The organism is Micromonospora humidisoli (assembly GCF_016900955.1).
Lineage (GTDB): Bacteria > Actinomycetota > Actinomycetes > Mycobacteriales > Micromonosporaceae > Micromonospora > Micromonospora wenchangensis.
This window is the reverse complement of record NZ_JAFEUO010000008.1, coordinates 225,817-341,159: the sequence shown is the minus strand read 5'-3', so window position 1 is coordinate 341,159 and position 115,343 is coordinate 225,817. Positions and strand designations below refer to the sequence as shown.

The 115,343-nt window shown below is 73.2% G+C and carries 103 protein-coding genes, 2 pseudogenes and 1 riboswitch (1 of these 106 running past the window's edge); of the genes and pseudogenes, 17 read left to right on the top strand and 88 right to left on the bottom strand.

Annotated elements, in window-relative coordinates; genetic code table 11:
• Positions 1 to 124: 124 nt before the first annotated feature.
• The 7 genes from JQN84_RS27315 to JQN84_RS27285 all read right to left on the bottom strand — a co-directional run bounded on the left by JQN84_RS27315 (position 125) and on the right by JQN84_RS27285 (position 4,454).
• Positions 125 to 1,006, bottom strand: a complete 882-nt coding sequence (locus JQN84_RS27315) for a TrmH family RNA methyltransferase (protein ID WP_204961410.1) — start codon at positions 1,004 to 1,006, stop codon at positions 125 to 127.
• 31 nt (positions 1,007 to 1,037) lie between these two features.
• On the bottom strand, positions 1,038 to 1,430 hold the full coding sequence (rplT, locus tag JQN84_RS27310; RefSeq protein ID WP_088645192.1) for a 50S ribosomal protein L20: 393 nt from the start codon (positions 1,428 to 1,430) through the stop codon (positions 1,038 to 1,040).
• A gap of 32 nt (positions 1,431 to 1,462) precedes the next feature.
• Positions 1,463 to 1,657, bottom strand: coding sequence for a 50S ribosomal protein L35 (gene rpmI / locus JQN84_RS27305; protein ID WP_088645193.1), 195 nt, complete (start codon positions 1,655 to 1,657; stop codon positions 1,463 to 1,465).
• An 18-nt stretch (positions 1,658 to 1,675) separates the two neighbouring features.
• Positions 1,676 to 2,326 (bottom strand): translation initiation factor IF-3, encoded by a 651-nt coding sequence (gene infC / locus JQN84_RS27300; RefSeq protein ID WP_204961409.1) that lies wholly within the window; start codon positions 2,324 to 2,326, stop codon positions 1,676 to 1,678.
• A 409-nt stretch (positions 2,327 to 2,735) separates the two neighbouring features.
• The gene (locus JQN84_RS27295; protein ID WP_204961408.1) at positions 2,736 to 3,206 is read right to left on the bottom strand and encodes a PH domain-containing protein; all 471 of its coding nucleotides are present in this window, start codon (positions 3,204 to 3,206) and stop codon (positions 2,736 to 2,738) included.
• 93 nt (positions 3,207 to 3,299) lie between these two features.
• Complete coding sequence (gene hisG / locus JQN84_RS27290; RefSeq protein ID WP_204961407.1) at positions 3,300 to 4,145, bottom strand: ATP phosphoribosyltransferase; 846 nt, start codon at positions 4,143 to 4,145, stop codon at positions 3,300 to 3,302.
• Positions 4,146 to 4,190: 45 nt separating this feature from the next.
• Complete coding sequence (locus JQN84_RS27285) at positions 4,191 to 4,454, bottom strand: phosphoribosyl-ATP diphosphatase (RefSeq protein WP_067305135.1); 264 nt, start codon at positions 4,452 to 4,454, stop codon at positions 4,191 to 4,193.
• A gap of 227 nt (positions 4,455 to 4,681) precedes the next feature.
• On the opposite strand from JQN84_RS27285, the gene JQN84_RS27280 reads away from it, so the two are divergent.
• The 3 genes from JQN84_RS27280 to JQN84_RS27270 are packed head-to-tail and all read left to right on the top strand — an operon-like array spanning position 4,682 to position 7,175.
• The gene (locus JQN84_RS27280; protein WP_204961406.1) at positions 4,682 to 5,554 is read left to right on the top strand and encodes an ABC transporter substrate-binding protein; all 873 of its coding nucleotides are present in this window, start codon (positions 4,682 to 4,684) and stop codon (positions 5,552 to 5,554) included.
• Positions 5,555 to 5,586: 32 nt separating this feature from the next.
• The gene (locus JQN84_RS27275; protein WP_204961405.1) at positions 5,587 to 6,429 is read left to right on the top strand and encodes an amino acid ABC transporter permease; all 843 of its coding nucleotides are present in this window, start codon (positions 5,587 to 5,589) and stop codon (positions 6,427 to 6,429) included.
• Between the two features lie 2 nt (positions 6,430 to 6,431).
• Complete coding sequence (locus JQN84_RS27270) at positions 6,432 to 7,175, top strand: amino acid ABC transporter ATP-binding protein (RefSeq protein ID WP_239486218.1); 744 nt, start codon at positions 6,432 to 6,434, stop codon at positions 7,173 to 7,175.
• A 121-nt stretch (positions 7,176 to 7,296) separates the two neighbouring features.
• Here the strand turns inward: JQN84_RS27270 and ribH are convergent, their stop codons facing one another.
• The 7 genes from ribH to rpe all read right to left on the bottom strand — a co-directional run bounded on the left by ribH (position 7,297) and on the right by rpe (position 13,505).
• On the bottom strand, positions 7,297 to 7,797 hold the full coding sequence (gene ribH, locus JQN84_RS27265) for a 6,7-dimethyl-8-ribityllumazine synthase (RefSeq protein WP_204961465.1): 501 nt from the start codon (positions 7,795 to 7,797) through the stop codon (positions 7,297 to 7,299).
• Positions 7,798 to 7,799: 2 nt separating this feature from the next.
• Positions 7,800 to 9,086, bottom strand: coding sequence for a bifunctional 3,4-dihydroxy-2-butanone-4-phosphate synthase/GTP cyclohydrolase II (locus tag JQN84_RS27260; protein WP_204961404.1), 1,287 nt, complete (start codon positions 9,084 to 9,086; stop codon positions 7,800 to 7,802).
• Positions 9,083 to 9,778 (bottom strand): nicotinamide riboside transporter PnuC, encoded by a 696-nt coding sequence (gene pnuC / locus JQN84_RS27255; RefSeq protein WP_204961403.1) that lies wholly within the window; start codon positions 9,776 to 9,778, stop codon positions 9,083 to 9,085. Before pnuC ends, JQN84_RS27260 begins: the two co-directional genes overlap by 4 nt.
• Positions 9,775 to 10,440, bottom strand: a complete 666-nt coding sequence (locus JQN84_RS27250) for a riboflavin synthase (protein WP_204961402.1) — start codon at positions 10,438 to 10,440, stop codon at positions 9,775 to 9,777. The genes pnuC and JQN84_RS27250 overlap by 4 nt, the downstream gene beginning before the upstream one ends.
• 1 nt (position 10,441) lies before the next feature.
• On the bottom strand, positions 10,442 to 11,503 hold the full coding sequence (ribD, locus tag JQN84_RS27245; protein WP_088645202.1) for a bifunctional diaminohydroxyphosphoribosylaminopyrimidine deaminase/5-amino-6-(5-phosphoribosylamino)uracil reductase RibD: 1,062 nt from the start codon (positions 11,501 to 11,503) through the stop codon (positions 10,442 to 10,444).
• Between the two features lie 127 nt (positions 11,504 to 11,630).
• A riboswitch (FMN riboswitch) is annotated at positions 11,631 to 11,801 on the bottom strand.
• 62 nt (positions 11,802 to 11,863) lie between these two features.
• Positions 11,864 to 12,823 carry a response regulator gene (locus JQN84_RS27240; RefSeq protein ID WP_204961401.1) on the bottom strand — a complete coding sequence of 320 codons (960 nt, stop codon included), beginning with the start codon at positions 12,821 to 12,823 and terminating at the stop codon, positions 11,864 to 11,866.
• Position 12,824: 1 nt separating this feature from the next.
• A complete protein-coding gene (gene rpe / locus JQN84_RS27235) occupies positions 12,825 to 13,505 on the bottom strand; it encodes a ribulose-phosphate 3-epimerase (protein WP_204961400.1) in 681 nt (226 codons plus the stop codon).
• 258 nt (positions 13,506 to 13,763) lie between these two features.
• Between rpe and JQN84_RS27230 the strand changes: the two genes are divergently transcribed.
• On the top strand, positions 13,764 to 14,654 hold the full coding sequence (locus JQN84_RS27230) for a septum formation family protein (RefSeq protein ID WP_204961399.1): 891 nt from the start codon (positions 13,764 to 13,766) through the stop codon (positions 14,652 to 14,654).
• A 147-nt stretch (positions 14,655 to 14,801) separates the two neighbouring features.
• Here JQN84_RS27230 and JQN84_RS27225 read toward each other — a convergent pair whose 3' ends face one another.
• The 18 genes and pseudogenes from JQN84_RS27225 to pyrR form a co-directional block, all read right to left on the bottom strand.
• Positions 14,802 to 16,313 carry an RsmB/NOP family class I SAM-dependent RNA methyltransferase gene (locus tag JQN84_RS27225; protein WP_204961398.1) on the bottom strand — a complete coding sequence of 504 codons (1,512 nt, stop codon included), beginning with the start codon at positions 16,311 to 16,313 and terminating at the stop codon, positions 14,802 to 14,804.
• The gene (gene fmt / locus JQN84_RS27220) at positions 16,310 to 17,236 is read right to left on the bottom strand and encodes a methionyl-tRNA formyltransferase (RefSeq protein ID WP_204961464.1); all 927 of its coding nucleotides are present in this window, start codon (positions 17,234 to 17,236) and stop codon (positions 16,310 to 16,312) included. Before fmt ends, JQN84_RS27225 begins: the two co-directional genes overlap by 4 nt.
• Before the next feature lie 8 nt (positions 17,237 to 17,244).
• On the bottom strand, positions 17,245 to 17,805 hold the full coding sequence (def, locus tag JQN84_RS27215; RefSeq protein WP_204961397.1) for a peptide deformylase: 561 nt from the start codon (positions 17,803 to 17,805) through the stop codon (positions 17,245 to 17,247).
• A 110-nt stretch (positions 17,806 to 17,915) separates the two neighbouring features.
• Positions 17,916 to 18,899 (bottom strand): AAA family ATPase, encoded by a 984-nt coding sequence (locus JQN84_RS27210; protein WP_204961396.1) that lies wholly within the window; start codon positions 18,897 to 18,899, stop codon positions 17,916 to 17,918.
• A gap of 191 nt (positions 18,900 to 19,090) precedes the next feature.
• Positions 19,091 to 21,091, bottom strand: a complete 2,001-nt coding sequence (locus tag JQN84_RS27205; RefSeq protein WP_204961463.1) for a primosomal protein N' — start codon at positions 21,089 to 21,091, stop codon at positions 19,091 to 19,093.
• Positions 21,088 to 22,281, bottom strand: a complete 1,194-nt coding sequence (gene metK, locus JQN84_RS27200) for a methionine adenosyltransferase (protein ID WP_204961395.1) — start codon at positions 22,279 to 22,281, stop codon at positions 21,088 to 21,090. Before metK ends, JQN84_RS27205 begins: the two co-directional genes overlap by 4 nt.
• An 89-nt stretch (positions 22,282 to 22,370) precedes the next feature.
• Positions 22,371 to 23,579 (bottom strand): bifunctional phosphopantothenoylcysteine decarboxylase/phosphopantothenate--cysteine ligase CoaBC, encoded by a 1,209-nt coding sequence (coaBC, locus tag JQN84_RS27195; RefSeq protein ID WP_204961394.1) that lies wholly within the window; start codon positions 23,577 to 23,579, stop codon positions 22,371 to 22,373.
• A gap of 14 nt (positions 23,580 to 23,593) precedes the next feature.
• A complete protein-coding gene (gene rpoZ / locus JQN84_RS27190; RefSeq protein WP_007075826.1) occupies positions 23,594 to 23,857 on the bottom strand; it encodes a DNA-directed RNA polymerase subunit omega in 264 nt (87 codons plus the stop codon).
• A gap of 99 nt (positions 23,858 to 23,956) precedes the next feature.
• Positions 23,957 to 24,488: pseudogene (locus JQN84_RS27185) on the bottom strand (nucleoside/nucleotide kinase family protein); the annotation flags it as partial.
• Positions 24,489 to 24,513: 25 nt separating this feature from the next.
• Positions 24,514 to 24,831, bottom strand: a complete 318-nt coding sequence (gene mihF / locus JQN84_RS27180; RefSeq protein WP_067309448.1) for an integration host factor, actinobacterial type — start codon at positions 24,829 to 24,831, stop codon at positions 24,514 to 24,516.
• A 174-nt stretch (positions 24,832 to 25,005) separates the two neighbouring features.
• Entirely contained in the window at positions 25,006 to 25,845 is an 840-nt protein-coding gene (gene pyrF / locus JQN84_RS27175) for an orotidine-5'-phosphate decarboxylase (protein WP_204961392.1), read from the bottom strand.
• 72 nt (positions 25,846 to 25,917) lie between these two features.
• Positions 25,918 to 27,192 carry an adenosylmethionine--8-amino-7-oxononanoate transaminase gene (locus JQN84_RS27170; RefSeq protein ID WP_204961391.1) on the bottom strand — a complete coding sequence of 425 codons (1,275 nt, stop codon included), beginning with the start codon at positions 27,190 to 27,192 and terminating at the stop codon, positions 25,918 to 25,920.
• 91 nt (positions 27,193 to 27,283) lie between these two features.
• Entirely contained in the window at positions 27,284 to 28,333 is a 1,050-nt protein-coding gene (locus JQN84_RS27165) for a quinone-dependent dihydroorotate dehydrogenase (RefSeq protein WP_204961390.1), read from the bottom strand.
• 148 nt (positions 28,334 to 28,481) lie between these two features.
• The gene (gene carB / locus JQN84_RS27160) at positions 28,482 to 31,877 is read right to left on the bottom strand and encodes a carbamoyl-phosphate synthase large subunit (protein ID WP_204961389.1); all 3,396 of its coding nucleotides are present in this window, start codon (positions 31,875 to 31,877) and stop codon (positions 28,482 to 28,484) included.
• On the bottom strand, positions 31,870 to 33,069 hold the full coding sequence (carA, locus tag JQN84_RS27155; RefSeq protein ID WP_307821455.1) for a glutamine-hydrolyzing carbamoyl-phosphate synthase small subunit: 1,200 nt from the start codon (positions 33,067 to 33,069) through the stop codon (positions 31,870 to 31,872). The genes carB and carA overlap by 8 nt, the downstream gene beginning before the upstream one ends.
• A 120-nt stretch (positions 33,070 to 33,189) precedes the next feature.
• Positions 33,190 to 34,521, bottom strand: a complete 1,332-nt coding sequence (locus JQN84_RS27150; protein WP_204961387.1) for a dihydroorotase — start codon at positions 34,519 to 34,521, stop codon at positions 33,190 to 33,192.
• On the bottom strand, positions 34,518 to 35,471 hold the full coding sequence (locus JQN84_RS27145; RefSeq protein ID WP_204961386.1) for an aspartate carbamoyltransferase catalytic subunit: 954 nt from the start codon (positions 35,469 to 35,471) through the stop codon (positions 34,518 to 34,520). Before JQN84_RS27145 ends, JQN84_RS27150 begins: the two co-directional genes overlap by 4 nt.
• Before the next feature lie 49 nt (positions 35,472 to 35,520).
• Entirely contained in the window at positions 35,521 to 36,102 is a 582-nt protein-coding gene (gene pyrR, locus JQN84_RS27140) for a bifunctional pyr operon transcriptional regulator/uracil phosphoribosyltransferase PyrR (protein WP_204961385.1), read from the bottom strand.
• 286 nt (positions 36,103 to 36,388) lie between these two features.
• On the opposite strand from pyrR, the gene bldD reads away from it, so the two are divergent.
• On the top strand, positions 36,389 to 36,877 hold the full coding sequence (gene bldD / locus JQN84_RS27135) for a transcriptional regulator BldD (protein ID WP_013285505.1): 489 nt from the start codon (positions 36,389 to 36,391) through the stop codon (positions 36,875 to 36,877).
• A gap of 92 nt (positions 36,878 to 36,969) precedes the next feature.
• Here bldD and nusB read toward each other — a convergent pair whose 3' ends face one another.
• The 25 genes from nusB to JQN84_RS27010 form a co-directional block, all read right to left on the bottom strand.
• Positions 36,970 to 37,380 carry a transcription antitermination factor NusB gene (gene nusB, locus JQN84_RS27130; RefSeq protein WP_204961462.1) on the bottom strand — a complete coding sequence of 137 codons (411 nt, stop codon included), beginning with the start codon at positions 37,378 to 37,380 and terminating at the stop codon, positions 36,970 to 36,972.
• 23 nt (positions 37,381 to 37,403) lie between these two features.
• Positions 37,404 to 37,961 (bottom strand): elongation factor P, encoded by a 558-nt coding sequence (efp, locus tag JQN84_RS27125; protein WP_088645221.1) that lies wholly within the window; start codon positions 37,959 to 37,961, stop codon positions 37,404 to 37,406.
• Positions 37,962 to 38,088: 127 nt separating this feature from the next.
• The gene (gene aroQ, locus JQN84_RS27120) at positions 38,089 to 38,547 is read right to left on the bottom strand and encodes a type II 3-dehydroquinate dehydratase (protein ID WP_204961384.1); all 459 of its coding nucleotides are present in this window, start codon (positions 38,545 to 38,547) and stop codon (positions 38,089 to 38,091) included.
• Positions 38,544 to 39,620, bottom strand: a complete 1,077-nt coding sequence (gene aroB, locus JQN84_RS27115; RefSeq protein WP_204961383.1) for a 3-dehydroquinate synthase — start codon at positions 39,618 to 39,620, stop codon at positions 38,544 to 38,546. The genes aroQ and aroB overlap by 4 nt, the downstream gene beginning before the upstream one ends.
• Before the next feature lie 108 nt (positions 39,621 to 39,728).
• Positions 39,729 to 40,235: a shikimate kinase gene (locus JQN84_RS27110; RefSeq protein ID WP_204961382.1), complete on the bottom strand. Its 507-nt coding sequence runs from the start codon at positions 40,233 to 40,235 to the stop codon at positions 39,729 to 39,731.
• Between the two features lie 28 nt (positions 40,236 to 40,263).
• Positions 40,264 to 41,442 (bottom strand): chorismate synthase, encoded by a 1,179-nt coding sequence (gene aroC / locus JQN84_RS27105; protein WP_204961381.1) that lies wholly within the window; start codon positions 41,440 to 41,442, stop codon positions 40,264 to 40,266.
• Positions 41,443 to 41,541: 99 nt separating this feature from the next.
• The gene (locus JQN84_RS27100; RefSeq protein ID WP_204961380.1) at positions 41,542 to 42,429 is read right to left on the bottom strand and encodes a sulfotransferase family protein; all 888 of its coding nucleotides are present in this window, start codon (positions 42,427 to 42,429) and stop codon (positions 41,542 to 41,544) included.
• Between the two features lie 14 nt (positions 42,430 to 42,443).
• The gene (locus tag JQN84_RS27095; protein ID WP_204961379.1) at positions 42,444 to 44,075 is read right to left on the bottom strand and encodes a lipopolysaccharide biosynthesis protein; all 1,632 of its coding nucleotides are present in this window, start codon (positions 44,073 to 44,075) and stop codon (positions 42,444 to 42,446) included.
• Positions 44,072 to 46,171, bottom strand: a complete 2,100-nt coding sequence (locus JQN84_RS31990) for an O-antigen ligase family protein (RefSeq protein ID WP_204961378.1) — start codon at positions 46,169 to 46,171, stop codon at positions 44,072 to 44,074. Before JQN84_RS31990 ends, JQN84_RS27095 begins: the two co-directional genes overlap by 4 nt.
• Positions 46,164 to 47,093, bottom strand: a complete 930-nt coding sequence (locus JQN84_RS32145; RefSeq protein WP_204961377.1) for a glycosyltransferase family 2 protein — start codon at positions 47,091 to 47,093, stop codon at positions 46,164 to 46,166. Before JQN84_RS32145 ends, JQN84_RS31990 begins: the two co-directional genes overlap by 8 nt.
• Positions 47,086 to 48,729, bottom strand: coding sequence for a hypothetical protein (locus JQN84_RS27080; RefSeq protein ID WP_204961376.1), 1,644 nt, complete (start codon positions 48,727 to 48,729; stop codon positions 47,086 to 47,088). Before JQN84_RS27080 ends, JQN84_RS32145 begins: the two co-directional genes overlap by 8 nt.
• A 189-nt stretch (positions 48,730 to 48,918) precedes the next feature.
• Positions 48,919 to 50,925 carry a delta-60 repeat domain-containing protein gene (locus JQN84_RS27075; protein ID WP_204961461.1) on the bottom strand — a complete coding sequence of 669 codons (2,007 nt, stop codon included), beginning with the start codon at positions 50,923 to 50,925 and terminating at the stop codon, positions 48,919 to 48,921.
• Between the two features lie 133 nt (positions 50,926 to 51,058).
• Complete coding sequence (locus JQN84_RS32425) at positions 51,059 to 52,003, bottom strand: glycosyltransferase (protein ID WP_204961375.1); 945 nt, start codon at positions 52,001 to 52,003, stop codon at positions 51,059 to 51,061.
• A 91-nt stretch (positions 52,004 to 52,094) separates the two neighbouring features.
• A complete protein-coding gene (locus JQN84_RS32420; protein ID WP_204961374.1) occupies positions 52,095 to 52,934 on the bottom strand; it encodes a phosphatase PAP2 family protein in 840 nt (279 codons plus the stop codon).
• A gap of 317 nt (positions 52,935 to 53,251) precedes the next feature.
• Positions 53,252 to 54,487 (bottom strand): hypothetical protein, encoded by a 1,236-nt coding sequence (locus JQN84_RS27060; protein ID WP_204961373.1) that lies wholly within the window; start codon positions 54,485 to 54,487, stop codon positions 53,252 to 53,254.
• A 115-nt stretch (positions 54,488 to 54,602) separates the two neighbouring features.
• Positions 54,603 to 56,003 carry a glycoside hydrolase family 16 protein gene (locus JQN84_RS27055; protein WP_204961372.1) on the bottom strand — a complete coding sequence of 467 codons (1,401 nt, stop codon included), beginning with the start codon at positions 56,001 to 56,003 and terminating at the stop codon, positions 54,603 to 54,605.
• Between the two features lie 324 nt (positions 56,004 to 56,327).
• Positions 56,328 to 57,137, bottom strand: coding sequence for a shikimate dehydrogenase (locus tag JQN84_RS27050; RefSeq protein WP_204961371.1), 810 nt, complete (start codon positions 57,135 to 57,137; stop codon positions 56,328 to 56,330).
• Positions 57,134 to 58,369 (bottom strand): endolytic transglycosylase MltG, encoded by a 1,236-nt coding sequence (mltG, locus tag JQN84_RS27045; RefSeq protein ID WP_204961370.1) that lies wholly within the window; start codon positions 58,367 to 58,369, stop codon positions 57,134 to 57,136. Before mltG ends, JQN84_RS27050 begins: the two co-directional genes overlap by 4 nt.
• On the bottom strand, positions 58,366 to 58,827 hold the full coding sequence (gene ruvX / locus JQN84_RS27040; protein ID WP_204961369.1) for a Holliday junction resolvase RuvX: 462 nt from the start codon (positions 58,825 to 58,827) through the stop codon (positions 58,366 to 58,368). The genes mltG and ruvX overlap by 4 nt, the downstream gene beginning before the upstream one ends.
• Positions 58,828 to 58,899: 72 nt before the next feature.
• Positions 58,900 to 61,578: an alanine--tRNA ligase gene (gene alaS / locus JQN84_RS27035; RefSeq protein ID WP_204961368.1), complete on the bottom strand. Its 2,679-nt coding sequence runs from the start codon at positions 61,576 to 61,578 to the stop codon at positions 58,900 to 58,902.
• Positions 61,575 to 61,880, bottom strand: a complete 306-nt coding sequence (locus JQN84_RS27030; RefSeq protein ID WP_067312326.1) for a hypothetical protein — start codon at positions 61,878 to 61,880, stop codon at positions 61,575 to 61,577. Before JQN84_RS27030 ends, alaS begins: the two co-directional genes overlap by 4 nt.
• Before the next feature lie 35 nt (positions 61,881 to 61,915).
• On the bottom strand, positions 61,916 to 62,377 hold the full coding sequence (locus tag JQN84_RS27025) for a DUF948 domain-containing protein (RefSeq protein WP_088647310.1): 462 nt from the start codon (positions 62,375 to 62,377) through the stop codon (positions 61,916 to 61,918).
• A gap of 147 nt (positions 62,378 to 62,524) precedes the next feature.
• Complete coding sequence (locus JQN84_RS27020; protein WP_372446020.1) at positions 62,525 to 63,124, bottom strand: hypothetical protein; 600 nt, start codon at positions 63,122 to 63,124, stop codon at positions 62,525 to 62,527.
• A 3,218-nt stretch (positions 63,125 to 66,342) separates the two neighbouring features.
• On the bottom strand, positions 66,343 to 67,842 hold the full coding sequence (locus JQN84_RS27015; RefSeq protein WP_204927609.1) for a replication-associated recombination protein A: 1,500 nt from the start codon (positions 67,840 to 67,842) through the stop codon (positions 66,343 to 66,345).
• Positions 67,843 to 67,917: 75 nt separating this feature from the next.
• Positions 67,918 to 68,130 carry a hypothetical protein gene (locus tag JQN84_RS27010; RefSeq protein WP_067307861.1) on the bottom strand — a complete coding sequence of 71 codons (213 nt, stop codon included), beginning with the start codon at positions 68,128 to 68,130 and terminating at the stop codon, positions 67,918 to 67,920.
• A 129-nt stretch (positions 68,131 to 68,259) separates the two neighbouring features.
• On the opposite strand from JQN84_RS27010, the gene JQN84_RS27005 reads away from it, so the two are divergent.
• The gene (locus tag JQN84_RS27005; protein ID WP_204961367.1) at positions 68,260 to 69,003 is read left to right on the top strand and encodes a GNAT family N-acetyltransferase; all 744 of its coding nucleotides are present in this window, start codon (positions 68,260 to 68,262) and stop codon (positions 69,001 to 69,003) included.
• On the opposite strand, the gene JQN84_RS27000 is transcribed toward JQN84_RS27005, so the two are convergent.
• From JQN84_RS27000 to JQN84_RS26965, 8 genes are all read right to left on the bottom strand, one after another.
• Entirely contained in the window at positions 68,974 to 70,362 is a 1,389-nt protein-coding gene (locus tag JQN84_RS27000) for an MFS transporter (protein WP_204961366.1), read from the bottom strand. The two genes, JQN84_RS27005 and JQN84_RS27000, sit on opposite strands and share 30 nt — an antisense overlap.
• A complete protein-coding gene (locus tag JQN84_RS26995; RefSeq protein WP_204961365.1) occupies positions 70,359 to 70,964 on the bottom strand; it encodes an ArsR/SmtB family transcription factor in 606 nt (201 codons plus the stop codon). Before JQN84_RS26995 ends, JQN84_RS27000 begins: the two co-directional genes overlap by 4 nt.
• Before the next feature lie 91 nt (positions 70,965 to 71,055).
• Complete coding sequence (locus JQN84_RS26990) at positions 71,056 to 71,622, bottom strand: sugar nucleotide-binding protein (protein ID WP_372446019.1); 567 nt, start codon at positions 71,620 to 71,622, stop codon at positions 71,056 to 71,058.
• Positions 71,623 to 71,747: 125 nt separating this feature from the next.
• The gene (gene aspS / locus JQN84_RS26985) at positions 71,748 to 73,553 is read right to left on the bottom strand and encodes an aspartate--tRNA ligase (RefSeq protein WP_204961363.1); all 1,806 of its coding nucleotides are present in this window, start codon (positions 73,551 to 73,553) and stop codon (positions 71,748 to 71,750) included.
• A 172-nt stretch (positions 73,554 to 73,725) separates the two neighbouring features.
• Positions 73,726 to 74,778: a S1 family peptidase gene (locus JQN84_RS26980; protein WP_204961362.1), complete on the bottom strand. Its 1,053-nt coding sequence runs from the start codon at positions 74,776 to 74,778 to the stop codon at positions 73,726 to 73,728.
• Positions 74,779 to 75,484: 706 nt separating this feature from the next.
• Entirely contained in the window at positions 75,485 to 76,420 is a 936-nt protein-coding gene (locus JQN84_RS26975) for an acyl-ACP desaturase (protein ID WP_204961361.1), read from the bottom strand.
• A 73-nt stretch (positions 76,421 to 76,493) separates the two neighbouring features.
• Positions 76,494 to 77,816 (bottom strand): histidine--tRNA ligase, encoded by a 1,323-nt coding sequence (gene hisS / locus JQN84_RS26970; protein ID WP_204961360.1) that lies wholly within the window; start codon positions 77,814 to 77,816, stop codon positions 76,494 to 76,496.
• A 70-nt stretch (positions 77,817 to 77,886) separates the two neighbouring features.
• The gene (locus tag JQN84_RS26965; protein WP_204927618.1) at positions 77,887 to 78,606 is read right to left on the bottom strand and encodes an MBL fold metallo-hydrolase; all 720 of its coding nucleotides are present in this window, start codon (positions 78,604 to 78,606) and stop codon (positions 77,887 to 77,889) included.
• Between the two features lie 261 nt (positions 78,607 to 78,867).
• Between JQN84_RS26965 and JQN84_RS26960 the strand changes: the two genes are divergently transcribed.
• Positions 78,868 to 79,752, top strand: coding sequence for a peptidylprolyl isomerase (locus tag JQN84_RS26960; protein ID WP_204961359.1), 885 nt, complete (start codon positions 78,868 to 78,870; stop codon positions 79,750 to 79,752).
• A gap of 61 nt (positions 79,753 to 79,813) precedes the next feature.
• The gene (locus JQN84_RS26955; protein ID WP_204961358.1) at positions 79,814 to 80,656 is read left to right on the top strand and encodes a peptidylprolyl isomerase; all 843 of its coding nucleotides are present in this window, start codon (positions 79,814 to 79,816) and stop codon (positions 80,654 to 80,656) included.
• A gap of 80 nt (positions 80,657 to 80,736) precedes the next feature.
• On the opposite strand, the pseudogene JQN84_RS26950 reads toward JQN84_RS26955, so the two are convergent.
• The 12 genes and pseudogenes from JQN84_RS26950 to JQN84_RS26895 all read right to left on the bottom strand — a co-directional run.
• A pseudogene (locus JQN84_RS26950) lies at positions 80,737 to 83,016 on the bottom strand (RelA/SpoT family protein); the annotation flags it as partial.
• Positions 83,017 to 83,447: 431 nt separating this feature from the next.
• On the bottom strand, positions 83,448 to 84,014 hold the full coding sequence (locus JQN84_RS26945; protein WP_204961357.1) for an adenine phosphoribosyltransferase: 567 nt from the start codon (positions 84,012 to 84,014) through the stop codon (positions 83,448 to 83,450).
• Between the two features lie 99 nt (positions 84,015 to 84,113).
• Positions 84,114 to 85,313, bottom strand: coding sequence for a protein translocase subunit SecF (gene secF / locus JQN84_RS26940; protein ID WP_204961356.1), 1,200 nt, complete (start codon positions 85,311 to 85,313; stop codon positions 84,114 to 84,116).
• Between the two features lies 1 nt (position 85,314).
• Positions 85,315 to 87,237 carry a protein translocase subunit SecD gene (gene secD, locus JQN84_RS26935; RefSeq protein WP_204961355.1) on the bottom strand — a complete coding sequence of 641 codons (1,923 nt, stop codon included), beginning with the start codon at positions 87,235 to 87,237 and terminating at the stop codon, positions 85,315 to 85,317.
• Positions 87,238 to 87,466: 229 nt separating this feature from the next.
• Positions 87,467 to 87,832 carry a preprotein translocase subunit YajC gene (gene yajC / locus JQN84_RS26930; RefSeq protein WP_239486215.1) on the bottom strand — a complete coding sequence of 122 codons (366 nt, stop codon included), beginning with the start codon at positions 87,830 to 87,832 and terminating at the stop codon, positions 87,467 to 87,469.
• Between the two features lie 120 nt (positions 87,833 to 87,952).
• Positions 87,953 to 89,017: a Holliday junction branch migration DNA helicase RuvB gene (ruvB, locus tag JQN84_RS26925; protein WP_204961353.1), complete on the bottom strand. Its 1,065-nt coding sequence runs from the start codon at positions 89,015 to 89,017 to the stop codon at positions 87,953 to 87,955.
• A gap of 34 nt (positions 89,018 to 89,051) precedes the next feature.
• Positions 89,052 to 89,654 carry a Holliday junction branch migration protein RuvA gene (ruvA, locus tag JQN84_RS26920; protein WP_204961352.1) on the bottom strand — a complete coding sequence of 201 codons (603 nt, stop codon included), beginning with the start codon at positions 89,652 to 89,654 and terminating at the stop codon, positions 89,052 to 89,054.
• Positions 89,651 to 90,178, bottom strand: a complete 528-nt coding sequence (gene ruvC, locus JQN84_RS26915; RefSeq protein WP_204961351.1) for a crossover junction endodeoxyribonuclease RuvC — start codon at positions 90,176 to 90,178, stop codon at positions 89,651 to 89,653. Before ruvC ends, ruvA begins: the two co-directional genes overlap by 4 nt.
• Positions 90,179 to 90,275: 97 nt before the next feature.
• Positions 90,276 to 90,884: a TetR/AcrR family transcriptional regulator gene (locus tag JQN84_RS26910; protein WP_204961350.1), complete on the bottom strand. Its 609-nt coding sequence runs from the start codon at positions 90,882 to 90,884 to the stop codon at positions 90,276 to 90,278.
• Between the two features lie 11 nt (positions 90,885 to 90,895).
• A complete protein-coding gene (locus JQN84_RS26905) occupies positions 90,896 to 92,461 on the bottom strand; it encodes an MFS transporter (RefSeq protein ID WP_204961349.1) in 1,566 nt (521 codons plus the stop codon).
• Positions 92,462 to 92,596: 135 nt separating this feature from the next.
• Positions 92,597 to 93,220: a transcriptional regulator gene (locus tag JQN84_RS26900; protein ID WP_307821448.1), complete on the bottom strand. Its 624-nt coding sequence runs from the start codon at positions 93,218 to 93,220 to the stop codon at positions 92,597 to 92,599.
• A 91-nt stretch (positions 93,221 to 93,311) separates the two neighbouring features.
• Positions 93,312 to 94,349 (bottom strand): aminotransferase class V-fold PLP-dependent enzyme, encoded by a 1,038-nt coding sequence (locus JQN84_RS26895; protein ID WP_204961348.1) that lies wholly within the window; start codon positions 94,347 to 94,349, stop codon positions 93,312 to 93,314.
• Positions 94,350 to 94,490: 141 nt separating this feature from the next.
• Here JQN84_RS26895 and JQN84_RS26890 point away from each other — a divergent pair, with 141 nt between their 5' ends.
• Positions 94,491 to 95,351: an SPFH domain-containing protein gene (locus tag JQN84_RS26890; protein WP_204961347.1), complete on the top strand. Its 861-nt coding sequence runs from the start codon at positions 94,491 to 94,493 to the stop codon at positions 95,349 to 95,351.
• Between the two features lie 37 nt (positions 95,352 to 95,388).
• Here the strand turns inward: JQN84_RS26890 and dnaE are convergent, their stop codons facing one another.
• Positions 95,389 to 98,919 carry a DNA polymerase III subunit alpha gene (gene dnaE / locus JQN84_RS26885; RefSeq protein ID WP_204961346.1) on the bottom strand — a complete coding sequence of 1,177 codons (3,531 nt, stop codon included), beginning with the start codon at positions 98,917 to 98,919 and terminating at the stop codon, positions 95,389 to 95,391.
• Positions 98,920 to 99,175: 256 nt separating this feature from the next.
• Here dnaE and JQN84_RS26880 point away from each other — a divergent pair, with 256 nt between their 5' ends.
• Positions 99,176 to 99,778: a hypothetical protein gene (locus JQN84_RS26880; RefSeq protein WP_204961345.1), complete on the top strand. Its 603-nt coding sequence runs from the start codon at positions 99,176 to 99,178 to the stop codon at positions 99,776 to 99,778.
• A 4-nt stretch (positions 99,779 to 99,782) separates the two neighbouring features.
• Positions 99,783 to 100,832: a hypothetical protein gene (locus JQN84_RS26875; RefSeq protein ID WP_204961344.1), complete on the top strand. Its 1,050-nt coding sequence runs from the start codon at positions 99,783 to 99,785 to the stop codon at positions 100,830 to 100,832.
• Positions 100,833 to 100,883: 51 nt separating this feature from the next.
• Here JQN84_RS26875 and JQN84_RS26870 read toward each other — a convergent pair whose 3' ends face one another.
• Both JQN84_RS26870 and JQN84_RS26865 read right to left on the bottom strand, forming a co-directional pair.
• Positions 100,884 to 102,464 carry an MDR family MFS transporter gene (locus JQN84_RS26870; protein ID WP_239486213.1) on the bottom strand — a complete coding sequence of 527 codons (1,581 nt, stop codon included), beginning with the start codon at positions 102,462 to 102,464 and terminating at the stop codon, positions 100,884 to 100,886.
• A gap of 10 nt (positions 102,465 to 102,474) precedes the next feature.
• Positions 102,475 to 103,128: an acyl-CoA-like ligand-binding transcription factor gene (locus JQN84_RS26865; RefSeq protein WP_204961343.1), complete on the bottom strand. Its 654-nt coding sequence runs from the start codon at positions 103,126 to 103,128 to the stop codon at positions 102,475 to 102,477.
• A 149-nt stretch (positions 103,129 to 103,277) separates the two neighbouring features.
• On the opposite strand from JQN84_RS26865, the gene JQN84_RS26860 reads away from it, so the two are divergent.
• Positions 103,278 to 103,817, top strand: a complete 540-nt coding sequence (locus JQN84_RS26860; RefSeq protein ID WP_204961342.1) for an RNA polymerase sigma factor — start codon at positions 103,278 to 103,280, stop codon at positions 103,815 to 103,817.
• Positions 103,810 to 104,340, top strand: coding sequence for a hypothetical protein (locus tag JQN84_RS31705; protein WP_307821447.1), 531 nt, complete (start codon positions 103,810 to 103,812; stop codon positions 104,338 to 104,340). The genes JQN84_RS26860 and JQN84_RS31705 overlap by 8 nt, the downstream gene beginning before the upstream one ends.
• Here the strand turns inward: JQN84_RS31705 and JQN84_RS26850 are convergent.
• A complete protein-coding gene (locus JQN84_RS26850) occupies positions 104,337 to 105,698 on the bottom strand; it encodes a serine/threonine-protein kinase (protein ID WP_204961341.1) in 1,362 nt (453 codons plus the stop codon). The two genes, JQN84_RS31705 and JQN84_RS26850, sit on opposite strands and share 4 nt — an antisense overlap.
• A gap of 136 nt (positions 105,699 to 105,834) precedes the next feature.
• Between JQN84_RS26850 and JQN84_RS26845 the strand changes: the two genes are divergently transcribed.
• From JQN84_RS26845 to JQN84_RS26835, 3 genes are all read left to right on the top strand, one after another.
• Positions 105,835 to 106,449, top strand: a complete 615-nt coding sequence (locus JQN84_RS26845; protein ID WP_204961340.1) for a hypothetical protein — start codon at positions 105,835 to 105,837, stop codon at positions 106,447 to 106,449.
• Positions 106,450 to 106,567: 118 nt separating this feature from the next.
• On the top strand, positions 106,568 to 106,909 hold the full coding sequence (locus JQN84_RS26840) for a PadR family transcriptional regulator (RefSeq protein WP_204961339.1): 342 nt from the start codon (positions 106,568 to 106,570) through the stop codon (positions 106,907 to 106,909).
• Positions 106,906 to 107,871, top strand: coding sequence for a permease prefix domain 1-containing protein (locus tag JQN84_RS26835; protein WP_204961338.1), 966 nt, complete (start codon positions 106,906 to 106,908; stop codon positions 107,869 to 107,871). Before JQN84_RS26840 ends, JQN84_RS26835 begins: the two co-directional genes overlap by 4 nt.
• Positions 107,872 to 107,991: 120 nt before the next feature.
• On the opposite strand, the gene JQN84_RS26830 is transcribed toward JQN84_RS26835, so the two are convergent.
• The 7 genes from JQN84_RS26830 to pgsA form a co-directional block, all read right to left on the bottom strand.
• Positions 107,992 to 108,744 carry a YebC/PmpR family DNA-binding transcriptional regulator gene (locus JQN84_RS26830; protein ID WP_204961337.1) on the bottom strand — a complete coding sequence of 251 codons (753 nt, stop codon included), beginning with the start codon at positions 108,742 to 108,744 and terminating at the stop codon, positions 107,992 to 107,994.
• Between the two features lie 284 nt (positions 108,745 to 109,028).
• Positions 109,029 to 109,634 carry a pyridoxal 5'-phosphate synthase glutaminase subunit PdxT gene (gene pdxT / locus JQN84_RS26825; protein WP_204961336.1) on the bottom strand — a complete coding sequence of 202 codons (606 nt, stop codon included), beginning with the start codon at positions 109,632 to 109,634 and terminating at the stop codon, positions 109,029 to 109,031.
• Between the two features lie 31 nt (positions 109,635 to 109,665).
• Positions 109,666 to 110,583, bottom strand: coding sequence for a pyridoxal 5'-phosphate synthase lyase subunit PdxS (gene pdxS / locus JQN84_RS26820; RefSeq protein WP_204961335.1), 918 nt, complete (start codon positions 110,581 to 110,583; stop codon positions 109,666 to 109,668).
• Between the two features lie 111 nt (positions 110,584 to 110,694).
• On the bottom strand, positions 110,695 to 111,228 hold the full coding sequence (locus JQN84_RS26815; RefSeq protein ID WP_372446018.1) for a hypothetical protein: 534 nt from the start codon (positions 111,226 to 111,228) through the stop codon (positions 110,695 to 110,697).
• Complete coding sequence (locus JQN84_RS26810) at positions 111,225 to 112,394, bottom strand: glycosyltransferase family 4 protein (protein ID WP_204961334.1); 1,170 nt, start codon at positions 112,392 to 112,394, stop codon at positions 111,225 to 111,227. Before JQN84_RS26810 ends, JQN84_RS26815 begins: the two co-directional genes overlap by 4 nt.
• Positions 112,395 to 112,408: 14 nt before the next feature.
• Positions 112,409 to 113,350, bottom strand: a complete 942-nt coding sequence (locus JQN84_RS26805; protein ID WP_204961333.1) for a phosphatidylinositol mannoside acyltransferase — start codon at positions 113,348 to 113,350, stop codon at positions 112,409 to 112,411.
• Positions 113,347 to 113,967, bottom strand: a complete 621-nt coding sequence (gene pgsA, locus JQN84_RS26800; RefSeq protein WP_204961332.1) for a phosphatidylinositol phosphate synthase — start codon at positions 113,965 to 113,967, stop codon at positions 113,347 to 113,349. Before pgsA ends, JQN84_RS26805 begins: the two co-directional genes overlap by 4 nt.
• A 251-nt stretch (positions 113,968 to 114,218) precedes the next feature.
• Here pgsA and JQN84_RS26795 point away from each other — a divergent pair, with 251 nt between their 5' ends.
• Positions 114,219 to 115,343, top strand: the 5' portion of a protein-coding gene (locus JQN84_RS26795) for an elongation factor G-like protein EF-G2 (protein ID WP_204961331.1). The gene runs 1,026 nt beyond the window's last position; 1,125 of the gene's 2,151 nt are visible here — the first part of the coding sequence; its start codon is at positions 114,219 to 114,221; its stop codon lies off the right edge, out of view.

Genomic DNA, 115,343 nt, shown 5'->3' with positions numbered 1-115,343 from the left:
TAGGCGAGTCTACGGACGCGCGGCGGTGCCGCAGCCCGCCGGTGGGAGTTACGCGCGGAGGAAGGTCAGGCCCGCCGCCCGCCGACACCGGCGGGCTGGCTAAACGAACGCCGTGGCGCGTTCCTCACGTGACCTGCTCCCCTGCTGGGTGTGCGCCCGACCGTGGTCGGCGCAGTGCTCGGGCTGAAGCGTACAGGCAGACGGCGGCGGCCGCAGCCAGGTTCAGGCTCTCGGCCCGCCCGTGCAGCGGCACCCGGACCCGGGCGTCGGCGGCGGCGGTCAACTCCCCGGGCAGGCCGTGCGCCTCGGCCCCGAACAGCCAGCCGGTGGGGCCGGCGAGCCGGCCCTGGTCGGCGAGGTCGTCGAGGTCGCTGTCGCCGTAGCCGGTGGTGGCGAGGACGGTGAGCCCGGCGGCGCGCAGCGCGTCGACCACGTCCTGCGGGTCGGCGGCGCGGACCACGTCGACGTGGAACAGGCTGCCGGCGGAGGCGCGTACGCACTTGCCGTTGTACGGGTCGACGGTGTCGCCGGCGAAGACCACCGCGCCCGCGCCGGCCGCATCGGCGGTGCGCAGCACGGTGCCGGCGTTGCCCGGGTCGCGGATGCCGGCGAGCACCGCGACCAGGCGGGGGCCGCGCGCCAGGGCGGCGTCCAGCGGCACGTCGAGGTGCCGGCAGACGGCGACCACACCCTGCGGGGTGACGGTCTCGGTGAGCGCGGCCAGGGCCTCGTCGGTGACCTCGGAGACGGGCAGATCGGCGCGGGCGGCACCGGCCGCGAGGTCGGCGTGCCGGTCGAGCGCGGCCGGGGTCCCGAACAGCTCCACCACCGTGCCGGTGCGGTCGAGGGCCTCCCGGACGGCCTGCGGCCCCTCGGCCAGGAACCGGCCGGTGGCGTCGCGGTCGCGCCGGCGGTGCAGCCGGCGCGCGGCGACCACCCGGGGCGTACGGGGAGTGAATGGGCCGGTGACGGCGTCGAGGCGTCTCCCGCGCGGTGGTGACTGCATGGGAGACGCCTCGATCTGCTGCCGGGGTGGGTCAGGCGGCCTGGGCCGCGGCGCCACCGGTGCCCTCGGCCGCCACGGCGGCGCGGGCCAGCTCGACGATCGCGGCGAACGCCGCGGCGTCGTGGACGGCCAGGTCGGCCAGGATCTTGCGGTCGACCTCGATGCCGGCCAGGCGCAGGCCCTGGATCAGCCGGTTGTAGGTCATGCCGTTGGCCCGGGCGCCAGCGTTGATGCGCTGGATCCAGAGCTGCCGGAAGTCGCCCTTGCGGTCGCGACGGTCCCGGTAGGCGTACTGCATCGAGTGCAGCACCTGCTCCTTGGCCTTGCGGTACAGCCGGGAGCGCTGACCGCGGTAACCGCTCGCGGTCTCCAGCAGGGTACGACGCTTCTTCTGGGCGTTCACAGCCCGCTTGACGCGTGCCATCTCAACTCCTTGTTAGGTAAAGGTGGCGCGCGTCAGCGGCCGAGCAGCTTCTTGATGCGCTTGACGTCGGACTTGGCCAGCTCGACCGTGCCGGTCAGCCGCCGGGTCTGGGTGGACGGCTTCTTCTCCAGGTTGTGGCGAAGGCCGGCCTGCTGGGCGACGATCTTGCCCTTGCCGGTCACCTTGACCCGCTTGCCCATACCCGTGTGGCTCTTCATCTTCGGCATGTGGAACGTCTCTCCCTGTTACTGGCCGCTGGGGGCAGCGGTCGGGCCGGCCTCGCCGGCTGCTGCGGTCTCGCCGGCCGCCGGGGCCGCGCCATCTGCCGGGGCGGCCGATTCCTCCGCGGCCCGGTCCCGGGGGCCCCCACGGGACGCCGTGGCGGCGACCGCGGATGCCTTGACGGCCCGGTGCGGAGCGAGAACCATGATCATGTTACGGCCGTCCTGCTTCGGAGCGGCCTCGACGTATCCCAGGTCCGTGATCTCGGATTCGAGCCTGCGCAGGAGCCGGTAACCCAGCTCCGGGCGGCTCTGCTCGCGACCGCGGAACATGATCGTCACCTTGACCTTGTCGCCGGCCTTGAGGAACCGCACCACGTGACCCTTCTTGGTCTCGTAGTCGTGCGGGTCGATCTTCGGCCGGAGCTTCATCTCCTTGATGACGGTCTGCTGCTGGTTACGCCGCGCTTCGCGCGCCTTGAGTGCGCTCTCGTACTTGAACTTGCCGAAGTCCATGAGCTTGCACACCGGCGGGCGCGCCATCGGCGCAACCTCGACCAGGTCCAGGTCGACGTCCGCGGCCAGCTGCAGGGCGCGCTCCAGCGGGACGATGCCCACCTGCTCACCCTCAGGGCCGACCAGTCGGACCTCACGTGCCCGGATCTGCTCGTTCACGCGTGGTTCGACGCTGATGGGGCCTCCTCGAGTCGAGTCTGCTGCGTGGCCGACCCCGCGCGGCCCCCGGGTGGGGGCGACCCGGAAAGCAGAAGGCCCCGGCGCATGCCAGGGCCCGCTCGACCGGTCGGCACGATCACAGGATCGCGCATCCGGCACCGGGACGAACCCGGAACCGGTGACCGGACCCGGCCACCTCGGGGGCGACTCGGGTGGGAGCAGGCGCTCCGCTTCGGGACCACCCACACGCCACAGGCGGGGGCAGTCTGGTCGACGTGGCAACACTACACCCCGGCGCAGCCATCCCCCAAACCGGGCCCGCAGGTCAACCCGGTACGACAGCCCGGCGGAGGGCGACGAACCGGGGTGTCATCGGTGCTCGCCGTCCCGGTCGAGCCGGGTCGGGCGGTCAACGGGCCGGAGTGCCGCCCAGGCCGGCCAGGTGGGCCTGGTGCAGCCGACGCAGCGCACGGACCCCGTCGACCGCGCGCTGCTTGTCGGCGGCCTGCAGCGCCACCATCGGCAGCAGGTCGTCGTCGTGCAGCTCCAGGCTGGCCCACGGCGCACCCCGGTCGAAGCGCACCCCCCGGACCACCTCCCACGGCAGCTCGTACGAGCCAAGGATGTTGCGCACCCGGACCCCCCGGGCGTCCGCCTCGACCCGGGGCCGGGTGAACAGCAGGATGCCCAGCGCGCCGAACACGCCGAGGCCGATCATGGCGAACTGGTCGCCGCGCTGGAAGGTGCCGTAGCCCTCGCCGGTCGCCCCGGTCAACGAGGTGGCGACCAGGCTGAAGACCACCAGCAGGGCGATCGCCGAGGCCCAGCAGACGACCCGGACACGACGCGGCCTGAGACGGATCAACTCGGTGTCGCTCACCGCTCCAGTCTGCCACCCGGCCCCGGCGGCGTCGCGCCGCCACCCGCCGCGCCGGGACGGGTCGGGTCAGGCCGGGCGCGGGCGGGGCGGCGGTCAGAGCCGGCAGGCGTGGATGTTGGTGACCAGGATCGCGCGGGCGCCCAGCTCGTACAGCTCATCCATGATCCGGTGCACGTCGTCGCGGAGCACCATCGCCTGCACCGCGACCCAGCCCTCCCGGTGCAGCGGGGAGACCGTCGGCGACTCGATGCCCGGGGTCAGGCCGCTGGCCCGGTCGAGCAGGCCGGCCGGCACGTCGTAGGCGAGCATCACGTACCGGCGGGCCACCAGCACCCCGTGCAGGCGACGCAGCAACTGCTCCGCCTGCGGGTGGACCGGCGCGCCGGCCCGGCGGACCAGCACCGCCGAGGAGTGCAGCAGCGGGTCACCGAAGACGACCAGCCCGGCCTGACGCAGGGTCGCGCCGGTCTCCACCACGTCGGCGACCACGTCGGCGACCCCGAGCCGGATGGCGTTCTCCACCGCACCATCGAGCCGGATCACGTCGGCCTTGACGCCCAGGTCGGCCAGGTAGCGCTCGACCAGCCCCGGGTACGCGGTGGCGATCCGGTGCCCGCCCAGCTCCTGCACGTCGCCGACGTCCCCGGGACGGGCGGCGAAGCGGAAGGTCGCCCGGGCGAACGCCAGGTCCACCACCTCCTCGGCGGGCGCGCCGGAGTCGATCAGCAGGTCCCGGCCGGTGATCCCGACGTCGAGGTCACCCGAGCCGACGTAGGTGGCGATGTCCTTCGGACGCAGGTAGAAGAACTCGATGTCGTTGGCCTCGTCCGGGCAGACCAGGTCCTTGGGGTCGGTGCGCTGGCGGTAGCCCGCCTCGCGCAGCATCTGGGCGGCCTTCTCGGCCAGGGCGCCCTTGTTGGGTACGGCGACACGCAGCATGACGGAGTGCTCCTTCGATCGGATCAGATCAACGACGCGGCGCACTCACAGATGTCGGTAGACGTCCTTCAGCTCCAGACCGCTGGCCAGCATCAGCACCTGCACCTGGTACAGCAGCTGGGAGATCTCCTCGGCGGTGCGCTCCGGGCCCTCGTGCTCGGCGGCCATCCACGACTCGGCCGCCTCCTCGACGACCTTCTTGCCGACGAAGTGCACCCCCTTGGCCAGGGCGTCGACCGTGCCGGAACCCGGCGTGCCGGCGGCTGCCTTGGCCTGGAGCTCGGCGAACAACTCCTCGAACGTCTTCACGGAACCGGATTCTTCCAGCCACCCACCGACGCCTCACGCGCCGGGTCGCCCGGCCCGCACCCCGTTCCCGCAGGCTGGGACGCATCCGGGGAGGCCGGGCGCTCCGGCCGGCCCGGGCGCGGGTCAGCGGGCAGCGGCAACGGGCCGGACACGTTTGCACATCGATCTCTCATCTACCTGATGGGACACCCTTCGAGGGATCGGTGGTCTTCTCTATCCTGGCGGCCATGGTCAGCAGCAGCTCACGTACCCGCGCCGCCGCCACCGCCGCCGTGCTCCTCGTCGCCGTGGCCGGATGCGCCCCGCAGGACCCCACGCCCACCACCCCCGACACCGTCCCCACGGCGGCGTCCTGCGCCAAGGACAGCCTGAAGACCCGGACGGCCGGCAAGCTCACCATCGCCACCGACGAACCCGCGTACGAGCCGTGGTTCACGGGCAACAAGCCGGACAACGGCGAGGGTTTCGAGTCCGCCGTGGCGTACGCGGTGGCCGAGAAGCTCGGGTACACCCCGGCCGACGTCACCTGGACCCGGGTGAAGTTCGACACCGCCATCGCCCCCGGCCCGAAGACCTTCGACTTCGACATCAACCAGTTCTCCATCACCGAGGAACGCAAGCAGGCGGTCGACTTCTCCGCCCCGTACTACCTGGTGCGGCAGACGGTCATCGCGCTCAAGTCGTCCAAGATCGCCGGGAAGAAGTCGGTGGCGGACCTGAAGAACGCCAAGCTCGGCGCGCAGGTCGGCACGACCAGCTACCAGGCGATCACCGCGCTGATCAAGCCCTCGGTCAAGCCGCAGGTCTACAACAGCAACGACGACGCCAAGAAGGCCCTGCAGAACGGCCAGCTCGACGGGCTGGTGGTCGACCTGCCGACCGCGTTCTACATCACCGGTTCGGAGCTCACCGACGCCACCATCGTCGGCCAGCTGCCGCAGGTGGGTGCGCCTGAGGCGTTCGGGCTGCTGCTGGACAAGGACTCCCCGCTCACCCTGTGCGTCAGCAAGACCGTCGGGGAACTCGCCGAGGCCGGCACGCTCAAGCAACTGGAGCAGAAGTGGCTCGCCCAGGTGGCGGGGGCGACCGAACTCCAGTGAGCCGGCTGTCAGCAGGCGACGACGGTCCGGCGGTGGACCGGCCGCACCTCCCGTCGGCGGCGCAGCGGCGGCGGGCGGCGTACCGGCGTCGGCAGACGACCCGCAGCGTGCTGGTCGCCGCCGCCTCCACGGCGGTGCTCGGCACGCTGCTGGTCGTCGCGGTCACCGGCGCACCCGGCTGGGACCGGGTCCGCCGGTCGTTCCTGGACCCGAGGATCGCCCGCGACGCCCTGCCGGAGGTGCTCGTCGGGCTGTGGCTCAACGTCCGGCTGCTGGCCTGCTGCGCCGTCGGGGCGCTGCTGCTCGGCCTGCTGATCGCGCTGCTGCGGACCCTGCGCGGGCCGGTCTTCTTCCCGGTCCGCGCGCTCGCCGCCGGGTACACGTACACCTTCCGCGGCCTGCCGCTGATCATCGTGCTGTACGTGCTCACCCTCGGCGTGCCCGGCCTGCGGTTGCAGGGGATGCCCCCGGTGCTGGTGCTCGGTGGGCTGGCGTTGGTGCTCACCTACGGCGGCTACCTGGCGGAGGTGTTCCGGGCCGGCATCGAGTCGGTGCACCCCAGCCAGCTCGCGGCGGCCCGCTCGCTGGGGCTGACCTACCGGCAGACCATGCGGCACGTGGTGCTGCCGCAGGCTGTCCGGCGGGTCGCGCCGCCGCTGCTCAACGACGTGGTGGCGTTGCAGAAGGACGTCGGCCTGGTCTCCCTGGCCGGCCCGATCGACGCCGTCCGGGCGGCCCAGATCGCCACCGCGGAGACCTTCAACTACACCCCGTACATCGTGGCCGGGGTGCTGTTCGTGCTGCTCGCCATCCCGCTGATCGCGGTCACCGACGGGGTGACGCTGCGGGCGGCCCGACGCCAGTCCGGAGGCTGAGAATGGCCGTGCTGACCTGCCGGGGGCTACGCAAGGAGTTCGGCGGCCGGGTGGTGCTCGACGGGCTCGACCTGACCGTCGACGAACACCAGGTGGTCGCCCTGATCGGGGCGTCGGGATCGGGCAAGTCGACGCTGCTGCGCTGCGTCAACCTGCTGGAGGAACTCGACGACGGCACCATCACGCTCGACGGCGAGGAGATCTCCGACCCCCGGGTCGACCCCGACCGGGTGCGTCGGCGCATCGGCATGGTCTTCCAGTCGTACAACCTGTTTCCGCACCTGAGCGTGCTGGAGAACGTCACCCTCGCGCCGCGCCGGGTGCACCGGCGGGCGCGGGCCGAGGCCGAGGCGCAGGCCCGGGAGCTGCTCGCCCGGGTCGGGTTGGCCGACCGGGCGGACGCCTACCCGGACCGGCTCTCCGGCGGCCAGCAGCAGCGGGCGGCGATCGTCCGGGCGCTGGCCAACTCGCCCCGGCTGATGCTGCTGGACGAGGTCACCTCGGCGCTCGACCCCGAACTGGTCGGGGAGGTGCTGGCGATGATCCGGGACCTCAAGGCCGACGGGATGACGATGGTGCTGGCCACCCACGAGATGGGGTTCGCCCGGGAGGTCGCCGACCAGGTCTGCTTCCTCGACGCCGGTCGGGTGGTCGAGACCGGCCCGCCCGCCCAGGTGTTCGGCGAACCGACCCAACCGCGTACCCGGCAGTTCCTGAAACGGATCATCGAGGCCGGCCGGCTGTAGCGGGACCGCGCCCTCCGGAACGACACGCGTGGGCCGATGTTGCAGGGTCTACGTCCGCCGGACCCCACAACATCGGCTCACGAGGCCAGGGCCCGCCGGCCCGGCGCGCCCTGGCGGGTGGTCAGCCGGCGAAGCCGACGCGGTGGCCGTTGGCCGTGGACACGGTCCGGACCGCCAGCGCGGCGTCCAGGGCGGCGACGGTGGCCGACCAGCCCTTGTCCTCGGCGGAGCCGGGCAGCCCGGCCCGGTCCCGGGCCTGGTCGAGGTTCTCCACGGTCAGCACCCCGTGCGCCACCGGCTTGCCCTCGTCCAGGGCGACCCGGGTCAGGCCGTCGGTCACCGACCGACAGACGTAGTCGAAGTGGGCGGTCGCGCCCCGCACCACCACGCCCAGCGCCACCACCACGTCGCAACGCCGGGCCAGGGCCTGCGCCACCACCGGCAACTCCACCGAGCCGGCCACCCGGGCCGTCACCACCCGCGCCCCGCACGCCTGCGCGGCGGCCACCGCCCGGTCGAGCATGTGGTCGGTCAGCTCGCCGTGCCAGCGTGCCGCCACCACCCCGACGGTCAGCCCGGCGGCGTCCACCGGGGTCACTCCGGGTTCACCGAAACCCGCCATCGTCATGCTCCGATCTCGTCGCCGGGGACCGGACGACCCATCGGGGCCTCGGTCATCTCGGTCATCTCGTCCAGCTCGTCCAACAGGTGGCCCATCCGGTCCCGCTTGGTCCGCAGGTAGCGCACGTTCTCCGGGTGCGGCCGGACCGGCAGCCCCTCCCGGCCGGTGATAGTCAGCCCGTACCCCTCCAGCCCGGCCCGCTTGGCCGGGTTGTTGGTGAGCAGCCGCATCGACCGCACCCCCAGGTCGTAGAGGATCTGCGCGCCGGTGCCGTAGTCCCGGGCGTCGGCCGGCAGCCCCAGGTCGAGGTTCGCGTCCACGGTGTCGCGGCCCTGGTCCTGGAGCTGGTACGCCTGGAGCTTGTGCAGCAGGCCGATACCGCGCCCCTCGTGCCCGCGCACGTAGAGCACCACGCCCCGCCCCTCCCGGGCGACCCGGGCCAGCGACGCCTGCAACTGTGGCCCACAGTCGCAGCGCAACGAGCCGAAGACATCCCCGGTGAGACACTCGGAATGCACCCGGACCAGCACGTCGTCGCCCTCGCCCAGCTCGCCGAAGACCAGCGCGACATGCTCGGCCGGGTCGTGTTCGGCCCGGTAGCCCAGCGCCCGGAACACCCCGTACGGGGTGGGCATCCGCGCCTGCGCGACCTGCTCCACCTGCTTCTCGTGCCGCCGCCGGTACGCCACCAGGTCGGCGATGGTGACCAGGGTGAGCGAGTGCTCGGCGCAGAACTTCTCCAGATCCGGCAGGCGCATCATGGTGCCGTCGTCGTTGACCAGCTCGCACAGCACCCCGGCGGGACGCAGCCCGGCCAGCCGGGTCAGGTCGACCGCCGCCTCGGTGTGCCCGGGACGGCGCAGCACCCCGCCGGCACGGGCCCGCAGCGGCACCACGTGGCCGGGGCGGGCCAGGTCCGTCGGGTCGGTGCCGGGGTCGGCGAGCAGCCGGATGGTGTGCGCCCGGTCGGCGGCCGAGATGCCGGTGCTGACCCCCTCCCGGGCGTCCACGGTCACCGTGTAGGCGGTGCCGCGCCGGTCCTGGTTGGTGTGGTGCATCGGCGGCAGGTCCAGCCGGTCGCACTCCGCCTCGGTCAACGGGACGCAGACGTACCCGGAGGTCCAGCGGACCATGAAGGCGAGCAGCTCCGGGGTGGCCAGCTCGGCGGCGAAGATCAGGTCGCCCTCGTTCTCCCGGTCCTCGTCGTCGACCACCACGACGGGCCGGCCGGCGGCGATGTCCGCCACCGCCTCCTCGATGCGGGCGAAGGTGACCGCCTGGGTGCTCATGCCACGACCTCCGAGTAGGTGGACGGGATCGGTGTCGACGCCGTACGGCTGACCCGCGAGCTGCGCCACCAGGCGGCGAAGCCCCAGACGCAGAGGGCGCCGTAGACCAGGTACATGGCCGCCGAGGGGTAGAAGCCGCCGCGCAGCAGCAGCGGTACGCCGACCGCGTCCACCGCGATCCAGACCAACCAGAACTCCACCCAGCCCCGGGCCATGCCGTAGGTGGCCAGCAGGCTGCCGGTGAGGATCCAGGCGTCCGGCAGCGGCCCCCACGAGCCGAGCGCGGCGAGCAGCGGGTAGCCCAGCGCGGTGCCGAGCACGGCGGCCAGCAGCAGACCGAGCCGTTCCCGGCCGGTGGCCCAGCGGGGGGTGACCGCCGGGGCGTCCCCGCCCTGGCGGCGGTTGCGCGACCAGCGCCACCAGCCGTAGACGCTGACCGCGAAGAAGAAGACCTGCCGGCCGGCCTGGCCGTAGAGGTCGTGCGCCTGCGGGGTGGCGAACACCCCGCCGAGGAAGACGGTGAACAGCAGCCCGTTGCCGATCATGCCGACCGGCCAGGCCCAGACCAGCCGGCGCAGCCCGAGCAGCGCCGAGACCAGCCCGAAGGCGTTGCCGACGATCTCCCGGACCAGCACCGGGGAACCGACGACGTGCACCTGCGCGTCGAGCAGCCAGCCGACCGGCCCGCTCACCGCGCCCCTCCGGCGGCGTCGCCGGGCAGCGCCGGGGCGGTGCCGTCGGTCCCGGCGGGGCCGGCGGGCAGGCGGGCGTCGAGGAGACGTTCGACGTACTTGGCGAGCACGTCCACCTCCAGGTTGACCGGGGCGCCGACCCCCCGCCCGCCGAGCGTGGTGAGCTTGAGGGTGGTCGGGATCAGCCCGACGGCGAACCAGTCGTCGCCGACCGCCGCCACGGTCAGCGACACCCCGTCGACGGTGATCGAGCCCTTCTCCACCACGTACCGGGCCAGCGCGGTGGGCAGCCGGAACCGCAGCGTCTCCCACTGCTCGGCCGGTTCCCGGGAGAGCACCTCGCCGACGCCGTCGACGTGGCCCTGCACCAGGTGCCCGCCGAGCCGGCTGTTCAGCGCGGCGGCCCGCTCCAGGTTGACCGGATCGCCGGGGCGCAGCCCGCCCAACGCCGAGCGGCGCAGCGTCTCGCCCATCACGTCGGCGGTGAACACCCCGCCGTCGACGTCGACCACGGTCAGGCAGACCCCGTTGACCGCGATGGAGTCGCCGTGCCGGGCGTCGGAGGTGACCAGCGGGCCGCGGATCGCGACCAGCGCCGAGTCACCCCCGGTGTCGGCGATCCGGACGACCTCGCCCAACTCCTCGACGATGCCGGTGAACATCTCAGGCCTCCCTCTTCCGGGGCAGCGCGGTGATCCTCAGGTCGGACCCGACCCGGGTAACGTCGGTGATTTCCAGATCGATGGCGTCGGCGATGGTCGTCACACCCGCGTCGACCAGCGCGGTCGGGCCGGCCCCGAGCAGCTTCGGCGCGACGTACCCGACGACCCGGTCGACCAGGCCGGCGGCGAGGAACGCCCCGGCCAGCCGGGGGCCGCCCTCCAGCAGCGCGGCGCGTACCCCCCGGTGGTGCAGTTCGGCCAGCAGGGCCGGCAGGTCGACCCGGCCGTCCGGGCCGGCACCGACCTCGGCGACGGTGGCGATCCAGGTGCGGGCGGCACCGTCACGGACCCGGGCGTCGGCCGGGGTACGCCCCGCGCTGTCCACCACCACCCGCAGCGGCTGGCGGATCGCCAGGGTGCCGTCGCGCAGATTGCGGGCGGTCAGCCGGGGATCATCGGCGAGCACGGTGCCGACGCCGGCGATGACCGCGTCGACCGTGCCGCGCAACGCGTGCACGTCCATCCGGGCGGCCTCAGAGGTGATCCACATGCTGCTGCCGTCGGCCGCCGCGGACCGGCCGTCGAGGGTCGCGGCGTACTTCCAGATCAGGTACGGCCAGCCGCGCCGCATCGAGGTCAGCCAGGCGACGTTGCCGGCCTCGGCCTCGTCGGCGCGTACCCCGGACTCGACCCGCACCCCGGCGGCGCGCAGGGTGGCGGCGCCGCCCGAGGCGACCGGGTTGGGGTCGGGCACGGCGATGACCACCCGGGCGATGCCGGCGCGGATCAGCGCGTGACTGCACGGGCCGGTGCGACCGGTGTGGTCGCACGGCTCCAGGGTGACCACGGCGGTGCCGCCCCGGGCCCGCTCGCCGGCCTGGGCGAGCGCGACGATCTCGGCGTGCGGCCCGCCGGTGTAGGCGTGGAAGCCCTCCCCGACGACGACGCCGTCCGCGTCGAGCAGCACGCAGCCGACGACCGGGTTGGGACTGGTGGTGCCGAGGCCCCGGGCACCCAACTCGATGGCACGACGCATCGCCTCGTCCACGGAGACGCCGCCCATGCCCTGCCCTCTCGCTCGCCGGTCCCCGCGCGGGCGGTACGGGAGCAGCCGGGCAGGCGGCGGCGGAACCGGGAACGGCAGGGCCGCCCCCGGGGAGCCCACGCGCTCGCGCAGGCCCGCCCCGCCCGCGCGCTGTCTCCCATCCGGACTGTCGGGGGTGCGGAAGAACCGCTCCCCCACCGTCGGCCCCGGATTCTCACCAGGTCCACCGGGCGGCACAGCCGTCCGGGTCGCGGGCTTACCACGTCGAGCGTGGATCACCGCCGGTTCGGAATTTCACCGAGCCCCGCCAGCGCGTGGTGGGTACATGCGAAGTCTTACACGTCACCCGGGGGAGTTCGCCACCTCCAGCGTGCTACTTCACACCCCGTCGGCCCGCCGCCTGTCGACTGCGACGTATGACCCCGGTTGGCTCTTGGCGACCGTTTTCATCTCGCTGGCCACGGCGATCGCGGCGAGCGGGTCGGTGAAGCGCTTACGGGCGTCGGAGAGCGAGACGCCGATCGACAGCGTGACCAGGGCGGCCCGGCGGATGTTGCCCCGCCGGTCCTTCAGCTCGACGAAGCCGCGTTCCCGGTCGGTCGGGTCGTAGAGGGTGTCGGCGCTCTTCTCGAAGTCGACCACGGCCCGGGAGGTCAGCGGGCGGATCTGGTCGGGCGCGCAGACGATAACGAAGTCGTCGCCGCCGACGTGGCCGAGGAAGGCCGGCGGCAACCCGATCGCGACCACCGCCCGGTGCAGGCTGCGGGCCAGCGCGGAGATGAACTCGTCGCCCCGCACGAAGCCGTACCGGTCGTTGACGCTCTTGAACCGGTCGATGTCGATGTAGCCGACGGCGTAGTCGACGCCGCTGCGGACCCGGTCGCTGATCTCCCGGCGGATCCGGCTGTTGCCGGGCAGGCCGGTCAGCGGGGAGACCTCGCGGAACTCCTTGTTGCGGCGCAGCGTGGAGCTGACCCGGGCCACCAACTCGGCGGTGTCGAACGGCTTGACCAGGTAGTCGTCGGCGCCGGCGCTGAGCCCGTGCACCTTGTCCACGGTCATGCCCTTGGCGGTCAGCATGATCACCGGCAGGGCCGAGGTGATCGGGTTGGCGCGCAGCCGGCGGGTCAGCTCCAGGCCGTCGATGCGCGGCATCATCAGATCGACCACGGCCAGGTCCGGCTTGTGCTGCTCGATCATGTCGAGCGCCTCCTGGCCGTCCCCGGCGTGCAGCACCTCGAAGCCGTGCAGCCGCAGGTTGAACTCGACGAAACGGGCGATGTCCTCGTCGTCGTCGACGACCAGGATCACGTCGGGGCGGTCGCCGGTGGGCTCCACCTCAGGCCCCGGCGTTGGCGCGCTCCGCCAGCCCGCGCAGGCGACGGACCGCCTCGGCCGGGTCGTCCGCGCCGTATACCGCGGTGCCGGCGACGAAGGCGTCCGCGCCGGCCGCCGCGGCCTGCTCGATGGTGTCGGCGGCGATCCCGCCGTCGACCTCGATGCGCAGTTCCAGGTGGCCGCTGTCGACGTGCCGGCGGGCCGCCCGCACCTTGTCCAGCAGCTGCGGGATGAACCGTTGCCCGCCGAAGCCGGCCTTGATCGTCATGATCAGCAGGGTGTCGAAGCTGGGCAGCAGGTCGAGGTAGGGCTCGATCGGGGTGTCCCGGTCGATGGCCAGCCCGGCCCTGGCCCCGGCCGAGCGGAGGTCCTTGGCCAGGGCGACCGGGTCGTCGCACGCCTCGGCGTGGAAGGTGACGTTGTACGCGCCGGCGTCGGCGTAACCGGGGGCCCACCGCCGTGGGTCGGTGATCATCAGATGCACGTCGAACGGGAGCCGGGTCACCGCCCGCAGGCTCTGCACCACCGGCAGGCCGATGGTCAGGTTCGGCACGAAGTGGTTGTCCATCACGTCGACGTGCAGCCAGTCCGCGGCGTCCTCGACGGCGCGGACTTCATCGGCGAGGCGGGCGAAATCGGCGGCGAGGATGCTGGGCGCGATGATCGACGGCGGTACGGTCACAGGGCAAGTGTACGAACGCGGCCATCCGCCGCGGACAGCACGGCACCATGAGCGACGCCCTGTGACCCAGGCGTGACCCGTGGTGCAACTTCGGCTCCTTTCAGCGGGAGTCGGGGACGAAGAGCCGGTGCGGACTGGCCGAACGGCCCGCAAGAGGCAACACTCCATCAGGGACGGTCACGTATGATGCTCGCCCGGCGGCGGGCACGCCGGGCGGGGGCACGGCGACGGGCCGTCAATCCCCGGAAAGGGCGGACGATGCGACGGTGGCTCGTGGCGCTGGCGCTGGCCGGCACGGTGACGGTGGCGCTCAGCGGCTGCGTGCCGCAGCACGGCGCCGACGGCGACCTGCTCGACGACTGGCCGGTGCTGCCGGTCGCCCAGGCGTTCGTGCCCGCCACGGACGCCTGCCTGCCCCGGATCACCCCGGTCGTGCAGGCCGGCACCTACGAGACGGTGGACTGCGCGCGCAGCCACCTGGCCGAGACCATCCACGTCGGCACGTTCACCGGCGCGGTCACCCGGGGTGAACGGCCCGAACCGGGCTCCACCGCGTTGCGTCCCGCCCGTACCGAGTGCGACCAGCGGGCCCGCGACGTCCTCGGTGGCGACTGGCACTCGGCCCGGCTGACGATGAACATCGCGCTGCCGGCCAACTCGGCGTGGAACAGCGGCGCCCGCTGGTTCCGGTGCGATCTCAGCGAGACCGACAGCATCGACAACACCCGACCGGTGAACCGGGTCGGCAGCCTGCGCGGGGCGATGATCGGCGACAATCCGCTCAGCCACCGCTGTTTCGATCCCAAACTGATCGGCAACAATCTCAACTACATGGCCCCGGTGCTCTGCACCGAGCCGCACCGCGCCGAGTTCGTCGGCGTCTACCTGGAACGCAGCGACCTGAGCTGGGCCGATTTCGGCCGCGCCAACCAGCGGGTGCACCGGCGGTGCATGGCGTTGATCGCGGGCTTCGCCGAGGTGCCCAACAACAACGAGCTGCCGTACCGGGCCGGGTCGATCTTCTATCCGCCGTCGCAGCGGGAGTGGGAGGAGGGCGACCGGGGCATCCGCTGCTTCCTGTGGAGCGATGACCGGAAGCTGACCCGCTCGATGCGCGGTGCCGGCCCCAAGGGCCTCCCCACGATCTGACCCCCGCCCCGTCCCTCCTCGCCGTCCCACCTCGCCGTCCCGCCTGCTCCCGTTGATCAAGAGGTTTGCGTCAACGATCCGTCGGCGGATGACGCAAACCTCTTGATCACCGAGGGTGGGCGGGGCGGGCGGGACAGGGGGTGAGGGTCAGGTGCGGCGGAGGAGGGCCAGGAACATGGCGTCGGTGCCGTGCCGGTGCGGCCAGAGCTGGACGGTGGGGCCGTCGCCCAGGCCTGGCATGCCCGGCGGCAGGGCCGTGCGGGCGTCGACGAAATCCGCCGGTACCCCGGCACGCCGGGCCGCCTCGGTGACCGTCACGTGCGTCTCCACCGTGTGCGGGGAACAGGTCACGTAGGCGACCAGACCACCCGGGCGGGTCGCCCGCAGCGCGGCGGTGAGCAGTTCCCGCTGCAACCGGGTCAACGGCGGCAGGTCCGACGGCTGCCGCCGCCAGCGCGACTCCGGGCGGCGGCGCAGCGACCCCAGCCCGGTGCACGGGGCGTCGACCAGCACCCGGTCGAAATGCCCCTCCGGCAGCTTCGGATCGGACCCGACCGTCCGGCCGTCGGTGTTCAGCACGGCCACCGGCAACCCCCGGGTGGCCTGCTCGACCAGCCGGGCCCGGTGCTCCGAGACCTCCACCGCGGTCAGCCGGGCACCCCGCTGCGCGGCGAGCGCGCCGAGCAGGCCGGCCTTGCCACCGGGGCCCGCGCACAGGTCCAGCCAGCGGCCGTCGTGACCGTCCAACGGGGCCGTGGCCAGCGCGTTCGCCACCAGCTGGGAACCCTCGTCCTGCACGTGCGCCCGGCCGTCGGCCAGCGCCGCCAGGTCACCCGGCGCGCCACCGGGCAGGTAGACCGCGTACGGCGAGAACGCGCCCGGCGCGCCACCGACCTCGTCGGCCAGCTCGGCCGGATCGAGGAGGCCCGGACGGGCGCACAGGTGCACCGGCGGGCGCTCGTTGTCCTCGATCAGCAGGCGCGTCACCTCGCCCAGGTCACCGCCGAGGGCATCGGCGAAGGCCCGCACGATCCACTGCGGGTGGCTGTAGGTCACAGCCAGGTGGCCGATCGGGTCGGCGGCCATGGTCGGGGCGAGCTTGGCCGTCCACGCGTCGACGTCCTGGCCGGCCACCTCGCGCAGCACCGCGTTGGCGAAGCCGGTGGCCCCCTCCCCCACCGTGCGGACCAGGTCGACCGTGGAGGACACCGCGGCGTGCGCCGGCACCCGGGTGTGCAGCAGCTGGTAGGCGCCGAGCCGCAACGCGTCGCGGACCGGCGGGTCGATCCGTGCGACGTCCCGGCCGGCCGCAGCGGTGAGGATCGTGTCGAGGGTGCCGAGCTGCCGCAGGGTGCCGTAGGTCAGCTCGGTGGCGAAGGCGGCGTCCCGACCGGCCAGCCCCTGCTCGCGCAGGATCGCCGGCAGCACCAGATTGGCGTACGCGTCGTCGCGGTGCACCGCCGCGACCGCCTGGTAGGCGGCGTACCGGGGCAGGTCCACGGCCGGGCGGACCGGGCGGCCGGGTCGCCCGCCGCGCCGGTCGGCCCCGGCCCGGTCGCCCCAGCTGCCGGTGCGGGCGGGGCGGTCACCCCGGGTGCCGCCGGACGGCCGCCGGTCGTCGCCGGCCGGACGGTCGGGGCGTGCGGTCGGCCCGGTCACGCGAGTTCCTCCCCGGCGGCGACCCGGACGCCACGCGCCCAGTCGGTCGCCGGCATGGCCTTCTTGCCCGCCGCGCGCACCTCACCGAGCTGCACCGGCACGGTCGCCGTGCCGGCCAGCACGCGGGACTTCTCCACCAGCAGTTCTCCAGGTTTCAGGGTGGGGCCGTTGCCGACCGGGATGACCGGGCCGAGCTTGACCCGGTCGCCGCGGAACGTCGTCCACGGGCCGGGCGCGGGGGTGCAGGCGCGCACCCGCCGGTCGACCGCGAACGCGGGGTCGCCCCACCGCACCCGGGCGTCGTCCACCGTCAGTTTCGGGGCCAGCGAGACCCCGTCGGCGGGCTGCGGCTCGGCCCGCGCGGTGCCCGCCGCGATCGCGTCCAGGACGGCGACCAGCAGCCCGGCCCCGGAGTGGGCGAGCCGCTCCAGCAGGTCGCCGGAGGTGTCGGTGGGGCGGATCTCGTCGGTGAGCGTGCCGTAGACCGGGCCGGTGTCCAGGCCCTGCTCCAACTGGAAGACGCTGGCCCCGGTCAGCTCGTCGCCGTGCAGCACCGCGTGCTGCACGGGTGCCGCGCCCCGCCAGGCGGGCAGCAGCGAGAAGTGCAGGTTGACCCAGCCGAAGCGGGGGATCTCCAGCGCCGCCGGGGGCACCAGCGCGCCGTAGGCGACCACCGGCACGCAGTCGGGGGCCAGCGTACGGAGCCGGTCGAGGAACTCGGGCTCCCGGGGGCGGGCCGGGGTGAGCACCTCGACGCCGTGCTCGTCGGCCCAGACGCCGACCGGGGACCGCGACACGCCCCGGCCCCGACCTGCGGGCGCGTCGGGGCGGGTCACCACGGCCACCACCTCGTGCCCGGAGGCGTGCACGGCGGCCAGGGCGGGGACGGCGACCGCCGGCGTACCGGCGAAGACCAGACGCATACCGGCGGTCACCGGCCCAGGCCGAACGGGTTGCCGGCGGCGTGCGGGCTGACCTTGACCGTCGGCGGGGCGGCCTCGTCGTACCAGTCGGCCTGGCGGATCGCCTTCATCGCCTCCTTGCGCCCGGCCGGGTCCAGCCGGTCGAGGAAGAGCACCCCGTCGAGGTGGTCGGTCTCGTGCTGGACGCAGCGGGCCATCAGCCCGGTGCCGACGATCTGCAACGGGTCACCGTAGCCGTTGAAGCCCTTGGCGATCACGTTCTGCCGGCGCTTGGTGTCGAAGTAGAGCCCGGGGATCGACAGACAGCCCTCCGGGCCGTCCTGTTCCTCGGTGTCGGGGAACTCCAGCACCGGGTTGACCAGGTGACCGAGCACGTCGTCCACCTCGAAGGTGAAGACCCGCAGACCCACGCCGATCTGGGGGGCGGCCAGCCCGGCACCGCTGCGGTCACGCATCGTTTCGGTGAGGTCGGCGACGAGCCTACGCAGCTCGACGTCGAAGTCGACGACCGGATCGGCCGGCGTGCGCAGCACCGGGTCCCCGAACAGACGGATGGGCTGGACGGTCACGCGGGGTGGCTCCTTCGTTGGACGGCGTGGTGCCGTACCAGTCTACGGAGTGCGGCGGGGGCACCGGCCGGCGTACCGCGACGGGTGGTGATCGGGGTGGGACGGCCGGGTCAGCCGCCGGCACCGGGTTCTCCGGCCAGCACGGCGTCCCCGCCGAGCAGGGCGTGCGCGGGCAGCGGGAGCCGGGTGCCGTGGGCGGCCTCCCAGTCGTGCACGAGGCTGGGGCGCACGTGGGCGGCGAAGTAGTCGACGGCGCTGGTCTGCCCGACGACCGGCTCGTCCACCTCGGCGACGAGCTGCGCGGGCACCAGCGGGAAGCCGTTGCGCAGGGCGGCGCTGAGCCGGCGGTGGCCGTCGACGACGAAGAAGTACTCGCCGGTGAAGCCGATCCGCAGCGGGGCGAGGGCCTCGTCGCCGGCCGCCGCCAGCTCCCCGACGAGTCCGGAGCCGTCGAGTCCGCGCAGGGTGGCGACGTCCTCGGTCGGGTAGACCCGGGCCGGGTCGAGCAGCAGCAACGGGGGGGCGTCGCGCAGCACGTCGGCGGCGAGCCGGCCCTCGTACGCGTCGATGATGTGCGTGATGACCTCCTCGGCGGAGGCCCGGGTGGTGTCGCAGACCAGGTCGTAGTTGCGCAGCCGGGCCTTGTCGACGCCGTAGCGGAGGATGAACCGGTTGCGCTCGCTGTCGCTGCGTTCGCGCAGCCTGGCCTCCGCCTCGGCCAGCGAGGTGTAGCTCTCGGCCGGGCCGGAGGGGCGCAGCAGCACCCGGCGGGCCGCCTCGGCCGGCTCGGTGATCATGTGCACCTTGAGCGCGTGGGTGAAGAAGTGCCAGGCCAGCCGGGAGTCCATCACCAGCGACTCACCGGAGGCGGCGATGTCGCGCTGGAGCTGGTCGACGTAGCCGTCAACGGCCTGGTCCAGCTCGGCGTGCAGGTTGAGCTGGAGGGCGGTCATCTGGCGTTCCTGGGCCATCTGCCGGTAGAGGTCGCCGACGCTGACCCGGCGCAGGCCCAGCCGCTTGGCGATCTCGACGGAGACGGTGCTCTTGCCGCTGCCGAGGTCACCGTTGAAGACGATCGACTGACGAACGGTCACGACTGGTCCACCCCTGCTCACCGGCTGATTGACTTCATCGATTTGGCGTCGACCCGACGCATTCCCGCCTTCGTCGCGCCATTCGTGCGCCCGGGCATGAGGGGCGATGCTATCACGCGTACGCCCGCCGTCCGGCGGACCCGGGGTGCGACGGGAGGCTGGCCGGGCACCCGATGGAACTGACCGGTGACTCAGAACAGGGCGAGCGGGTCGACCTGGAGGCGGACCGGTTCGGCGGCCCGCCGGGCGCTGCGGACCCCGGCGGCGGTGTGCAACGCCCCGGCCAGCGCGGCGGCCCGCGACCGGGGCACCCGGACCAGCATCCGTTCCCGGTCCTCGTCGGCGGGGACCGGACCGAGCACCTCCGCCCCGTCCGGCAGCCGCACCTGCGCGAGCAGGTCGGCCACCGCCTCCGCCGCACCGGTGACGCTGGCCATCTTCACCGCCGGCGGGAAGCCCAACTCCCGCCGCTCGGCCAGCTCCCGGGCGGCGAACCAGCCCGGGTCCCAGCGCAGCAGCGCCTGCACCGGGGCCAGGGCCCCGTCGGCGACCACCACCACCTTGCCACCGGCCGGGGCGGGACGGGCCAACGCCGCCGCGGACAGCCACCGTCGCAGCGCCTCCTCGCCGGCCCGCAGATCGGCCCGGGTGAGCAGGGCCCAGGAGTCCAGCAGCAGTACCGCCCCGTACCCGCCGTCGGCCACCGGTTCCGCGCCCGGGGTGGCGATGACCAGCGCGGCACCGCCCGGCACGGCGGCGAGCACCTCGTCGCGGCCCGAGGTGCGCACCGGCACCCCGGGAAACGCCCGGCCCAGCTCCTCGGCGGTCCGGCGGGCCCCGGTGACGGCCGCCCGCAGCCGCCGCCCGCCGCACTGCGGGCAGGCGTACGCGGCGGTGACCCGGCCACACCAGCGGCAGGCCGGCGGGGCGTCGGCGGCACGCAGCGCCAGCGGGCCGGCGCAGTGCGGGCAGCGGGCCGGGGTGCGGCACTCCGCGCAGGAGACCGAGGGCAGGTAGCCCCGGCGGGGCACCTGGACCAGCACCGGCGCGTCCGCGCGCAGGGTGTCCCGGGCGGTGGTCCAGGCCAGGCTGGGCAGCCGGGCCGTCGCCGCGCCCGGGTCGCGGGCCAGTTGCGGGTCGTCCCCGGTCGGGGCGATCGCCGGGGTACGCGCCCGCAGGGTCGCCCGGTCCGCCACCACCTCGCGGGCCCACCCCGTCTCCACCAGCAGCTGTCCCTCGGCGGTCCGGGTCCAGCCGCCGACCAGCGCGGCGGCGTCGGCGAGCCGGGCCCGGGTGAGCAGCACCTCGCGCGCGTGCGGGTAGGGGGCCCGGGGCTCGGCGTGCAGGTCGTCCCCGTCGTCCCAGATCGCCACCAGACCGAGCCGGTCGACCGGGGCGAACATGGCGGCCCGGGTGCCGATCACCACCGGCACGTCGCCCCGCCGGGCGGCCAGGAAGGCCCGGTAGCGACGGGCCGGGCCGAGCGCGGCGGAGAGGGTCACGTGCCGGCCGGGGCCGAGCAGGGCGGTCAGCGCCGCGTCGAGCCGGTCGAGGTCCCGGGCGTCGGCCACCACCACGACCGCGCCCCGACCACCGGCGAGGGTGGCGGCGACCGCGTCGGCGTAGCGGGCCGCCCAGTCCTCCCCGGCCAGCGCCGACCAGACCGCCCGGGGGGCCCGCCCGTCGGCCAACGCCGTCAGCAACGCCGGGCCGGCCGGATAGTCCCGCCAGCCACGCGGATCGACCCCGGCCGCGCCGGGCTGGTCGACGCCGGGCGGCTCGGTGCCGACCGGCACGGCGTCGGCGCGGGGTTCCTTCTCGACCCGGGCGTGCCGGGGCGGGACGGCCAGCCGGAGCACGTCGGCGAGGTTGCCGGCGTACCGGTCGGCGACCGCGCGGGCCAGCCGGGCCACCTCGGGGGCCAGCACCGGCTCCGGCGAGACCACCTTCTCCAGGTAGGCCAGCCGGCCGTCGTGCGCGGAGCTGTCGACCCGCTCCAGCAGCCATCCGTCGACCAGTTGACCGGCGAAGCGGACCTTCACCCGCACCCCGGGGACCGCGTCGTCGGCCAGCCCGGCGGGGACCAGGTAGTCGAAGGGGCGGTCGAGGTGCGGCAGCGCGACGTCGACGCAAACCCGAGCGACCGGCGACCCGTCAGCGGGTCGCCGGTCGCTGGGCGTGGTGCCGGTCAGGCGCCCGCTACCGACTTCAGGTCGGCGGCCCGGTCGGTGCTCTCCCAGGTCAGCTCCGGCAGCTCCCGGCCGAAGTGGCCGTAGGCGGCGGTCTGCTGGTAGATCGGGCGCAGCAGGTCGAGGTCCCGGATGATCGCGGCCGGACGCAGGTCGAAGACCTCACCGACGGCCCGCTCGATCCGCTCGACCGGCACGTTCTCGGTGCCGAAGGTCTCGATGAAGAGACTGACCGGGTGGGCCTTGCCGATCGCGTACGCGACCTGCGCCTCGCAGCGCTCGGCCAGCCCGGCGGCGACCACGTTCTTGGCCACCCACCGCATCGCGTACGCGGCCGAACGGTCCACCTTGGACGGGTCCTTGCCGGAGAACGCGCCGCCACCGTGCCGCGCGTACCCGCCGTAGGTGTCGACGATGATCTTCCGGCCGGTCAGGCCGGCGTCACCCATCGGACCACCGATCTCGAACCGGCCGGTCGGGTTGACCAGCAGCCGGTAGCCCTCGGTGTCCAGGCCCAGGCTCTCCAGCTCCGGGGCGATGACGTGGTCCCGCACGTCCGGGGTGAGCAGCGAGTCCAGCGAGATGTCCGCGGCGTGCTGGCTGGACACCACGACGGTGTTCAGTCGGACCGGGCGCAGCCCCTCGTACTCGATGGTGACCTGGGTCTTGCCGTCCGGCCGCAGGTAGGGAATCGTGCCGTCCTTGCGCACCGCGGACAGCCGCTGGGCCAGCCGGTGCGCCAGCGCGATCGGCAACGGCATCAGCTCGGGCGTCTCGGAGCAGGCGAAGCCGAACATCATGCCCTGGTCGCCGGCACCCTGGGCGTCCAACGCGCTCTCCGACGCCCCGGTCCGCAGCTCGAAGGCGTTGTCGACGCCCTGGGCGATGTCCGGCGACTGCGCGCCGATGGAGACGCTGACGCCACAGGAAGCGCCGTCGAAGCCCTTCTTCGACGAGTCGTAGCCGATGCCGAGGATCGTCTCGCGGACGATGGTCGGGATGTCGGCGTACGCCTTGGTGGTCACCTCGCCGGCGACGTGGACCTGACCGGTGGTGATCAGGGTCTCGACCGCCACCCGGCTGTGCGGGTCCTGGGTCAGCAGGGCATCGAGGATCCCGTCGCTGATCTGGTCGGCGATCTTGTCCGGGTGGCCTTCCGTGACCGATTCGGACGTGAAGAGGCGGCGTGTCACGGCACTCCTAAGCTCTTTAGATAATCGTTCCGCAGCAGTCTAGTCACCCTCGCGTACCGCTCACGACCGGGCGAGGCGGCATCCACCGTTCAGGACCGGGCGGGCCACCTGTCACGCACCAGGTCCCAGACCTGGTCGGCCAGGTCCTCCTTGGCCTGCTCGGGTAGGTGGTGCACGCTGCCGTCGGCACCGATGACGGTGGCCGCGTTGGTCTCGGCGCCGAAGACCTTGTCGATGCCGACCTCGTTGACGACGACCAGGTCGGCGCGTTTGCGGGCGAGTTTGGCCCGGCCGTTGGCCTCGGCGTCGCCGGTCTCGGCGGCGAACACCACCAGCACCTGCTCCGGTCGACGGCGACGGCCCAGCTCGGCGGCGATGTCCGGGTTGGTGACCAGCGCGATGGTCGGCGCGCTGCCGTCGTCCGACTTCTTGATCTTGCCGGTGGCGTAGCTGGCCGGACGGAAGTCGGCCGGCGCCGCCGCCATCACCACCGCGTCGGCGGTCTCCGCGGCGGCCAGCGTGGCCACCCGCAGTTCCTCGGTGGTGCCCACCCGGACCAGGTCGACCCCGGCGGGGTCGGGCAGCGACACGTGGGCGGCGACCAGGGTGACCCGGGCGCCCCGGGCGACGGCGGCCCGGGCGAACGCGTAACCCTGCTTGCCGGAGGACCGGTTGCCGAGGAAACGGACCGGGTCGAGGGGTTCCCGGGTGCCGCCGGCGGTGACCACCAGGTGCCGGCCGGCCAGATCGGCGGGGGCGTCGACACCCCGGGCGAGGGCCCGCCGGGCGACCGCGAAGATCTCGGCCGGGTCGGGTAGCCGGCCCTTGCCGCTGTCGGCACCGGTGAGCCGGCCGACGGCGGGCTCGATCACCCGTACCCCCCGGGCCCGCAGGGTGGCCACGTTGGCGACGGTGGCGGGGTGCTCCCACATCTCGGTGTGCATCGCCGGGGCGAGCACCACCGGACAACGGGCGGTGAGCAGGGTGGTGGTGAGCAGGTCGTCGGCGAGGCCGTGGGCGGCCCGGGCGAGCAGGTCGGCCGTGGCCGGCGCGACCACCACCAGGTCGGCCTGCTGGCCGAGCCGCACGTGGGGCACCTCGTGCACCGCGGACCAGACGTCGTCGGCGACCGGCTGGCCGGACAGTGCCGCCCAGGTCGGCGCCCCGACGAAGCGGAGCGCCGACGCGGTCGGCACGACCCGGACCCGGTGGCCCGACTCCGTGAACAGCCGCAGCAGCTCGCACGCCTTGTAGGCGGCGATGCCACCGCCGACTCCGAGCACGATCTCGGCGGACATCGGGGGTACGGGGGTTACGGCTGGTCGGTCGGCTCGGCGGTGAGCAGGCCCGCGTTGATCTCGCGCATGGCGATGGAGAGCGGCTTCTCCTGCGGGGTGGTCTCCACGAGCGGGCCGACGTACTCCAGCAGGCCCTCGCCGAGCTGGCTGTAGTAGGCGTTGACCTGACGCGCCCGCTTGGCGGCGAAGATCACCAACGCGTACTTCGAGGTGGTCTTCTCCAGCAGCTCGTCGATCGGCGGGTTGGTGATGCCCTCGGGGTTGGCGATGGATCCCACGAAATACCTCTGCCTCTGAAGTGTCCGCGCGGACGCGGCTGGTCGCTCGGCCGCGCGGGGCGGCTGACAGCTCGGCCGCTCGGGGCGGCCGGTCGCTCGACCACGTTGCGGTGGCCGGGCGGGAGCCAGATTAGGACGAACCGAGCAAGCCTACCAGCTCAGCGGCGGCGCGCTCGGTTCGGTCGTGGTGGACGGCGCGCGTGGCGCGGGCCGCCAGGACCGGGTCCGGACGGTGTCCGGGCGGCAGCAGCAGCACCAGGCTGCTCTGCGGCAGGGCCGCGTGGACGACGAGCGCCCCGGGCGGGTCCAACGGCAGCAGCACCGGCCGGCCCCGCGTCAGTCGTTCGATCAGCGGGGCGCGCGGCGTGCCCCGGCGGTACGGCCCGGCCCGGGACCACTCCAGCAGCTCGCCCGCGGCGATCATCCGGTCGAACTCGGCCGGCTCCCGGAAGAGCCGGTCGACGCCGTCGGACTCGCCGGTGCGAGGCGCCCGAGTGGTCACCGGGACCGGCACCCACACGGCGGGAGAACGCGCCCGGACCGCCTCGACCACACCGCCCCGGCCGGCACCCGAAGGTCCGGTCAGGACGGTGAGCCGTGCCGCCGGGCACGCCTCCTCATCCGTGCTCACCGCTTGTTTGTACCTGCTGCGGCGGTCAGTTGGCGGCGAACTCTCCAAGCAGCGCCTTGCGCTGCTGCTCGCCCAGGCCACGCAGGCGGCGGCTGTCGGCGATCTTGAGCTTCTCCATGATCTGGGTGGCCCGGATCTTGCCGATACCCGGCATCGCCTGCAGCACGGCCGACACCTTGAGCTTGCCGACGACATCGTCGGACTCGGCCCGCGCAAGGACGGCGGCCAGGGTGGTCTTGCCCTGCTTGAGCTGCTCCTTCAGCTCAGCACGGGCCTTGCGGATCTCCGCGGCCTTTTCCAGCGCGGCAGCGCGCTGCTCGGGGGTCAGTGACGGGAGCGGCACCAGTTCTCCTCAGGTCCCTATCGCGACGGGCGGAACGCACCGCCGCTCTGTGAAACGTGGTGTCGCTGGCAACCAAAGAGGTCCGTGGTTCCCAGCGCGGGGAAAACTAGCGTTCGACGGAGTTTTCGGCAACGTGGACGCGCGATGATCAACGTAAAGTGACCGAGCCGTCAGTCAGTGTCCGGAAGCCAGAATGTGCCGGCAGTCGGCCGCCACCCGGGCCGCGGCGGTCCGCAACGCGTCGACGTCCGGACCCGCGTTGAGCACCTCCCTGGAGTACGACGGCAACACTGCGGACAGGTTCGGACCGAACACGGTGGGTAGGTCGGCGGCCGTCGCACCCTGCGCGCCGAGACCCGGTGCGAGCAGTGGGCCATTGACCCGGGACAGGTCGTGACCGGTGTCGCCGATGGTCGCGCCGACCACCAGTCCGAAGCTGCCCAGCGGCTCAGCACCCCGGTTGAGCTGGGAAATCTCATCGATAACAAGCTGTGCGACGGTGCGCCCACCGGAGGTGACGGCACGCTGCACCTCCGCCCCTTCGGGGTTCGAGGTGAGCGCTAACACGAAGACCCCGCCACCGTGCGCAGCGGCCGTCTCGAACATCGGGGCCAGCGAACCTACTCCCAGGTAGGGGCTCGCCGTGAGCGCGTCGACATACATCGGGCTGGATGGATCAAGGTACGCGGAAGCGTACGCGGCGACCGTCGAACCGATGTCGCCACGCTTGGCGTCGAGAAGAACGAGCGCCCCAACATCACGTAACTGTCGGATAGTTGACTCAAGAATCGCCACTCCACGGCTCCCGAATCGCTCGAAGAAGGCCGACTGAGGCTTGAACACCGCAACCCGGTCACCGAGCGCTTCCGCGACGGTCCGGACGAACCGTTCCAGACCGTCGACGTCGTCCTCAAGGCCCCAGCGGGCCAGCAGACCCGGATGGGGGTCGATGCCCACACAGAGCGGCCCCCGCTCGGCCACCGCCCGGTGCAGCCGGGTTCCGAAGGTCTCCATCCGTTGCTCCCTCTCGTCTCGCGTTCCGCTGCTGCGGGGCGGACGGTCGCCGCCCCGGTTGCGCCCCGGTGTTCAGCCGGCCGCGACGGCGGCGGCGATCCCGGCCGCGATCCGGGCCACGTCGTCGTCCCCCGTCACGTACGGCGGCATCGCGTACACCAGGTCGCGGAAGGGGCGCAGCCACACGCCCCGGTCCACCGCGGCGGCCGTCGCCGCCGCCAGATCCACCTCGTGGTCCAGCTGCACCACGCCGATCGCGCCCAGCACCCGGACGTCGGCCACCCCCGGCGCCCCCCGCAACGGCTCCAGACCGGCCCGCAGCCCCGCACCCACCCGCGCCACCTCGGCCGCCCAGTCACCGGCCCGCAGCAGCCCCAGGGAGGCGTTGGCGACGGCACAGGCCAACGGGTTGCCCATGAACGTCGGGCCGTGGGCCAGCACCCCGTCGGCGGAGATGCCCCGGGCCACCTCCGGCGTGCACAACGCCGCCGCCAGGGTGAGGTAGCCGCCGGTGAGCGCCTTGCCCACACAGAGCACGTCCGGGGTCACCCCGGCGTGCCCGGCGGCGAACATCGACCCGGTCCGGCCGAATCCGGTGGCGATCTCGTCGAAGATCAGCAGCACCCCGTGCGCCCGGGTCACCTCGCGCAGCACCCGCAGGTACCCGGGGTGGTGGAACCGCATCCCACCGGCCCCCTGCACCACCGGCTCGACGATCACCGCCGCCAACTCGTCCGCGTGCCGGGCGACCGCGTCGGTCAACGCCGTCACGTACGCCGGATCGGGCGGGTCGGCGAAACCGCCGGGCGGCACCGGCGCGAAGACCTGCCGGGGCAGCACGTCCCCCCAGAGGTGGTGCATGCCGCCCTCCGGGTCGCAGACACTCATCGGGTGGAACGTGTCGCCGTGGTAACCGCCCCGCCAGGTGCCCAGCCGGCGACGCTGCGGCCGGCCGGTGGCCCGCTGGTACTGCAGGCACATCTTGATCGCCACCTCGACCGACACCGAGCCCGAGTCGGCCAGGAAGACGTGCGCCAACCCCGGCGGGGCCAGCTCGACGAGCGTCTCGGCCAGCCGGACCGCCGGCTCGTGGGTGAGCCCGCCGAACATCACGTGACTCATCCGGCCGAGCTGGTCGGTGACCGCAGCGTCCAGCACCGGATGCCGGTACCCGTGGATCGCCGCCCACCACGACGACATCCCGTCGATTAGTTCCCGGCCGTCGGCCAACCGCAGCCGGACACCCTCGGCGCTGTGCACCACGTACGGTGGGTGGGCCGGCGGCAGCGCCGCGTACGGGTGCCAGACCCGGGCCCGGTCGACGGTCAGGATCTCCTCGGGCGTCACGCGTGCTCCTCCGTACCCTCGTCGGTGGTGGCGTCGGGGCGCACGGGCGCTGCGGGCGGACACGACCGGAACGCCGGACGTGCCCGCCGGCTCACCGGCCGCCCACCACCCGGTCGCCCGCCCGGACGGCCCCGGCCGGGACCCGGGCGGCGGCCCGCACCAGGGCCGGGCCCCGGTAGATGAACCCGGTGTAGAGCTGGACCAGGCTGGCCCCCGCGTCGAACATCCGGGCCGCGTCGTCCGGGTCGAGGATGCCGCCGACCCCGATCACCGGGAGCCGGCCCCCGGTCTCCCGGTGTACGAACGCGACCATCTCCCGGGCCCGCCCGGTCAGCGGACGGCCGGACAGGCCACCGGTCTCGACGCCCCGGGCCCGGTCGGCGGGAGCGAGCCCGTCGCGGGCCAGGGTGGTGTTGGTGGCGATCACGCCGGCCGCGCCCCGGGCCAGGCACACCTCCAGCAGCTCGGCCACGGCCGGCTCGGTGAGGTCCGGGGCGATCTTCACCAGCACCGGCTTCTCCCCCACGAGGGCGGCCAGCAGGGCGTCCAGGTGTGCCTTGTCCTGCAACGACCGCAACCCGGGGGTGTTCGGCGAGGAGACGTTGACCGCGAAGTAGTCGCCGTGCCCGCGCAACGCCCGGTACGAGGTGAGGTAGTCCTCCACCGCGTCCTCCAGCGGGGTCACCTTGGACTTGCCCAGCGAGATGCCCAGCGGCACCCCCAGCGGGCGGGGCGCGGCGGCCAGCCGGTCGGCCAGCGCCTGCGCCCCGGCGTTGTTGAAGCCCATCCGGTTGATCACGGCCGCGCTGTCGGGCAGCCGGAACAGCCGGGGCCGGGGGTTGCCCGGTTGGGCGTGCGCGGTGACCGTGCCGACCTCGACGAAGCCGAACCCGAGCGCCGGCCAGGCCGGCAGGGCCACCCCGTTCTTGTCCATCCCCGCCGCCAGGCCCACCGGGTTGGGGAACTGCACCCCGAACACCGTCCGGGGCGCCAGGTGCAGGTTGCGGGCCCGCAGCAGCGCCAGCGCCGCCGGCCGCCGGGACAGCGTCGCCAACCGCCGCAGCGTCCACTCGTGCGCCGCCTCGGCGTCGCCACCCCCGATCCGGAACAGCGCCCGCCGGACCCCCTTCTCGAAGATCATGTCCCCTCCCGGCCGACGCTCCCCCGGCCGACGCTCTCGTCGGTGATCAAGAGGTTTGCGTCACCGCGCCCGCCGTTCGGTGACCGAAACCTCTTGATCACCGAAACGAGCGGGGGGCGCGGACCGCGCGGGGAACGGGGGTCGGGGGTCACTGGGCGGCCCGGAGGGCGGCGTGGAGCTCCTGGAGGGGGCGCACCCGCATGTCGCCCCGGATGCGGGCCTCGATGCCCATCACCGCCGCCGCCACCCCCGGCACGGTGGTGATGCACGGGATGTCGGCCGTGACGGCGGCGCTGCGGATCTCGTAGCCGTCCGAGCGGGCGCTCGCGCCCGACCCCTGCGGGGTGTTCACCACCAGCGCCACGTCACCGGCGAGGATCATCGACACCGCGTCCGCGCCCTCGCCCGCCTGGTAGTGCTTGCGGATCTGCTCGCAGGCGATACCGTGCCGGCGCAGCAGCTCGGCGGTACCCGTGGTGGCGACGATCGCGAAGCCCAGGTCGGCCAGCCGCTTGATCGGGAAGATCATCGCACGCTTGTCCCGGTTGGCCACCGAGACGAAGATCCTCCCGGTGGTCGGCAGCGAACCGTACGCGGCGGACTGGCTCTTGGCGAACGCGTGCCCGAAGCTGGTGTCGATGCCCATCACCTCGCCGGTGGACTTCATCTCCGGGCCGAGCAGCGAGTCGACGCCCTTGCCGGCCGGGGTGCGGAACCGCTTGAACGGCAGCACCGCCTCCTTCACCGCGATCGGGGCGTCCGGCGGCAGCACCCCGCCGTCGCCGGTCGCCGGGAGCAGCCCCTCGGCACGCAGCTCGGCGATCGTCGCGCCGAGGGCGATCCGGGCCGCCGCCTTGGCCAGCGGCACGGCGGTGGCCTTCGAGACGAACGGGACCGTCCGGGACGCCCGCGGGTTCGCCTCCAGCACGTAGAGCATGTCGTCCTTGAGCGCGTACTGGACGTTGAGCAGACCGCGCACCCCCACGCCCCGGGCGATCGCCTCGGTGTAGCGGCGCACCTCGGTCAGGTGCGAGCCGGCCAGCGTGATCGGCGGCAACGCGCACGACGAGTCGCCGGAGTGGATGCCGGCCTCCTCGATGTGCTCCATCACCCCACCGAGGTAGACCTCGCCGTCGGCGTCGCAGAGCGCGTCCACGTCGATCTCGATGGCGTCGTCGAGGAACCGGTCGACCAGCACCGGGTGGTCCGGGGAGATGTCGGTGGCCCGCCCGATGTAGTCACGCAGCGTGGCGTCGTCGTAGACGATCTCCATGCCCCGCCCGCCGAGCACGTACGACGGTCGGACCAGCACCGGGTAGCCGATCTCGTCGGCGATCGCCTTCGCCTCGTCGTACGAGGTGGCCGTGCCGTGCGCCGGGGCCCGCAGGTCGGCGCGGGCCAGCAGCGCCCCGAACGCACCGCGCTCCTCGGCCAGGTGGATCGACTCCGGAGAGGTGCCCACCACCGGCACCCCGGCGTCCTTGAGCCGCTGCGCCAGCCCCAGCGGGGTCTGCCCGCCGAGCTGCACGATCACCCCGACCACGCCGGGGCCGCCGGCCGCCCGGCCGGACGAGTCCTCGGCGTGCCAGACCTCCAGCACGTCCTCGAAGGTCAACGGCTCGAAGTAGAGCCGGTCGGCGGTGTCGTAGTCGGTGGAGACGGTCTCCGGGTTGCAGTTGACCATCACGGTCTCGTAGCCGACGGCACCGGCCGGGTCCGCCGCCACGGCACCCGCCGTGCCGCGCGGGGCGGCCCGCAACGCCTGGACGGCGTGCACGCAGGAGTAGTCGAACTCGATGCCCTGGCCGATCCGGTTCGGCCCGGACCCCAGGATCAGCACCTTGGGCCGGTCCGACGCGGCGACCTCGGTCTCCTCGTCGTACGTCGAGTAGTGGTACGGGGTGGTCGCTTCGAACTCGGCCGCGCAGGTGTCCACCGTCTTGTAGACCGGCCGGACGTCGAGCCGGTGCCGCAGGGTGCGTACCCCGTCCTCGGCGGCCAGCTCCGGGCGCAGCGCGGCGAGCTGCCGGTCGGACAACCCGGCCCGCTTCGCCCGGCGCAGCAGCCCGACGTCGAGCACCGGGGCGGCCACGATCTCGGCCCGCAACTCGACCAGACCGGCGATCTGGTCGAGGAACCACGGGTCGATCCCGCCGGAGGCCGCCGACACCTCGGCCACCGACGCGCCCAGCCGCAGCGCCCGCTCCACGGTGTAGAGCCGGCCGTCGTGCGGCATCCCCAGCGCGGCGAGGGTGTTCTCCCGCGTCGCGTCCTGCGGGTCCGGCCGGGTCCAGAACCCGGCCGCCGACGTCTCCATCGACCGCATCGCCTTGTTGAGCGCCTCGGTGAAGTTGCGGCCCAGGCTCATCGCCTCGCCGACCGACTTCATCGTGGTGGTCAGCTCCGGGTCCGCGCCGGGGAACTTCTCGAACGCGAACCGGGGGATCTTCACCACCACGTAGTCCAGCGTCGGCTCGAACGCGGCGGGCGTCTTGCGCGTGATGTCGTTGGGAATCTCGTCGAGGGTGTAGCCGATGGCCAACTTCGCGGCGATCTTGGCGATCGGGAAGCCGGTGGCCTTCGACGCCAGCGCCGACGACCGGGACACCCGGGGGTTCATCTCGATCACCACGATCCGGCCGTCGGCCGGGTTCACCGCGAACTGGATGTTGCAGCCGCCGGTGTCCACCCCGACCTCACGCAGCACCGCGATGCCCAGGTCACGCAGGTTCTGGTACTCCCGGTCGGTGAGCGTCATCGCCGGGGCGACGGTGACGCTGTCGCCGGTGTGCACACCCATCGGGTCGACGTTCTCGATCGAGCAGACCACCACCACGTTGTCGTGCCGGTCGCGCATCAGTTCGAGTTCGTACTCCTTCCAGCCGAGCACGCTCTCCTCGATGAGCACCTCGTGCACCGGGCTGGCGGCCAGGCCGGCCCCGGCGATACGGTCCAGATCCTCGTCGGTGTGCGCCATGCCCGACCCCAGGCCACCCATCGTGAACGACGGCCGGATCACCACCGGCAGGCCCAGCTCGGCGACGGTGGCGCGGACCTCGTCCATCGAGTGGCAGACCCGCGAGCGGGGCACCAGCGCGTCCGGGTCGGGCAGCCCCAGCCGGACGCCGGCCTTGGCGACGATCTCCTTGAACAGCTGGCGGTCCTCACCCCGGTTGATCGCCTCGATGTTCGCGCCGATCAGCTCGACGCCGTACTTGTCGAGCACCCCGGCGGCGTGCAGGGCGACCGCGGTGTTCAACGCGGTCTGCCCGCCCAGGGTGGGCAGCAGCGCGTCGGGCCGCTCCTTGGCGATCACCAGCTCGACGAACTCCGGGGTGATCGGCTCGACGTAGGTGGCGTCGGCGAACTCCGGGTCGGTCATGATGGTCGCCGGGTTGGAGTTGACCAGGCTGACCCGGATCCCCTCGCTGCGCAGCACCCGGCAGGCCTGGGTGCCCGAGTAGTCGAACTCGCAGGCCTGCCCGATCACGATCGGCCCGGAGCCGATCACCAGGATGTGCTTGAGATCGTCGCGCTTAGGCATTCGTGCGCCCCTCGCTGTGGTTCCGGCCCGCGCCGGGCTGCCCGTCGGGGCCACGGCCCTCGATCAGCTCGGCGAAACGGTCGAAGAGGTAGTCGGCGTCGTGCGGGCCGGCTGCCGCCTCCGGGTGGTACTGGACGGTGAAGGCGGGCACGTCCACGGCCCGCAGCCCCTCGACGACATTGTCGTTGAGGCAGACGTGCGACACCCGCACGCCGCCGAACTCGGTGTCGATGACCTGGTCGGGGACGACCGCACCGGCCGGCCCGTCGCCGTGGCCCGGCCAGGCCACCGCGAAGCCGTGGTTGTGGCTGGTCACCTCGACCTTGCCGGTGGCCCGGTCGAGCACCGGCTGGTTGATGCCCCGGTGGCCGTAGCCGAGCTTGTAGGTGCCGAAGCCGAGCGCCCGGCCGAGGATCTGACTGCCGAAGCAGATGCCGAACAGCGGGATCCGCCGGCTCAGCACCTCCCGGGCCAGCGCCACCGGCCCGTCGGCGGTGGCCGGGTCACCCGGGCCGGGCGAGAAGAAGACCGCGTCCGCGCCGGTGGCCAGCAGGTCGTCGATGGTGGACCCGGCGGGCAGCACGTGGGTGGTGACCCCCCGGGCGGCCAGCCGACGCGGCACGTTGCGCTTGATGCCCAGATCCAGCGCGGCGACGGTGTACCGGTGCTCACCCTCCGCCTCGACCACGTACGGTGCGGCGGTGCTCACCTCGGCGGACAGGTCAGCGCCGACCATCTGCGGGGACTGCCGTACCCGCTCCAGCAGGGCACGCGGGTCGTCCTCGACGCTGGAGATGCCGACCCGCATCGCGCCCCGCTCCCGCAGGTGCCGGGTCAGCGCCCGGGTGTCCACCCCGGCGATGCCGACCACGCCCTCCACACCGAGCCGGTCCTCCAGCCCGCCGGTGGCCCGCCAGTTGGACCCGATCCGGGCCGGGTCACGGACCACGTACCCGGCGACCCAGATCCGGTCGGACTCGTCGTCCTCGCCGTTGACCCCGGTGTTGCCGATGTGCGGGGCGGTCTGCACCACCACCTGCCGGTGGTAGGACGGGTCGGTCAGGGTCTCCTGGTAGCCGGTCATACCGGTGTTGAAGACCGCCTCGCCGAAGGTCTCCCCGACACTGCCGTACGACTCACCGTGGAAGGTGCGCCCGTCCTCCAGCACCAGGATCGCGGACCTACGTTTCACCATGCTGCGTCTCCCTCGATCCGGACTGCGGGACTCCGCTTCGCTACGTTCCTCGCTCGGATCACGCGTCTCCTCCGATCCGGACTGCGGGACTCCGCTTCGCTACGTTCCTCGCTCGGATCACTTGACAGCCTTTCCGTCCAGGACCGTCGGCTCGCCGCGCAGGAAGGTCGCCACGATGCGACCCGGCAGCGTCATGCGGGCGTACGGGGTGTTACGACTGCGGCTGGCCAGCTCCGCGGGCTCGACCACCCGACGGGCGGCCGGGTCGACCAGGGTCAGGTTCGCCGGTGCCCCGGGCACCGGGTCGAGGCCGTGACCGTCGAGCCCGGCGATCCGGGCCGGGGTCCGTGACATCCGGTCGGCGATCAGATCCCACCGGGGGCCGAGCACGTCGAGGGCGATGGACAGCGCCGTCTCCAGACCGAGCATGCCCGGTCGGGCGTACGCCCACTCGCACTCCTTGTCCTCCACGGCGTGCGGCGCGTGGTCGGTGGCGACGACGTCGATGACGCCCTCGGCGAGCGCGGCGCGCAGCGCGGCGACGTCGGTGCCGGTGCGCAGCGGCGGGTTGACCTTGAACACCGGGTCGTAGCTGGCCGTCGGGCTCCAGTCGGCCCCGAGCGCGGGGCTGGCCAACACGCCGTGTCCGGCCACCACCTCGTCGGTGAGCAGCAGGTGGTGCGGGGTGATCTCGGCGGTGACCCGGACCCCGCGCGCCTTGGCCTGGCGCAGCACCTCGACGCTGCCGGCGGTGGAGACGTGGCAGACGTGCAGCCGGCTGCCGACGTGCTCGGCGAGCAGCACGTCCCGGGCGATGATCGCCTCCTCGGCGACGGCCGGCCAGCCGGTCAGCCCGAGCCGGGTGGAGACCTCACCCTCGTGCATCTGCGCGCCCTCGGTGAGCCGGGGCTCCTCGGCGTGCTGGGCGATGATCCCGTCGAACGCCTTGACGTACTCCAGGGCCCGGCGCATCAGCTTGGGGTCGGCGACGCAGTGCCCGTCGTCGGAGAAGATCCGCACCCGGGCCGGCGAGTCGGCCATCGCGCCCAGCTCGGCCAGGCGCTCGCCGGCCAGGCCGACGGTGACCGCGCCGATCGGCTGCACGTCGACCAGCCCGGCCTGCCGGCCGAGCCGCCACACCTGCTCGACCACGCCGGCGGTGTCGGCGACCGGCGAGGTGTTCGCCATCGCGCAGACCGCGGTGTAGCCGCCGAGCGCCGCCGCCCGGGAGCCGGACTCCACGGTCTCGGCGTCCTCCCGGCCGGGTTCGCGCAGGTGGGTGTGCAGGTCGACCAGGCCGGGCAGGGCGACCAGCCCGGTGCCGTCGACGACGGCGGCGTCCGGCGCGTCCAGCCCGGGGCCGGTCTCGGCCACGACGCCGTCGCGGATCAGCAGGTCGGTCGGCGCGCCGCCGACGACACTCACGTTCTTGATCAGGTACGCGGTCACCGGTTGTTCCCTCCGAGCAGCAGGTAGAGCACGGCCATCCGCACGGAGACCCCGTTGGCGACCTGTTCGACGATGGTGGAGCGGGGCGAGTCGGCGACCTCGGGGGTGATCTCCATCCCCCGGTTCATCGGCCCGGGGTGCATGACGATCGCGTGTTCGGGCAGCCGGCGCAGGCGCGGGCCGTCCAGCCCGTAGCGGCGGGCGTACTCGCGGGCCGAGGGGAAGTAGGAGTCGTTCATCCGTTCCCGCTGCACCCGCAGCATCATCACCACGTCCACCCCGGGCAGCACCGCGTCGAGGTCGTAGCAGACGTCGGTGCCGGGGGCGGCGTCGGTCGCCACGGACCCGACGCCGGCGCGGGCGGCCCAGTCGACCGGGATCAGCGTCGGCGGACCGACCAGGGTGACCTTGGCGCCGAGGGTGCTCAGCAGCAGCACGTTGGAGCGGGCCACCCGGGAGTGCAGCACGTCACCGACGATCGCCACGTGCAGGCCGGCGAGCCGGCCCAGCCGGGCCCGCATGGTGTACGCGTCGAGCAGCGCCTGGGTCGGGTGCTCGTGCGTGCCGTCACCGGCGTTGACCACCGAGCCGTCGACCCAGTTGGCCAGCCGGTGCGGGGCCCCGGAGGCGGGGTGCCGGACGACCACCGCGTCGGCCCCCATCGCCTGGAGGGTCAGCGCGGTGTCCTTCAGGCTCTCGCCCTTGGTGACGCTGGAACCCTTGGCGGAAAAGTTGATCACGTCGGCGCTGAGTCGTTTGGCGGCGGCCTCGAACGAGATCCGGGTCCGGGTGGAGTCCTCGTAGAAGAGGTTCACCACCGTCCGGCCCCGCAGCGCGGGCAGCTTCTTGACCTCCCGGCCGGCGACCGTGGCCATCTCGGCGGCGGTGTCGAGGATCTCGGTGGCGGTGCCGGCGTCCAGGTCGCCCCCGGAGAGCAGGTGTCTGATCATGAGCGGGGCCGCCTCTCGTTCGGGCCTGCCGGGTGGCGTCGGGTCGTGGTCACCGGGTCTCCCCGCAGAGCCGTACCTCGTCGACGCCGTCGGTCTCGACGAGGGTGACCTTGACGCTCTCGGCGAGCGCGGTCGGGATGTTCTTGCCGACGTAGTCGGCACGGATCGGCAGTTCCCGATGCCCCCGGTCGACCAGCACGGCGAGCTGCACCGAGGCGGGCCGGCCGACGTCGTTGAGGGCGTCCAGGGCGGCCCGGACGGTGCGGCCGGAGAAGAGCACGTCGTCGACGAGGACGACCCGCTTGCCGTCGATGCCGCCGGGGGGCAGCTGGGTCGGGCCGACCGCGCGGGTGGCGTGCCGGCGCAGGTCGTCGCGGTAGAGGGTGATGTCGAGCACCCCGACCGGGACGTCGACGTCCTCGAAGGTGCTGATCCGGGCGGCGAGCCGCCGGGCCAGCGGGGCGCCCCGGGTGGGGATGCCCAGCAGCACGGTGTCGGCGGCGCCCTGGGTCTTCTCCAGGATCTGGTGGGCGATCCGGTCGACGACGCGCTGGACGTCGGCGCTGGCGAGGATCACCTTCACCGAGGGTTGCCGCTCGGGCGACGGGTCGGCAGCCGGTGGGCAGGCCACGGCGGACCTCCTTCCCCGCCTCACGGGACGGGTCGTTAAAGGATGTCGGGGGTGTCCGGTCGGGTCGGGGGCCCGACCGGGGCTGGCGGCCACGTTACCAGCGGTCACCTGGCCGTTCGCCGCGACCCACTGATCCCCGGATCAGGACGGTGAAATGCGGACAACTCACCCGCTATCTCCGATGGGAATGTCACGAGCACTTGACCACGTGTCGCAATCCCCGTACCGTCACGCTCCGTAGCGATCGCGGGGAGAACCCCTAAAGCACAGCACTGGGAGTGTCCGAATGCCCTCTGAATACGCCAAGTCGCTGGGCGCCCGCCTGCGCTCCATCCGCCAGCAGCAGGGCCTGTCCCTGCAGGGGGTGGAGGAGAAGTCGAACGGACGCTGGAAGGCGGTGGTGGTCGGCTCGTACGAGCGTGGCGACCGGGCCGTCACCGTGTCCCGACTGGCGGAGCTGGCCGACTTCTACCGCGTTCCCGTCTCGGAGTTGTTGCCCGACGGCAGCGGGGTACGGCACGAGCCCACCAGCAAGATCGTCCTCGACCTGGAGCGGCTGTACGACGAGGCCTCCGAGGACCTCGCCTACGTCGCCCGCTACGCCCGTGCCATCCAGCAGCAGCGTGGCGACTACAACGGCCGGGTGCTCTCCATCCGCGCCGACGACCTGCGCGCCCTGGCGATCGTCTACGACGCCTCGCCGTCCGGTCTGATCGAACGGCTCACCGAGCACGGTGTGCTGGTCGCCGACCCGCGGGCGTTCTTCGCCTCCTGATCCGCGGTCACGCAACGAGAAGGGCCCGTGCCGTCCGGCACGGGCCCTTCTCGTCACGGCGCAGGTCCCGCCCGCGCCACGGGCGGCCACGCTCAGCGGGTGGCGTACTCGGCGATCCGGCCGAGGATGCCGTTGAGGAAACGCGGCGAGTCGTCGGTGGACATCTGCCGGGCCAGCTCCACCGCCTCGCTGATCGCCACCGCGTCGTCGATCTCGTCGACGTAGAGCAGCTCGTAGACGGCGATCCGGGCCAGGTTGCGGTCGACCGCCGGCATCCGGTCCAGGGTCCAGCCCTCGGCGTAGCTGGCGATCACCTCGTCGATCCGGTCGAGGTGCCCGGCGACCCCCTCGACCAGACCGATCGCGTAGTCCAGGTGCTCCGGACGCGGCTTCTCGATCCGCTCGACGTAGCCGGCGAGCACCTCGGCCGGGGGCCGGTCCCGCAGGTCGGCCTCGAAGAGCACGTCCAGCGCCCGCTTGCGCGCCTTGCGGCGCGCCGGCATCTGCTGCTTGGCGCCCTCGGCCATCAGGCCCGGCCGAGGTAACGGCCGTCGCGGGTGTCGACCTTGATCTTCTCGTCGGTGGTGATGAACAGCGGCACCTGCACGGTCGCGCCGGTCTCGACGGTGGCCGGCTTGTTGCCGCCGGTCGACCGGTCCCCCTGCAGACCCGGCTCGGTGTAGGTGACCTGGAGCACCACGCTGGTGGGCAGTTCGATGTAGAGCGGAACACCCTCGTGGGTGGCGACGGTCGCCTCGGCCTCGGGGAGGAGGTAGTTGGCGGCCTCGCCGACGGTGCCGCCGGGGACGGTGATCTGGTCGAACGTCTCCAGATCCATGAAGACGTAGTCCTCACCGTCGGCGTAGAGGTACTGCATGGTGCGCTTGTCGACGGTGGCGGTCTCGACCTTGGTGCCCGCGTTGAAGGTCTTGTCGACGACCTTGCCGGACAGCACGTTCTTCAGCGTCGTGCGGACGAACGCCCCACCCTTACCGGGCTTGACGTGCTGGAACTCGACGACGGACCACAGCTCCCCGTCGAGGTTGAGTACCAGGCCGTTCTTGAGGTCGTTGGTGGATGCCATTTCCTGCCTTGATCATCAATTGGCGGACAGACCTGACAAGTCTACTAGCTGCGTCTAATCGGTGGCGGGGCCGTCGACCGGGGCCCGACCCACCCCCCGACCGTCACACAGAGTGACCAACGGGGGATCAGGCGGCCCCGTCGAGCCGGGTGGCGAGATGCCGCAGCGCGAGCCGGTAGCCGTCCACGCCGAGACCGCAGATCACCCCGGTGGCCACCGCCGACACCACCGAGTGGTGCCGGAACTCCTCCCGGGCGTGGATGTTGGAGATGTGCACCTCGACCAGGGGGGCGCGCAGCAACGCGCAGGCGTCGCGCACCGCGATCGAGTAGTGCGACCAGGCCGCCGGGTTGAGCACCACCGCCGCGCCCTCGTCAGCCGCCCCGTGCAGCCAGCCGACCAGCTCGTGTTCCGCGTCGGTCTGCCGCACCACCACGTCCAATCCCAGCTCACGGCCCGTCTCGACGCAGAGCTTCACCAGGTCGGCGTAGCTGGTCACCCCGTACACGTCGACCTGGCGGGTGCCCAGCCGGCCCAGGTTCGGCCCGTTGAGCACGTACACCCGGGGGGTGGTCCCGGTGGTCACCGGCTGACCTCCCGGTAGGCGGCGTGCAACAGCTCGTCGTCCGGGCCGTCCAGGATCGCCGGGCGGGCCAGGCCGTCGAGCACCACGAACCGCAACCGGCTGCCCCGGGCCTTCTTGTCCACCCGCATCGCCGAAAGCAGCTCCGGCCAGGCGTCCGCCGGGTAGCTGGTCGGCAGGTCCAGCGCCGCCAGCACGCTGCGGTGCCGCTGCGCGGTCGCCACATCCAGCCGGCCGGCCAACCGGGCCAGGGTGCCGGCATAGACGGTGCCGACGGAGACCGCGTGCCCGTGCCGCCAGCGGTACCCCTCGACCTTCTCGATCGCGTGCGCCAGCGTGTGCCCGTAGTTGAGCACCTCCCGCACCCCCGACTCGCGCAGGTCACCGGAGACCACGTCGGCCTTCACCCGGATCGCCCGCTCGATCAGCTCCCGGGCCACCGGGCCGGTCGGGTCGACGGCGGCTGTCGGGTCCGCCTCGACCAGGTCCAGGATCACCGGGTCGGCGATGAAACCGCACTTGACCACCTCGGCCAGCCCGGCGGCCAGGTCGGCCGGCGGGAGGCTGTCCAGCGTGCCCAGGTCGGCCAGCACCCCGACCGGCGGGTGGAACGACCCCACCAGGTTCTTGCCGGCCGCCGTGTTCACCCCGGTCTTGCCGCCGACGGCGGCGTCGACCATGCCGAGCAGCGACGTCGCCACCGGCACCCACCGCACCCCACGCAACCAGCAGGCCGCGACGAAGCCGGCCAGGTCGGTCACCGCACCGCCGCCCACCCCGACCACCGCATCGGTACGGGTGAAGCCGGCCGCCCCGAGCTGCTCCCAGCAGTCGGCGGCCACCTCGACCCGCTTGCCCGCCTCGGCGTCGGGCACCTCGATCGCCAACGGGGTGATCCCCGCCCCGGCCAACCGCCCGCCGATCTCCTCGGCCAACGCCCGCAGGGGCGGCGCGTACAGCACCGCCGTCCGGGTCGCGTCGGGCAGCAACGCGGGCAGCTCGGCCAGCAGGCCCCGCCCGACCAGTACGTCGTACGGCCGTTCGCCGCCGACCGGAATCCGGGTCACCTCGTCCATCGCCGGCAGCCTAGTCCAGCCCCGGCCCCGGCACGGGGAATGTCCACCTGATGGCGGCCCGGCCTCCCGGCGTGACCCGACGGCCGGGCCGGCGTCGGGTGGGCGCGGTCAGGGCCTGATCAGGGTGACGATCTCGGCGGCGATCTCCTCCGGCGTCCGGCCGTCGGTGACCACCGTCGCGGTCGCGACCTCCGCGTAGAGCGGCCGACGCTGGTCCATCAGGTGCTTCAGGGTGGCGCGCGGGTTGACCGACAGCAACGGCCGGCCGGCACCGAGCCCGACCCGCTTCACCGCGTCGGTCAACTCCACCGACAGGTGCACCACCGTGTGCCCGACCAGCGCGGCCCGGTTCTCCTCGGCGAGGATCGCCCCACCACCCAGGGCGAGCACCCCGGCGTGCGAGGTCAGCGCCGCCAGCACCGCGGCCCGCTCCAACGCCCGGAAGTGCGCCTCACCCTCGTCGATGAAGATCTCCGGGATGGGCTTGCCGGCCATCTGCTCGATGTCGGCGTCGGTGTCCCGGAACGCCACCCCGAGCAGGGTGGCCAGTTCCGCGCCGACGGTGCTCTTGCCGGAACCGGGTGCCCCGACCAGCACACAGACAGGCTTCGTCACCGGGTTGGCCCTTCTTGACGGCCGCTGTTCACCGGATGATCAGGCTGTCGAGGTAACCGGCGACGTTACGACGGATCTCAGCCACCGAGTCACCACCGAACTTCTCCACCGCAGCCTCGGCGAGGACCAACGCCACCATCGCCTCCGCGACCACCGCAGCGGCGGGAACGGCACACACGTCGCTCCGCTGGTTGATCGCCGTCGCCGGCTCACCCGTGGTCACGTCCACCGTGGCCAGAGCCCGGTTCAACGACGAGATCGGCTTCATCGCCGCCCGCACCCGCACCGGCTCACCCGTGGTGATCCCACCCTCCAGACCACCCGCCCGGTCGGTGACCCGACGCACCCCGGTCGCCGTCGGCATGATCTCGTCGTGCGCCTCCGAGCCTCGGGACCGGGCCTGCTGCCAGCCGTCCCCGATCTCAACGCCCTTGATCGCCTGGATCGACATCAACGCCGTCGCCAACCGGGCGTCGAGCTTCCGGTCCCACTGCACGTGACTACCCAGGCCCGGCGGCACCCCGTACGCCAACACCTCCACCACCCCGCCCAACGTGTCGGCGGCCTTCTTCGCGGCGTCGACCTCGGCGACCATCTGGGCGCTCGCGTCCGGATCGAGGCACCGCAACGGGTCCGCGTCGATCCGCTGCGCGTCCTCGGGCGTCGGCCGTAGCCCCGGCTTCGCGGCCACCGAGCCGAGCTCCACCACGTGCGACACGATCTCGATGCCGAGGGCCTGCTTCACCAGGGCCTTCGCCACGGTGCCCACCGCCACCCGGGCAGCGGTCTCCCGGGCGCTGGCCCGCTCCAGGATCGGCCGGGCGTCGGTGTGACCGTACTTCTGCATGCCGGCCAGGTCGGCGTGGCCAGGCCGGGGACGGGTCAGCGGGGCGTTCCGCGCCTGACTCGCCAACTCGTCCGCATCGACCGGGTCGGCGGCCATCACCGTCTGCCACTTCGGCCACTCGGAGTTACCCACCCGGATCGCGACCGGACTACCCAACGTCAATCCGTGCCGCAGGCCACCGACGAGCTCGACCTCGTCCTGCTCGAACGCCATCCGGGCGCCCCGGCCATAGCCGAGCCGACGACGGGCCAACTCACCGGCGATCTCACCGGTGGTCACCGCCACCCCGGCGGGCACCCCCTCCAGCAACGCCACCAGAGCCGGACCATGCGATTCACCTGCAGTCAGCCAACGCAACACGACGGTCAGTCTGTCACGCCCGGTGCCGGCGTCGGCACCCTGTCCGGTCCGTCCCGCCCTGCGGACGCCGAGCTGCGTCGGGCGGGCCGTCGACCGGGTTCACGACCAGTCGAAGCGCATCCCCAGTCGCTGTTCCAACACCGCGTTGTGCGGGGCGAAGTGCGCGCTCAGCTCTTCCCGTACCTGCTCGGGCATGGCGCTGCTGCGCCGGTGGTTGTGCGCCTCGTAGGCGGCGAGCCGGTGCGGGGGCAGGCCGAGGAAGTCCAGCACCCGGGCATAGGTGGCGGCCGGCTCGGCGTACAGCGTCTCGCTGGGCAGGATGAGCAGCTGGGAACGGTCGAACCGGTCCAGCCACGGCGTCAGGTGCTCCAGGTAGCGGCCCCGGGCCCGGTAGGTGTACCAGTCGTACGCCTCGCTGAAGTACGTCGGGTCGGCGATCAGCTTCTCACGCTCCCCCGCCGTCCGTTCCTCCTCCCGGGCCAGCGCCTCGGCGAAGTCCAGCGGCTCCCTGCCCTCGGTACGCCGCTCCTTCCAGTGCGAGTACGCCCGCTCCACCGGGTCCCGGAGCAGGAAGATCAACCGGACGTCGGGCATCAGCTCGGCGACCCGCTGCGCGACGAGCGGGTGGAACATGTACAGCGGCGCGGCCTCACCGACGCGGACCGGCCCACCGTGCCGGCGTTCCAGGGCCTGCCGGTGCCGGACCGTCGGAAAGTGCGACCGGTACCACGCCTCACCCCGGCCCCAGTTCTCCTCGAAGTAGTGCGAGGTCTTGGTGTTCCAGGCCGGGAAGAGCCGGGGCACCAGGGGGTGCGCCAGCAGGTATCGCCACAGCGAGGTGGTGCCGCCCCGTTTGGTGCCGGTGATCAGGAAGTCCGGCAGCGGCCGGCGGTCGCTGGTCCGTTCGCCGTAGCGGACCAACGAGCTGCGCACCTGGTGGCTGACCTGGTGCGGGACCACACCCTTGAGGCGGTCGCGGATCGTCATCGTCTTCCCTCTCGTCACGCCGGTCTCGGGCCGGGCATCGTCCGGCCGCTCTCGGTCGGCCTGAGCATCGTCACGGCGGCCCGGACCGTGTTCCGGACCCGCCGGTCCAGCAGCAACCCGGCGGCGACGACCGCCAGCACCACCAGGGCCAGCGCCAGGCCGGCCACGCCCCGGCCGGCGACCAGCGCGCTGAGCACCGCCACCACGGCCGCGCCGCCGCCGGCCCCGAGCGCCGCCCAGCCCACCGAGCGGGTGAGCAGCGGCTCGCCGATCGCCACCCGGGCGGCCACCGCGGCCAGCACGTTCTCGGCGACCACGCCGGCCGTCCAGGCGTACGCCGCGCCGAGCGCCCCGTGGTCGGGGATGAGCAGGAAGCCCAGCCCGACGGTGAGCGCCAGCCCGACCACGGTGGCCTGGAGGTGCCGGGCGCTGTTACCGCTCATCAGCAGCATCGTCTGCACGATGCCCACCCCCGAGTTGACCAGCATCGCCCCGGCGAGCACCGCAAGCGGCGCGGCCCCGGCGGTGAACCCGTCGCCGAAGAGGCTGAGGAACCCGGGCGCGAACACCGCCAGCAGCAGGTACGCCGGCCAGGACAGCAGGATGATCACGACGGTGACCCGCCGGTAGACCAGTGCCGCGTCGGCGGTGCGTCCCTGCCCGAGCAGCCGGGACAACTGGGGCGCGACGGCCACCCGCAACCCCTGCATGATCAGCAGCCCGGCCAGGGCGTACCGGCCCACCGCGCCGAAGACGCCGGACTCGTCCGCACCGGCCAGCGCCGAGGTGAGCAGCACCCCGACCCACATGCTGCTGGCGTCGATGGCCGCCGACACCGCCCGGGGCAACGCGAAGCCCCAGAGGGTACGCCAGTCCGCGCCGTCCGGCCGCAGCCGTGCCCCGGCGAGCAGGCCGAGGGGCCGCAGCAGCAGGACGGCGGCAGCGACCACCGCCAACGCCACCGGCAGCAGCCACCCGCCGAACCCGACCACCACCCCGGCACCGGTGGCGACCGTCACCAGCAGCAGGGCGGGTCGGGCCAGCGGCACCAGCACGTACTGGATGCCGACCACGGCGGTCACCGGCCGGACCGCCCGGACGGCGGCGAGCAGCACGGTCATCGCCACCGTGACCGGCAGGGCGAGGAACGCCAGGCGCAGCAGCGTCGGCCCGTCCGACCGGGCGAAGAAGACCGGGGCGAGCAGGTCGGCGGTGAGCGCGCCCACCGCCGCCACGACCCCGGTGAGCAGAAGCACCGGCAGCAACGCGACAGGCAGCAGCCGGGCGGCGTCGCCGTCGGCACCCACCCGGCGGCGGGGCAGGGCCCAGACCAGTGCGGTGTCCGCACCGGCGCAGCAGACCGCACCCAGGATGGTGACCACGCCGATGGCGGTGAACAGCGCACCGGAGCCGTCGGTGCCGAAGCCGCGCACGATGACCACGGTGAGCAGGAAGCCCAACGCGCCGTTGACCGCCGCGCCGGCCAACCCGACCGCACCGTTGCGGGCGCTGCGTCGTACCTCGCCGGAGCCGCCCCCCGGGTCGGTGACCGCCGGGCCGGTCGACGCCGGCGACCCCGGGTCGGCGGCGCGACGGTCGAGCTGCCGGGGCACCGCCGGAGTGGTTCCGGTTCCCGGTCGTCTCATGTCTGCTCCCTGCCGTCCTCGGTGCGGGTCTGGTTCCCGGTGCCGCCCTGCTCCCCGGCGCGGGGTGGGGTGCCGGGTGGGGTGTCGCCGCCGACGCGTGCGGGTTGCACCACCGTCGGCGCGTCCACCCCGCCGGCCGGCCGGGAGCCGTCGACAGGTGTCGCCGCCGGGGGCCGGGCGGAAGCCGGGGCCGAGGTCGCGGCAGCAGTCGGGGCCGGGGACGACGGCGGGTGGGCAGCCGGCGGCCGGGCCGGGGAGGGGAGGGGGATCGCGGTCCGGCGGGGCACCGGGTCCGCGACCGGCCCGGAGGCCGGAGGCGGGGCCGCGACCGGAGGCGAGGTCGCCGACGACCCCTGGGCCGGCACCGGGGCGGGTGGGCGGGGACGGGCCGGAGCCTGGGGCGGGGGCCAGGGCGGAACCGGCGACGGGGCCGGTGGCCGGCCCGGAACCGACGCCGGAGGCGGGGCCGGGTCCGGTGGCCGGGATACGACCGGCGGCTGCGGCGCGGACGGGGCCGGAGTTCGCGGCGCGGACGCCAGCGGAGCCGGGGCCGGCGGAGCCGGGGTCGGGGTCGGCGGCGGGGCCGGGGGTGCCGGCGCGGGCGGAGCGGAGGTCGGAACGGCAGCAGTGGCCCTGGTGGGTCGGGGTGGCACGGTGGCGGCAGCCCGAGCCGGCGGGATCGGTACGGCGGCCGACGCCCGGGTCGGCACGGCAGCCGTTCCGGACGCGGTGGTGCCGGACGCGGTGGTGCCGGACGCGGTGGGCGGTACGCCGGAGCCGCCCGTCGCCGAACGTGGCGCGCGGGCGTCGGCGACTCCCGGGGCGAGGGTCACCGCGCGGTTCACCGGCCCGCTGACCGCCGCCAGCCCGGCCCCGACCGCGAAGAAGATGACCGACATGTTCGGGTCGATGTAGGCGTACACCGGGATCACCACCAGGGCGATCACCGGGATGGTGCTCAGCCACTGCCCGGCCGGGGAGACCGCGCCGGCCAGCCGCTTGGCGATCAGTGCCAGCCAGGCCAGGAAGGCGACCAGGGCCGGGATGCCGTGGCTGTAGAGCACCTGCCAGATCATCCCCTGGGTGCCCAGGGGTTCCTCGGCGAGCGTGGTGTCGACGCTGTTCGGTGCGCCGTACCCGAGCAGCGGCGAACGCTCGACGGCCTGGAGGGTACGGACGTAGAGGTCCATCCGGTCGACGTTGGTGTCGGTGCTGCTGACCCGGTTGTCGATCAGCTCCTGCACCGGCACCACCAGGCTGACCACCCAGACCAGCAGCACCAGCCCACCGATCGAGGCGATCAGCTTGGCGTTGCCCCGCACCAGCGCCCGCAGTCCCAGGTAGGCCAGCCCGGCCCCGAGGCCGAGGAACATGCCCCGGTTGAGGGTCATGAACGCCGGCACCATCGACAGCGGCAACGACACCAGCAGCGCCACCCGGAACTTGCCGGTACGCACCGAGGTCAGGTACGCCAGCACGCACGGCACCAGCAGCGCGTACGCCGTACCCCAGTTGTTGGTGTACGGGTAGGGCGCGGCGGTCCGGTAGATCGGCGCCCGGGAGACCGGGTTGAACTCGTTGGCCCGCACGTGGGTCAACGCCTGGATGAACCGTTCCCCCGACATGCCGCCCGGCAGCAGCATCTCCACCGGGGTGGTGAGCTGGAACCGGGGTGCCAGCACGGCCAGCCAGCCCAGGGCGACCACGCCCAGCCAGTACCAGCCGAGCGGGCGGAGCACCTGCTCCCAGGGGACGCCGTCGCGGACCAGGTTGTAGACGTAGACGCAGACGATCAGGGCGGTCAGCATGAAGCCGAAGCGCAGCCCGGAGGTGAGGTAGGCGGTGGCCCGGTCGAGCCGGGTGAAGCTCAGCAGCACCAGGGCGAGCAGCACCAGCCAGCAGGCGGTGCCGGCGGGCAGCGCCACCCGGCCCCGGGTGACCATCAGGCCCAGCAGCACCACCCCGAACGCCGACCAGCCGAGGTAGAAGCCGCCGAGCATCCACCAGAGCGGGACCAGCCCGAACATGGCCAGCAGGGGCCAGGTGGGCAGCGGCGGCGGCCCGGAACGCGCCCCGGGCACCCGCCGGTCAGACACCCCGGCCCCGGCGCTGGGCGAGCTGGAGCACCCGCTCCCCCGACAGCAGCCCGAGCACCACCGGGACGGTCACCAGCACCCGCTTCTCGCGGGGGTTGAGCCGGATCACCCGGCCGAGTTCCCGCACCGCCTCACCGCGCCGCCGGCCGGAGGCGAGCGCGAACGCGATCTGCCCGTGCAGCCGGGCCAGGCCGGTGCGGCTCCCGGCCAGTTCGGGGTGCTTGTCGAGCAGGTAGCGGGTGGCCTCGACGATGGTCGCCCACCGGCCGAAGAAGAACGAGCCGCCGTGCCAGTCGACCACCACCAGCACCTCGGGCACGATCACCACCGGGCCGTGCCCGGCGATCCGCAGCAGCCACTCGTAGTCCTCGCCGTAGCCGCCGGGCAGTTCCTCGTCGACCGGGCCGATGGCCTCCCAGGTGGAGCGGCGGATGAGGATGGTGCTGGAGTGCACCTCCATGATCCGGTCCTCGACGAAGTCGGGCAGGCCGACCTCGGCCCGGTCGAGCTGCCGTTCCTTGGCGATGCCCGGCCCCTCCAGCCGGATGCCGCAGCTCGCGGCGGCGGCGTCGGGCCGCTGCGCCAGCAGCTCCACCTGCCGGCGCAGCTTCGCCGGCAGCCAGTGGTCGTCGTCGTCGCAGAAGGCGATCAGGTCGGCGGTGGCGGTGTCGAAGCCGCTGTTCCGGCCGCCGGGCAGCCCCCGCCGGTGGGTGTTGTGGACGTAGCGCAGGGTGCGTCCCGCCGGCACGTCGACGTCCAGTTCCCGCAGGTCGGTGTGGTCGTAGACGACGACGCACTCCACCGGCCCGGGGTAGTCCTGGGCGAGCACCGCGCCCACGGCCCGCTCCAGCAGGCCGGGCCGGTCCCGGGTGGCGATCACCACGGTGACCGGCGGGTGTCCGGTGGTCGTCGGCTCAGTCACGCTTCTCTCCCGTCACCACGAACCCGACCGGTTCGACGCCCACCGCGCGCAGCCGGTCCACCAGTTGACCCAGCCGGCCGGTACGGGTCTTGTCGCGGGCGGCGACCAGCACGGCCCGGCCCTCCCGGGCGGCCCGGACACCCCGTTCGTCGTGCAGGGCGGGCGGGGCGTCGATCACGGTGACACCGCCGGCCACCGGGGCCTCCAGCGGAACCAGGCGTACCGCGCCGGCGCCGATGCGCAGCTGCTCGCCGTCGGCGGCGGGGGCCTCCTTGGGCAGCACCCTGGGAATGATCTCGGTCTTGTCCGCCGAGGTGGTGGTGGAACGGTAGACGCCACCGTTCTTCGGATCGTCGGTGGGGAACGGCCGGGGCTTGCGGACCGGCGGGATGACCATGGTGTCCTCCGGGTTGCCGCCGGTGACCGGGGTAGCGGCAGCCGGGGCGGGGACGCTGCTGGGCATCGGCCGGGGGCGGGGCACCCGGGGCCGGGTCGGCTCGACGGCCGGGTGCCGGCGCTGGGCGTCGGTGAGCAGCGCCCGCAGGCGCTCCTGGCCCTCCGGGGCGACCCCCAGGCGCACCTCGTGCCCGGCCTGGGCCAGTGCCGCGGCGATCCCGGCGGCGACCTGTTCCCGCTGCTCGTCGGCGGCGCTGGAGAGCAGCACCAGGGGCAGCGGGGTCGGCCCGTCCACCCAGCGGCCCAGGGCCAGCACCAGGTAGCGCAGGTCGGTGTCGGAGAGCCGACCCGCGCGGTCCCGCCCGACGGTGCCCAGCAGCGGCGCACCGACCAGCGCGGAGGCCTCACCGGCGGTGCGGACCCGGCGGTCCATGGACTCCCTGACGAAGGCGACCAGCCCGCCGACGAGCAGGCCGCCGAGGAGCCCGGCGACCAGGATCAGCGGGGCGGCGTCCCGGCTCGACGGGACGGGCATGCGGGCGGCGCTGGTGACCGAGCCGGGGCTCAGGTCCGCCGAGGCGATCTTGGAACGCTGCTCGGCGAGGGTGGCGAGCTGGTCGTTGAGCGCCCGCAACTGGTCGAGCAGGGCGCTGGTGCGCGGCGACGGGCTCGACGTGCCCTGGTTGGCCGGCAGCGACCGCTGGGTGGTGGTGCGCTGGCTGGTGACCAGGGCGATGGTCTCGTCGTACGACTTGAGCACGGCGGCGCGCTGGTTCTCGTACATGCCCTTGCGTAGTTCGAGGTACGACTCGGCGGCGCCGTTCGCGCCGTTGACCGCCTCGGTCTCGCTGTGCCCGGCGTAGGTGAACCGCATCACCTGCCCGCCGACGGGCGTCTCCACGGTGAGCGCGTCGGCCACGGCGGTGGTGTCCCGGCCGGTGATCGAGGCGACCTTGTCGATGACGTCGTTGCTGGTGGCGATCCCGCTCTCGGCGGTCATGTTGACCGCCCGGTCGGCGCCGCCGGAGGGCACCGAGAACGGGTCGGTGACCACCGGACGGACCACCACGGCCGTGGTGGCGGTGTAGGTCGCCGGGAAGACCAGCAGGTAGGCGGCCACCAGTAACAGCACCAGCCCGGTGGCGGCGAGCACCGTGCGCCACCGCCGCAGCGGAATGCGGGCCAACTCGGCCAGGCCGACCGGGCGCTGCCGGGCGGGAGTGACGTCGGTCACGTCCATCAGTCAGGTCCTCTTGCGATGCGAGGGGTGGGCGGGTCGGCGAGGGCCGACGACCGCCCCGGGGCGAGCCGCTGGTTGTCCCATTGTCGCCGACCGTTCACCTGTGGTCGACAGCCGACCGGTCCCCTTGCGCAACGGGCGGCCCGCCGGTGTCCGGGACACCGGCGGACCGCCCGTGGCAGGTGCGGCTCAGGAGGTGGCGAAGAACAGCGTCTTGCTCGACCAGCTCACGTCGCCGCCGGCCGGTGCGATCTCCACCGAGGCGGCGCCGTCGACGGCGGTCTCGTCGAACGGCACGGCCCGCAGGGAGCCGTTGGTGTTGCCGTAGACGATCTTACCGTCGACCCAGGCCATCCCCCGCACGTTGCCCCAGTTCAGGCCCACGCTGGGCAGGGTGAACTCGGAGCAACCGACGATGTAGCCGTCGGGCTCCAGGTAGCGGTAGAACAGCTTGTTGGTACCGGCCTTGGTGTAGTACATCCGACCGTCGAGGTAGAACGCGCCGGCCAGCGTGGCGGGGTTGAACCAGTCGTTGTAGCCGCTGCTCACCCAGGGTGCGCCCACCGTGCCGCCGGTGAACATCGACACACCGAGGTAGCTGCCGCCGGCGGCGGTCGCGTCGGTCTTCGACCAGTAGAGCTTGTTGCCGACCGAGAAGGCCGCGCCGGCCGCGGTGAGGTTCGCCTGCGCGCTGGTCACCGGCGTGCCCAGGGTGCCGCCGTTGAACGGCACCTTGGTGGTCTGGCCGCTGCCGGTCCCGACGTACAGGTAGCCCGAGGACGCCGTCGGGGCGTTGGTCGCCGCGACGGTACGGCCACCGGCCAGCGGGAACAGGCCCATCCGGCCGTGGTACTCGTTGCCGAGGCCGTCGGAGTCGAAGCCGGCGTAGAGGCCGGTGCTGCCCCGCCACAGCTCCCACATGATCGGGCCCCAGGTGGTGGTGCCCGCCGGGGCACCCGAGCGGGTCGGGTTCCAGACCAGCGGCAGGCCGTTGATCGGGTCCAGCGCGCCGAGCCCGAACCGGTTGATCGCGCCGCTGCCGGCCGAGTCGTTGCCGTTGGCGTTGCTCAGCCAGCGGAAGTGCCCGCCGACGTAGACCACGTTGTCGGCCACCTCGACGGAGGTCACCGAGTCGGTGCCGGTGTAGTTGACCCAGGTGGCGTCCATGGCCGCGCCCCGGTCGGCGGTCTCGAACCGGGCGATGGCGTCGCAGTACGCCCCGTCGCCCCGGCCACCGTCGGCGATGATCACGAAGTACGTGCCGTCGTCGGAGAAGTCGACGTCGCGGGCGTAGAACGGGAACGAGCCGCTGTAGCAGGGCGCCACGTAGCGCTGGGTGCTCCAGTTGGCGACCGCCGGGGTGCCGTCCAGGTCGACGACCACCACCTGGTTGCGGGGCTGGCCGTTGACCTCGGTGAAGTTGCCCACCGCGACCAGCGTCTTGCCGTCGGGGGCGACGGCCAGGCCCCAGACCAGCTCGCTGCTGGCGCGGGCGACGCTGGCGTCGATCTGGAAGCTCGGGTCGATCGCGCCGGTGGTCGCGTCGAGCCGGGCCAGCAGCGAGTGCTCGGTGCCGTTGACCCAGTGGAACGCGCCGGCGATGTAGAGCTTGTTGCCGACCACGACGGTGCGGCGGACCAGACCGCCGTCGCTGCGGCCGACCCAGCTGGTGACCGTCGCGCCGGTCACCGGGTCGAGTTGGACCAGGTTCTTGCGGCTGACCCCGTTGACGTTCTTGAACGCGCCGCCGACGATCAGCTTGCCGTCCGGGCTGGCGGCGAGGGCGTGCACCGCACCGTCGAGCGTCGGGCTGAAGTCGGCCTTGAGCGCGCCGCTGGTCCGGTCGTAGGCGAACAGGTAGTTGCGGGAGGTCCAGCTGGTGCCCCCGGCCGCCTTGACCGAGGTGAACGAACCGCCCACGTAGATCGTGTTGCCGATTTCGGCGAACGCCTTGGTGTCGCCGTCCTGGGCGTGCGGGATGTTGTCCGCCGGGTTGGCCGACGTGAGCGTGCTGGTTACCGGGGTGAGATCCGCCGCATGGGCGGGCGCGGCCAGGAGGCCGACCGCGAGCACCGGTGCGGCGAGCGCGGCGAACCACCGCCGCCACACCGGTCGAGACGTTCTGTGAAGCACTGGCGCCCCCAAAAAAGAAGTGAGATCGTGCGTAGCTTGCTCTGCCCGGACATTTCCCACCATCAACCGACCGGTCCGGTCGGCCACCGGCTCGGCCCTGTCCTGCCGTACGGGTCGCGTCCGGACGACTCACGCAGGACGAGGATCTCGCGTCGACCGGCGGAGCCCACCACCGGGCTGCCGTCCCGGGTCGACCTCATGCCGCCTCCGCCCACCGGAACGCCGGGACCGTGCCGGTGGCGGTCACCGTCCAGGCGGCCGCCCGGGTCAGGTCCTCGGCGCTGACGGCGTCGGCCTCCCGGGCCAGCACCAGCCCGCGCCGGTCGAGTTCCCGGGCCATCTCGACCTGGTGGTCGTCGACGTGTTCGCCGTGCCGGGCCCGGCGCGGCACGTAGACGGCGCGGTGCCCGGCGCGCATCGCGGCCAGCGCCGACCCCACCCCGGCGTGGGTGACGATCACGTCGGCCTCCCGCATGGCCTGCTGCATCTCGGCGTACGGCACCTGCCGGCGGGCCCCGGCCGGCATCCGGGGGATCCGGGTCGCGCCGACCTGCCAGAGCACCTCCGCCTCGGCGGGCACCACGTCGACCAGGCGTTGCAGCAGGCGCGGGAAGCCGAAGCGGTCCTGGGTGCCGAGGGTCACCACGATCTTGGAGACCGGGCGCGGGGCGGCGGGCTCGGGCGCGTAACCGTCGAAGATGGAGCCACCGTAGCGCCACCGGCCGTTCGCCCAGCCCGGGTACTGCGTGTAGAGCCGGGTCCGGGGCACCCGGGCGACCAGTCGGCCGGTCAGCGACGGGCCGACGGTGCGGGTGGCGCTCTCGATGTAGTGGCAGTCCAGGCCGTGCCGGACGGCGGGCAGGAAGAACGACATGGCGACGCTGGCGCCGGTGCTGATCACCCGGCGGAACCGCCCGTCGCAGAGCACCCGGCGGGCGGCCAGCAGGTCGCGCAGCGCACCCACCGGGTCGCGGGTGCTCGCCGGGGGCACGTGGATGACCTCGTGGCCGTCGAGCAGCGACCGGCTCTGCGGGGAGTCGAACGTCGCCCAGACGCAGTCGTGCTGCACCCCGAGCCGGGGCAGCAGGTCGTGCAGCTCGGCGAGGTGCCCACCGGTGGAGGCGACGAGGAGGGTGGTCACGTCGGTGGCCCAACTTCTGTCAGAGGAGTGGTGGGGGCCGGGTCCGGACGGCGCGGGGACGGGGTCGCGCACACCGGACGGGGGTACGGGGTCAGGTGCCGGTCAACATCCGGTCGTCGTCGGTGGTGGTCGTCGACGCCGGGGCCGCGGGGCGGCGGACCCGACCGTCGGCGACCAGGACGGCGAGCACCATCACGCCGGTCAGCAGGGTGCCGAAGAACCACCCGCCGAACACGTCGGTGAGCCAGTGCTTCTCGGCGTAGACGCGGGTGTAGCCCTCCACCGAGACCAGCACGGCCAGGGCGGTGACCAGGCCGATCAGCACCCGGCGCGGCAGCCGCCAGGTCAGCGCGGCCAGCACCAGGATGGTGCCAAAGGTCATCAGCACCCGGCCGCAGCCGCCGGAGGGGTAGGTGCCCAGGTCGGTCGGCGGGTGGCCCCGGTCGACGACCTTCGCGAGGATGGTCTGGGTGTACTGCTCGACGACGAACTGCAGCGGCATCGCCACCAGCGGGATCCACCAGCGGCGACGACGCCAGGCGACGGCGAAGCCGATCGCGGCCACCACGGTCACCCACTTGAGCGGGTAGCGGTCGCCGATCGGGGAGATGAACAGGTTGACGTCCTCCCAGAAGCCGACCCGGTGGGCGTGCACGTAGTCGAAGACCGGGTGGTCGACGTGGGCTTCGAGCCGGGAGATCGCCTCACCGACCGGCCAGCACACGGCGACGACCGCCGCGCACCCGGCCAGCAGCACCACCACCGCCGCGCCGACCCGGCCGAACGCGGCGGTCAGCCCGGCCAGGGCGATCCGGAACCGTTCGGCCGTCCGGCCGGTGGCGACGGCCGACATCCAGCGGGACGCCAGCACCGGAACGACCAGCAGCGGCACCAGCACCGCCAGCACGGCCAGCACGTAGACGATGGTCACCGGAGGTGACCGCCGCTCACACCGCAGGTGACCGGGGCGTGGTCCACCCCGGGCTGAATGACACGTGACGATCCCATCGTGCTCCCTGATTGTGCCGGCCGTCGGCCGGGCCTCCCCCACACCTGCGCCCCGGACAGGGTCCCCACTCCGTCCCGGGCCGGACCGACCACGCCGTCACCGGCCAGTAGTCGTCGAGTGGGGCCACCCTAGTGGAACGTGAGCCGGCTTCGGTAGCGGCGGTGACGGCAGTGTGGGCTTTTCGCCGTTTTTCCGGTCGGGACCCCGACACTTGTCCCAGTCACCGGGAGAACCGCCGGTCAGGGGCGGGGTGAGCCCAACCGGTCGGCGAGCGTGTGCAGCAGCGCGGGGTGCAACTTCGCACTCCAGCCGCCCCCGCCGGCGGCCAGTTCCGCCGTCCGCAACCACAGCTCGACGAGATATGCGTCGGCAACGAATTGACGCCCCGCCGGGTCCAGGCCGAACGCCGCGCCGTGCCGGCACAACAGCTCGACCATCTCGCCGGTCGCCCCCGCGACGTCCCGGCCACCCAGCGACAGGGCGCTCTGGAACCCGTGGTGGGCGAGATCGAAGCCGAGCGGCCGGTCGGTGCCGCTGTTCTCCCAGTCCCAGACGACCAACCGGCCCCGGTGCCGGCCGAGGTTCCACGGCACCCAGTCGCCGTGCCAGTGCCCGAACTCCACCGGCCGGTCGCCGTCGCGGGCGGCCAGGGCCGCCACCGCCGCGACCACCGGGCCACCGGCGGTCGCGGCCCGCGCGGTCAGGTCGTCCAGGAACGCCGAACCGCGCAGCGGCCGGGGTGTCGACGGCGGGCCACCGCGCCGGGCCACCGCCAGCATCGCGGCCACCTCCGGGCGCAGCGGGTGACGCGGCCGGCGGACCCGCGCCGGCATCGGCTCGACCAGGGTCACCGCCAGGTCACCCCAGTCCACCTCGCGCAGCAGCCGGGGCACGTCCGGGAAGTCGCCGCCGTCGCGGGGCAACTCCCGCAGCGCGGCGGCCTCTGCGCGGACCATCGCCCGGGTCGCCTCGTTCCACCCGATCTTCGCGTACGCCCGGGCGACGCCCCGGTCGTCGAAGAGCTGCAACGTCGGCTTGTGGTGCGGGTCGGGTGGCCGGATGCCGATCGCGGCGTGCAGCGGCCGGCCCGTCAGCCGGCCCAGATGCGCGGCGAGCAGCAGCTCGGCCGGGTCGGCGTCGGTGGGCAGCGCCACGGTCAGCACCGGCATCCGGGCCAGCCCGGTCGCCCCGAGGCCGGCCAGCGCACCGACGGCCAACCGGTTGGCCCGCACCCGGGGCGGGCGCAGCGCGTTGTAGGCCAGCGTCGACGCCGCGCCGACCCGACGGGAGGCGAGCGGGAGCAGGAACCTGGCCCGCTCCACCGAGGGCACCACGGCGTACCGGACGACCGCGCGGTGGGTGGCGGGCACCGGGTCGGGCGGCATACCGAGCCAGATCCGCGGGTCGGCGAAAATGGCCCTGGTCACCCAGCCCAGGCCGTCGTGCCGGGTCCGTGGGTCCGTCGCCACCGTCATGCCCTCCCCCTGTCCCGCCCGACCGCCGCGCGCTGGCGGACACGATAGGGGCAGCGGGCAAACCGCCACCCGGCGGGCCGGGGCCCGCCGGGTGGCGTACGTCGTCGTGGGTGGCTCAGCGTTGCCAGACGCGGACGTAGTCGACCCGGAAGTCGGCCGGGAAGCGGGTGGCCGCGTCGGGATCGCCCAGCCAGCCACCGACCTGGAAGTTCAGCCGCAGGTTGAACGGCTTGTTGAACGCCTCGTCGAACCACGGCGTGGTGCTGCGGTCCCGCTGCCAGACCTGCCGGCCGTCGATGTACCAGCGGATCACCCCCGGCTCCCACTCCGTGGTGTACGTGTGGAAACCGTCACCCGGGTAGCCGGTCGGGAAGTCCCACCGCTGGTCCTGCTTGACCGGCGTGTAGTCGTAGAAGATCGCCTGGGTGGCGGCCCCGTGCAGGGACGACCCGCCGGGCAGCTCCACCACGTCGATCTCGCCCTTGCCACCGTCGTCGGGACGCAGCCAGAACGCCGGCCAGAGCCCCTTGGAGTCGGTCGGCCCGTTGGGCGACTTCGCCCGCATCTCGAACCGGCCGTAGGTGAACGACGCCTTGCCGATGGTGTCCAGGTAGCTCTGGGTGTACTGCCGGGTCTGCGAGCTGCACACCGCGGTCTCCCGCTGGGCGCGCAGGGTCAGCACCCCGTCGGCGACGAAGGTGTTGTCCGGGTCGTCGACGTTGCAGCCCTTGTCGATGTCGCGGCCCTCGTTGTCACGCAGGTTCCACCGCTTGAGGTCGACCGTCGGCCCGGTGAACTCGTCGGACCAGACCAGCCGCCAGCCGGGCACGTCGGTGCCGGGGCGCACGGTCGGCGTCGGGCGCGGGGCGGTCGTGGTCGGCGCGGGCGGGCTGACCGTCCGCGTCGGCTTCGGCGACGGCGACGGCGACGTACGCGTCGGCGACGGGGCGGCGGTGGTCGGTGCCGTCGTGGTGGCCGGCGGCCGGGTCGGCGTCCGGTCGCTGCGCTGGTAGGTCAGCACCAGGCTGGGCCGGATGGCGGCCTTGGCGTTCTCCCGGGAGGCCCAGTAGATCCGGGTGTTCCAGTTCTCCTGGGTCAACGCGAAGGTGACCGGGCCGTTGCCCGTGACGGCGGCGGTGACGTCCCACTCGTTGTAGCCCTGGGCGACCCGGTCGACGGCCGAGAGCACCGGGCCGAGGGCGGGTCGGTAGTCCCACGCGCCGGCACCGACGGCGGTGCCCTGGGCGGCGTGGGCCCGGACCCGGGACGAGAACTGCTGCCACGCGTACACCCGCAGGGACGCCTTGACGTCGACCGCGTCGGCGGGCAGGCCCCGCACCTGGAACTCCAGCACCGCGTCGCGCCGGCCGTTGCGGTTGCCGTCGCAGAGCTGCGGGCAGCTGGCCAGGGTGGTCTTGACCCCGTTGTCGCCGTCCTGCGGGACCTGGGTGACCGTGGTGTCCGCGACGGCGGAAAGCGTGATCGGCGGCACCTCGGCGGCGATCAGCGGCATCATCGTGGCCATGATGCCGCCGACTGCGGTGACACTCAGGACACTGAGGACGACCGCCTTGCGTCGGCCGCTGATGGCCGGAAATGCGCGGTGGATTCCATGCCGGCTCAAGGAACACTCCCCGGATGGGCGACGATTACCCGCAGCAGCGTATCCACCACAGCCGGATGTGGCAGGTTGGAAATCGGAGTGGCGACACGACTTAACCAAAGAATAAGGGAGCAGGGGTTGCTTTTCGGCAGGCGAGCAAACGAATGCCGCTTCGGCGAGGTTACGCCTGATTGACCGGAAAGTCGGCGATGCGGTGACGGCCCGCCCACCGGGTGGTCAGCGGCGGGCCGCCGCCAGCGCCGCCCGCATCGCGTCGACCGGGGCCGGCACCCCGGTGAACTGGGTGAACTGGCCGACGGCCTGGGCCAGCAGCAGATCCAGCCCGGAGACCACCCGCCGGCCGGCGGCCAGCGCCGAGGCCGCCAGCGGGGTCGGCCACGGGTCGTACAACGCGTCGAAGAGCACCGTGGACGGTCCCCAGTCGACACCGGCCGCGACCGGGTCGGCCACCCCCCTGGGCACGGTGGAGACGACCAGGTCGGCCCGGATGTGCCCGGCGGCGTCGGACCACGCCGCCGGGACCAGTTCCACCCCGACCGCCGACGCCACCGGCCGTAGCTGCGCCACCGCCTCCGCGCGCCGGGCCACCACCGTCACCGTGGTCGCACCGAGCCGGGCGGCGGCGGCCAGGGCGGCGCGGGCGGTGCCTCCGGCGCCGAGCACCGTCACCGCGGCACCGGGGCGCACCCCGGCCCCGGTCAGCACGTCCACCATGCCGGTGACGTCGGTGTTGTCGGCGTACCACGAGCCGTCGGGCCGGCGGACCAGCGTGTTGGCCGCGCCGACGGCGGCGGCGACCGGCGACGCGGTGGCGGCCACCGCGAGCGCCGCCTCCTTGCCCGGCATCGTCACCGACAGCCCGGCCCACTCCGGGCCCAGGCCGGTGACCAGCGCCGGCAGCTCCTGCGCCCCGCACTCGATCCGGGTGTACGACCAACCGTCGAGCCCGGCCGCGGCGTAACCCGCATTGTGGATCACCGGGGAGAGGGAATGTGCGATCGGCTTGCCGAGCACCGCCGCCCTCACCGGCAGTTCTCTCCGCTCAGCACGCCGTTGGTGCACATCTTGCGCTGGAGCTCGCGGAAGTCGGCATCGGTGGTGCCGTAGCCCATGGTGCCCTTCTTGTCGATGGTCATGAAGTAGACCCAGGTGCCGTTGGGCGGGCTCATCGCCCCCTTGAGGGCGTCCTCGCCGGGGTTACTGATCGGGGTGATGGTCAACCCGTCCGCGCCGTGCGTCCGGTACGGGTTCCTCGGGTCGTTCAGCTCGGACTGCTTGAGGATGTCGGAATCCTTCGGGTCCTTGCCCTGCAACCGCAGCCAGTAGTTGATCGCGCTGTCGATCTCCAGGCACTTGCAGTGGTAGCGGTCGGTGTAGACCCGGTTGTAGATCACCCGGGCCACCTTCGGCATGTCCACGTGGTTGACCGACTCGGCCTGCGCGATCGACGCCGTGATCAACGCCTCGTACGGGGAGATGCCCCGGTCGGCCTCGACCGTCTCGACGAACTTCATCTCGCCCGTCACGTCGAGGAACTTGTCCACCATCAGCGACAGGATCTGCGCGGCGGTCGCCTTCGGCGGCAGCTCGTAGGTGGCCGGGTAGAGGAAGCCCTCCAGGCTGCGCGGCCCCTTCTTGCCGTCCTTGCGGTTGAACCAGAACTCCGGCACGCCCAGCTTGACCGGGTCCTTCGCGGCGGCCTTGAACTCGGCGACCGGGATCTTGGTCTCCTTGGCCAGCAGGTCGTAGATGGCGAGCGTGATCATGCCCTCGGGGATGGTGACCCCGTTGACCACCCGGCTCTTCGGGTCCAGCAGCAGGATGAGCGCGTCGCTGGCGCGCATCTCCTTCTTGACCTTGTACCGGCCGACCTGGATGTTCTTGCTGAGCGCGTTCTCCTCGGCCGCCTCGATGAACGCCTTGGTGCTCTTGACCACCCCGGCGTCGTAGAGGGAGTTGCCGATGTCGGTGGCGGTGTCGCCCTGCTTGACGTCGACGAGCGCCTCACCGGTGCCCGGCCCGTCGAAGTCCGGGGTGATGAAGTGGTTACGGATCCGGTCGAAGCCGTAAAAGGCACCACCGCCGATGCCGCCCAGCAGCACCAGGGCCATGAACAGGGCGAAGATGGTCCTCCCGGTGCCACCGCCCGACTTGCGCCCGCCCGACGTGCCGTTGCGTCGGTTGACGAAGCCGCGCCGGTGCCGGCCCTTCTCCCCCCTCTCCTGCTCGTCGAACCCGAGGTCCAGATCGTCGATCATTCCGTCCGCCTCCGCTGCGCTTCCAGCCAGCTCTGCAGGATCTCGACCGCGGCGGCCTGATCCACCACCGCACGTTGGCGCTTTCCCCGGACGCCACGCTCGGCAAGCCTACGAGACGCGACGACAGTTGACATCCTCTCGTCGGTGAGGGTCACCGGAACCGGGGCGATCACCTCCGCCAGCCGGCTCGCGTACGCCAGAACGTGCTGGGCCGCCGGGCCGTGCCGACCGGCCAGGTTGACCGGCAGTCCGACGACGACCTCGACGGCCTCGTGCTCGACGACCAGCTGCGCGAGCTGGGCAAGGTCGCCGGGCACCGCGTCCGCGCCGGTGGTCACGTCCCGGGCCAGGGTGACCAGCGGAGTGGCCAGGATCCCGTGCGGATCGGACCGGGCCACCCCCACCCGGACCTGCCCGACGTCGACGCCCAACCGGACCCCACGGGACGACTCACTCACGGATGGTCACCCTCCCGGTGACAGAGCCAGGGCGGACCAGCTCGGGTCCGCCCTGGCTCGGGTGCTGTTCCGTCACGCGTCGGCGATCGCCTTCTCGACCGTGAGCAGCAGGTTCGGTGCCTCGGTTGCGGGCAGGCCACCGCCCTGCGCCACGTCCTGGCTGCCCCCGCCACGCCCGGAGAATGCCGCCTTGACCAGGTCGTTCGCCGCCAGGCCACGCCCACGGGCCGCCGCGTTCACGGCCACCACCAGGGATGCCTTGCCGTTCGACCGGGCCGCCACCGCCACCACAGCCGGTCGCGCCGGGTCGATCTTGCCACGGATCTCCTGGGCCAGGGTCCGCACGTCGTTGCCGGCCGCGCCCTCCGGCGCCTCGGTGCCGACGTACGCCACCCCCCGGACGTCCTTCGCCTGCCCGGCCAGCGCCGCCGCCCCACCCAGCACCAACTGGGCGCGGAGCTTCTCCAGTTCCTTCTCGGCGTCACGCAGTTGGGTGACGGTCTGCTCCACCCGGTCGGCGACCTGCTCGCCGGGCACCCGGAACAGCTCCGCCAGCCGGGACACCAGCAGGTGCTCGCGGGCCAGGAAGCCGAACGCGTCCATCCCGACCAACGCCTCGATCCGGCGCACCCCGGAACCGACCGACGCCTCGGAGAGGATCTTCACCAGGCCGAGCTGGGCCGAACGGGCCACGTGGGTGCCGCCGCACAGCTCCCGGGCGTAGTCGCCGACCTCGACGACCCGCACCCGCTCGCCGTACTTCTCGCCGAACAGCGCCATCGCGCCGATCCGCCGCGCCTCCTCCTGGGTGGTGATGAAGGCGTTCACCTCCAGGTCCGCCAACAGCACCTCGTTGACCTGCTGCTCCACGTCGTGCAGCACGCTCGGCGACACCCCGGCCGGGGTGTTGAAGTCGAACCGCAGCCGGCCCGGCGCGTTCAACGAACCCGCCTGGGTCGCCGACTCGCCGAGGAAGTTACGCATCGTCTGGTGCACCAGGTGGGTCGCCGTGTGCGACCGGGAGATCGCCCGGCGGCGGGTCACGTCGATCTCGGCGTAACCGGTCTCACCGGCCCGCACCTCGCCCCGGACCACCTTCGCCCGGTGCACGATCAGCCCCGGCACCGGCTGCTGCACGTCGAAGACCTCGACCTGGCCGGCGCCCACGGTGATCAGCCCCTGGTCGGGCTGCTGACCGCCGCCCTCGGCATAGAACGGGGTGGTGTCGAGCACCAGCTCGATCGTCTCCCCCTCGACCGCCGCGCCCACCGTCGCGCCACCGCGCAGCAGCGCCCGGACCCGGGACTCCCGCTGCAACTCGGTGTAGCCGGTGAACTCCACCTCACCGCCGTCGTCGCGCACCGACCGGTACGCCGACACATCGGTGTGCCCGGTCTTGCGCGCCTGCGCGTCGGCCTTCGCCCGGTTGCGCTGGTCGGCCATCAGCCGGCGGAAGCCCTCCGCGTCGACCTGCAGGCCCTGCTCGGCCGCGATCTCCAGGGTCAGGTCGATCGGGAAACCGTACGTGTCGTGCAGCTGGAACGCCTTCTCCCCCGACAGCGCCGGCTTCCCCGCCGACCGGGTCTCCGCGATCGCCGTGTCCAGGATCGTCGTGCCCGCCCGCAGCGTCGACAGGAACGCGTCCTCCTCGGCGTACGCGTACTGGGAGATCCGGTCGAACTCCTGCGCCAGCTCCGGGTACGACGGGGACATGCAGTCCCGGGCCACCGGCAGCAGCTCCGGCAACGCCCGCTCCTGCCAGCCCAGCAGCCGCACCGCCCGGATCGCCCGCCGCATGATCCGGCGCAGCACGTAGCCGCGCCCCTCGTTGCTCGGGGTCACCCCGTCGCCGATCAGCATCAGCGCGGTCCGCACATGGTCGGCGACCACCCGCAGCCGTACGTCGTCCGGGTGCGACTCGCTGGCCACGTGGCCCGAGTGCGCGCCGTACCGCTTGCCGGTCAGCTCCGCCGCCCGGTCCAGGATCGGCCGCACCTCGTCGATCTCGTACAGGTTGTCGACGCCCTGCAGGATCGAGGCCATCCGCTCCAGGCCCATGCCGGTGTCGATGTTCTGCGCCGGCAGGTCACCCAGGATCGGGAAGTCCTCCTTCCCGCTGCCCGGACCCCGCTCGTACTGCATGAAGACCAGGTTCCAGAACTCCATGTAGCGGTCCTCGTCGACCGCCGGGCCGCCCTCGCGGCCGTACTCCGGGCCCCGGTCGTAGAACAGCTCCGAGCACGGGCCGCACGGGCCGGGGATGCCCATCGACCAGAAATTGTCGGCCTTGCCCCGGCGCACGATCCGCTCCGCCGGCACCCCCACCGACCGCCAGATCTCGAACGCCTCGTCGTCGTCGAGGTAGACCGTCGGCCAGACCCGCTCGCCGTCCAGCCCGTAACCGCCCTCGGCGACCGGCTTGGTGACCAGGTCCCAGGCCAGCGGAATCGCCCCGGCCTTGAAGTAGTCGCCGAAGGAGAAGTTGCCGTTCATCTGGAAGAACGTGCCGTGCCGGCTGGTCTTGCCGACCTCGTCGATGTCCGGCGTGCGCAGGCACTTCTGCACGCTCACCGCCCGCCGGTACGCCGGGGTCTGCTGCCCCAGGAAGTACGGGACGAACTGCACCATGCCGGCGTTGACGAACAACAGGTTCGGGTCGCTGATGGCGGGCAGCGGAGCGGACGGCACCACGGTGTGCCCGTTCGCCTCGAAGTGGGCGAGATACCGCCGCTTGATCTCCGCCGTCTTCATCGCTGGGGTTCCTCCGGAAAGATCTCTCGGTCACCGATGCGCGGGTCCTCCCGCAGCTCGGCGAACTGGTCGTCGAACGCCTCACCGCGGGCGAACGCCTCGTGGATCTCCTGCTCGCGCTCGGCCATCCCGATCCGTACGTCCTCCACGAAGCTACGCAGCGACTCGACCAGACCGCCAGCGGATTCGGACAGCCCACTGGCGATGCCGGCCGGGGTGTACGCCTGGGCCGTCCGGGTGGCCTTGCGGACCACCACCACGCCCACGGCCAGCCCGATACCGAGCCAGAAAAGTCGCCTCATGTCCCCTATCCTCCTGTGCGCCGCCGGCCCGGGGGTCAGCGGTTGCCGCGCCGGGCGGCCCGACGCTGCTGCTTGATGGTGTCGCGCACCTCACGCTCGGTCTCCGCGGTCCGCCGCGCCGACGCGGCCCGGCGCACGCCGTACCCGAAGGCCGCCACCTTCACCAGCGGGTTCGCCGCGGCGGCCGAGACGACGGTGGCCAGGTTCGCCACGTTCGCGGTGACGTTCTGCGCGTGGCTGGTCATCGTGTCGACCTTGGCGAGCTGGAGGTTCACCCCGTCGAGGGAGGTCTGCACCTGCTCCAGGGCCACGTTGACGTTCTTCACCGTGGTGTTGACGTCCCCCAGCAGCGGGGCGGTCTGCTCGTTGAGGTCGTTGATCATCCGGGTCGTCGCGTCCACGGTGTGCCGCAGCCGCAGGATCGGCACCGCCAGCACGAGCACCAGCATCAGGAACGCGCCGGCCGCGATCAGCGCAGCGATCTGTCCACCATCCACGCAAGTCCTCCTCAAGCAGGGTTCCGGGGCCCGACGCCCCGGAACACGCGACCCGGATTCCCGCCGTCGCGGCGTGACCCGCACGGGGTCATCGGAAGCAGGCGGGCCTGCCAGCCCCAGACCCTACCGTCCGTGATGGAAGCCGGCTCAGGATGGTGAGCGTGTCAGATCGCCGAGCGGATCATCGGTGATCGTCGGGAACGGGTCCTCACCGGTCAGTGACGGGTCGGTGCTCGGCTGTGGCCGGGTCCGCTCGTCGTCGATCGCGTTACGGACCTTCACCGAGACCAACGAGCCGGTGCACTCTCCCGCCGCGGGCTCCACCGGGGTGGCCGGCGGCGCCGCCGGGTCCCCGCTGGCCTGCGGTGCCGCACAGGTCGGCTCCCGCACCCACAGGTCGAGGGTCAACTCGTCGCGCCGCCAGCAGGTGTAGCTGCCCTTGGCCGGCTGTTCCGGGCAGCGGGTGACCTCCCACCGCCGCCAGCCCTCCGCCCGCAGCGCCTGCTCGTAGACCCGGGCGGTCTCCTCAGGCGTCCGGTCGGACTCCACCGTGCGCTCCCGCAACCGGCAGTCCTGCAGGCACCATCGGCTGCCACTGACGTTGTCCACCGTCTTGGCCGTCGCCCAACCGGGCACGCCCAACTCGTCAAGGGTGTCGAAGACCGGGTCCCGGCTCAACGTCCGCATCCCGAAATAGAGCGGGAGCGCCCCGAGGAGCACCACGCTGACCAGCACCAGGACTCCCAGCCGCAGCCGACGCCGCTCCCCCGACCGGCGTCGCGGCCCGGTGGACGCGTCGGAGTCGACGTCCGACGCGTCGTCCCCGGCGGCCGGGCGCAACGGCCCGCCGGCCGGGCCGTCGGAATCGGACCGGACCTCCTCCGGCAGGGGCACCCGGGCCACACCCGGCCCGTCGACCCGTCCGGATGGCACGGTGGCGGAACCCGCCGCCCCCGCCCGGTCGGCGGGACGCACCGGCGGAGCGGCCCGACCGACGGGTTCCTCCTGTCGTACGCCCGGCGCGGTGGCCCGGGCCGCCGCCGTCGCGGCGACCCCGGCCGCACCGGCGGGCCGGGCAGCGGCATCGGCCGCCGGGCCGGGCCGCCGGGCCCCCTCCGGCCGCGCCGCACGACGCGGGTCGTCGGCGGGGACGGGTGGACGGGCGGTGCCGGTCGCCGGGCCACCCACCCGCGCGGTGCCGGCTGCGGGGCCGCCCGGACGCGCGGTGCCGGCGGCCGGGTGGGCCGTATCGGAGGCCGGGCCCCCCGCGTGCGCGGTACCGGCGGCCGGGCCGGCCGGGCGGGCGGTGCCGGCGATCGGACGGGCGGTGCCGGCGGCCGGGGCGTCCGGACGGGCGGTGCCTCGCGACGGTGCGCCGGGGCGCGGTGCCCGTGGATCGGGCTCGCCGAGACGCGGGCCACCCGGGCCCGGGACATCGGGGCGGGGGCCGCCGGGCGGTCCCGCCGGGCGGGGAGCGTTCGGGACCGGGACACCCACCCGGGGAGCACCGGAGGTGGGTGCCGGGGCGGCACCGTCCCCACCGGTGTCACCTGACGGGCGTACCACAGGTGGGGACGCCGCGGCACGCGGACCGCCGGCGACCGGTGCGCCGCCGGGCCCCGGCACGGCGGCCGTGGCACCGGTCCGGGGCCCACCGGGCGACGTTCCCCGACCGCCGGTCGAGCCGGACCCGTCCGGACCGCCAGGGCCGTGGGACCGCGGGCCACCCGGCACCGGCGCGCCGCCGGGCACCGGAGCCGAGCCACCGGCGCGGGGACCCGCCCCGGGGGCACCGGGACGAGCGCCCCGGGCCGGGTCCGGCGACGGACCGGCATCGGCGTGGACGCCCCGGGCGGGACGGTCGGGCCCGTGCGGCCCGGGGCCGGCCGGGCGGCCGGGCGTCCCCTCGGGCGGCTGCGGACGGGCCGTCGCCCGGGCGGGACCGGGCTGGTCGGGCCAGGGCGGCCCGGACTGCTCCGGCCGGGACGGCCCGACCGGGGTGCCGGTCGGCTCCGGGCCACCCCGACGGGTGGGGGCGGCCGGGGTGGCGCCCGCCGACGGGTCCGACCGGCCGGGCGGCGGGGTCGACCGGTTCAGCACCCGCAGGGCGGGGTCGGTGTGCGAGGTACGACCGGCCTGGCGCAGCCAGTCGGCCGGACGCTCCGGGCGGTCGCCGCGGGGCCGCTCGGCGGGCGTGGGCGGGACCGTCGGCTGGCCGCCCGTCCCTCCCTCGTCGGGCCGGCTCCGCCGGACCCGTGCCTCGTCGGCGTCCGGACGGGCCCGGGGACCGGGGGCGTCGGTGCCGGCCGGGTACCGCCAACCACCCGACGGCTCGTCGTCGTCGGGGCGGGCCCGACGACCCACTGGCGCGTCGCCGTCAGGGCCGGGCCGGTGGACGGCCGGTTCACCGTCGGGGCGGGCCCGACGGCCGGGTGGTGCGGCGACGTCGGTGGGCGGGCGACGCCGCCCGTTGTCGTCCCGGGCGGCCGGACCGGGCCGGCCGGGTACCGACGGGACCGCCTGCGCACCCGGTGCGGCCGGCGTGACCTCGGGCAGCGGCGGCGCGTTGCCGGTCAGCGGTACCAGCGGCTGGTCCGGCTCGGCCGCACGCCGACGGCCGGCCCGCTCGGCGGCCGGCCGGTCCGTGGGCTCGCGGCCCACGCCGGTCGCCGCGTCAGCGGGACGCCCCGGTGCACCGGGGCCGGGCTCGGTCGGGTCGGGACGCGGGCCCACAGGTGCCACGGCGGCGGCCCGTGGGCCGCCGGCCGACGGGCCGGGCAGCAGCCCGGCACCGGTCGGGGCACCCGCCCCGACCCGGGGGGCACCGCCCGGGTCCACTCCGACGGAGGCGGAGCCCGGACCGGACCTGGCCGGCTCGGCCGGTGCCGCCCGTCGACCTCCCGGACGGTCGTCCGGCACCGTGCGGCGGCTGCGCAGGGGCGGCTCGGCGGGAGTCACGACGCCGGGCCGCTCCTCAGGCACCGCCCGGCCGGCCGGTGGCCCGGCAGCCGGGCCACCGGGGGGTGGGCCGCCCGGGGCCGCACCACCGGGGCCGGCCCGGCCGACCGGAGGGGCCTGACCGGCCTGGGGGGGCTGACCCGGCGGGGCTGCCTGACCGACCGGAGGTGCCGGGCGGCCGGGTCCGACACCGGGAACCGACGCACGGCCGGGGGCCGGGACGGCGGCCCGGACCGGGCCGGCGCCACCGGTGCCGGGGTCGGGACGGGACGCCTCCCCGGGCCGCTGCGGGCCCGGCCGGCCGGGCGGGGCCGGGTCCGGCCACGGCCCCGCACCGGGGCGTGGGCGCTGCTCGGGTGGCGCGGGCCAGCCCGGCCCACGGACCGGCGGGGCGGCCGGACCGGCGGCGGGTGGCGGCCCGTCGGGGTGGGGCGTCGACCGGCCGGGCCGGGCCGGATCGGCACCGGCCGGCACCGGACCCGGCCGGGTCATCCCGGCCGGCGGCGGCTCGACCGGGCCACCGGGCTGCGGCGGGCGGGCGACACCCGGGGCCGCCGGCCCGGGGCGCGGACCCGGTTGACCGGGGAGCGGGGCGGCCGGTGGCCCGGACTGCGGCCGGACGGCCGGCGGTGCCGGCTCCGGGCCGGTCCCGGCAGGCGTCGGGTGCGGTCGGGGATCCGGCTGCGCGGGGCGGGGACCGGCCGGTTCGGGGCGGTGCACCGGCTGACCGACGCGCGGCGCGACCGGCCCGGACTGCGGCGCGACCGCGCCCCGGCCGGCAGGTGGCACGGCCGGGGGCCGCACGGGCGGAACCGGGCCGCCATCCGGGCCGAGTTCGGTGCGCTGCTGCTTGGCCGTACGCAGGTCGTCGATCCAGCCGAAATCCTCGCCGACCGGCTCGGGCGGGGTCTCGTCGCCGCCCCGCCCCCGGCCCCACCGACGTCCCTTGGCGCGGGGTTCACGCCGCTCGTCGGGACCGTCCTGCGGTTGCTCCCCACCTCGCGATGTCACTGCCGAACCTCCCCGGCGGCGTCGCCGCCGTCCTCATCCGCCCCACCGGCGTGCCCCGTACCCGACGGGTGCCGGCCGTTGACCACCGGCACCGGACCGTCGGGGCGCGTCGCCGGGGCGGACAGCCCCCGGACGATCCGGCGCAGCAGGGGCAGCCGGGCGGCCACCGACCGCTCGGCCCCGTGCCCGCTGGGCCGGTAGTAGTCGGTCCCGACGAGGTCGTCGGGAGCGTACTGCTGGGTGACCACCCCGCGCTGGTCGTCGTGCGGGTAGCGGTAACCCGTGCCGTGCCCGAGCCCCCGGGCGCCGGCGTAGTGCGCGTCGCGCAGCCCGCGCGGCACCGCGCCGCCCCGACCGGCCCGCACGTCGGCCATCGCCGCCCCCAGGGCGGTGGTCGCCGAGTTGGACTTCGGCGCGGTCGCCAGATGGATCACCGCCTGGGCCAGGTTGAGCTGGGCCTCGGGCAGACCGACGTACTCCACCGCGTGCGCGGCGGCGGTCGCCACGCTCAGCGCGGACGGGTCGGCCATGCCGACGTCCTCGCTGGCGAAGATGACCATGCGGCGGGCGACGAACCGGGCGTCCTCCCCGGCGACCAGCATCCGGGCCAGCCAGTGCAGCGCGGCGTCGACGTCCGAGCCGCGCATGCTCTTGATGAACGCGCTGGTCACGTCGTAGTGGGCGTCGCCGTCGCGGTCGTAGCGCACGGCCGCCACGTCCACCGCCTGTTCGGTGGTGGCCAGGTCGATCCGGTCGACGCCGAGCGCGGTCGCCGAGGCCGCCGCCGCCTCCAGCGCGGTCAGTGCCTTGCGGACGTCGCCGCCGGCGAGGCGTACCAGGTGGTCCTCGGCGTCGGTGGCCAGGGTGAGCGTGCCGGCGAGGCCGCGCGGGTCGGTCACCGCGCGGCGCAGCAGCGCGCGCACGGCGTCGTCGTCGAGCGGCTGGAGGGTGAGTAGCACGCACCGGGACAGCAACGGCGAAATGACCGAGAAGTACGGGTTCTCGGTGGTCGCCGCGAGCAGGGTGACCGTGCGGTCCTCGACCGCGGCGAGCAGCGAATCCTGCTGGGTCTTGCTGAACCGGTGCACCTCGTCGATGAAGAGCACGGTCTGCGGGCCACCGGAACGGCGCTGGCGGCGGGCGGTCTCGATGACCGCCCGGACGTCCTTGACCCCGGCGGTCAGCGCCGACATGGCCACGAACCGGCGGTCGGTGGCCCGGGCCACCAGGTGGGCGATGGTGGTCTTGCCGCTGCCCGGCGGGCCCCAGAGGATGACCGACAGCGCCGCGCCACCGCCGACGAGCTGCCGCAGCGGCGCCCCGGGCGCGAGGAGGTGTTCCTGCCCCACCAACTCGTCGATGCTCGCGGGTCGCATCCGCACCGGCAGCGGGGCGTCCTGCCCGACCGAGGCGAAGTCGTCGACGCCGACGGAGCCCGCGGGGGCGCTGGGCGCCGCGGCGGGTGCACCGAGGGAGAACAGGGCGTCGGAATCCATCAGGAAGACAGTACCGGGCGCGGCCCACGACGCCGGAATCGCGCCGTGGACCGCGCCCGTTCTGATCCGTTGCGGTCAGCCGCGGCCCGGCCGACGGCCCCGGTACCACCGGCCGCCGCCACCGCCGCGCGGGCCGCTGCCGACGCCGGCCAGGTAGAGCGAGAGCAGCAGCAGGCCGATCAGGACCAGGGTGTTCCAGTTGAACAGGTCGGGAGCGCCGAAGTTGGTGTTGAGCAGATCCAGCAGCAGCGCAAAGCCGAAGACGACGGCCGCGAGGATGGCGAGCATGGTTATGTCCTCCGGTAGGGGGTCCCAGTAGGTCGGCCCGGATGTACCCAAACGGTCGACTCGTCAATCTCCATGGTGGAGATCGGCGTCGGCGGGGTGTCCCACCCGGCCGGGTTCTAGGCTGGTCGCATGATCGACACCGACCGGGAACTCGCCGGCCGGCCGGCTGTCCTCGCCGCCACCGACCACCACCCGTTCGTCCGGCACGCGGTGCGGCTCGACGACGCGCCCCGCGCCTGGGCCCGCGACGGTGCGGTGGCCTGGCTGCTGCCGGCGGCGGGGACCGACCGGGCCGGCGGCGTCCTCGGCCCGGTCGACGCGGCGGTGGAGCTGGTCGCGGCGCTGGTCGCCGACGGGGCCGTCGACCCGGGACAGTACCTGCAGCTGCCCCGGGCCGACCGGGAGCTGCTGGTCGACCGGTTCGCGGCGACCCGGGTCGACGACTGGGACTTCCTCTGGACCACCGCCGCCCCACCCCGGCAACCCGGACAGGAGCGGGTGGTCCGCCTCGGTCGGGCCGACCACCCGGCGCTGGCGGCGCTGATCGACGACGCCTTCCCCACGTCGTCGTCGCGCCCGCAGGACCCGACGGTCGCCGGCTGGTACGGCATCTGGGACGCCGACCGCCTGGTCGCCTGCGGTGCCGACCGCAGTCGCGGCGACGTCGGCTTCCTCGCCGGACTCACCGTCGCCCGCGACCGGCGGGGGCGCGGGCTGGGCACGGCGCTGACCGCCGGGATGACCCGGGCCCTGCTCACCCGGTACGACCACGTCGCGCTCGGCGTCTACGCGGACAACCTGGCCGCGCTGCGGCTCTACCGTCGACTCGGCTTCACCGGCACGCTACGGCGCAGCTCGGTGTGGCTCGGCTGAGGCCGCCGCGCCGCCCGGCGGGACGCCCCCGGCTGGGCCGGTCCCGGCTGCGGCCCCGGCCGGTTCAGCCCCGGGTCCGGCCGGACCGGTCGCCGGCCCGGGTCCGGCGGGCGTGGCCGGGGCGGCCCGGCGACCGGCCCACCAGGCGGGCAGGTAGAGCGGGGCGGCCACCGCCAGCGCGACCGCGCCGACCACCATCGCCGGGCCGACCCCGGAACGGTCGGCCAGGGCGGTGAGCAGCACCGCGCCGAGGGCGAACCCCGGTTGCCCCATCATCGAGTTGAGCGAGATGACGCTGGTCCGGTAGGGCCCGTCGACCTGTCGGTGCAGCAGCCCGAGGTGCAGCGGGTTGGACGCGCCGTGCACGGCGTAGCAGGCCAGGTAGGCGACCAGCACCCCGGCCGGGCCGGCGAGCAGCCCCATGCCGAGCACGGTGACGCCCTGCAGGATCCGCAGCAGCCCGGCGGCGGGCGCGGCACCGAGCCAGCGCAGCAGCAGCGGGGTGGCCGCCGCGCCGGCCGCCGAGACCAGCCAGGCCGCCGAGTTGGCCGGGCCGAGCAGCGCCGCCGCCCGCTCGGGGTCGCCGACCACGTCGGCGAGCCGGATCGGCAGCAGCGACTCGAAGGTGACCATGCCGAAGCCCCAGAACAACTCCACCGACACCAGCGCCAGCAGCACCCGGGAGCGGCGCAGCAGGCCGACCGCCTGACCGACCATCCGGGGCGCCGCCACGACCGAGGCACGCAGCGCGCGGCCACCCCGGGCAGGGCCGGTCTCGACCAGCAGGACCAGCAGGACGACCAGGGCGACGGCCTGGAGGGCGGCGGCGACCAGCACCGGTACGGTCAACGCGCTCACCGGCCCGACCGGACCGAGTGCGATGAGGCCGCCGCTGAGCAGCGCACCGGCGGCGATGGTAAGGCCCGCGACGGTGCCGGCGAAGCCGAGGCCGGGCTCGTAGTCGGCGTCGCGGTCCGCGGCCAGTGTGGACTCGACATACCAGGAGTCGAGCGGGCCGCTGTCGAGCGCCCGGTAGACCCCCTGCAGGGCCCAGACCAGGAAGAACAGTGCGAACGAGTCGGCCACCGCGAACAGCCCGAGCGACAGCAGGCTCACTGCCCAGGCGGTGACCAGGACCACCCGGCTGCCGAGCGCGTCGGCCAGACCACCGGTGGGCAGTTCCAGCGCCAGCACGACCAGGCCCTGGGCGGTGGAGACCAGGCCGATCTGGGACAGCGTCAGGCCGCGTTCCTGCATCAGCAGGATCGTCACCGGGAGGGTCAGGCCGGTGGGCAGCCACCGCAGGCCGTAGAGGGTCAGGTAGCGGAACCGAACCTGGCGTACGGTGAGCGCGCTCATCGGGGCCCGTCCAGCAGCGGGTAGGCGGCCAGGAACACCTGCACCGGGCGGGCCTGCGGATCGGCGGGCGCGTGTTCCGCCTCGCGGTGGTACCGCTCCAGCACCTGCCACACCTCCGCGGTGAGCGCCGCGAGCCGGTCCGGTGCGACGGTCAGGAAGATGTCGCTCATGCCGATCGCGTCCCGCCATGCAGGGGTCGCCTCGTGCTGGGTGGCGAACCAGCGTTCGGCGTGCTCGACGAGCAGGCGCACCTGGTCACCCTGGATCCACTCGATCGCGGCCCGCGCGTCGGGGTCGTCGTCGAAGTCGGTCGGTTCCCAGTTGGTGATCTCGTGGGCCGCCTGCCACCAGCGCTGCCGGCCGGTCCCCCGGTCGGGGTCCTCGGTGACCAGCCCGACCTCGGCGAGCTGCCGCAGGTGGTAGCTGGTGGCGCCGGTGTTGGTGCCGAGCAGTTCCGCCAGGGTGGTGGCGGTGGCGGGCCCCTGCACCCGCAGTGCGCCGAGCAGCCGCATCCGCAGCGGGTGCGCCAGCACCCGTACCTGCCGCTTGTCGATCCGCACCTCGCGCGGCACGGGTCGGGGGGTGGGTCCGTCGTTCGCCATGACCGCACAGTACCTGTGCACAGTTTCTATGCACAAGAGTTGTGCACAGAAACTGTGTAGCACCACCCCGGGACCGGTAGGCAGGACGGGGTCAGCCGGTGAGGAGTTCCACGACTCCGCGCAGTCGGGTCCGGAGCAGACCGGCCGCGCGGGAGGAGTCCAGGCGTACCTGCGCCGGGCGGACCAACCCCGACGACCGCCCGGTGGCGGTGGTCATCCCACCCGGGTCGAGCCCCTCCCGCCGGGCCACCAGCAACCCCAGTTCCGCCCGGCTGACCGCGTCGGGGCCGGCGACGTTGAGCGGCCCGGCATACGACGACGTGGCCAACTCCAGTACGGCGCAGGCCAGGTCGGTCACGTCGACCGGGCAGCGCAGCTCGTCGGTGAACAGGACGGCCCGCCCGGCGAGCGCGTCCCGGCAGAGCTGGATCTGCTTGCTGCCCTCCCCCACGATCAGCGAGGTACGCACCAGCACGGCGGACGGGTCGATCGCCCGGACCGCGGTCTCCGCCGCCGCCTTCGCCGCACCGTAGGCGTGGACCGGGCTGGGCGGCTCGTCGTCGCCGTACGGTTCGGGACGTCCGCCGTGCAGCGCGTCGCTGGACAGGTGCACCAGCCGCGCCCCCGCTCCCGCCCACCACCAGCATCCGCATCCCACCACTCTCCCGTAACGATCAAGAGGTTTGCGTCACCTCGGCGAGCGATGATGACGCAAACCTCTTGATCAACGATGCCGGGTAGGCCGGGCCAGGCTCCGGGTGGGGCCGGGTTCCGGGTGGTGGGTCAGACCGGGTCGGCGACCGGGGCGGCCGGGCCGGCGGTGCCGGTGGACGCCACGGCGGCGGGCTTGGGCTTGGCGTCGATGCCGGCCTCGGCGCGCTGCTGCCCGGTGATCGGGGTCGGGGCGCCGGTCAGCGGGTCGAAGCCGCCCCGGGTCTTCGGGAAGGCGATCACCTCGCGGATCGAGTCGGCCCCGGCCAGCAGCATGCAGACCCGGTCCCAGCCGAACGCGATGCCGCCGTGCGGCGGGGCGCCGTACTTGAACGCCTCCAGCAGGAAGCCGAACTTGTCCTGCGCCTCGGCGGGGGTGATGCCGAGCAGGTCGAAGACCCGCTGCTGTACGTCGCCCCGGTGGATACGGATCGAGCCGCCGCCGATCTCGTTGCCGTTGCAGACGATGTCGTACGCGTACGCCAGCGCCCGGTCCGGGGCCTCCTCGAACCGGTCGACCCAGTCGGCGTTCGGTGAGGTGAACGGGTGGTGCACGGCGGTCCAGCCACCGTCGTCCGTGCGCTCGAACATCGGCGCGTCGACCACCCAGCAGAACGCCCAGGCGCTCTCGTCGACCAGCTTGGCCCGCTTGGCGATCTCGATCCGGGCCGCGCCGAGCAGCTCCTGCGCCTCCCGGGTGTCCGTGCTGGCGGCGAAGAACACCGCGTCGCCCGGCTTGGCCCCGACCGCGTCGGCCAGCCCGCCCAGGTGCTCGGCGGAGAGGTTCTTGGCCACCGGCCCGCGTGCCTCGCCGGTCTCGGCGTCCAGCACCACGTACGCCAGGCCCCGCGCGCCGCGCGCCTTGGCCCAGTCCTGCCAGCCGTCCAGTTCCTTGCGGGTCTGCGCCGCACCGCCCGGCATCACCACCGCGCCGACGTAGCCGCCCGCGTCGATCGCCCCGGCGAACACCCGGAAGGCGGTGCCGCGCAGGTAGTCGGTCAGCTCGGTCAACTCCAGGCCGTAGCGCAGGTCGGGCTTGTCGGAGCCGTACCGGGACATGGCGTCGTGCCAGGTGATCCGGGGGATCGGCCGGGAGATCTCGTGGCCGGCCAGGTCCTTCCAGAGCGCCGCGACGATCGCCTCGCCGAGGTCGATCACGTCGTCCTCGGTGACGAAGGACATCTCGATGTCGAGCTGGGTGAACTCCGGCTGCCGGTCGGCCCGGAAGTCCTCGTCGCGGTAGCAGCGGGCGATCTGGTAGTACCGCTCCATGCCGCCGACCATCAGCAGCTGCTTGAACAGCTGCGGCGACTGCGGCAGCGCGTACCAGCTACCGGGCTGGAGCCGGACCGGGACCAGGAAGTCGCGGGCGCCCTCGGGGGTGGACCGGGTCAGCGTCGGGGTCTCGATCTCCAGGAAGTCCCGCTCGTGCAGCACGGTGCGGGCGAGCTGGTTGGCCCGCGAGCGCAACCGCATCGCCTTCGCCGGGCCGCTGCGACGCAGGTCCAGGTAGCGGTAGCGCAGCCGGATGTCGTCGCCGGCCTCGACCTGGTCGTCGACCGGAAGCGGCAGCGGCGCGGCCTCGGAGAGCACCTCCAGCGCGCTGGCGGTCACCTCGATCTCGCCGGTGGGCAGCTCCGGGTTCTCGTTGCCCTCGGGGCGGCGGGTCACCTCGCCGGTGACCTTGACGCAGAACTCGTTGCGCAGCGCGTGCGCGTCCTCCTCGCGGAACACCACCTGGACCACGCCGGAGCCGTCGCGCAGGTCGACGAAGATGACACCGCCGTGGTCGCGCCGGCGGGCCACCCACCCGGCGAGCGTCACCGTGGTGCCGGCGTCCGTCGCGCGCAGGCTGCCGGCGTCATGGGTACGGATCACGACTTGCGTCTCCTCATCTGCGGTACGGCTGTTCCCCCGCATTGTGTCAGCCGCCCGGTCCGCCCGGTTGCGGGGTGAGCAAGGCCGGCCCCGCCCACCGGACGCGCGGAACGGGCCGCCGGTGTCCCCGACGGCCCGTTCACGGAGGTGGATCGGATGATCCGGAGGTGGATCAGATGATGCTGACGCCGTAGACGCTCAGCGGCTCGGTGACGGGCTGGAAGTAGGTGGTGCCGCCGCGGGTGCAGTTGCCGCTGCCGCCGGAGGTGAGGCCGATCGCGCTGCTGCCGCTGAACAGCGAGCCGCCGCTGTCGCCCGGCTCGGCGCACACGGTGGTCCGGATCAGGCCGGAGACCGAGCCCTCGGCGTAGTTCACCGTGGCGTTGGTGGCCGTCACCGAGCCACCCTTGACGCCGGTGGTGCTGCCGGAGCGCTGCACGCTCTGGCCGACGTAGGCGTTGGCGGCGCCGGTGACGTCCTGGTAGCTGCCGTTGTAGAGGTAGACGTTGCCGGTCGCGTTGGCGGCGTTGCTGTGCCGGACGATGCCGTAGTCGTTGCCCGGGAAGCTGGTGCCGGTACGGGTGCCGAGCACGCTGGTCTGGCCGGAGTTCGAGTACCAGGTCGAGCCGATGTTGGTGCAGTGCCCGGCGGTCAGGAAGAAGGTCTGACCGGCGCTGTTGCGGACGTTGAAGCCGAGCGAGCAACGGCCGCCGCCGGTGTAGATGGCCTGGCCACCGGAGATCTTGGTGCTGAGCACGCCGGCCTCGGCCTCGATCCGCACGGTGCCACCGGTGCGCGCGGCGGCGGCCTTGACCCGCTCCAGCTTGGCACCGGTGACGGTGCTGTCGACCGACACGACGACCTGGTTGGTGGCGGCGTCGGTCCACCACGCGGTGCCGGGGATCTTGGCCGACCGCTCCAGTTCGGCGGTGGCGGAACGGAGCTGCGCGGCACCCCGGGTGACCAGCTTCGCGGTGGCACCGGCGGCGCGGACCTGCTTGGCGGCGGCGGAGTCGGTGACGGCGACGATCATCTTGCCGCTGGCGTCGGCGTAGGTGCCGGCGGCCCGGTCGCCGAGGCGCTCGGCCAGGCTGGCGGCGGCGTCGGGGGATGCGGGCGAGGCGGGGGCCGCCTGGGCGGGGGCACCCATGAGCGCGCCGGTGACCAGGGTTCCGGCCATGGCGACGGCGGCGGCGTGACGGAGTGAGGACCTCGTGGGTCGCATGTAACAACCTCCGAAAGGGGGTGACGGGCGGCGTCACGGGGACGCACCCGGGGACAACCCGGCCGACCTGGGGAAATCGGCCAAGTGACTGAAGTATTCACATATTTAAGATCGTAAGCAAGACATGAGTTTGCCCGGATTCACCCCACCAGCGGTTATGACGGTCAAGCAACACGGTGGACACATCCATGTCAGACCCACGCCGGCCCGGCCGAGCCGACCGCCGAGGATCCCGTCCGCCCGACCACCGCCGGACCCGGCTCCCGGTCGGCCGCGGTCGACACGACTCCCCCGCCGGGACCACCGACCCCGACCGCCTCGACCGCCCCGGCACCCGACGGGAGAGGGCACCCCAGCCCGTCACGCAGAGCCGCCACACGCCACCCCCTTGCTCTGCCGCCCTGCCGGCGACAGTCACGGGGGGTAGCGGGAGCCGGGGCCGGCCCCACCGAAGATCATCGGTCGACCACAGGCCAGGTCGGTGGTGCCGCGCGGGCAGCAGAGCAAAGCGCGGAGAGGTGGGACACCAAGGAAGGCCGGCAAGTTACGTTAAGTCACCAAGCCGGAAGGGCCGCCCTGCGTCACCCACGGTGACCGGCGGACAGGGCCGGAGCGAAAGCGGCGCTCCGCGTCGGCGACGCGCGGCCCGGGACCGCCCACCCCACCGGGGACAGGTACGGGAGCGGACGGTTCCCGGGCGGGACGTTCAGGCGCGGGCGGCCAGCTTGGCGGCCCGGGCGTCGCGCTTCTCCTCGAACCGGGACGCGGCCTGCTCCAGGCCGTCCAGGTGGGCGGCGATCCGGTCCCGGGCGGCCTCGCCCTCGGCACCCAGGCCGGCGACGTTGAACACGTCCCACTGACGCAGCACCGGGGCGACCACGTCGTCGCGGTGCTGACGCAGGTCGTAGATCCCGGCCAGGGCGATCGTCACCGACTTGCGGGTGAAGCCCTCGATGCCGACGCCGGGCATCTGGAAGTCCTCCAGCACCTCGGCGATCGCCCGCATCGTCTGGTCGGGGGCCACCTCCAGGGCCGCCCCGAGCAGGTTGCGGTAGAAGACCATGTGCAGGTTCTCGTCGGCCGCGACCCGGCTCAGCAGCGCCTCGCAGACCGGGTCACCGGTGATCCGGCCGGTGTTGCGGTGCGAGATCCGGGTGGCCAGTTCCTGGAACGACACGTACGCCAGCGAACGCAGCATCGACGAGTCGTGCGAGTTGCTGTAACCGGCGGTCATGTGCACCATCCGGGCCCGTTCCAGGGCCACCGGGTCGACCGCCCGGGTCACCGTAAGGTAGTCCCGGATGGCGGTGCCGTGCCGGCCCTCCTCGGCCGTCCACCGGCCCACCCAGGTCCCCCACGCCCCGTCCGGCCCGAACAGGCTGGCGATCTGGTGATGGTACGAGGGCAGGTTGTCCTCGGTGAGCAGGTTGACGATCAGCGCCGTCCGGGCCACCTCGGGCAGCGTCGAGTCCCCCTCCGACCACGCCTCGCCGCCGAGCGGGCCGTCGAAGGTGCGCCCCTCGCTCCACGGCACGTACTCGTGCGGGAACCACTCCTTGGCCATCGACAGGTGCCGGTCGAGGTTCTTGGCGACCACGGGTTCGAGTTCGTGGAGCAGCGCGGTCTGGCTCAGCTCGGTCACAGGGGCCCTCCCTACGGTGGCGTAACTTACGCCACCGTAGGTCCCCGTCGGCGTACGCGCCAGTAACCCGGGCTCAGCCGATCACCGGCGTCAGGTCGGCAGGCGGCGGCGACCACCGGTCCGCCAGCGCGTCCACCTGCTCGCCCGAACGGATGTCCTTCACCTGGTGACCCTCGGCTCCCGGGAACCACACGTACGGGATGCCGCGCCGCTCGGCGTACCGGATCTGCTTGCCGAACTTCGCCGCGGTCGGCGACACCTCCGTCGGCACGCCCCGCGACCGCAGCGCCTCCGCCACGGCGTTGCTGGCCGCCCGCTCCTCCTCGGCCGCGACGGCCACCAGCACGCAGGTCGGCACGCTGCGCGAGATCGACAGCGCCTCCGCGCCGAACAGCAGGCCGAGCAGCCGGGTCACCCCGATCGAGATCCCCACCCCCGGGTACGACACGGCGCCGGCGCTGGCCAGGTTGTCGTACCGGCCGCCGGAGCAGATCGAGCCGAACCGCTCGTAGCCGACCAGCTGGGTCTCGTAGACGGTGCCGGTGTAGTAGTCCAGGCCCCGGGCGATGCGCAGGTCGGCGACGCACAGCCCCGGCGCGTGCGCGGCGGCCGTCTCCACCACCGCGACCAACTCGGCGACGCCCTCGTCGAGCAGCGGATCGCGCACCCCGAGAGCCTGCACCGCCTCGGCGAACGACGCGTCCGGGGCGGAGATCCCGGCCAGCGCCAGGCAGGCGTCGGCCTGCGCCGCGCTCGCCCCGGCCGTCTCGGCCAGTAGGTCGGCCACCTTCGCCGGGCCGATCTTGTCGAGCTTGTCGACCGCGCGCAGCGCCGCCTCCGGGTCGGTCAGCCCGATGCCCCGGTAGAACCCCTCACAGATCTTGCGGTTGTTCACCTGGATCAGCACCGGCGGGATGGGCAGCGACCGCAGCGCGTCCCCGATCACCAGCGGCATCTCGGCCTCGTAGTGCGCCGGCAGGGTGTCCCGGTCGACGATGTCGATGTCGGCCTGGAGGAACTCCCGGTAGCGCCCCTCCTGCGGGCGCTCGCCCCGCCACACCTTCTGGATCTGGTAGCGCCGGAACGGGAACTGGAGCTTGCCGGCGTTCTCCAGGACGTACCTGGCGAACGGCACGGTCAGGTCGAAGTGCAGCCCGAGCGCGTCGTCACCGGCCGGACCGTCCGCGTCGGCCTGCAACCGGCGCAGCAGGTAGACCTCCTTCGAGGTCTCCCCCTTGCGCAGCAACTGGTCCAGCGGCTCCACCGACCGGGTCTCCAGCGGGGCGAACCCGTACAGCTCGAAGGTGTGCCGGATCCGGTCGAGGACGTACTGCTCGATCATCCGCTGCGAGGTGGTCCATTCCGGGAAGCCGGAGATGGGCGTGGGCTTGCTCATGACGTACTCCTTGCGGGTCCGCGCCGGGCGCGGGGGGATCGACAGGTCCGCGCGCGGCGCGGAGGAACGGCTAGAGGCCGCGGGTGGGCGCGGCCGGGCGCGCACCGTCCGGGCCGGCCAGGTCGGCGAGGTACGGGTTACGCACCCGCTCCCGGCCGATGGTGGTCGCCGGGCCGTGGCCGGGCAGCACCACGGTGTCGTCGGCGAGTGGGAGGACCTTCTCCCGCAGGCTGGTCAGCATCCGGGGCATGCTGCCGCCCGGCAGGTCGGTGCGGCCGATCGAGCCGGCGAACAGCACGTCACCGGAGAGGCAGACCTGGTCGGCCTCCCAGGGCGAGCCGGCGCCGGGCAACCGGAACAGCACCGACCCGCCGGTATGGCCGGGCGCGTGGTCGACGGTGATCTCCAGGCCGGCCAGCGCCAGCGTCGCCCCGTCGGTCAGCTCCGCGACGTCGTCGGGCTCGGTGTACGGCAGCCGGCCGCCGAACAGCGCGGTGAGGTCCATCGACAACGCCTTGGTCGGGTCGGCCAGCAGCTCCCGGTCCTCCGGGTGCACGTACGCGGGGATGCCGCGTGCGCCACAGACCGGCGCGACGGAGAAGGTGTGGTCGAGGTGGCCGTGGGTGAGCAGCACGGCGGCCGGGTGCAGGCGGTGCTCGGCGAGCACGGCGTCGAGCCGGTCGAGCACCCCGATGCCGGGGTCGACCACCACGCACTGCTCCCCCGGCGCGGTCGCCACCACGTAGCAGTTGGTGCCGAAGGCGTCCGCGGGAAAGCCGGCCACGAGCACGTCCGCTCCCCTTCCGTCTGAGTCGTCCGTCTCCTGGGCAGCCTAGTCGCCGGCGCGATCCGGTATCCGCGCCGACCCGTACCAGGGGCCCCGTACGGCACAGTGACGCACTTTGATAAACCCAGGCCGGCCCTCGTACACCACTTTCACAGCAGGTACCCGTACACTCTGGCGGGCGTGTGGCGTGGCGCACCTGCGGGCACGGCGGGTGCGAACGACCCGACCGCCGGTGACGACCAGGGTAGAGGAAGGGGAGCACGGGTGGCTTCCAGCAGGGACCGGCAGCGCAAGCTCGCACGGGAGAAGCTCGACCGGCAGTTGGCCCGGCGGGCCGCCGCCGCCCGTCGGCGTCGACGCATCCAGGCCGGGGTCGGTGCGGCGGTGGTGCTGGTGCTGATCGTGGCCGGTGCGGCGTGGGGGCTGGGCGCCTTCGACAGCGACCCCGAGCAGAAGGCCGCCGAGGACGTCTGCCTCTGGACGCCGCAGGACGCCAGCGCCAACACCAACCTCAAGGACGTCGGCACCCCGGCCAGCAAGGATCTGCCCACCACCGGGGTACGCACGATGACCATCGACACCGACCAGGGCGGCCCGATCACCGCCGAGCTGGATCTCGCCGGGGCCCCCTGCGCCGGGGCGAGCATCGCCCACCTGGCCGGGGCGTCGTTCTACGACAACACCAAGTGCCACGAGATCACCACCGAGGGCGCGCTGCGCTGCGGCGACCCGAGCGGCACCGGCCTGGGCGGCCCCACCTACTCGTTCTACAACGAGAACGTGCCGACCGCGCCCGAGGCGAGCCCCTCGGCCAGCCCGGCCCCCGGGCAGCCGCCGACCTACCCCAAGGGCACGGTCGCGATGATCGGCAACCCGCCGGGCGCCAACGGCAGCCAGTTCCTGCTCTTCTTCAAGGACTCCAGCCCGGCCCAGCCCGCGTACCCGATCATCGGCCGGATCACCGGCGGCCTCGACGTGGTCGAGAAGATCGGTGCCCTGCCGACCGTGGACAACGGGGCCGGCGCCAAGATCAAGCCGAAGACCGACGTGGTGATCCGCAAGCTCACCGTCGGCGAGGCACAGGCCGCCCCGGCACCGGCGACCGGCTCCCCGGCCGCGTCCCCGGCGGCCAGCCCGAGCGCCGGCTGAGCCGGCCCACAACCCGTACCTGCGGCCCCGCCGCGCCAGAGACAGCCCAGGAGGAGTGACCGTGACGTCCACGAGAGAGCGGCAGCGCGCGGCGGCGCGGGCCCGACTTGAGCGGGAGATGGCCGAGCGTTCGGCCAAGGCCCGCAAGCGCCGGCAGACGCAGGCGATCGTCGGGGCCGCCGCGATCCTGGTGCTCGTGGTCGCCGGCACCGTCTGGTTGGCGACCAGCCTCGGTGGCGACGACGACGACAGCACGCAGCAGGCCGCCGGCACCGAGGGCTTCTCGCAGTGCACCTACACCGAGGCGCCCAAGGAGGGCCGGCCGGCACAGGTCAAGGACGTCGGGCTGCCGCCGAACCAGCAGGCCAACAAGGGCACCCAGACGATGACGATCGACACCAACCTGGGCCCGATCGTCGCCAAGATCGACCGGACCAAGGTGCCCTGCACCGCCGGCAGCTTCACCCACCTGGCCAGCAAGGGCTTCTTCGACAACACCAAGTGCCACCGGCTGGTGACCGAGGGCATCAAGGTGCTCCAGTGCGGCGACCCGAGCGCGACCGGCAAGGGCTGGCGGCAGACCGACGGCACCGGCGGGCCGAGCTACGGCATGGCTGAGGAGAACCTGCCCACCGACAAGCGTCCCCCCTACCCGGAGGGCGTCATCGCGATGGCCAACTCGGGGCAGCCGGGCAGCACCGGCAGCCAGTTCTTCATCGTCTACGGCGACTCGCAGCTCGACCCGAACTACACCGTGCTGGGCACCATCACCTCCGGCATGGACCTGGTCAAGCAGGTCGGGGCGGCCGGTGACGACAAGGCGTTCGCGCAGCAGGCGGGGGGCGGCCACCCCAAGAAGGAGGTCACCATCACCAAGCTGACGATGAGCGACATCGAGGGCTGACCCGCACCGTACGACCAGCGCCCGCCGGCTGAGCCGGCGGGCGCTTCTCGTGTCAGGCGACCGTGGGACGCGGCTGACGGTCAGGCGCCGGAGGTGACCCGGTAGGCGTCGAACACCCCGTCGACCTTGCGGACGGCGGCCAGCAGGTGCCCCAGGTGCTTCGGGTCGGCCATCTCGAAGCTGAACCGGCTCACCGCCACCCGGTCCCGGGTGGTGGTGACCGTCGCCGACAGGATGTTGACCCGTTCCTCGGAGAGCACCCGGGTGACGTCGGCCAGCAGCTTGTGCCGGTCGAGGGCCTCCACCTGGATGGCCACCAGGAACGTCGAGGCGGAGGTGAGCTTCCAGCTGACCTCCACCACCCGCTCGACCTGGGCCCGCAGATCCTCGGCGTTGGCGCAGTCGTCGCGGTGCACGCTGACCCCGCCGGAACGGGTGACGAACCCGAAGACCGAGTCCGGGGGCACCGGCGTGCAGCACCGGGCCAGCTTGATCCAGACGTCGCTGACGCCCCGCACCACGACCCCGGGATCGCTGCTGTTCTGCCGGCTGTGCGGCGGACGGGTGGCGACGGCGGTCTCGGCGATGTCCTCCGCCGCGCCCTCCTCGCCGCCGTACGCGGCCATCAGCTTCTGCACCACCGACTGCGCCGACACCTGGCTGTCGCCGACCGCCGCGTAGAGCGAGGCGACGTCGGCGAGGTGCAGGTCCCGGGCGATCGCCATCAACGCGTCGGAGGTCAGCATCCGCTGCAACGGCATGCCCTGCTTGCGCATCGCCTTGACGATCGAGTCCTTGCCGGCCTCGATCGCCTCCTCGCGGCGCTCCTTGTTGAAGTACTGGCGGATCTTGGTCCGCGCCCGGGGGCTCTTGACGAAGCTCAGCCAGTCCTGCGTCGGGCCCGCCGTGTCGGACTTCGAGGTGAAGATCTCGATCACGTCACCGTTGGACAGCGTCGACTCCAACGGCACCAGCTTGCCGTTGACCCGCGCCCCGATGCACTTGTGTCCGACCTCGGTGTGCACCGCGTACGCGAAGTCGACGGGCGTCGACCCGGTCGGCAGCGGGATGACGTCACCCTTGGGGGTGAAGACGTACACCTCCTGGCTGGACAGGTCGAACCGCAACGCGTCGAGGAACTCCGACGGGTCGGCCGCCTCCCGCTGCCAGTCCAGCAACTGCCGCAGCCAGGTCATCTCGTCGATGTGCGCCGGCGGGCCGACGATCTGGGTGCCCTTGTGCTCCTTGTACTTCCAGTGCGCGGCGATGCCGAACTCGGCGGTCCGGTGCATCGCGTAGGTGCGGATCTGCATCTCCACCGGCTTGCCGGTGGGCCCGATGACCGTCGTGTGCAACGACTGGTACATGTTGAACTTGGGCATCGCGATGTAGTCCTTGAACCGGCCCGGCACCGGCTGCCAGTTGGCGTGGATGACCCCCAGCGCCGCGTAGCAGTCCCGCACCGTGTCGACCAGGATGCGCACCCCCACCAGGTCGTAGATGTCGTTGAAGTCCCGCCCCCGCACGATCATCTTCTGGTAGATCGAGTAGAGGTGCTTCGGCCGGCCGGTCGTCTCCGCCTTGATCTTGGCGGCCTTCAGGTCGGTGCCGACCTTCTGGGTGACCTGCTTGAGCAGCGACTCCCGCTGCGGCTGGTGCTCCCCGATCAGCCGGAGGATCTCCTCGTAGCGCTTGGGGAACAGGGTGCCGAAGGCCAGGTCCTCCAGCTCCCACTTGATCGTGTTCATACCGAGCCGGTGGGCCAGCGGCGCCAGGATCTCCAGCGTCTCCTTGGCCTTCTGCTCCCGCTTCGGGGCCGGCAGGAAGGACAGCGTGCGCATGTTGTGCAGCCGGTCCGCCAGCTTGATCACCAGGACCCGGGGGTCCTTCGCCATCGCCACGACCATCTTGCGGATCGTCTCCGCCTTGGCCGCGTCGCCCAGCTTGACCTTGTCCAGCTTCGTCACGCCGTCGACGAGCAGGGTGACCTCGGGGCCGAAGTCGACCTTCATCTGGTCGAGGGTGTATTCGGTGTCCTCGATCGTGTCGTGCAGCAGGGCCGCCACCAGCGTGGTGGTGTCCATCCCCAGGTTGCCCAGGATGGTCGCCACCGCCAGCGGATGGGTGATGTACGGGTCACCGGATTTGCGGTACTGGCCTGAGTGCCAGCGGGCGGCGGTGTCGAAGGCCCGCTGGAGCAGCCGTGCGTCGGCCTTCGGATGGTTCTCCCGGTGGCTGGCGATCAGCGGTTCGAGCACCTCGCTGACCTGGGAGGTCTGCCACGGGGCGTTGAACCGGGCCAGCCGCGCCCGGACCCGGCGGCCGGTCGGGGCGTTGGAGAGCGCGAAACCACCGCTCGGCGACGGGTCGTCGTCGAACGACGCCCCCACCGCCAGGCCGTCGGGCGTACCGCCGACGTCGTCGCCGGCCCCCGTCGGGCCGGCCGCCGGATCGTTGTTCCGAGCGGTCACCGCGCCGTCAGCGTCGCCTGTCGGGTGCACCGTGCCCTCCACCGGAGGAACGACATCGTGGGACACCGGCCTCCTCACCGATCGCCGGGACCACGCCGGCCGTACGGCCGACGCCTGTCTTGCCGAACCGGCCGTCACGCCGGCGTGTTCCCGCCGGCCGCCGTCGGGCCGATGGCACTGCCCGCCGGCCCCGAGGCCGACACCTGACCACCGCCCGGACGGGTGACCGTCCGGTCAGCAATGGGCAATGCTACCCGTACGGTAGGTGCCGTGCCGCTCCGCCGGACGGTCCGTCCCAGGTCGGCGGGACGACCCAGGAATCAAACGGTCAGCAGGGCATGGACCGGACGCCCGGCGAGCCGCTCCCGCCCGCCCAGGAAGCCCAACTCCAGCAGGACGGTGAAACCGGCCACCGTGCCGCCGGCCCGCTCCACCAGGTCGAGGGTCGCCTCGGCGGTGCCGCCGGTGGCCAGCACGTCGTCGACCACCAGCACCCGGTGCCCGGCGGTGAAGGCGTCCTGGTGCACCTCCAGCGTCGCCTCGCCGTACTCCAGGGCGTAGGAGGCCGAGTACGCCGGCCGGGGCAACTTGCCCGCCTTGCGCACCGGCACCACCCCCAACCCGGTCGCGTACGCGATGGCGGCGGCGATCACGAAGCCCCGGGCCTCGATGCCGACCACGATGTCGAAGTTGTCCCGCCCATGGTGGTCGATGATCCCGTCGATCACCTCGCGGAACACGTCGCCGTCGGCGAACAACGGCATCAGGTCCTTGAACATGACCCCGGGCTTGGGGAAGTCCGGCACGTCCAGCACCCGGCTGGCGACCAGCCGGGCCACCTGCGGGCCGCTGTCTCCGCGTACACCGGTGCTGTGGGTCTCCGTCACGGTGGTCGGCTCTCCTTCGATACGACGACGGCGTCCGTCACGCTGCTCGCACAGCATGGCGGACGCCGTCGACTCGACGTGGGGCGGGTCGCCCGTCGGTCAGCGCCGCTTCGCGCCACCGGGCCGGTTGCCGCCGCCCCCGGCGGGACGGCCGCCCCGGGCGCCGGCCGACCGCTTGGCCGCCGGACGTGCGCCGACCTTCGGCGCGCTGCCGGCCAGGGCCGCCGCCTCCGGGTCGATCGGCTCGTCGGTGGCCTCCTCGGCGGCGGCCTGCCGGGCCGCACCGCGCGGGGTGATCTCGCCCCGGGCGATGGCGCCCCGGCGGGCCAGCACCCGTTTGGTGTGCGCGTCGATCCGCGGGTCCTGGTTCTTGAGCAGCACCAGCAGCGGGGTCGAGAGCAGGATCGAGGTGAGGAACGCCATCGCCATACCGACGAACAGCACCAGGCCGAGGTCCTTCAGGGTGCCCGCGCCGAGCAGGCCGGCACCGATGAAGAGCAGACCGCCGACCGGGAGCAGGGCGACCACCGAGGTGTTCAGCGACCGCATCAGGCTCTGGTTGAGCGCCAGGTTGGCCGCCTCGCCGTAGGTCTGGTTGTTGTTGGCGGTGATGCCCCGGGTGTTCTCCTGGACCTTGTCGAAGACCACCACCACGTCGTAGAGCGCGAAGCCCAGGATGGTGAGGAATCCGATGATGGTCGACGGGGTGACCTCGAAGCCGACCAGCGAGTAGATGCCGGCGGTGAGGATCAGGTTCATGAACAGCGAGATGATCGCGGCGACCGCCATCCGCCACTCGAACCGCAGCACCAGGTAGGCCGCCACCACCAGGACGAAGATGACCAGGCCGAGCAGCGCCCGGGAGGTCACCTGGCTGCCCCAGGCCTCGCTGACCTGGCTGCCGCTGATCTGGTCGGCGTTGATGCCGAACTCGTCGGCCATCTTGGCCTTGACCGCGTTGGCCTGCTCGGCGTCGAGCTGCGAGGTGCGCAGCTCGTAGTACTCGCCGCTGGTGCTGCCGACCTTCTGCGCGGTCACCACCTCGGCGCCGCCGCCCTCGGCCGCCAGCGCCTCGTTGACCTTGTCCTCGGCCTGGTCGAGGGTGCCGACGCTGGCCGGCACCTGGAACGAGTTGCCACCGGCGAACTCGATGCCCAGGCTGAAGCCGCGTACCGCGAAGCTGAGCACGGCGATCAGCACCAGCACCCCGGCGACGGTGAACCACAGCTTGCGCCGGCCGACGATGTTGAGACCGGCCTCGCCCCGGTAGAGCCGGGACGCCAGACCACTCTTAGCCATCTCAGGCCTCCTTGACGCGCGGGTTGCGGGCGGTGCCCGGCTCGGCCGAACGGGGTGGCAGCGCCCGACCGAGGCCGCTGACGCGTGGTGACAGGAACGCCGGGGTGCGGGCGAACATCGTCATGATCGGGTGCCGGAAGAGGAAGACGACCACCAGGTCGAGCACGGTCGCCAGGCCGAGGGCGAAGGCGAAGCCCTTCACCGTGCCGACCGAGACGATGTAGAGGACCACGGCGGACATCAGGGTGATCGCGTTGGCCGAGATGATCGTCCGGCGGGCCCGGATCCAGGCCCGGGGCACCGCGCTGCGCGGGCTGCGCCCCTCCCGGATCTCGTCCTTGAGCCGTTCGAAGTAGATGACGAACGAGTCCGCCGCCACACCGAGCGAGACGATCATGCCGGCGATGCCGGCGAGGGTGAGGGTGAAGCCGATCGACCGGCCGAGCACCACCAGCGCGCCGAAGACCAGCAACGCGGAGAGCACCAGGCTCAGGAAGATGACCGAGCCGAGCAGCCGGTAGTAGAAGAACGAGTAGATGATGACCAGCAGCATGCCGATGCCCGCGGCCAGCAGGCCGGCCCGCAGGTGGCTGTCGCCCAGCGTCGCGGTGACGTTCTGCTGCTCCTGCGGCACGAAGGTGACCGGCAGCGCGCCGTAGCGCAGCTGGCTGGCCAACGCGTTGGCCGAGGTGTTGTCGAAGCTGCCGGTGATCTGCGAGTCGCCGGTCAGCACGCCCTGGATCTCGGGCGAGGAGACGATCTCGTTGTCCAGCACCACGGCCACCCGGCACTTGCCGTCCTGGCCCAGGGCCGTCTGGTCGCAGGCACCACCGGTGTTGTTGAACGCCTCCCGGGTCAGCTCGGTCCACTTGGACTGGCCGTCGCCGGTGAAGTTCAGGCTGACCACCCAGGTGCTGGCCTGGTCGAGGACCGCGTTGGCGTCCTTGACGTCGGTGCCGACCACCTTGGCCTGGTCGAGCAGGTACTTCGCCGCGCCACCCTCACAGGCGACCGCCTGCTGCTTCTCGTCCTTGATCGACGCGGGGGGCCGCTTGTCGAGCTGGGCGCAGGTGATGGTCGGCACGTTGAACTGCATCTGCGGGGTCAGTACCGCGACCTCCTGCGGGGAGAGCGCGCCGAACGGCTTGAACGTCTCCGCCAGGGCCGGGTTGGTGGCCAGGTCGGCCGGGGCCTGCAGCCCGCTCGCGGCGGCCCAGGCGGCTGCGCCGACCTTCTTCTCGACGGCCTTGCGCTGCTCCTCGATGCTCTGCGGCACCGGAGCCTCGCTGGCGCTGGGCGAGGCGGCCGGGGCGCTCGGCGAGGCCGACCCGGACGGGGTGGCGCTGGCGCTCGGCGCGGGGGCCCCGCCGCCCTGGCCACCGGCGCTCGGCGAACCGGTCACCTTCGGCGACGCGCTGCCGGAGGCCTTCGGCGACGCGCTGCCCGACGGGGTCGGTGAGGCGCTACCGGACGGGGCCGGCGACGCGCTGCCCGACGGGGCCGGGGCGGCGACCGCGCCGCTGCCGTCGGCGGCCTTGAGCACCTTGCGGAAGCGCAGTTCCGCGGCGCTGCCGACGTCGGTCAGGTCGCGGTTCTCACCCGGCAGGGAGATGACGATGTTCCGGTTGCCCTCGGTGACCACCTCGGCCTCGGCCACGCCGTAGGCGTTGACCCGGCTCTCGATGATCTGCCGGGCCTCCTCCAGGTTGGCCGAGGTCGGGGGCCTGCCGTCGAGGCTGTTGGTGGCCTCCAGCGTCAACCGGGTGCCACCGATCAGGTCCAGGCCGAGCCGTGGCTCCAGCCGGTCCTTCCAGCCGCCGCTGGCGCCGCCCGAGAAGAACACCAAGGAATAGAGGACGACGAAGATGAACCCGAGCACGGCGAGCTGCCGCCCGGGGCGCATCTGTCCCTGAGGTGGTGCCACGGCTGTCTGTCTCCCTGTAACGGTCGCGCCGCCGGCGCAGCGGCGACGAGGTCGGAGCGGGGTTCCCGCCCCGACGTGCTCTGCGCGGGCCACTCCCGACCGACGACACGGCGCACCACCGCCGACGTGGTGGCGTCGGGCGGACGGTGCGGGTGCCGACCCTGGGGACCGGCCCACCTATCCAGTTGTCCCGCCGCTACCCGCCCGTGGTGCCGGGCGGGAGGCGGCTTCACTCCTTGACGACTTCCGCGTCCTCGGTGACCGGCTCGTCAGCCTCGGTACGCTCGGCCCGGGTGACCACCCGGGCGATGGCCGGACGGGCGTAGCGGGACTGCACACCGGGGGCCACCTCCAGCAGCACGGTGTCGTCCTCGACACCCACGACCGTGCCGTAGAGCCCGCCGATGGTGACGACCTCGTCACCGGGGCCGAGCGCGGACTGCATGGCCTCAGCCTCGCGGCGGCGCTTCTGCTGCGGCCGGATCATCATGAAGTACATGACCCCGAAGAGCAGGGCGATCATGAGGATCGGCGTCAGGCTGCCGGCGCCTCCGCCGGACTGTGCTGCGTAAAGCACGGTGTGCGACCTTCCCATTGGCCCCCGTCGCGGCACGTGCGTGCCGGAGCGGAGGCGGATATTCACATCCTGTACAGACCGCGGCGAGTCTAATCCCTGCACCTGGGAACGCCGAATGCGGCGCAGATCACGTTCAGATCACGGTGGATCGGGCGCGTTCGAGAAGAGATCGGGCACGGCGGGGGCTTCAACGCCAAATGTACCATTTGGCGGGGTGCGGCCGAGGTGTCGCCAGGCGGCCTCGGTCGCCACCCGTCCCCGGGGGGTCCGGGCCAGCAGTCCGGCGCGGACCAGGAACGGCTCGCAGACCTCCTCCACCGTGTCCGGCTGCTCCCCCACCGCCACCGCCAGGGTGGACAGGCCCACCGGGCCACCCCGGAACGAGTCGACCAGCGCGGTCAGCACCGCCCGGTCCAGCCGGTCCAGGCCGAGGGCGTCCACGTCGTAGACGGTCAGGGCGGCGCGGGCGGTCTCCAGGGTGACCACGCCGTCGGCCCGGACCTCGGCGTAGTCGCGCACCCGGCGCAGCAGCCGGTTGGCGATCCTGGGCGTGCCCCGGGACCGGCCGGCGACCTCCACCGCCCCCTCCGGGGTGATCGGCACGCCCAGGATCCGCGCCGAGCGGTGCAGCAGCGCCTCGAGGTCGGCCGGGGAGTAGAAGTCGAGGTGCGCGACGAAGCCGAACCGGTCCCGCATCGGGCCGGTCAGCAGACCGGACCGGGTGGTCGCGCCGACCAGGGTGAACGGCTCCACGTCGAGCGGGATCGCGGTGGCCCCCGGCCCCTTGCCGACGATCACGTCGACCCGGAAGTCCTCCATCGCGCTGTAGAGCAGCTCCTCCGCCGGCTTGGCGATCCGGTGGATCTCGTCGATGAACAGCACGTCGCCCTCGGCGAGGCTGGTCAGGATGGCGGCCAGGTCACCGGAGCGCTCGATCACCGGCCCGCTGGTCACCCGGATACCGGAACCCAGCTCGGCCGCCACGATATTGGCCAACGTCGTTTTACCGAGACCGGGAGGCCCCGACAGAAGGATGTGGTCGGGTGGGGCGCCGCGCCGCATCGCGCCCTGCAACAGCAGGTCGAGCTGGTCGCGGACCCGGTGCTGGGCGATGAACTCGTCGAGCCGCTTCGGCCGGACGCTGACCTCGGCGTCCCGCTCCGCGTCGTCCGCGTACGCCGAGACCAGGCCGTCACCGCTCATGCCGACCACCCCGGCCGCGACCGTGCCACGCCGGTCACCGGGTCCGGCCGAGCAGTCGGATGGCCTGCTTGAGCAGGACCGGCACCGGCGGGGTGGGCCCCTCCACGGTCTCCGCCACGGCGGCCACCGCCTGATCGGCCTGCCCGGCCGTCCAGCCCAGCCCGACCAGTGCCTGACGGACCTGGTCCGGCCACGCCCCGGCGGTCACCCCGGCCGCGCCGTCGGCACCGACCGGCACCGGGCCGATCCGGTCGCGCAGCTCCAGGACCAGCCGCTCGGCACCCTTCTTGCCGATCCCCGGGACCCGGGTCAGGGCGGCGGTGTCGGCGTTGGCGATGGCCTTGCGGACCGCGTCCGGGGTGTGCACGGCCAGCACCGCCTGGGCCAGCCGCGGGCCGACCCCGCTGGCCGTCTGGAGCAGCTCGAACAGCTGCTTGGCGTCGTCGTCGGCGAAGCCGTAGAGGGTGAGCGAGTCCTCCCGGACCACCAGGCTGGTGGCGAGCCGGGCCGGCTGGCCGACCCGCAGCTCGGCCAGGGTGCCCGGGGCGCACTGCACCGCCAGACCGATCCCCCCGACCTCCACCACCGCGTGGTCCGGACCGGTCGCGGTCACCGTGCCGCGCACGCTGGCGATCATCGCGCTCCTCCTCGTCGTGCCCGGTCGGCGGCCTCGGCCAGCTTGGACCGGGTGCCGCCCCGCCACACGTGGCAGATGGCCAGGGCCAGGGCGTCGGCCGCGTCGGCCGGCTTGGGCGGCTCGGCCAGCCGCAGCAGCCGGGTGACCATGGCGGTCATCTGCTTCTTGTCGGCCTGGCCGGAGCCGGTCACCGCCGCCTTGACCTCGCTCGGCGTGTAGGTCTGCACCGGCAGCCCGGCCCGCGCCCCGGCCAGCACGGCGATCCCGCTGGCCTGGGCGGTGCCCATCACGGTGCGGACGTTGTGCTGGCTGAACACCCGCTCCACGGCGACCGCGTCGGGCCGGTGCTCGGCCACCAGGTCGGTCAGCGACCGGTCCAGGTGCAGCAGGCGCAGCGACAGGTCGTCGGCGGGGTCGGTGTAGACGACGTAGTAGGCGACCAGCGTGCAGGGGCGGCCCGGCACGCCCTCGACCACGCCGACCCCGCACCGGGTCAGCCCCGGGTCGACGCCCAGCACACGCACGCCGTCTCCTCCAGGCCCCTCGACAGTACGGGTGTTCGACACCCTACTGGTCCGCCCCGACACGCCGGTGGGCGGACACGCCGCCCGGCGGTGGGGCTCAGCGGGCCCGCAGCCCGTCGAGCACGCCGTCGACGACCTTCTCGGGGAGCAGCCGGTCGTCCAGCTCCGGGTGCCAGCGCATCAGCCGCTGGACCAGCATCGGGCCGGTGAGCAGCGCCATCGCCACCTCGATGTCGAGATCGGCGCGCAGCTCGCCTGCGGCCACGCCCCGGCGGAGCACCTCCCGCATGATCTTCCGCCGCGGCTCGATGATGTTCTGGTAGAGCTGGAAGTGGTCCGGGCTACGGTTCACCTCGGGCACCAGGCACGGCATGATCCGCTCGGCCCGGGGGTCGATGTTGTGCCCGACGGCCCCGACCAGCAGCACCAGGTCGTCGCGGACGGAGTGCCCGGCCGGCTGGGCGACCACCCCCTTGAGCCGGCGCAGCGCGTCCAGCAGCAGGGCGTCCTTGCCGGGCCAGCGGCGGTAGATGGTGGCCTTGCCCACCCCGGCGCGGGTGGCGATCGCCTCGATCGACAGCGTCTCGATGGTGCTGCCCTCGGCGAGCAGGTCCAGGGTGGCCTCGATGATGGCCTCGTCCGCGCGGATGCTCCGCGGTCGCCCGGGCGACCGCGGAGCATCGGCGGTGGGGTTCATGGCAGACATTGTTCCCGGACCTACGTGGTCGCGGCCAGTTCCCGCTCCGCCACCGGCGTCGCGTCGGCGGCCGTGGCGGCGCGGCCCGGCATCCAGCGCAGCACGATGATGATGCCGAGGGCCGCCACCACCGCGGAGATCGCCGCCGCCCAGTGCATGGCCGAGACGAAGGCGTCGTTGGCCGCCGCGATCAGCTTCGGGGCCGCCGGGCCGAGCTGGGCCGCCGCCGCGTACGCCCCGGAGACCGACTCGGTGGCCGCCTCCCGGGCCGGCGCGGGCAGGGCGTCGGTGGCCGTGGCGATGTCCTGGCGGTAGACCGCGGAGAGCACCGAGCCGAGCACCGCGACGCCCAACGCACCGGCGACCTGGCGGACGGTGTTGCTCACCGCCGAGCCGACGCCGGCCTTCTCCCGGGGCAGCGCCGACATGATCGACTCGGTGGCCGGCGGCATGATGTTCGCCATCCCGACGCCCTGGAGGAAGAAGGCCACCAGCACCACCCAGATCGGCGTGCTGGCGTCGATGAAGGCGAACGCGGCAAGCGCCACGGCGGTCAGCACGAGTCCCACCGTGGCCACCGCCCGGCCCCCGTACCGGCGCACCATGGCGGCGCTGCGCGGCGCGAAGACCAGCTGCGCCCCGGCGAACGGCAGGAAGAGCAGGCCGGTCTCCAGCGGGCTGTAGCCCCGGACGAGCTGCATGTAGAACGAGCTGAAGAACATCACGCCCATGGCGGCGAAGAAGACCAGGCCGACGATCGCCACCGGGGCGGCGAACCGGGGCACCCGGAACAGCCGTACGTCCAGCGAGGGGTGGTCGCTGCGCCGTTCGTGCGCGACGAACCAGGCCAGCACCGCCACTCCGCCCAGGATCGCGGCCCAGACGGTGGGCCGGCCGAAGCCGTGCTCGCCGCCGTCGATGATGCCGTAGGTCAGCGCGACCAGCCCGACGACCGAGAGCAGCACGCCGAGGATGTCGACCCGGCCCGGCCTGGGGTCCCGCGACTCGGGCACCAGCAGGGCGACCAGCAGCACGCCGACCACCACCACCGGCACGTTGATCAGGAAGACCGAGCCCCACCAGAAGTGCTCCAGCAGCGCGCCGCCCAGGATCGGGCCGATCGCCACCGCCAGGCCGACCGCGCCGGCCCAGACGCCGATGGCACGGCCGCGTTCCCGGGGGTCGAAGACGTTGGAGATGATCGACAGGGTGACCGGCATGATCGCCGCGCCGCCGATGCCCATCACGGCGCGGGCCGCGACGAGCTGGCCGGGGCTCTGCGCGTACGCCGAGAGCAGGGACGACAGGCCGAACAGGACCAGGCCGATGAGCAGGAACCGGCGTCGGCCGGCCCGGTCGCCGAGGACGCCGAAGGTGAACAGCAGTCCGGCGAAGACCAGGGTGTAGGAGTTGATCGCCCATTCCAGCTCGCCCTGGCTGGCCCCGAGGCCGTGCACCGGGTCGGCCAGGGTGCGCAGGGCGACGTTGAGGATGGTGTTGTCGAGGACGACGACGAGCAGGCTGACCACCAGCACGCCGAGGATCGCCCATCGTCTCGGATGTCCGGTGTTCTCGTGCGGTTGCATATGCTCCGGTGCTCCCCCCGGTTGCACCCGTCCCCCAGATACGGAACGGGTCAGACTCGTAACGACACTCACCTTACGAGCCGCATGTTTCGATACGACACCGGTTCGTATCGGTTGTGGTACGGGTCACCCCGCTCAGGCCGGGAGGGCGCAGGCGGCCAGGGCGGCGGCGAAGCTGGTCAGCCGGGTCGCCGGGGGCGCGAGGGGCTCGATCCAGCCCGGCCCGGCGGCGAACACCCGTACCCCCGGGAAGTCACGGCCGAACCGGACCAGGCGGTACGCGCGGCCGGTGACAGGGGTCTGCGACCAGACCACCACGACCCGCGGGCGGGCCCGCAGCACGGCGGAGCCCAGCGCCACCCACGGCAGCGCCGGCCCCAGGTGCAGGCAGCCCCGCCCCTGCTCGCGCAGCGCGGCGGCCACCGCGTGCAGGCCCAGGCAGTGCGCCTCGTTCTCGGCCCCGGCGAGCAGCACCCCGTCGGTGCGCAACCGCCGGCCGGGAACCCGTCGGTGCACGTCCAACCCGATCCGGATGCCCTCGGACAGGGCGTGCTCGACGGCGATCCCGGCGGCGTCGCGCCCGCGCAGCCCGGCCAGCAGCGGCACGCACACCGCCTCCCACACCGCCGCCACCCCGGCATCGGCGGCGTACTCCAGCACCAGCGCGGCGACCAGGTTCGCGTCGAGGTCCTCGGCGGCGGCCGAGAACCGCTTGTGGGCCGTCTCGACGGCCTCGACCGGCATCGGATCCGACAACACTAGACGCACCCCCCGGGTAGGACACCGTTACCAGGGGATTCGCCCGGACGGGGCGGTTCGGATGCGCCGCCGGGGGAAAAACTGTGACGGCTCAGCCGGTGAGCGCCTCCAGCGCCAGGTCCACGTCCGCCTCGGTGGTGGAGAGGTGGAACGCGACCCGGACCCGCCCGGCGCGCACCGCCGCCCGGACCCCGGCACGGGCCAGCCGCTGCCGTGCGTCGGGCACCTCCACGGTGACGATCGCGCTGTGCCCCGGCGGCCGGCCCAGCCCGGCCCGGAACCGGTTGGCCAAGGCCACGTCGTACGCCCCGATCGTCGCCGGGCCGAGCGTCGCGACCAGTTCCAGCGCCGGGGCGGTGCCCACCCAGCTGAACCAGGCCGGGGAGCTGTCGAACCGGCGGGCGTCGTCGGCCAGCCGCAGCGGCGGACCGTAGTAGGTGGACAGCGGGTCCTTGCCCGCGAACCAGCCGGCCGCGTCCGGACGCATCCGCTCGCGCAGCTCCGGGGCCAGGTAGGCCAGCGCCGAGCCGCGCGGCGACACCAGCCACTTGTACGTCCCGACCGCGACCGCGTCGGCCAGCGCCGCGTCGAACGGCAGCCACCCGCACGCCTGGGTGGCGTCCACCACCACCAGCGCGCCGTGCGCGCGGGCCGCGGCCACGATCCCGGCGTACGGGGCGACGGCCCCGTCGGCCGACTGCACCAGGCTGAACGCGACCAGGTCGGTGTCGGCGTCGATCGCGTCGCACAGGCCGGCCAGCGGCACGGTGCGCACCTGCACCCCGCGTTCCTCCTGCACCAGCCAGGGGAAGAGGTTGGCGGTGAACTCGACCTCGGGGACGACCACGGTGGCCCCGGCGGGCAGGGCGGCGGCGATCGGCCCGAGCAGCTGCGACACGCTGCCACCGACCGCGACGTCGGTCACCGGCACCCCGACCAGGCCGGCGAACGCCGCCCGGGACCGCCCGGTCGCCTCCTCCCACACCTCATGGGAGGTACGCCCCACCCGCCAGTCGGCCAACGCCTCCTGCACCGCCGTCCAGACCGGCTCGGGCGGCAGCCCGTAACTGGCGGTGTTCAACCAGCCGGGTTCCGGCTGCCACAGCTCGCGTGCCTGCGCCAACTCCATGCGTCGAGGCTAGTGACACCCCCGCGCGCCCGGTCAGCACCAATCCGCCGGTGGTGGCCCGCACCCGACCGGCCCCGGTTTGACCTGCTGGCCTAGGTTGGTGATCCACACAGCGACGCTCCCTCGGAAGGGTGATGCTCCGTGCCCGTCGGCTTCACGTTCGCCGTCATCCTCGCCATCGGGGCGCTGGTCGCCGGAGCGGTCCGGCTCCTCGCCCGGTACCCGGCGGTCAAGCGCACCAGCACGCTGGTCGCGTTCGGCTGCCTGGCCGGCGCGCTGCTGTTCGGGATCGGCGCCAGCGCGCACTCCGTGCCGATCCGCTCGGTCGGCATCGTCACCAGCTTCAACAAGCCTACCGGCGAGGTCACCGGCTCCGGGCTCAAGTGGGTCGCCCCCTGGCAGAAGGTCGGCGAGTGGGACGCCGGCCGGCAGAAGTACGACCACATCGGCGGCGACAAGTGCGTCCGGGTCCGCACCGGGACCCTCGCCGACGCCTGCGTCGAGGTGCTGGTCGAGTGGCAGGTCAAGCCGGAGAACGCGCCGAAGCAGTTCATGGACTACAAGGGCGACTTCGAGAGCTTCCGGGGCCAGCGGGTGGGGGTGCAGCTCGACAGCGCGGTCAACGACGCCTTCGCCACGTACAACCCGCTGGAGAAGATCGACGCCCGGACGGGGAACCTGAACGTCGACCTGAAGCCGTTCGCCGAGAACATTCGGGGCAACGCCGAGGGCCGGCTCTCCGGCGACGTCGACATCCTGTCCGTCACCATCACCCGGGTCAACCACGACGACAAGACCGAGGGCAACATCAAGGCATTCCAGGACAAGCTCGCCCAGACCCGCAACCTCGAACAGGACCGCAAGAACGCCGAGATCCAGAAGCAGATCACCGAGACCAACGCCAAAGTCGACAAGGTGTCCCGCTGCCTGGAGATCGCCGAGAAGAACGGCTCCACCCCCGGGCTGTGCATCAACCCGGGGATCGTCACCGGCGGCAAGTGACCGGTGCGCCGGGCGGTGGTGACCACCGCCCGGCGGGTCAGCTGACGTTGGCCGGGCCGAGGACGCTCTTGAGGTCACCCATCAGCGCGGTGGTGGCGGCCACCCGGAACGGGCCGAGCCGCAGGGTGGTCACCTTGCCGCCGTTGAGCAGCTTGACGTGCACCTCGGTGTCGCCCGGGTGCAGCACCAGGGTCTCCTTGAGCCGTTCCACCAGCGGCGGGGTGCAGCGGTGCACCGGGATGGTCAGCGTCACCGGCTTGCTGCCGGGGGTGCTGCTGACGTCCGGCATGGACATGTCCATCGCCATGATCCGGGGGGTGTCGTCGCGCCGGTCCACCCGGCCCTTGACCACCACGATCGCGTCCTCGGCGATGTACTGGCCGATCACCTCGTAGGTGTTCGGGAAGAACAGCGTCTCCACCCCGCCGGCCAGGTCCTCCAGCGCCGCCGACGCCCAGGCCCGGCCCTGCTTGGTGACCCGGCGCTGGACGCCGGAGAGGATCCCGGCCAGGGTGACCACCGCGCCGTCGGGCACGGTGCCCTCCTCCGACAGCGCGGCGATGGTGGTGTCGGCCGCCGCGCCGAGGACGTGTTCCAGGCCGAACAGCGGGTGGTCGGAGACGTAGAGGCCGAGCATCTCGCGTTCGAAGGCGAGCTTGTCCCGCTTGTCCCATTCCGCGTCGCCGATGGTCGGCATCACGGTGGTGCTGCCGGTGTCGGCGTCACCGAAGCCGGCCCCGAACAGGTCGTACTGGCCGACGGCCTCCTTGCGCTTGACGTCGGCGAAGGCGTCGATGGCGTCGGCGTGCACGGCGAGCAGGCCCTTGCGGGTGTGCCCCAGCGAGTCGAACGCACCCGCCTTGATCAGGGATTCGATGGTCTTCTTGTTGCAGACCACCGCGTCGACCTTGGACAGGAAGTCGTAGAAGTCGGCGTACTCGCCCTTCTCGTCGCGGCACCGCATGATCGCCGCGACCACGTTCGCCCCGACGTTGCGCACCGCGGCCAGGCCGAACCGGATGTCCTTGCCGACCGGGGTGAACGGGCCGGCGGAGGTGTTCACGTCCGGCGGCAGCACCTGGATGCGCATCCGGCGGCACTCCGACAGGTAGAGCGCCATCTTGTCCTTGTCGTCACCGACGGAGGTCAGCAGCGCCGCCATGTACTCGGCCGGGTAGTGCGCCTTGAGGTACGCCGTCCAGTACGACACCAGGCCGTACGCCGCCGAGTGCGCCTTGTTGAAGGCGTACCCGGCGAACGGGACCAGGACGTCCCACACGGCCTGGATGGCCTCGTCGGAGTAGCCGCGCTCGCGGCAGCCGTCCCGGAACGGGATGAACTCCTTGTCGAGGATCTCCTTCTTCTTCTTGCCCATCGCCCGGCGCAGCAGGTCGGCCTGGCCTAGGGTGTAGCCGGCGAGGATCTGCGCGGCGCGCTGCACCTGCTCCTGGTAGACGATCAGGCCGTGGGTGGGCGCCAGGATCTCCCGCAGCGGCTCCTCCAGCTCCGGGTGGATCGGGGTGATCTCCTGGAGGCCGTTCTTGCGCAGCGCGTAGTTGGTGTGCGAGTCGACGCCCATCGGGCCGGGCCGGTAGAGCGCCAGCACGGCCGAGATGTCCTCGAAGTTGTCCGGCTTCATCAGCCGCAGCAGCGAGCGCATCGGCCCGCCGTCGAGCTGGAACACCCCGAGGGTGTCGCCCCGGGCGAGCAGGTCGTAGGCGGGCTTGTCGTCCAGCGGCAGGCCCAGCAGGTCGAGTTCCCGACCGTGGTTGAGCTGGATGTTCTTGACCGCGTCGTCGATGATCGTCAGGTTGCGCAGGCCGAGGAAGTCCATCTTCAACAGCCCGAGCGACTCGCAGGTCGGGTAGTCGAACTGGGTGATGATCACCCCGTCGGCGTCCCGGCGCATCAGCGGGATGTGGTCGATGATCGGCTCGGCGGACATGATCACGCCGGCGGCGTGCACACCGGTCTGCCGGATCAGCCCCTCGATGCCCTTGGCGGTGTCGATCACCTTGCGGACGTCCGGGTCGGTCTCGTAGAGGCCCCGGATCTCGCCGGCCTCGGCGTACCGGGGGTGCTTCGGGTCGAAGATGCCGGTGAGCGGGATGTCCTTGCCCATCACCGCCGGGGGCATCGCCTTGGTGATCCGGTCACCGACCGCGTACGGGAAGCCGAGGACCCGGGCCGAGTCCTTGATCGCGGCCTTCGCCTTGATCGTGCCGAAGGTGGCGATCTGCGCGACCTTGTCCTCGCCCCACTTGTCGGTCACGTACTTGATCACCTCGCCGCGCCGACGCTCGTCGAAGTCGATGTCGACGTCCGGCATCGAGACCCGCTCGGGGTTGAGGAACCGTTCGAAGATCAGGCCGTGCGGGATCGGGTCCAGGTCGGTGATGCCCAGCGCGTACGCCACCAGCGAACCGGCCGCCGAGCCACGCCCCGGGCCGACCGCGATGCCCTGGTTCTTGGCCCACTGGATGAAGTCGGCGACCACCAGGAAGTACGACGGGAAACCCATCTGGTTGATCACGCCCAGCTCGTACTCGGCCTGCACCACGTGGCCCTCGGGGATCCCCCCCGGGTACCGGCGGGCCAGCCCCTTGAAGGTCTCCTTGCGGAACCAGGACTCCTCGGTCTCCCCCTCGGGCACCGGGAAGCGCGGCATCAGGTTGTGGAACTCGAACATCCCGCTCGGGTCGACCTTCTCGGCCACCAACAGGGTGTTGCGGCAGCCCTGCTGCCAGAACTCCGAGGAGTCGACCGCGCGCATCTGGTCGGCGGACTTGACGAAGTAGCCGCCGCCGTCGAACCGGAACCGGTTGGGGTCCGCGACGTTGCTGCCGGTCTGTACGCAGAGCAGCACGTCGTGCGCCTCGGCCTGCGCCTCGTGGGTGTAGTGCGAGTCGTTGGTGACCACCGGCGGGATGTCCAGCTTGCGGGCGATGGTGATCAGATCGTCGCGGACCCGCTGCTCGATCGACAGCCCGTGGTCCATGATCTCCAGGAAGTAGTTCTCCTTGCCGAAGATGTCCTGGTAGGCGGCGGCGACCTTGAGCGCCTCGTCGAACTGGCCGAGCCGCAGCCGGGTCTGCACCGCGCCGGACGGGCAGCCGGTGGTGGCCATGATGCCCTCGGCGTGCTCGGCGATCAGCTCCATGTCCATCCGGGGCCACTTGACGTAGTGCCCCTCCATGGACGCCCGGGAGTTGAGGGTGAACAGGTTCTTCAGGCCCTGCGCGTTGCGCGCCCACATGGTCTTGTGGGTGATCGCGCCGTTACCGGAGATGTCGTCGCTCTTCTGCTCCGGCCGGCCCCACTTGACCCGGGCCTTGTGGTAGCGCGACTCCGGCGCGACGTACGCCTCGACGCCGAGGATCGGGGTGACGCCGGCCGCCATGGCCTGCTTGTAGAAGTCGTTCGCGCCGTGCATGTTGCCGTGGTCGGTGATCGCCACCGCCGGCATCCCCAGCCGGTTGGCCTCGGCGAAGAGGTCCTTCAACCGGGCCGCCCCGTCGAGCATCGAGTACTCGGTGTGCACGTGCAGATGCGCGAACGAATCGCTCATACGTGAGCCCCCGGGAAAGGTCGATCAAGGCGGAACAGGCACGACCGGCCCACCCTACCGGGCCACCCCAGGCCGACTCGGCAACGGCGTGGGGTGTCGGCCGGGCATCCCCGACGGTCACCGGCCGCACCCCCGCGGCGACGGCAGCGGAACGAGCACCCGGCTCGCATTCTTCCCAAATAACCGTATAAAGGACAAAAAGGTCGAACGGTTCCTAGTCTGGAGTCGGCAATTCGCCATGACCAAAGGAGACGACATGAGACGAGGACTCGCATCCGCCGCCGTGGTGGGGGCGGCGGCGCTGGCAGCCGGGATACTGACGGCGACACCGGCGTACGCGGGCACCTGTGTGGCCAGCGACCCGTGCGACACGACTGTCACCTTCGACGTCACCGCCGGGGCCCTGCAGATCACCGTCCCCGACACCGTCGACCTGGCCAACGACGGCACCCCCGGGGGCTTCGCGTACGGCCAGCTCGGCGCGATCACCGTTGACGACCTGCGGGCCAGCGCGACCCCGAGCTGGGTCGCCACGGTCAGCAGCACCGCCTTCATCACCGGCGCCGGCACCGACCCGGGCACCAGCATCCCGGCCAGCGACGTCTACTACTGCTCGGGCGACGCCACCGCCACCACCGGCAGCGGCACCTTCGTCCCCGGCCAGGCGAGCCCCTGCGACCCGCCGCCGCCGGCCGACGGCACGGCCCTGGACACGCCGGCCACCGCGTTCAGCCACACCGTGCTCCCCGCCGACACCGGCAACAACTCGGCGACCTGGAACCCGCTGCTCACCGTCGCCGTTCCGCTCTCCGCCATCGCCGGGCAGTTCACCGGCACGATCACCCACTCGGTCGCCTGATCCGATGACCCCGGCGACACAGTTGCGGTGGCGCGCACCCCTGGTGCCGTTCATCGTTGCGCTGTTCCTCGCCGCCACCGGTGTCCCCGTCGCAGCGGAGGGCGACGGGGACACCGGGGGTGACCAGCGGGGAAAACCTTCGGGCAGCATCGGCATCCAACTGCTGGAGGCGTCGGCCGACCGGCGCGACGACCCACGCGCCCGGGTGTACATCGTGGACCACATGACGCCGGGATCCGGGATGGTCCGACGCCTGGCGGTGACCAACGACTCCCCCGGTCCCCAGAAGATCACCATGTCGGTCGGTGCGGCGGAGATCCGGGACAACCAGTTCGTGGCGGCGTCCGACCCGAACGGCAACGAACTGCCCGAGTGGGTCCACCTCGACCAGCCCAGCTTCGTCGCCCCGCCGTACAGCACCACCACGCTCCGGGTGACGGTGGAGATCCCGCCCTCGGCCCCGCGTGGCGAACGGTACGGCGCGATCTGGGCCTCGGTCGCCTCGACCACACCCGATCCCGGCCGGGGCACCGTACAGAAGATCAACCGGGCGGGCATCCGGATCTACCTCGACGTCGGGCCCGGCGGTGAACCACCGTCGGACTTCGAGATCGACGATCTGGTGCCGGGGCGTACCGACAAGGGGTTGCCGGTCGTCCGGGCGACGGTCCGCAACACCGGGGAGCGCGCCCTGGACCTCTCCGGCAAGCTGTGGCTCTCCGACGGGCCGGGCGGGCTGTCCGCCGGCCCCTTCGGCGTCACCGTCGGCACCACCGTCCCGCCCGGCGGCACCGCGCACGCCGAGGTCCTGCTGGGTCGGCAGCTTCCCGACGGACCCTGGCGGGCCCGGCTACGGCTGGAGAGCGGCCGACTGCACCGGGAACTCACCGGCGAGATCACCTTCCCCCGCGACCACGGGGCCTGGGGGCTGCCCGCCACGCTGTCGGACCGGCTGCCGTGGATCGTCGCGCTCGCCGGCCTGCTGACCCTCGCGGCGGGGGTGCTGCTGGTCGTGACGGTGCGCCGGGTCCGCTCCCGGGTCGTCGCCGCGTGAGACCCGGCCCAGACCCGGCGGGCCGGCCCCGGCCGCGCCGCCGTCGACCGGTCAGTGCATCGCGGTCAGGGCCGCCGCCTCCTGCTCGGCACGCTCGTCGCCACTGACCTCGTGCAGCGGCTTCTCCCTGATGAACAGGACCGCGACCAGGGCGAGCAGGGCGATCGGGGCACCGATGAGGAACAGCTCCGAGGTGGCGGTGGCGTACGCGTCCCGCACGATCGCCAGGACCGGGGCGGGCAGCGCGGACAGGTCGGGCACCTCGGTGGTGCCGCCGCCGGTGACGCCGGCCGCCGGGCCGAGCTGCTCGGTCATCAGGCCGGTGACCCGGTTGGCCAGCACCGCGCCCAGGGCGCTGACCCCGATCGCGCCACCCATGCTGCGGAAGAAGGTCAGCACCGAGGTGGCCGCGCCGAGTTCGTGGGCGGGCACGTCGTTCTGGGCGGCGAGGACCAGGTTCTGCATCAGCATGCCCACGCCGGTGCCGAGCACCGCCATGTAGAGCGACAGCAGCGGCACACCGGTGTCGGCGTCGATGGTGCTCAGCAGCAGCATCCCGACGGTCATCACGGCCGCGCCGACCACCAGGTAGACCTTCCACCGGCCGAACCGGGTGATGAGCTGACCGGCGACGGTGGAGGAGACCAGCAGGCCGAGGATCATCGGCAGGCTCATCAGGCCGGCGACGGTCGGCGACTTGCCCAGCGACGTCTGGAAGTACTGCGACAGGAACACCGTGCCGCCGAAGAGGGCCACCCCGACCAGCACACTGGCGACCGTGGTCAGCGTGACGGTACGGCTGCGGAAGATGTGCAGCGGGATGATCGGTTCGGGCACTCTCGACTCGACCCACACCGCCAGGGCCAGCAGCACCAGCCCACCGACGACCATCAGCGCGGTCCAGCCCGAGGCCCAGGCGAACCGGTGCCCGGCCAGCGACGACCAGACCAGCAGGGTGGACACGCCCGCGGTGATCAGCAGCGCCCCCCACCAGTCGATGCGGGCCTTGCGGCGGACCACCGGCAGGTGCAGGGTGCGTTGCAGCAGGACGATCGACAGCAGGCTGAACGGCACGCCGATCAGGAAGCACCAGCGCCAGCCGAGCCAGGAGGTGTCGACCAGGACACCGCCGATCAGCGGGCCGGCGATCGTGCCGACGCCGAACACCGCGCCGAAGATGCCGGCGTACCGGCCCAGCTCCCGGGGCGGGATCATGGCCGCCATCACGATCAGCGCCAGGGCGGTCATCCCGCCCGCGCCGACGCCCTGCACGATCCGGCTGGCCAGCAGGGTCTCCACGTTGCGGGCGAGCCCGGCGATCAGCGAGCCGAGCACGAACAGGCCGAGGGAGAGCTGGATGAGCAGCTTCTTGCTGTAGAGGTCGGCCATCTTGCCCCACAGCGGCACGGTGGCGGTCATCGCCAGCAGCTCGGTGGTGACGATCCAGGTGTAGACGGTCTGGCTGCCGTCGAGTTCGGCGATGATGCGGGGCAGCGCGTTCGCCACCACCGTCGAGGCGAGGATCGCCACGAACATGCCCACCATCAGGCCGGAGAGCGCCTGGAGGACCTCCCGGCGGGACATCCGGCCGGTGCCCGCCTCGGGCGGGGTCGACGCGGCAGTTGCGGTCATGGACGTCTCCTTACCGGGTTCGATGCACGCCCGGCGCGGTCGCGCCGGGCTGGTCGGGGGTACGGGGGTCGGGCAGCCCGGCGGCGACGGCGGCGAACGCCTCGTCGAGCAGGTCGGCCAGGGAACGGGACCCGCCGCCGGTGGCCCAGCGGACCATCGCGGTGCGCAGCGCGGCCCCGGTGACCGCCACCACGAGGGCGGGATAGCCGTCGTCCGGGTCGTGGCCGGTCCGCGCCGCGAGCGCCTCGACCATGGCCTGCTCGGTCTCCGCGTTGCCGGAGACCAGCCGGGCCAGCAGCATCGGGTGCTGCATCACCACCTGCATCCGCAGCAGCCACAGCGCGGCGTCGCCCTCCACGTCGTCGATCACGCCGGCCAGGGCCGACCGGATCGCCGCCAGCGCCGGCACCTGCGCCGGTACGGCGGCCAGCGCCCGCAGCACCCGTTCCCGGTCGCCCGCCGTGTCGCCGACCAGCGCGTCGTCCTTGGTGGCGAAGTAGTTGAAGAAGGTCCGGGCGGAGACGTCCGCCGCCTCGGCGATCTCCTCGACGGTGACCTGGTCCAGCCCCCGCTCGGCGACCAGTCGCAGCGCGGCGGCGGCCAGCGCGGCGCGGGTCTGCCGCTTCTTGCGGTCCCGCCGTCCGAGTCCCTCGTCCCTGGTCACGCGGGGAGCCTACGTACAAAATTGCAGGGCCTGCAAACTTGCGCAGTGTGACATGTAACTCGACCAGGGCCACGTCGGTCCGGGGTGGCCCGGCCGGTCCCGGCGGCCTAGCCTCGACGGCACCACACCACGGCGCTCGGGGGACGGTCATGCTCCTCGCGGACGACATCGACGACCTGGCCCGGGCCGCCGCCCGGGGCGAGCCGGGGGCGCTGGACGCGCTGCTGACGGCGGTCCGCCCCGAGGTGCTGCGGCTGTGCGGCCGGCTGCTGCCGCACCGGGAGGACGCCGAGGAGGCCTGCCAGGACGCGCTGCTGGCGGTGGCCCGGGGCATCGGGCGCTTCGAGGGCCGCTCGTCGTTCCACACCTGGCTGTACCGGCTCACCGCCAACCGGGCCCGGTCGACGTACCGGACGCTGCGCCGACGCTGGCAGGTCGAGGCCGGCGGGGTGCCGCTGCCCGACCCACCCGACCCGCGACGCACCAGTGTGGTCGCCGGCACCCGCCTCGACCTGCTCGACGCGCTGGACGCGGTACGCCCCGAGGCGGCCGAGGCGCTGACCCTGCGCGACCTGCTCGGCCTGTCGTACCGCGAGATCGCCACCCTGCTCGACCTGCCGGAGGGCACCGTGAAGTCCCGCGTCCACCAGGCCCGCCGCCAGGTCCGGGAGCGGCTGACCGGTGGCTGAACGGACCGGGCGGTGGCTGGCCGCCGTACTGGTGCTCGTACCGGTGACGGGCTGCGCGGCCCCGGTCGCCCCGCTCCCGGTCCGGCCCCCGACGGCCACCCCGGCCACCACGACGGACGCCCCGGCGACCGGCGCGGCCCCGACCCGGTCCGACCCGGCCCCCGGCACCGTGGCCGCGACGCCGTCGCGGCCCGCGCCGCCACCGTCCACCCCCGGCCGGACCCCGCGCACCCGGCCCCCGTCGGCCAGCCCCCGGCCGAGCGCCTGCCTGGGCCCGGTCCGCTACGACCTGGTGCTCGCCGACACCGAGTTGGCGCTGGTGACGTCGCTGTGCCTGGGCGTCGGCGGGGTGCTCCGGCTCCAGGGGATCGGCCCCGGCGAGGTCACCGTGGACCAGGAGGACCTGGTCGACCAGAACTACGAGGCCGGCGTGGTCGACCTCCGCTTCCTGCGCGCCGGCACCGTCGTGGTGACCATCCCGTACGAAGGGACGACGTACCTGGTCACGGTGGTGGTCGTCTAGACCGGTCGGACCCGCACCCCGGCCAACAGCGCGTCGACGACCTCCGGCCCGCTGCCCGGCGGCGGGACGACCTGCACGTAGAGCAGCCCCGACCGGCCCGCCCGGCTGGCCGCCTCGACCAGCACCGGCCGCCCCTGCGGGCAGGCGAACCGGGCGACCACCCAGACCGTCGCGTCCCGGCGCAACCGCCGTACCGGGGCGGCCACACAGTCGGCGTGCGGACGCTGCGCGACGAAGTCCGCCGGGGTGGACCGCCGGCCCAGGGTCGCGGAGAGGCCGACGAAGGCCCCCGGCACGGCCGGATCGGTCGCCCACCGGCCCGGGTCGGGCGAGACGACGAGCGCCGGTTCGAGCCGCCCCCGGGCGTCGTACCGGCCGGCCCAGCCTGTCCCGGCGGCCCGCCAGCCGGCCGGCAGGAGCACGCTCACCGGCCCGCTGCGCCCCCACCGGCCGTCGGCCACGGGCCGGGCGGCATCACCGGCGCTGGCACCCACCGCGACCAGGATCAGGGCACCGACCCCGGCCAGGCCCAGCCGGCGCGCCACCCGGCGACCGGCAGCCGGCCCCGCCCGGCCGGCCGGGGTGGCGGGGTCGTCGGGTGCGTCGGCGGCCCGGCGCAGCGCCGCCCGGAAGGCGTCCGCGTCGGGGTAGCGGTCGGCGGGACGGGGCGCGGTGGCCCGGCGCAGCACCGCCACCACCGGCGCGGGCACCCCGGCCAGGTGCGGCCGGGGGCCGGGGCCGCCGAGCAACCGCAGGCCGAGCCGACCCAACCCGAACACGTCGCTGCGGGTGTCCACCACGGCCAGCGGATCGTCCTGTTCGGGCGCCATGTAGCCGGGCGTACCGGCGCGGGCGGTCAACCCGGAGGCGGCGGCCAGCGCCTTGGCCAGCCCGAGGTCGGCGATGACCACCCGTTCCCCGTCGGCGGTCGAGGTGAACAGCACGTTGCCCGGGGTGAGGTCGCGGTGCACCACCCGCTCCCGGTGCAGCACGGCGACCCCGGCGGCGATCTCGTCGAGCAGCGCCAGGGCCAGCGGCACCGGTGGGGTCCCGGCGGCCAGCCGGTCCCGCAGGCTTCCGCCGTCGGCCAGGGCCAGCACCGCGTACGGCCGACCGTCGGGCAGTTCGCCGACCGCGTGCACCCGGACCAGCCGGGGGTGGTCGAGCCGCCGCAGCAGCCGGGCCTCCTCCCGGAAGCGTTCGCGGACCCGCAGGTCGTGGCTCCAGTTCTCGGCCAGCACCTTGATCGCCACCCGGGAGTCGAGAGCGGGATCGTGACCGAGCCAGACGGTCGCGAAGGAACCGGCACCGAGCAGCCGTCGCACCCGGTAGGGCCCGATCCACGCCGGAGTGCCCATCGTCCCAACCACACCGCACGGTAACCGGCGGCGGCGGATGCCGGCGTCCGCCGGGACCGGTCGGAAAGCCGACGAACGGATTCCGGCCGGGCGGGGACCAACAGAACGACAGACCCGTACCCGTGAAGGAGTTGTCATGCGTCATCTCCGCACCATTCTGCTCACCGGCGCGCTGGCCCTGGCCGTCGTCGCGCCTGCCGCTCCGGCCGGGGCGCATCCCGGCGTCCGGTCGGGGTCCATCGTGGACGACCTGTCGGGCGTCGCCACCGACCGGCGGCCGGGCGGCCCGCCGGGGCGCTCCACCGCCGGCACCGACCTGCTCGACGTGCGGGGGGCCGGCACGTTCCGGATCGGCGCGTCGCTGGACCGGCTCACCGCGGCCGGCCTGATCGACTGGACGGTCGTCGAGTGCGACGGGGTGGTCCAGGCCGGCGTAACCGGCGAGTGGGCCGGGGTGATCCTGGTGGCCTTCCGCAACGGGCGGCTGGTCGAGGTGGGTACCGCCACCGCTCCGCCCCGCTCGCCGGCCGGTGCGTCCGTGGGCATGTCCTTCGCCGAGGTGGCGCGGATCTACGGCCGGCGGGGCGCGTTCATCCGCAACGACGCCGGGGACGCCACGGCGTACCTGGTGCGGTTCGGCAGCCGGGTCGAGCTGTTCACCGGGCACCCGATCAGGCCGGGCGTGGGCTACTTCCAGGTCGGCAGGGCCGACCACGTCGAGCGGAACTTCCGGCAGGGCCGTTCCTGCTGACCAGCCGCGGCAGGGGGCCGGGGCGGCGGGGGATCCCGTCACCCCGGCCCGCATAGTGCCGCCCCCACATTGCTGTGGAGATGGACATTAGTGTGTGCCACACAGTATGGTGTGAGACATGGTCAACGAGGAGGTTCTGCGGACCCATCTCCAGGAGCTGCGCCGCGGCACGGTGGTGGTGGCCAGCCTGCTGGCCCTGCGCGCCCCCGACTACGGCTACGCGCTGCTGCAACGCCTCGCCGGGCACGGCTTCCCGGTCGACGCCAACACCCTCTACCCGCTGCTGCGGCGGCTGGAGGAACAGGGGCTGCTGACCAGCGAGTGGAACACCGAGGAGAGCCGGCCGCGCAAGTTCTACCGGACCAGCGCCGACGGCGAGACGGTGCTGGCCCGACTGCTCGACGACCTCGCCGCCGTGCAGACCTCCGTGACCGGGCTGATCGAAGGAGTCGACCGATGAGCACCCTGACCGACCGCTACCTCGCGGCCACCCTGCGGGCGGTGCCGGCCCCACGGCGGGAGGAGATCGCCACCGAGCTGCGGGCCGCCATCGCGGACATGGTCGACGACCGGACCAGCGGTGGGCAGGACCCGGCCACCGCCGAACGCGACGTGCTCACCGAACTGGGCCACCCCGAGCGGCTGGCCGCCCGCTACGCCGACCGCCGGCTCCAACTCATCGGCCCGGCCTACTACCTGGTCTGGCAACGGCTGCTGCGCCGGCTGCTGACCGTCATCCCCGGCGTGGTCGGCGTCGTCGTCGGCGTGGCGCAGGCGACCGTCGGCGACAACCCCGGCGGGGCCATCGGGTCGGGCATCACCGCGGCCTTCCAGACCGCGGTCCAGATCGCCTTCTGGGTGACCCTGAGCTTCGCGATCCTGGAACGCACCAACGCCTCCCTCGATCTGCCCGAGTGGAACGTCGACCAGCTACCCGAGGCACCGGCGGAGCGCGACATCAGGCTCCCCGACACCTGCGCCTCGGTGGCGATGACCCTGCTCACCCTGGCCTTCCTGCCCTGGCAGCACTTCCGGTCCTGGGCCCGGGACACCGACGGCACGCGCATCCCCCTGCTCGACCCGGCGCTGTGGACGTCCTGGCTGCCGGTGCTCGCCGGCCTACTGGTGGCCGCCATGGCACTGGAACTGGTCAAGTACCGCACCGGCCGCTGGACCCGACCGCTCGTCGTGGCCAACGCCCTGCTCGACCTGGCCTTCGCCGTACCGATGATCTGGCTGCTGCTCGGCGACCGGCTGCTCAACCCGGACCTGGTCGCCCGGTTCAGCTGGCTGCGCGACGGCGACGGCCTCGGCCTCACGTCCCGGGTCACGGTCGTGGTCATCGTGGCGGTCACGGTATGGGACATCGCCGACAGCACGCTGAAGGCCCGTCGGTCGGCCGCCGTCCGCGCCGACGCCTGAGCCCCGGTCCCGGTCCGACGCACACGGGGACGCCGGACCGGGACCGGCACCACGAACGGCGGGCCGGCCAGCGGGGAACACGCCCCCGTCGGCCGGCCCGCAGGCGTTCCGGTCCCGCCGTCAGGCGTCCACCGCCGCCATCACGTCGTCCGAGACGTCGAAGTTCGCGTACACGTTCTGCACGTCGTCGCAGTCCTCCAGCACGTCGATCAGCTTGAAGATCTTGCGGGCGCCGTCCTCGTCCAGCGGCACGTTGACGCTGGGGATCAGCGAGGACTCGGCCGACTCGTACTCGATCCCGGACTCCTGCAGGGCGGTGCGGACCGCGATCAGGTCGGTCGGCTCGGAGACCACCTCGTACGCCTCACCGAGGTCGTTGACCTCCTCGGCCCCGGCGTCGAGGACCGCCATCATCACGTCGTCCTCGGTGGTGTCGGCCTTGGGCACGATCACCACGCCCTTGCGGGAGAACATGTACGACACCGAGCCGGCGTCGGCGAGCGAACCGCCGTTGCGGGTCAGCGCGGTACGCACCTCCGTGGCGGCCCGGTTGCGGTTGTCGGTCAGGCACTCGATCAGCATGGCCACGCCGTTCGGGCCGTACCCCTCGTACATGATGGTCTGCCAGTCGGCGCCGCCGGCCTCCAGGCCGGAGCCGCGCTTGACCGCGCGGTCGATGTTGTCGTTCGGCACCGAGCTCTTCTTGGCCTTCTGGATGGCGTCGAAGAGGGTCGGGTTGCCGGCCGGGTCACCGCCGCCGGTGCGCGCCGCGACCTCGACGTTCTTGATCAGCTTGGCGAACATCTTGCCGCGCTTGGCGTCGATGACGGCCTTCTTGTGCTTGGTGGTCGCCCACTTGGAGTGGCCGGACATCTCATACCTCCGTCTGTTGACTCACGCCCCGCGTCGACTGGCCGCGCCGACTCCAGACCAGGACCGGCCGCGCTGGAGGGCTGCGACGGGCAGTGCCCGCGCCGAACCGCGGCAATCCTACCGAGAGCACCGACCCGGCCGTCACACCCGGCGCGTCACCACCACCGACCCGCCGGAAAATCGTCACGAATGACCCGGTTCATCGCGGTGGGCCGGCCCGCCTCACGGGCGGACCGGCCCAGCCGTGAGGCGGACCGGCCCAGCCGCCGGGGGCCGGCGCCGGCTCAGCGGGCGGCGGCGACCAGGTCGGCGAAGTAGCGGTGCAGCCGCAGGTCGCCGGTCAGCTCCGGGTGGAACGAGGTGGCCAGCAGGTTGCCCTGACGGACGGCGACCACCCGGTCGACGGCCGGCCCACCGGTGACCCGGCCCAGCACCTCGACGCCGGGGTCGACCCGCTCGACCCACGGGGCCCGGATGAAGACGGCGTGGAACGCGGGCCCGTCGACCCCGGCGACGCGCACCGGGGCCTCGAACGAATCAACCTGCCGACCGAACGCGTTGCGCCGCACGGTCATCCCGATACCGGCGAAACCCCGCTGGTCGGGGCGGCCGTCCAGCACCTCGGCGGCCAGCATGATCATGCCGGCGCAGGAGCCGTAGACAGGCATCCCGGCGGCGATCCGCTTGTCGACCGGCTCGCGCAACCCGAAGATGTCCACCAGCTTGCTCATCGTGGTGGACTCCCCGCCGGGAACGACCAGCCCGTCGACCGCGTCCAGCTCGGCCGGCCGGCGCACCCGGCGGGCGTCCGCGCCGACCCCGGCCAGGGCGGTGAGGTGCTCCCGCACGTCGCCCTGCAACGCCAGCACCCCGATCACCGGTGCGCGCACGGCCGCCCCTCCCGACGCCGTTGCCCCCGGGTCACCAGCCGCGCTCGGCGAGGCGGTGCGGCTGGGGGATCTCGTCGACGTTGATGCCGACCATCGCCTCGCCGAGCCCCCGGGACACCTTGGCCAGCACGTCCGGGTCGTCGTGGAAGGTGGTGGCCTTGACGATCGCGGCGGCCCGCTGGGCCGGGTTGCCGGACTTGAAGATGCCGGAGCCGACGAAGACCCCCTCCGCGCCGAGCTGCATCATCATCGCGGCGTCGGCCGGGGTGGCGATGCCGCCGGCGGTGAACAGCACCACCGGCAGCTTGCCCGTCTCGGCGACCTCCCGGACCAGCTCGTACGGGGCCTGCAACTCCTTGGCGGCGACGAACAACTCGTCGGCCGGCAGGGAGCTGAGCCGGGCGATCTCCTGGCGGATCCTGCGCATGTGCATGGTGGCGTTGGAGACGTCCCCGGTGCCCGCCTCACCCTTGGAGCGGATCATGGCCGCGCCCTCGGTGATCCGGCGCAGCGCCTCGCCCAGGTTGGTCGCGCCGCACACGAACGGGACGGTGAACGCCCACTTGTCGATGTGGTTGGCGTAGTCGGCCGGGGTCAGCACCTCGGACTCGTCGACGTAGTCGACGCCGAGCGACTGGAGGATCTGCGCCTCGACGAAGTGGCCGATGCGGGCCTTGGCCATCACCGGGATGGAGACGGCCTGGATGATGCCGTCGATCATGTCCGGGTCGCTCATCCGGGACACGCCGCCCTGGGCCCGGATGTCGGCCGGCACCCGCTCCAGTGCCATCACGGCCACCGCGCCGGCGTCCTCGGCGATCTTGGCCTGCTCGGCGGTGACCACGTCCATGATCACGCCACCCTTGAGCATCTCGGCCATGCCCCGCTTGACGCGGGCGGTGCCCCAGACCTGGGCGTCACCGGCGTTCGGGGAGGTCGTTTCGGGCACGGCTCATCACTCCTCGGACGTGCTGGGGGTGGGTTCCGGCTGATGCTACGACCGGGTCGACGCCGTTCCGACAGCCAATCGGCCCCACGGTGGCCTGCCCTGTGGCCCCCGTCACCCCGCCCGCGTACCGCCTCCCGTCGGGATGTCGGCGGGCAGGGCCAGGGTGGGGTCGTCGATGTCGAAGTAGCGCGGCCACGGGCGACGGCGGCCCATCCGGCACAACCGCACCAGCGGTCGGCTGCGCGCGGTGCGGGCGTCACGGACCAGGTCGGTGTGCACCTGCCGGGACAGGGCCAGCCGCCGGCTCGCCGCGATCACCGCCTCACACGCGGGGTCGGCCGGGTCGAGCCGGACCGCCCGCAGTTGCCGGGTCAGGTCGTTCTCAGCCGCCTCCCGCTCCTCGGGGACGGCGTCCAGGGCGATCCGGGCCGCCGCGTACAACTCGACGCCGTACCGCTTCTCGGCCAGCACCGCGGCGGCGGCGGCCCGGCGCAGCAGGTGCGCGTCCAGGGCCCGCGCCGCCGACTCCGCCCGGGTCTGCAACCGCTCGACCCGGCCGGCAGTCCAGACCAGGTAGACCGCGAGCAGGGCGACCACCACCGCGGTGACCAGCACCGCCCACAGCTGCGGCAGCGTGCCGCTCACCCCGGACCACCCAGCCCCGCCCACTCCTGGTCGATGACCCGGCCGTCGGTGGCCTCGATGGCCGCCGCATAGACCTCCACCACCCGGCGGGCCACCACCGGCCAGTCGAAGTGGGCGACCACCTGGTCGCCGCAGGCGGTCAACGCGGCCCGCTGCGCCGGGTCGTCGAGCAGTTCCGCCAGGGCGGTACGCAGGCCGGCGGAGTCACCGGTCGGGAAGAGCCGGCCCGCCCGTCCGCCGTCGAGCACCCGCCGGAACGCGTCCAGGTCGCTGGCGACGACCGTGGCGCCGGCCGCCAGCGCCTCGGTGAGGATCATGCCGAACGACTCGCCACCGGTGTTCGGGGCGACGTAGAGGTCGACACTGCGCAGCATCCGGGCCTTGTCGACCTCGGAGACCAGGCCGAGGAACGTCACCCGGTCGCGCAGCTCGGCCGGGAACCGCCCGAACAGGTCGTCCGGGTCGCCGGGCCCGGCCACCAGCAGGCGTAGCCCCGGCCGGTGCGGGGCCAGTGCGACGAAGGCGTCGCGCAGGATCGGGAAGCCCTTGCGGGCCTCGGTGAACCGGCCGAGGAAACCCAACGTCCCGCCGCTGCCGGTGGCGCACTCCCCCGGCCAGCCGGGCAACGGCTCGACCCCGGCGAACTTCGCCACCGCCACCCCGTTGGGGATCTCCACCGCCCCGCCGTCCATGTGCTCGACCTGCACCTTGCGGGCCAGCGCGCTGACCGCGATCCGGGCGGTGATCCGCTCCAGCAGGATCTGGAGCACCCCCTGGGCGGCGGCGAGCACCCGGGAGCGGGTCATCGCGGTGTGGAAGGTGGCCACCACCGGCCCCCTGGCGGAGAGCACCGCCAGCATCGACAGGCTCGGGGTGAGCGGTTCGTGCACGTGCAGCACGTCGAAGTCACCACGGGTGAGCCAACGCCGCACCCGGGCGGTGGAGACCGGCCCGAAGGCGATCCGGGCCACCGACCCGTTGTACGGCAGCGGCACCGCCCGCCCGGCGGAGACCACGTACGGCGGCAGCGTCGACTCCTCGTCGGCGGGGGCCAGGACGCTCACCTCGTGCCCCAGCCCGAGCAATGCCTCGGCCAGGTCCATGACGTGGTTCTGCACCCCGCCCGGGACGTCGAAGGAGTACGGACACACGATGCCGATCCGCACTGGCGTCCCCTCCCTCAGACCGAACCGGCGCTGGCCGGGGGCGGCGGCGCGGTGGACCCGCCGTCGGTGGAGCCCCGCTGGTCCAGCCACATCCGCTGCAACATGTGCCAGTCTTGCGGATGACGGGCGATGCCCGCCGCCAGACGGTCGGCAATCCGCTGGGTCAGCACCCGGACCCGCTCGTCCAGGGGTGCGCTGTCCGGTTCGGGCACCGGTAGCGGGCCCTCCAACTGCGCGCGCGGCATCTCCGGTTCGTACCACAGCGAGGCAACGTAGAGCGGGGCGCCGGTGCCGATGGCCAGCAGGGCGGGCCCGGCCGGCATCCGGGTCCGGCCGCCGAAGAAGTCCACCTCGATGCCCCGGGCGGACAGGTCCCGGTCGGCCAAAAGCGGCACCACGGCACCCGCGCCCAGCCGCTCCACCAGCACGTCGAAGGCGGGCCGGTCACCGCCGTGGGTGGGCAGGATCTCCATGCCCAGGGTCCGCCGGAAGGCCAGGAAGCGCTGGTAGACACCCTCCGACTGGAGTCGCTCGGCAACCGTGGTGATCGGCCAGCCGTTGGCCGCGACCCAGGCGCCGGCGGCGTCCCAGTTGCCCGCGTGCGGCAGCGCCACCACCGCGCCCCGGCCGGCCGCCACGTCGGCGGCGAGCATCTCCGATCCGCCGAGGTGGAAGCCGTCGAGGATCTGCTGGCGACTGCGCGAGGGCAGCCGGAACGCCTCCATCCAGTACCTGGCGTACGACCGCAGACCCTGCTTGACCAGCGCGTCCAACTCCGGCTCGGGCAGGTCGGGGCCCACCACCCGGCGCAGGTTGGCGCGCAGCCGGGTGACGCCCTTGCCGCCGGCCCGGTGGGCGCGGTCGGCACCGGCCCGGAAGGCGGCGGCGACCACGGGCCGGGGCAGCGCGCGGGCAAGCCGCCAGCCGGCGACGTAGCCGAGTTCGGTGAGGTTCACTCGCGGCCGACCAGTTGCGCCTGCCGGTACACGTGGGCCACCCGCTGGCCGACCGTGAAGATCGACACGGCGGCGAGCAGCCAGAGCGATATCTCCAGGGCCGGGCCGACCCCGAGGCCGGTGAGCAGCCCGCCGACCCCGACGATCAGCAGCCGTTCGGTGCGTTCCGCGACCCCCACGTTGCCACTCATCCCCAACCCCTCGGCGCGGGCCTTGACGTAGGAGACCAGGCCGCCGGCGGCCAGGCAGAGCAGCGCGGCGGCCACGCCGGAGTGGTTGCCCTCGGTGGCCAGCCAGTAGGCGACCGCGCCGAAGACCGCGCTGTCGGCGACCCGGTCCATCGACGAGTCGAGGAACGCGCCGAAGCGGGTCGAGCCGCCGCTCATCCGGGCCATCGTCCCGTCGAGCATGTCGGTCAGCGCGAAGAACGTCACGATCAGCGCTCCGGCGACGAGCTGGCCGCGGGCGCCGAAACCGAGCGCGCCGACGAGCACGCCGACGGTGCCGGCCACGGTGACCGCGTTGGGGGACACACCTGCGCGGAGCAGACCGCGCGCGACCGGCTCCACGACGCGGGTCATCCCCGCGCGGGCCGTCTCTTGGAAGATCTTCGCCATGGCGGTCCCACGATAACGGCCGGCAGCGGCGGACGGTACGGCCGGTCGCCCGACCCGCCCGGAAGGCTTGTGCCGACCCCCCGCCGGGTGTGAGATCGGGGTGGAAAGTGAGCCAGCTCACCGTCACGGCCGTTGACCGCCGTCCGGCCGACGGGTCACCGGAGGATAGCGCCGCGGCACCCGCACCGGGCCCCGCTTCCCGTCGCGCGCGGCGGTCGCCATCCACCACCGGCTGAGGGAGGTGCGCCGCGATGGCGCAGAGGAACCACGACAGGGGAGCCACCGGCGTGCCGGCGGTGACCGACCCCGGCACGGTACGCAACGTGGTGCTGGTCGGGCACTCGGGGGCCGGCAAGACGACCCTGGTCGAGGCGCTGCTCGCGGCCAGCGGCACGATCGACCGGGCGGGCAGCGTCGCCGCCGGCACCACCGTCGGCGACCACGACCCCGCCGCGGTACGCCAGCAGCGTTCCGTCGCCCTGTCCTGCGCGCCGCTGGTGCACGCCGGGGTGACGGTGAACCTCCTGGACACCCCCGGGTACGGCGACTTCGTCGGCGAGCTGCGGGCCGGCCTGCGGGCCGCCGACGCGGCGCTGTTCGTGGTGTCCGCCGTCGACGGGATGGACGCCGCCACCGCCGCCCTGTGGGAGGAGTGCGCCGCGGTCGACCTGCCGCGTGCGGTGGCGGTCGCCCGGCTGGACCATCCACGGGCCGACTTCGACGAGGCGGTGGCGCTGTGCCAGCGGGTGTTCGGGGACAACGTGCTCCCGCTGCACCTGCCGATGCTCGGTGACGACGGCGAGTCGGTGGCCGGTCTGTTGGCGCTGGTCACCCGGCGGGTGCACGACTACTCGACCGGGCTGCCCGCCGCCGTGCGCGACCCGGACCCGCAGCACCTGCCGGCGATCACCGAATCCCGGGGTGAGCTGATCGAGGGGATCATCGCCGAGAGCGAGGACGAGACCCTGATGGACCGCTACCTCGACGGCGAGGAGATCGACACTCAGGTGCTGGTCGCCGACCTGGAGAAGGCGGTGGCCCGGGGTCACTTCTACCCGGTGGCGCCGGTCTGCGCGGCCACCGGCGTCGGGCTGGACGTGCTGCTCGACACCCTGGTCTCGGCGTTCCCGTCGCCGCTGCAACGACCGGTGCCGGCGGTCACCGGGCTGGACGGCTCCCCCCGGCCGCCGCTGGACTGCGACCCGGACGGCCCGCTGGTCGCCGAGGTGGTCCGGACCACCGTCGACCGGCACGTCGGCCGGGTCTGCCTGGTCCGGGTCTTCTCCGGCACCCTGCGCCCCGACCAGACGGTGCACGTGTCCGGGCACGGGATGGCCGGCCGGGGCCACCCCGACCACGACGCCGACGAGCGGATC

Coding starts and splice junctions, on each gene's coding strand:
- JQN84_RS27280 (WP_204961406.1), top strand. CDS start 4,682: ATGGTCAGCAGCAGCTCACGTACCCGCGCCGCCGCCACCGCCGCCGTG.
- JQN84_RS27230 (WP_204961399.1), top strand. CDS start 13,764: ATGCGACGGTGGCTCGTGGCGCTGGCGCTGGCCGGCACGGTGACGGTG.
- JQN84_RS27005 (WP_204961367.1), top strand. CDS start 68,260: ATGATCGACACCGACCGGGAACTCGCCGGCCGGCCGGCTGTCCTCGCC.
- JQN84_RS26980 (WP_204961362.1), bottom strand. CDS start 74,778: ATGCGACCCACGAGGTCCTCACTCCGTCACGCCGCCGCCGTCGCCATG.
- ribD (WP_088645202.1), bottom strand. CDS start 11,503: ATGGGCGGCGTCTCCGTGGACGAGGCGATGCGTCGTGCCATCGAGTTG.
- rplT (WP_088645192.1), bottom strand. CDS start 1,430: ATGGCACGCGTCAAGCGGGCTGTGAACGCCCAGAAGAAGCGTCGTACC.
- JQN84_RS27270 (WP_239486218.1), top strand. CDS start 6,432: ATGGCCGTGCTGACCTGCCGGGGGCTACGCAAGGAGTTCGGCGGCCGG.
- hisG (WP_204961407.1), bottom strand. CDS start 4,145: ATGCTGCGTGTCGCCGTACCCAACAAGGGCGCCCTGGCCGAGAAGGCC.
- JQN84_RS27095 (WP_204961379.1), bottom strand. CDS start 44,075: ATGAGACGACCGGGAACCGGAACCACTCCGGCGGTGCCCCGGCAGCTC.
- JQN84_RS26870 (WP_239486213.1), bottom strand. CDS start 102,464: ATGACCGCAACTGCCGCGTCGACCCCGCCCGAGGCGGGCACCGGCCGG.
- JQN84_RS27015 (WP_204927609.1), bottom strand. CDS start 67,842: ATGGATTCCGACGCCCTGTTCTCCCTCGGTGCACCCGCCGCGGCGCCC.
- JQN84_RS26880 (WP_204961345.1), top strand. CDS start 99,176: ATGAGACGAGGACTCGCATCCGCCGCCGTGGTGGGGGCGGCGGCGCTG.
- JQN84_RS26875 (WP_204961344.1), top strand. CDS start 99,783: ATGACCCCGGCGACACAGTTGCGGTGGCGCGCACCCCTGGTGCCGTTC.
- ribH (WP_204961465.1), bottom strand. CDS start 7,797: ATGGCGGGTTTCGGTGAACCCGGAGTGACCCCGGTGGACGCCGCCGGG.
- ruvB (WP_204961353.1), bottom strand. CDS start 89,017: ATGAGCGGTGACGGCCTGGTCTCGGCGTACGCGGACGACGCGGAGCGG.
- efp (WP_088645221.1), bottom strand. CDS start 37,961: ATGGCATCCACCAACGACCTCAAGAACGGCCTGGTACTCAACCTCGAC.
- JQN84_RS27145 (WP_204961386.1), bottom strand. CDS start 35,471: ATGATCAGACACCTGCTCTCCGGGGGCGACCTGGACGCCGGCACCGCC.
- JQN84_RS27315 (WP_204961410.1), bottom strand. CDS start 1,006: ATGCAGTCACCACCGCGCGGGAGACGCCTCGACGCCGTCACCGGCCCA.
- rpmI (WP_088645193.1), bottom strand. CDS start 1,657: ATGCCGAAGATGAAGAGCCACACGGGTATGGGCAAGCGGGTCAAGGTG.
- pgsA (WP_204961332.1), bottom strand. CDS start 113,967: ATGGCGAAGATCTTCCAAGAGACGGCCCGCGCGGGGATGACCCGCGTC.
- JQN84_RS27075 (WP_204961461.1), bottom strand. CDS start 50,925: ATGGTGGGAAATGTCCGGGCAGAGCAAGCTACGCACGATCTCACTTCT.
- JQN84_RS27250 (WP_204961402.1), bottom strand. CDS start 10,440: ATGTTCACCGGCATCGTCGAGGAGTTGGGCGAGGTCGTCCGGATCGCC.
- JQN84_RS26910 (WP_204961350.1), bottom strand. CDS start 90,884: ATGTCTGCCATGAACCCCACCGCCGATGCTCCGCGGTCGCCCGGGCGA.
- JQN84_RS26995 (WP_204961365.1), bottom strand. CDS start 70,964: ATGGCGAACGACGGACCCACCCCCCGACCCGTGCCGCGCGAGGTGCGG.
- JQN84_RS27010 (WP_067307861.1), bottom strand. CDS start 68,130: ATGCTCGCCATCCTCGCGGCCGTCGTCTTCGGCTTTGCGCTGCTGCTG.
- JQN84_RS27030 (WP_067312326.1), bottom strand. CDS start 61,880: ATGAGGCGACTTTTCTGGCTCGGTATCGGGCTGGCCGTGGGCGTGGTG.
- secF (WP_204961356.1), bottom strand. CDS start 85,313: ATGGCTAAGAGTGGTCTGGCGTCCCGGCTCTACCGGGGCGAGGCCGGT.
- yajC (WP_239486215.1), bottom strand. CDS start 87,832: ATGGGAAGGTCGCACACCGTGCTTTACGCAGCACAGTCCGGCGGAGGC.
- coaBC (WP_204961394.1), bottom strand. CDS start 23,579: ATGTCCGCCGAGATCGTGCTCGGAGTCGGCGGTGGCATCGCCGCCTAC.
- JQN84_RS26895 (WP_204961348.1), bottom strand. CDS start 94,349: ATGGAGTTGGCGCAGGCACGCGAGCTGTGGCAGCCGGAACCCGGCTGG.
- ruvA (WP_204961352.1), bottom strand. CDS start 89,654: ATGATCGCCAGCGTGCGCGGCACGGTGACCGCGACCGGTCCGGACCAC.
- JQN84_RS27165 (WP_204961390.1), bottom strand. CDS start 28,333: ATGATCTTCGAGAAGGGGGTCCGGCGGGCGCTGTTCCGGATCGGGGGT.
- aroB (WP_204961383.1), bottom strand. CDS start 39,620: ATGGACGAGGTGACCCGGATTCCGGTCGGCGGCGAACGGCCGTACGAC.
- JQN84_RS27100 (WP_204961380.1), bottom strand. CDS start 42,429: ATGACGATCCGCGACCGCCTCAAGGGTGTGGTCCCGCACCAGGTCAGC.
- hisS (WP_204961360.1), bottom strand. CDS start 77,816: ATGAGCAAGCCCACGCCCATCTCCGGCTTCCCGGAATGGACCACCTCG.
- dnaE (WP_204961346.1), bottom strand. CDS start 98,919: ATGAGCGATTCGTTCGCGCATCTGCACGTGCACACCGAGTACTCGATG.
- carB (WP_204961389.1), bottom strand. CDS start 31,877: ATGCCTAAGCGCGACGATCTCAAGCACATCCTGGTGATCGGCTCCGGG.
- mltG (WP_204961370.1), bottom strand. CDS start 58,369: ATGATCGACGATCTGGACCTCGGGTTCGACGAGCAGGAGAGGGGGGAG.
- bldD (WP_013285505.1), top strand. CDS start 36,389: ATGCCCTCTGAATACGCCAAGTCGCTGGGCGCCCGCCTGCGCTCCATC.
- JQN84_RS26835 (WP_204961338.1), top strand. CDS start 106,906: ATGAGCACCCTGACCGACCGCTACCTCGCGGCCACCCTGCGGGCGGTG.
- JQN84_RS26850 (WP_204961341.1), bottom strand. CDS start 105,698: ATGGGCACTCCGGCGTGGATCGGGCCCTACCGGGTGCGACGGCTGCTC.
- JQN84_RS27080 (WP_204961376.1), bottom strand. CDS start 48,729: ATGGACGTGACCGACGTCACTCCCGCCCGGCAGCGCCCGGTCGGCCTG.
- JQN84_RS26840 (WP_204961339.1), top strand. CDS start 106,568: ATGGTCAACGAGGAGGTTCTGCGGACCCATCTCCAGGAGCTGCGCCGC.
- pyrF (WP_204961392.1), bottom strand. CDS start 25,845: ATGGAGACCTTCGGAACCCGGCTGCACCGGGCGGTGGCCGAGCGGGGG.
- JQN84_RS26905 (WP_204961349.1), bottom strand. CDS start 92,461: ATGCAACCGCACGAGAACACCGGACATCCGAGACGATGGGCGATCCTC.
- JQN84_RS26830 (WP_204961337.1), bottom strand. CDS start 108,744: ATGTCCGGCCACTCCAAGTGGGCGACCACCAAGCACAAGAAGGCCGTC.
- nusB (WP_204961462.1), bottom strand. CDS start 37,380: ATGCCGGCGCGCCGCAAGGCGCGCAAGCGGGCGCTGGACGTGCTCTTC.
- JQN84_RS27260 (WP_204961404.1), bottom strand. CDS start 9,086: ATGAGCACCCAGGCGGTCACCTTCGCCCGCATCGAGGAGGCGGTGGCG.
- JQN84_RS27060 (WP_204961373.1), bottom strand. CDS start 54,487: ATGACGGTGGCGACGGACCCACGGACCCGGCACGACGGCCTGGGCTGG.
- JQN84_RS26860 (WP_204961342.1), top strand. CDS start 103,278: ATGCTCCTCGCGGACGACATCGACGACCTGGCCCGGGCCGCCGCCCGG.
- alaS (WP_204961368.1), bottom strand. CDS start 61,578: ATGAAGACGGCGGAGATCAAGCGGCGGTATCTCGCCCACTTCGAGGCG.
- fmt (WP_204961464.1), bottom strand. CDS start 17,236: ATGCGTCTGGTCTTCGCCGGTACGCCGGCGGTCGCCGTCCCCGCCCTG.
- JQN84_RS27000 (WP_204961366.1), bottom strand. CDS start 70,362: ATGAGCGCGCTCACCGTACGCCAGGTTCGGTTCCGCTACCTGACCCTC.
- JQN84_RS27055 (WP_204961372.1), bottom strand. CDS start 56,003: ATGATGCCGCTGATCGCCGCCGAGGTGCCGCCGATCACGCTTTCCGCC.
- JQN84_RS26845 (WP_204961340.1), top strand. CDS start 105,835: ATGCGTCATCTCCGCACCATTCTGCTCACCGGCGCGCTGGCCCTGGCC.